The sequence below is a fragment of the Paraburkholderia sp. BL25I1N1 genome (assembly GCF_003002025.1).
In the GTDB taxonomy this organism is placed as follows: domain Bacteria; phylum Pseudomonadota; class Gammaproteobacteria; order Burkholderiales; family Burkholderiaceae; genus Paraburkholderia.
Window position 1 is genome coordinate 1 of sequence record NZ_PVZB01000024.1, and the last position, 114,211, is coordinate 114,211.

The window sequence follows — 114,211 nt, forward strand, 5'->3', positions numbered from 1 at the left end:
CCGCGCAGCAGGCCCTGGAGGCCTTTGCCGAAGGGCCATGGGGTGCGAAGTATCCGACCATCGTGCAGTCGTGGCGACGGGCGTGGGAGAACGTCACACCGTTCTTCGTGTTTCCGCCCGACATACGCCGTGTCGTCTACACCACGAATGCCATTGAGAGCCTGAACATGCAACTACGCAAGATCATCAAGACCCGCGGTCACTTCCCCAACGACGAGGCCGCCATCAAGCTACTGTGGCTGGCATTGCGCAACGTGCTGGCGAAGTCTGTACGGGCGGCATTCGACTGGTCCTCCGCCATGAACCAGTTCGCTATTCTGTTTGGAGAGCGTTTTACCAACGCACGCGGGTAACTCCGCTAACCGCCTCGCACACAAAAATGCGGACAGGTTCCAAACCTGCGAATTACTTGACGGGTGCCCAAAAAGGTTGGACATGCGCCCAACCTTTCTGGGTGAAATCTCTTAAGCAACTAGCTTATGCTGACTCCCCGCGCATCTTCCTCCCCTGCTCCCTAACCTGCTCCAACGTCGCACCCGGCGTGCTCGCCTCCTGCGGCATGCGAATCTCGATCACCGCCGCACACTTCGCCTCCATTGAACGCTTGAGCGCAGGCAGAAAGTCCTCAGTCCGCTCCACCGTCTCGCCATGCGCGCCGAACGATCGCGCGAACGCCGCGAAATCCGGATTCGTGAGCCCGGTGCCATGCACCCGCCCAGGATAGTGCCGCTCCTGATGCATACGAATCGTACCGAAGTGACCGTTGTTCACCACGATGAAAAGCACATGCAGGTCGTACTGCATCGCCGTCGCGAGTTCTTGCGCAGCCATCATGAAGCAGCCGTCGCCGGCCAGCGCCACAACCGCGCGTTGCGGATACATCGACTTCGCCGCGATCGCCGCCGGCACGCCGTAGCCCATCGCGCCACTCGTCGGCGCAAGCTGCGAACGGTAATGCCGATACGAGAAGTGCCGATGCAGCCACGTCGCGTAATTGCCCGCACCGTTGGTGAGAATCGCGTCGTCCGGTAGATGCGCGCGCAACTGCTGAATCACTTCGCCCATCTGGACGTCGCCGGGAATCTGACGCGGTTTGCGCCAGTCGAGATACGCCTGATGCGCCTCGCTCGCTGCACCCGACCACGCGAGTTGCTCGGACGATGGCTCCAACTCCGCAAGCATTGCCGCCAACTCCGGCATGCCAGAGACGATCGGCAGATCGGCCGCATACACGCGGCCCAATTCCTCCGCGCCCTGATGCACGTGCACGAGCGTCTGCTTCGTTTTCGGAATGTCGAGCAACGTATAGCCGTTCGTCGTCGCTTCGCCCAAACGCGGTCCGATCGCGAGTAGCACGTCGGCGTCGCGAATGCGTTGCGCGAGCGCGGGATTGATGCCGAGGCCGACGTCGCCGGCATAGTTCGGATGCTCGTTGTCGAGCGTGTCCTGAAACCGGAACGCGAGGCCGACCGGCAATTGCCAGTTCTCGACGAAGCGTCGAAAGTCCGCGCACGCAGCCGGCGTCCAACCGCTGCCGCCTGCGATCACCATCGGCCGTTGCGCGCCGTCGAGCAATCCGCGCAACTTCTCGATCTGCGCCGCCGACGGTGACGCCGCCACGCGCTGATAAGCCGGCGCGCCGGCCACGGCATCGCATGCGTCGCTCAACACGTCTTCGGGCAACGACAAGACCACCGGCCCGGGTCGCCCCGAAGTCGCCGTGTGAAACGCATGGCTCAGATACTCGGGAATGCGCTTCAGATCGTCGATTTGCGCGACCCACTTCGCCATCTGACCGAACATGCGCCGATAATCGATTTCCTGAAATGCCTCGCGGTCGAGATGCTCACGCGCGCATTGGCCGATCAGCAGAATCATCGGCGTGGAATCCTGAAACGCGGTGTGCACGCCGATCGATGCATGCGTGGCGCCCGGCCCGCGCGTGACGAGCGCGACACCAGGGCGCCCCGTCAATTTGCCGACGGCCTCCGCCATATTCGCCGCGGCCGCTTCGTGACGGCAAACAATGGTCTGGATGCGTTCGGTTTCGTCGTGCAGCGAATCCAGCACGGCGAGAAAACTCTCGCCGGGCACACAGAAAACACGTTCGACACCGTGCGTGAGTAAAGCATCGACGACGAGACGCGCGCCGGTGGTTTGAGCGGCGGCGGGACCGGAAACGGGAGTATTCGGCTGCGACATTGCGATGAAGTCTCCAGGCAGTGCGTAAGTGCGGTATGAGATTGCCGAATCAACCTGAACATCAGCCGATCGGCGCTCCGACAGCTTACGCCGAGCGCGCCGCCGCTGTCACGGCGCCGTGCTACGGGATCGCTCGCGGCCGCGCGCAGGTAAGAAGCGCACGCGCCTTCTCCCGCTTCGGCGACAGTACGTAGCACAGGCGTCCGCACGTGATGTACGAACGCGAAGAAGCGACGCGCAAATAAAAACGCGGGCCATAGCCCGCGTCGTCATCCGCATCGAGGCAAGGAAGCGCCGCCCTCAACACTCGACGATATTCACCGCCAACCCGCCCCGTGACGTTTCCTTGTATTTGGTTTTCATATCCGCGCCGGTCTCGCGCATGGTCTTGATCACCGAATCGAGCGACACGTAGTGACTGCCGTCGCCGCGCAAGGCCATGCGTGCGGCATTGACCGCTTTCACCGATGCCATCGCGTTGCGCTCGATACACGGAATCTGCACCATGCCGCCGACCGGGTCGCACGTCAGCCCGAGGTTGTGCTCCATGCCGATTTCCGCGGCGTTTTCGACCTGCTTCGGGGTGCCGCCCATGACTGCCGCGAGTGCGCCCGCCGCCATCGAGCAGGCGACGCCCACTTCGCCCTGACAGCCCACTTCGGCGCCCGAAATCGACGCGTTCAGCTTGTACAGAATGCCGATCGCCGCGGCGGTCATCAGGAAGTCGATCACGCCTTGCTGATTCGAACCCGGCATGAAGCGCGTGTAGTAATGCAGCACGGCGGGAATAATGCCGGCTGCGCCGTTGGTCGGCGCCGTCACCACACGTCCGCCGGCGGCATTTTCTTCGTTGACGGCGATCGCGTAGAGATTGATCCAGTCGATCATCGACAGTGGATCGCGTAACGCCAGCTCCGGATTGCCCGACAGCGCGCGATACAGCTGCGGCGCGCGCCGCTTCACCTGGAATGGACCGGGCAGGTTACCGTCGGCATCCGGATTGTTGATGCCGCAACCCCGTGATACACACGATTGCATCACGTCCCAGATCTTCAGCAGGCCCGCGCGCGTCTCTTCTTCCGTATGCCAGACGCGCTCGTTTTCCCACATCAACTGAGCGATGCTCTTACCGGTCGATTCGCACAGCGCGAGCAACTCGTTGCCGCTGCGAAACGAGTACGGCAGTTGATCGACCGCGGCCAGGACTTTCGTATTCGGCGCGCCGGCCGTCACCACGAAACCGCCGCCCACCGACAGATAGGTCGACTCGCGCAATGTCTCGCCTTGCGCGTCGAGCGCACGCAACTTCAGACCATTCGGATGCTCGGGCAGCGCCTGACGATAAAACGAAATGTGATCCTTCTGCACGAACGGCACCTCGTGCGTGCCGAGCAGCGCCAGCTTGCGGGACACGCGCACTCCCTCGAGCCGCTGCGCTATCGTGTCCGGGTCCACGGTATCGGGCGCATCGCCCATCAGGCCGAGCATCACGCCGCGATCGGTACCGTGCCCTTTGCCCGTCGCGCCGAGCGAGCCGTACAACTCCACTTTCACCGAGGCGGTCGCGGCGAGCAGCCCATCGCGTTCGAGCCCTTGAGCGAACATCAGCGCCGCGCGCATCGGCCCGACCGTATGCGAACTGGACGGACCAATGCCGATTTTGAAGAGGTCGAAGACGCTGACTGCCATTTACTGCTCCCTGCTATGGATAAAGTTGATTTACCGCGCCGGCAGCGGCAAACACACGGCGAGCCACGCGGGCGGCGTCGGTGCGAGCTGTAGCGCGATCGGCGTATAGCGCCCGTCGAGGCGCGCCGCCAGGTGAAACAGTTCCGTCGCGTTCTTCGGATCCCACTGACCCGAATAGCCGGGCAAGCCGGCCTCGCGACGTTTTGCATCGAACGGAACGCTCGAATGCACGAATTCTTCATGCGTCTTGCTGCCGGCCGCATACGGCGCCAGCCAGTTGAGCGCGGCTTGCAACGACGCGCCGTCCGCGCCCTTCTCCGGCAACCAGTTGCGGTTATGGCGACGCGCGGCGAGCGCGGCTGTCACGAGCGGCTGCAAGTCGTAGGTGACGTAATGCAGCGCGTCGCGTTCGTTGAAATCGACTGTCGAACCATCCGGCTCGATGTTGTCGCCGATATGCTCGACGAACAGACGCTGGGCCGCGTTGATCATCTTGCGGTTGTCGAGCGTGAACGCGGCCATGGCAATCAGTTTGATCCGATGGCTCTGCCAGTTGTTCCTGAACGTTCCTTTGAGCGGGCGCGGCTGCGCGTCGATTTGCCCGATGTAGCCGTTCGCGAGTTTCGTCAGGAACGCCATGGACGCATTGCGCGTTTTCACCGGCAACGCGCTCGCCGTCATGTCGTACGCGAGAATCAGTCCTTCGAAACGGGTTTCGTCGATGGGATTGAAGCTCGGTTGATAGGTCGTGACCCAGGCGTACAGCAAGCGGTCGACGAGCTTGAGATAGCGGTCGTCGCTGGTGGCGCGCCAGGCGAGCGCGGCGTCGCGCAACAGATCGAGATCTTTCTCCGCCTCGACGCTCTGGTCGTAAATGCCCTCGTGCGGCAGCGTGCCTTCGGTATGCAGTTTCGCCAGCGCATGCGGCTGGTCGTTCAGATGGGCCTGCACGTTGCTCACCAGCGCTTTCACGCCGGGATCGGCGTTCGTGCGTTCGCTGGTTTGCAGCGCGGGCGCCGCGCAAAAATTCATCGCGGCCTGCGCTTGCCGTAGCGGCAGCAGCACGGCTGCGCCAGCCAACAGCAGCGTGCAGACTTGCCGCCAATTCGGCGCTCGCGTTGCTTCGGTCCGGCTTTGCATCAATCGCACCTTTCGCGCCATGCGAAACTCCTCGTTAGGCTGATTCGGTGTGTGATGTTAGCCGTTTGCGGCCACGAACGACAGAGAACCTCAGAGCGGAACCGCGCATCGCCTCGCCGCCTCTTTTTCGAGACGACGGGCGATGCGCACTGGCAATCCCGCTTACTCGTAGTCGGCGATCGGCACGCAGGAGCAGAACAGATTGCGGTCGCCGTACACGTTGTCCGCGCGGCCGACCGGCGGCCAGTACTTCTTCGCGATCAGCGTGGGCAGCGGATACGCCGCGGTTTCGCGCGCATACGCGTGCTTCCAGTCATTCGCGATCACCACCGCTGCCGTGTGCGGCGCATGCTTCAGCGGGTTGTCCTCGCGATCCGAGCGGCCTTCTTCGACTGCACGGATTTCCTCGCGGATCGCAATCATCGCTTCAATGAAACGGTCGAGTTCTTCCTTCGATTCCGATTCGGTCGGCTCGACCATCAGCGTGCCCGGCACCGGGAAGCTCATGGTCGGCGCGTGGAAGCCGTAGTCGGCGAGACGCTTGGCGACGTCGTCGACGGTGATGCCGCTGGTTTCCTTGATCGGACGCAGATCGAGAATGCACTCGTGCGCGACCAGGCCGCCCGGGCCCGAATACAGCACCGGATAGTGCGGCGCGAGTTTCTTCGCCACGTAGTTCGCGTTGAGGATCGCGGTTTCGGTCGCGGCGGTGAGGTTCTTCGCGCCCATCATTGCGATGTACATCCACGAAATCGGCAGGATCGATGCCGAGCCGTACGGAGCGCCCGATACCGCGCCGATGCCGTTCGGCGCGCGTTCGTAACCCGACGAAATCTGGTTCGGCAGGAACTGCGCGAGATGCGCGCCGACCGCAACCGGACCGACGCCCGGTCCGCCGCCGCCGTGCGGAATGCAGAAGGTCTTGTGCAGATTCAGGTGCGACACGTCGCCGCCGAACTGGCCCGGCGCGGTCAGTCCGACCATCGCGTTCATGTTCGCGCCGTCCACATAGACCTGGCCGCCGTGCGCGTGCACGATCTCGCAGATTTCACGCACGTTCTGCTCGAACACGCCGTGCGTGGACGGATACGTGATCATGATCGCCGCGAGTTTGTCGGCGTGCTGATCGGCTTTCTTCTTCAGGTCTTCGATATCGACGTTGCCTTGCGCGTCGCAGGCCACCACGACGACCTGCATGCCGGCCATCTGCGCCGACGCCGGGTTCGTGCCGTGCGCCGAAGCGGGAATCAGGCAGACGTTACGATGCGCTTCGCCGCGCGACGCGTGATACGCGTGGATGATCAGCAGGCCAGCGTATTCGCCTTGCGAGCCGGCGTTCGGTTGCAGCGACACGGCAGCGTAGCCGGTGGCCGCGACCAGCATCTCTTCGAGCTGATCGATCATTTCGCGGTAGCCGACGGTTTGCTCAGCCGGTGCGAACGGATGAATCTGGCCGAATTCGGGCCATGTAACCGGCAGCATTTCCGAGGTCGCGTTCAGCTTCATCGTGCATGAGCCGAGCGGGATCATCGAGCGGTCGAGCGCGAGGTCCTTGTCCGACAGGCTGCGCAAATAGCGCAGCATTTCCGTTTCCGAATGATGACGGTTGAACACGTGGTGCGTGAGGTACGCGCTCGTGCGCTCAAGCGCGGCCGGCACCGATGCGGTATTCGACGCAGCCATCGCCGCGTCGAGCGTGTCGACCTGCGGGACGTCTTTCGCGCCGGCGGCTTGCGCGAATACTTCGAGCAGATCCGCCAGATCGCGGCGCGTAGTGGTTTCGTCGATCGACAGGCCGACTTGCGTATCGCTCACGCGGCGCAGGTTGATGCGTTTCGCTTGCGCGGCCTCGTGCAGCGCTTGCGTGCGTGCGCCGGATTCGAAGGTGAGCGTGTCGAAGAACGTTTCGTTGGCGAGCGAGTAGCCGAGTTGCTTCGCGCCTTCCGCCAGCAACACGGCGATGCGGTTCACGCGCAATGCGATCGTCTTCAAACCGTGCGGGCCGTGATAAACGGCGTACATGCTGGCCATGATCGCGAGCAGCGCTTGCGCGGTGCAGACGTTCGAAGTGGCCTTCTCGCGGCGGATATGTTGTTCGCGCGTTTGCAGCGCGAGACGCAGCGCGGGGTTGCCTTGCGCGTCGACGGTCACGCCGACGAGGCGGCCCGGCATCTGGCGCTTGAATTCGTCGCGCACGGCGAGGTAAGCCGCATGCGGGCCGCCGAAGCCGACCGGCACGCCGAAGCGCTGCGTGTTGCCGACGGCCACGTCCGCGCCCCATTCGCCCGGCGGCGTGAGGACAGTCAGCGCGAGCAGATCGGCGGCGACCACCACGTGGCCGCCCGCTGCGTGGATCGCTTCGGTGAGCGCGCGGTAGTCGCGCACGTCGCCGTTCACGCCCGGATATTGCAGCAGCACGCCGAACGCATTTGCATCCGCGGCTTCCGCGGCCGGGCCCACTTTCACTTCGATGCCGACCGGCGTGGCGCGCGTCTTTACCACTTCGATGGTTTGCGGCAGCACGTCGTCGGCCACGTAGAACACGTTCGACTTCGGCTTGCCGATGCGTTGCAGCAGCGTCATCGCTTCAGCGGCAGCCGTGGCTTCGTCGAGCAGTGACGCGTTCGAGATCGCCAGGCCCGTCAGGTCGACGATCATCTGCTGGAAGTTCAGCAGCGCCTCTAGACGGCCTTGCGAAATTTCCGGCTGATACGGCGTGTACGCGGTGTACCACGCCGGATTTTCCAGCACGTTACGCAGGATCACCGTCGGCGTGTGCGCGTTGTAATAGCCTTGCCCGATGTATGAGCGGAACACCTGGTTCTTGTCCGCGAGTTCGCGCAGCGCGGCGAGCGCTTCGGCTTCGCTCTTCGGTTGCGCGAAGGGGCCGAGCGGCAGCGTTTCGGTGCGGCGGATCGTCTTCGGAATGACGGCGTCGATCAGCGCGGCGCGCGATGCGAAGCCGAGGGCTTCGAGCATCGCGTGCTGGTCGGCCGAGTCCGGGCCGATATGCCGTTCGGCGAAGGCGTCATGCACTTCGAGCGCGGCGAGCGAGAGAGGAGTGCGGTTCATCAGACGATCCGGGTGTTCGAGCTTCATGGGTGTTCCTGGCGGTGCGGCGTCCTTCGGCATTCAAAAGGACGCGCCGCACCTGTCGGGTTAAACGTAAAGGTGAATCAGGCGCCGATTGACTTGCTGTACGCGTCGGCGTCGATCAGACGGTCTTGCGTCGCGTCCGCAGCCGGCTTGATCTTGAAGAGCCAGCTTTCGTACGGCGTGGAGTTGACCGAATCAGGCGTGTTGGCCACGGCGGTGTTCGCTTCGATGATCTCGCCGGAAACCGGCGCGTAGATATCGGAAGCGGCTTTCACCGATTCGATGACAGCGACGGTGTCGCCGGCGGTGACCGTCTTGCCCAGTTCCTGGACTTCGAAGAAGACGATGTCGCCGAGCGCTTCCTGCGCGTGGTCGGTGATGCCGACCGTCAGCGTGCCGTCCGCCTCGGTGCGGACCCACTCGTGCGATTCGGTGTATTTCAGATCGGCCGGGATGCTCATCGGATGCTCCTATGCGGTGTGATTCGGTTGTAACGTGGGAAGTAGACGCACGCGCAGGTTTGCTTAAACCGCGAGCACTTTGCCATTGCGCACGAACGGCAGTTTTACCACGCTTGCAGGTACGTTCTTGTCACGAATCTGAACGTGAACGGTGTCGCCCGGCTGCACGCCTTTCGGCACGCGCGCAAAGGCGATGGATTCCTGCATGGTCGGGGAAAACGTACCGCTGGTGATTTCGCCTTCGCCCTGCGGCGTGACGACTTTTTGATGAGCACGCAGCACGCCTGCCGCCTTGCCGTTTTCCTTCAGCAGAATCAAGCCGACGAACGCAGCCTGCGAACCGTCCGCTTCCAGCTTGCCCTTGCCGACGAAGTCGCGCGGCGAGGTGAGGTCGACGGTCCAGGCGAGGCCGGCGTCGAGTGGCGAGACGTTGTCGTCCATGTCCTGGCCGTACAGGTTCATGCCGGCTTCGAGCCGCAGCGTGTCGCGCGCGCCGAGACCGGCCGGGCGCACGCCTTGGGCTTGCAGCGCATTCCACAACGCTTCGACGTGATCTGCGGGGACAATGATTTCGAAGCCGTCTTCGCCGGTGTAGCCGGTGCGGGCCACGGTCAACTCGCCGAACGGCGTGTCTTCGATGCGGGCGGCGTTGAAGGGCTTGAGCGCTTCGGTGGCGGCGCGTGCGGCCGGCACGGTTTGCCATACTTTTTCGCGCGCATTCGGGCCTTGCACGGCGACGATCGCGTAATCGCGGCGCGGCGTGATGGTCAGGCCGAAGCTGCCTTCGGCGTTGAGCTGGCCGAACCAGGCGATGTCTTTATCGGCGGTGCCGGCATTGACGACCACGCGGAAATGATCTTCGCCGAAGTAATAGACGATCAGATCGTCGATCACGCCGCCGTTCGGGTTCAGCAGGCAGGAGTACAGCGCGCGGCCCGGCGTTTGCAGCTTGGCGACGTTGTTCGCCAGCGCATACTCGAAGAATGCGCGCACGCGCTCGCCGGTGAAATCGACGACACACATGTGCGAGACGTCGAACATGCCGGCGTCGGTGCGCACGGCGCGGTGTTCGTCGATCTGCGAGCCGTAGTTGACAGGCATGTCCCAGCCGCCGAAATCGACCATGCGGGCATTGAGCGCACGGTGGGTGGCGTTGAGCGGGGTGTGTTTGAGTTCGGTCATGGGGCCTCGGGCGTCTCGCGAAACAAAAAAGGCCATGCGGCGCTACGCCTCGCGGCCTTTTAGCTGCGAGCGATGCGTTGCATGGCCCCTCTGTCCTCGATACCTGAGAGATTGCGTTGCCGTGGTCACGTTGACGTGTCACGGTGAAACGCGCGCCCCTTCGGTGGGCAGCTTGCCAGATTCGCTCGCACTTACGACGCGCGATGCGCACGGCTACTGCCGCTCTCCAGAGTGCGAAAAACCGGTGCTCGATGTTGCCTGAGAGCGGGTTCTCCGACGCGGTCGGTCCTTTTGCCTGAGAGTTTGCGGGTGTGCCCCTTCGGCGGCGCGGCCTGCGGTTTTCTGCGGCCAGCACGCTCTCCCGACGCGTGCGGCGAATGTACGCGAGGGCCGGGGGCTTGTCAAATAAAGGCCCGAGAACCGCGCGGCGGTTGACGGAGCGTCTGCGCACTTGTCAAAAAAAGCGCGGGACGTGATGCCCGCGCTCGTGCTGCTTCGGCGTTGAAGCCGGATTTGATTCTGGCGCGATTACTCGCCGATAGCGTGTGCCGCGTTGTCCAGTTCCTGATTCAAGACGCGCTGTTCGTCGCCCGACAGGCCGCCGCCGTGTTGCGCGGCCATGTCGTGCGCTTCCTGACGGATCACGTCGAGGCGATGGTGCAGCGCTGCGCCTTGGGGCGGCGGGTAATAGCCCTGATTCACGCGGTTGTCGATCCGGCGGCTGAGGTTGTCGATGCGGCCTTCGACCTGATGCAGGCGCTGATCCGCGATCTGTTGCGGGTTGGGGCGAGGCGCCGGCTGGGGTTGAGGCGCCACCACACAGGCGGCGAGGGAACTGAGCAAGGCGCAAGCGGCGAGCGCGCGGATAGTACGGGGCATGGACACTCCGGAAGTCATTGTCGTTTTGTGGTGCTACCTGGTAGCAACGGATGACTACCGGGCCGCGCTGACCTGCGGCGCGGCCTGATTTGTAACGTTATGTTCCTTTTGGGCTTGTCAGGGTTTTGGGCCCGCGCCGCGTGCACGGCGAGTGCTGTTTTAGGTACACAAGCCGTTTCGCCGCGCGGACCAAACCGTCAGCGAATCCGCTCGAACGGCAGCCGGGCGCCTTCTTCCGAGCTTCGTTCGGCAAGCTCGATAACCGTCATAACGTCGACGGCGTCCTGTGCGCTCACCGGGAATTTCACGCCGTTCTGGATCGCGTCGGCCACCGCGACATAAAACCCGGCGTAATCGCCATTGCGCGTCGGCCACTCCCGCTCGACTTCCTGATCGCCTTCCACGACGCGCACCACACCCGGGGCGTTGCCGGCGCCGAAGCCGTCGTCGCCCGGACGCAGGCCCGCCTTCAATTGATCTTCCTGCGTGTCGAGCCCGTATTTCATATAGCTGCCGCGTGTGCCGTGGAGGGTGAAGCGCGGCGCGACCAGCGCCGTCAGCGCGCTCGCGTGCAGCACCACTTCGAATTCGCCGTAGCCGAGCTGGATGTGCACGTAGTCAGGTGCGCCGGCGTCGTCACGATGTGCGCGCACCGTTGCCGACACGGTTTGCGGCGTGCCGAACAGCGCCAGCGCCTGGTCGATCAGATGCGGTCCGAGGTCCAGCAGCAAGCCGCCGCCTCGCGACGCTTCCTCGCGCCAGCGCTGGCGCACCTCCGGCCGGAAACGGTCGAAGTGCGATTCGTATTGCGTGATCCGTCCCAACTCGCCGCTCGCCAGCAGATCGCGCACGGTCAGAAAATCGCCGTCCCAGCGACGGTTGTGAAACGGCATGAAGAGTTTGCCTCGGGCGAGCGCGATGTTGGCCAGCGTGTGCGCGTCGGCGGCGTTCAGCGTGACCGGTTTGTCCACCACCACGTGCTTGCCCGCTTCCAGCGTGCGGCGGGCCAGGTCGAAGTGCGTGTCGTTCGGCGTGGCGATCACGATGCAGTCGAGTTCATCCAGCGCCAGCAGCGCGTCGAGGTCGGCCACCACCTTGGTGTGCGGATAGTCGGCGAGCGCGCGCTCGGGCTGGCTCGTGGCAATGGCCGCGACGCTCGCGCGGCCGCAGTGCTCGATCACCGGCGCATGAAAGGTCGCGCCGGCGAAACCGTAACCCATCAATCCAATCTTCAGCGATGCGGACATGCGTGTCTTCCTGCAAAAACGGCGCGCCGCTTTGCCACCGCGGCGACGGCGCGCAACACCGCAATTGTGGCATGTCCTGGAGGTGGACCGTCAGCGTCGTCGTGAGCGTTTGTCGCCGCTATCCGTCAACACAATCGTGTTAACATCGCTCCTCTCGCGCGAACCGCAGCGGGCCGGAATACCCGCGCACCGCGCGGGGCGCCCGTTCCAGCTGCCGGGGCTGCGCAGCATGCCCCCGGGCCTCCGGCGAATATGCCGCCACGCCCTCAACCGCTGCTTTCAACCGCAACACCCATCCACTGACGATGTCCGCAGGCCTGAACCCCGCTCAAAATGAAGCGGTCCGTTATCTCGACGGTCCGTGTCTCGTGCTCGCCGGCGCAGGTAGTGGCAAGACGCGCGTGATCACGCAGAAGATCGCGCACCTGATCGAGGCCAAGGGCTTCGAGCCGCGCCACATCGCCGCCGTCACGTTCACGAACAAGGCCGCGTTGGAAATGCGCGAGCGCGTGGGCAAGCTGCTCGAAGGCAAGACCCTCACCACGCCTGGCAAGGAAGGCCGCAAAGTGCCCGTCAACCAGTTGACGGTCTGCACCTTCCACTCGCTTGGCGTGCAGATTCTGCGGCAGGAAGCGGAGCACGTCGGCCTGAAGCCGCAGTTCTCGATCATGGATTCCGATGACTGCTTCGGCATGATCCAGGAGCAGGTCGGCTCGACGGATAAGGGCTTCATCCGCAAGATCCAGTCGATCATCTCGTTGTGGAAAAACGGCATGATCATGCCGGAGCAGGCGATCGCGATCGCCGCGAACGAGGATGAACATCAGGCCGCGATCGTCTACCGCAATTACGTGGCGACGCTGCACGCGTATCAGGCAGTCGATTTCGACGACCTCATCCGTCTGCCCGCCGAACTCTTCGAAAAGAACGAGCAGGTGCGCGACCGCTGGCAGAACAAGCTGCGCTATCTGCTGATCGACGAGTATCAGGACACCAACGCCTGCCAGTACGAACTGGTGAAGCTGCTGGCCGGCAAGCGCGCGGCGTTCACGGCGGTGGGCGACGACGATCAGGCGATCTACGGCTGGCGCGGCGCGACGCTCGAAAATCTCGGCCAACTCAGCAAGGATTTTCCGAAGCTGCATCTGATCAAGCTGGAGCAGAACTACCGCTCGACGGTCCGCATTCTGACCGCCGCGAACAACGTGATCGCGAACAATCCGAAGCTGTTCGAAAAGAAGCTGTGGTCCGAACACGGCATGGGCGACACGATCACCGTCACGCCATGCAACGACGAAGAGCACGAGGCCGAGTCCGTGGTGTTTCGCCTGTCGGCGCACAAGTTCGAGCGGCGCGCGAATTTCCGCGACTACGCGATCCTGTATCGCGGCAACTTTCAGGCGCGAATTTTCGAGCAGGTGTTGCGGCGCGAGCGGATTCCGTACGTGTTGTCCGGTGGCCAATCTTTCTTCGACAAGGCCGAGATCAAGGACATCTGCGCGTATCTGCGTCTGATCGCCAACGCGAACGACGACCCCGCGTTCATCCGCGCGATCACGACGCCGCGACGCGGCGTCGGCAACACGACGCTCGAGGCGCTCGGCTCGTTCGCAGGCCAAGCCAAAGTGTCGCTGTTCGAGGCGGTGTACATGGGCGGCATCGAGGCGCGTCTGTCGCCGCGGCAGATCGAGCCGATGCGCGTGTTCTGCGATTTCATGCAGCGCCTCACCGATCGCGCCGAGAAGGACGCCGCCGGCACGCTGCTCGACGAACTGATGGACGCGATCCACTACGAAGCCTATCTGTACGACGCGTTCGACGAACGTCAGGCGCAGTCCAAGTGGCAAAACGTGCTGGAGTTCATGGAATGGCTCAAGCGCAAGGGCACCAGGGCCGAGCCCACGGGCGCCGCGGCCGATGAAGCCACCGGCTACGACACCGCCGACGGTCTCGGCGACACCGGCAAGAGCCTGCTCGGGCTGATCCAGACGGTCGCGCTGATGTCGATGCTCGAAGGCCGCGAGGAAGATCCCGACGCGGTGCGTTTGTCGACGGTGCATGCGTCGAAGGGTCTGGAGTATCCGCACGTGTTTCTGGTGGGCGTCGAGGAAGGCATCATGCCGCATCGCGGCGGTGCGGACGACGAGCCGATCGACGACGCGCGCATCGAAGAAGAGCGCCGGCTGATGTACGTGGCGATCACGCGAGCGCAGCGCAGTCTGCATCTGAACTGGTGCAAGAAGCGCAAGCGCGCGCGAGAGACGGTGGTGTGCGAGCCGTCACGCTTCATTCCCGAAATGCTGCTCGACGACGCCCCGCCGCCGACGCCCGAAGAAGCGCCGATGTCGCCGAAAGACCGGCTCGCGAGTTTGAAGGCGCTGTTGCAGAAGCCTTGAGCTGATGCTGAGATTGTTGAGATCGCGTAGGCCTGTTTGCCGGCCGCGATATAAAAAATCCCTGCAGCGCGGCGACGCGGCGCAGGGATTTTTTAGTGCTGCGGCAAACGCCGCGAGCGTTTTACTTCACCGCGCTGACCATGTAGTCGACGGCGGCCTTCACATCCGCGTCGGAGGCTGTCGAGCCGCCCTTCGGCGGCATCGCGCCCTTGCCGTGCAGCGCGTAGTTATAGACCGTGTCCATCGGCTCTTTCAGCCGGGGTGCCCAGGCATCTTTGTCGCCGAACTTCGGTGCGTTCAACACGCCGGCCGCATGACAGGCCTGGCAAACCTGCTGATACAACGCCTTGCCTGCTTGTGACGCGTCGGCGCTTTGCGCGCCGACCGCTGCCGGCGCGGCCGCTTGCGGCACGCTCGCCATGGCGGCCATCGCTGCGGCGGCCTGAGCCGCACCCGCGTCGGAAGCGCCGGCGGGCGCCGCTGCCGCAGCACCGGATGCCGCAGCTGCTGCTGCGCCCACTGCCGGCTGAGCCGGTTCAGGGAAACTGCCGCCGGAATTGTTGGCCATGTAGGCGACCGCGCGGGCGATTTCGAAATCGCTGTAGTCGTCCGGACTGGTGCCGCCGCGCGGGGGCATCGCGCCTTTGCCGGAGAGCGCCGTGTGCAGCAGCGTGTCGAAGCCCTGCGCGATGCGCGGTGCCCAGTCGGCGGTATTGGTGAATTTCGGTGCGCCTGCCGCACCCGACGCGTGACACGCGGAGCACACCGCCTTGTAGACTTCCTCGCCGGACTTGTAGACGCGTGGCGCGTTGGCGTCGCGAATGTCGACTTGGGCGAACGGCTTGATGCGGGCGGTGACCTCGGCTTCGGAGAGGGAGTCGGTGCCGGCGCCGGTGCGCGTCGAATTGTCGACGTAGATCACTAGCAGAACGATGATGACGATCGGTACCGCAAAACTGGCGATGATTGCGGCGACGAGCTGCCCGGGGGTTTTGATCGGGGCTCCGTGTGGTGCTTCGCTCATGCTTGTCTCGTCTCCGTGGGTATGTGAGCGGTACAGCGTGACGGCAACTTCTTGTTCTTTAATCAGGCACGGACGATTATAGACGGAACATTTCGGCGGCGGCGAGGGGCGCGGCGCGGTGTTCAGCAGGCGTTTACCCGCATCGCGCGGGTTGTGCGAAAGACTGCGAAGACCGGCCTTCAGGCCGTCCGGTGGACGGTATGGCGGAAACCGGGTATCCTTTCGGTCTCGCTTTGGCGTCGCATCCGTTCTGGTGCCGCGCATTCGTGTTGAAGCGCCCGTAGCTCAATGGATAGAGTACTGCCCTCCGAAGGCAGGGGTTGCTGGTTCGATCCCAGCCGGGCGCACCAAAAAGAGTCGAACTCGCTCAAGGGCTTACGCAATATGCGCTAAGCCCTTTTGTTTTTTTACGGTCATGTCGTGTTCAGACGACTGCCGCCTAAACTCCCATATTCCTGCAAATAATCGTCCCTCGACGCCCTGCGTCCGCTCGCATGCGCTTTGCAGAATTATCCTAAAAAAATGCGCTTTGTCTGTATTGAAACTAAGAATCGGACGTTTGAACGTCTCCATGCGGAAATTTCCCATTGCCCCACCCTATCCTCTTAATTAGCATGGCTTGTTCATGCAAATTGCATCGCGTGAATATCCCCGAAGCGGCATTCGACATCGCTTCACTGATTAATAAAGGTGTCGCGATCTATCCGCGCGCCGATCGTTTTATTGCAGGTCATGTACAAAATAACCCGGCTGATTTTAACCGCATCGATCATGATGCTATCCAATCTCGTCCACGCGCAATCGGTGGCGCCTCAAACAGGTGCAAGCGAGTTTGCCGGTCCCTATGTGGGTTTCAAATTGGGTGTGAATACCTCCGATGCCTCAGGCGTTCACAGTAAAGCATCGCACGCCACGGTTTTTCCCGGTTTCACGGCGGGATATAACTTTGACGTCGACCGTTTCGTCGCAGGCGCCGAAGTTTTTGCCGATCTGCATCATGGCTCGACAACCTATAAAGACGGCGGAATCGATGCGAAATTCGGCATGCCGTTCAATCAGTTCATGCCCTATGTCCGTATTGGATTGACAACGGATTGGCCGAACATCCGTCCTCACTGGGGTTTAGGCGTCGAATATAAATTCGCTAAACACGTGAGCGCGGTGGGCGAATGGACAACCGACACCAGCAATCACGACGGCACCCGAAGAACGAATAACAGCTTCACCATCGGTGTGCAATATCACTTCAACTAACGTGCTGGATTCGCAACTGCGCGACTAACCGATCGGACTCGAACAACCGCCTTCCCCGCAACAAGGTTGTTGAAAGCGCCCCCTGCCGTTAGAATGCCCCGGTCACTGGGGAGTAGCCTTCCTTCATCCTTTGAAGGAGAGCGCGTCAACATACTTGGCCTGCGGGTCATGGCGCGTTCGACCGGGTCGGTTTGGCGAGACCATTGACGCACTGCCTCGTTCTGGTCGGACGGGCGGCGGTGCGTCATTGGTTAGTCATCTACGTCCGACCGCGGAGTTGCCCTGTGAAAAATCGTCGCATCCAGCAAGTCTCCCCTCTCGTCCGTTCGCCGCGTCTCTGCTTCTGTCTGTCCGCGGAGCGCCGCGCATGACCGGTCTCCTGTTCGAACTTGCCATCATGCTGGTCGTCATTCTGGTGGCGGCCGAGCTCTTCACCAATGCACTCGAGCATCTGGGCGAACGCCTCAAGATTTCCGAAGGCGTGACGGGTTCACTATTCGCCGCCGTCGGCACGGCGTTGCCCGAGACGCTCGTACCGCTGCTCGCGATCGCCGGCGGCACGACCGATAACGTGGTCAACCAGGAAATCGGCGTCGGCGCGATTCTCGGTGCACCACTGATGCTCTCCACCCTCTCCACCTTCCTCATGACGCTCGCGATTGTCGGCTCGCGGGGCGCGCGCGGCTGGGTCGCGCCGGAGCGTACGGGTTTCACGCGCGACCTCAACTATTTCCTGTGCGCGTTCGTGCTGGCCGCTGCGGCGATGTACGTGCCGCATGAGCAAATGATCGTGCGCGCGCTCTTCAGCGTGGCGCTGGTCGGCGTGTACGTCACCTACGTGGTGATGACCTTCCGTGCATCGAATGATCTGGTCGATGCCGGCCACGGCACTGAAGCGCCGGGCAAGATGCTGATCTCGCGCCTCGGCGTGCCGACCAACCTCGCGACCATCGTGGTGCAACTGGCGCTCGCCGTCGCGTTGCTGGTGTGGGGCGCGGAAGGCTTCATCCATGGTGTGCGCGGTGTCTCGCAGGCGCTCGGCGTGTCGCCGCTGCTGCTCTCGCTACTGATCATTCCGATCGCGACCGAGCTGCCCGAGAAGGTCAACAGCATTCTCTGGATTCGCCGCGGCAAGGACACGTTGGCGTTCGGCAACATCACCGGTGCGATGGTGTTTCAGGGCACCTTGCTGCCAGCAATCGGTATCCTGCTGACGCCGTGGGTGCCGCGTATCGAAGTGGTGACCGGCATCGTGATCACGCTCGCCGCCGCGGCGTGGCTGCGGATCAATGTGCGTGAGCGCGGCGTGCCGGTGTGGGCGTTACTGATTTGCGGCGTGCTCTATGCCACGTATCTGGCGATTACGCTGAGCCGCTAGACGAGCCGCCGACGACAGTTGAATCAGTCGCAGAAGGCCGCTCGCCCCACGGCCTTCTGAGTTTCAGGTTCAGTTCGGCCGGGCCGTTGTCGGCGCTGCGGTCGCTGTCGCGCCGTCCGGCTTGAACACGACTCTCCAGTCATCTTTCATATCGACGACAAGCCAGCCTTTCGCGCCGGCCTCGTCCAGACCTTTGTCGAGTTTGCCGCTCTTCGCCGTGCGGTCGTATGCGTATTCGCGATCCGCGTCCGTGTGATGCACGAGCGCGGCGAGGCGCGGGCCATCGCCTGCCGAGGTCCATTCGAGCATTGGCCCGTCCCCATCCGCGTTACCGAACGCGATCACCGGACGTCTGCCGATCACGCGCTCGATGGCGAGCGGTTTGGCCGAGCCGTCGACCAGCGTGTCGACTTGCGCGAGGCGCGTCAGCGAGACAGCACCGTTGCTCTGGCCATACCGATACTTAACGGTGCTGCCGATCACCTGCTCGGGCGGAATGCCGTACATGCGTTGGGCGACGTCGCGGGCGAACTCGGCGTCGCCGCCCGTCACCAGATAGCTCTTGAAGCCGTTGGCGCGCAGATAGGCAAGCAACTCGAGCATGGGCTGATACGCGAGATCGGCGTAGGGCCGGTTGAAGTGCGGGTCAGCCGCGGAATCGAACCATTCGCGCACGAGTGCGGCGAACTGATCGCCCGTCATGCCGGCGTGGGCCGCCGCCAACACCCGCATCGAGCCGCTGTCGCCGCTTGCCGCCACACTCTTGAGATTGCCTTTGAGGATCGAGCGAAACGGCTCCTGACGCATCCATTCCGGATGCCGTCCGGCCACCGTCTTCACACGTTGCAGCGCGAACACCAATTGCACCGAAGCGGGCTGCTCGGGCCACAGTGTGCCGTCGTTATCGAATACGGCGATCCGGTCGGCACGCGGGATGAAGTCCTTGGACTCGGGCGTAGTCACGAGCGTCACGAAGTCGACAATCGAGTGTTTGGTCTTCGTGTCATTCCACGACGCCAACGCGGCGGCCGTCGATGCGCCGGCCTGCGACACCCCGTCCTGTCGCGGCGTCACGGAACAGGCACAAAGAAGGACAACGGTGAAGGCGATGCAGTACCGGTGCAGCGTGCGAATCATGAAAGCCTCATCGAAAGCGGTGGGACGAACTCAAGCGAGCGCCAGTCTAATGGGCCAAAGGGTTTATTGCAGCCGTTGTGGGATTTTTTCGACATTGAGGCTTGAGCCTGCCTCGGCAAAACACAATGCCGATTGAATAAGCGGGCAAGCCGGTCGCGACTGACCTGGCTTCTGCCGTGTTACAAATTTATCTCCGTGATTGCAGAAATCGTTGCTAGTATTCCTAACGATACAAGCGTGGTGAATCTTCTCCTTTCCGCATGCTTCGTTTGATGCGGCGTCTCTCGTTTCAAGGACCGTTCATGCAAGCCCGTACTCAGCTGCGCCACCTTTCTAGATTGTTCGAGTGATATAACGCGCTTCATTGCGCGATGTGGCGTCCGGCCGCGCGTAGGTGTCCGAATTCGCAAACACGCGCGAGATGAATTGAACTTGAATCCGTCACCCGAACGCCGTTCCTTTGAAATGATTTTTTCGTCGGGGAAAGGTGGGTGCACGCCTGGAAGAAATACCCATAATACAAGGCTCGATAATGGGTTACCGTTGCGCGTTTCGGATGAGGACGTTAAACGCCGCTGCGTTCGTGCGGTCACGGGCCTTGGCTCAGGCATCCGCCGCCGACGTCAATAAAGTTAATCACTCGCTCAATCTTGCCGTCCCATTCAACATCCATAACCACTACGCGCCGAACGTGTTCGACACCGTGCTCGACCACAGCTGGATGTTTCCACGCCGCAGAGCGCTGAGGCGCGCATGGACGACCCGGACATCGACATGCACAGGAAGGCGGCGACATGGGTGACGACGGCCGTGCTGGCGTCGGTCGCGTCGCCAATTGTGCGCGAAGCCTGATGCCTGCGCACAAGCGCGCAGTGTGGCTTGCGGACGCAGGCTGCCCAGATGCGGTGCCGGAAGAGTGAGAATGCCGAACATCCATTCGATGAGGACAATTATGAGTCAACCTAACTGTTTGTTGGCAGCCGGTCGGCTCGTTGCCGGATTGTGCAAAGGCGCGCTTCTGACCACCGTCGGCGTGAGTCTCTCCCAGACGGCGTGGGCGACGGAAGGCGGCATAGGCCGTCCGATCACCGGCCAGCAGGTGACGCCGTACGGTGGCATCGTGCCGCCCACCAGCGACTGGATCGTGTCGGCCGCCACGATCTATTACGAAGGCTCGCTAAGCGCGAGCAAGTCGATTCCGATTGCCGGACAGGTCACGCAAGGCGTCAATGCGAAGGCCGAATACACGATCCTCGCCGCAGTCAAGACGTGGGGGATTACCGTGGGCGGCTGGAACTTCGCGTCGTCGTTCGGGGTGCCGGTTCAGTACACGAACATCTCGTCGTTTCATGGTCGCTTGCCGAACGACCACGGCACGCAGTTCGCCGATTTCTTCTTTACGCCAGTCATTGCCGGCTATCACCTGACCAAGACCGACCACGTCGCGTTGAGCGTGCAGATCTACGCGCCGACCGGTGCGTACAACTCGAACCGGCTCGCGAATGCCGGACAGAACACGTGGACCTTCACACCGACAATCGCCTATACGAAATTGCTGCCGAAGGAGAACATCGAACTGTCGTTGAATTACGGCCTCGAGTTCTATACGCCCAATAAGGACACCCACTATCACAACGCGCCAGTCAGCGTGCTCGATCTGCTCGTGCTCAAGCGCTTCAGCAGCGGCTGGGGCGTCGGCGTGGTGGGCGGCTATATCCAGCAGATCGGCCATGACAGCGGCGGCATTGCGGACATTGTCGGCGGCGACCAGGGTCATTCCGTGGGGCTCGGGCCAATGATCACGTGGTCGGGCAAGGTGCAGAAGACCCCCATTTCGGCTGCGCTGCGCTGGGTCAACGAATTCAACACCAGCAATCGGCCGAAGGGTAACGCGGTGCAATTGTCGGTTAATGCGACGTTTCAGTAACGCATGTAGCGAAAAGTGCAAACAAGGTGCGCTGCTGCGCTGCGCGCAGCAAGCCCACGATTACACCGCAGCGGCCGCGCGCTCTTTCTCATACTTGATGAGCTTTAACACGCGCGAATTGACGAAGTAGCGAATGTAGTTGGTCGGCGAATAGAAAATATCCGTTTGCCATTCGCCGCACAGCAGATCCTTGCCGGTCGGATCGTCCGCCGGCTGCACGATGGTGTCGGCCATGATGCGGTTGATACCCGACACATTCGGGCCGGACTCGTGCCATAGCGCGCTGTTCATGATCACAAAGTCGCCCGGATTCAGTTCCGGCGTGACCTTTGGCCACTTGAACTCGAAGCTGTCCGGATTGATCTCGCCGGCATCGCCGAGCACGCCGAGTTTGTGCGAGCCCGCGTAAAACGACATGCCGCCGTTGTCCGCGTTGACGATGCTGAGCGGCACGAACATGCTGCATTTGTTCAGGTTGCCGAGGTGATAGCAACTGTCCTGGTGCAGGAACACTCTGTTCGAACTGAATCTGTCCTTGATCACGAAGCGATGGTTGTACAGCGCGACGTGATCTCCGAAGATCTGCTTGAACGTCTCGGCAAAGACCGGCTCCTTGTACATGGAGGCCAGCTTCGGCGGCAGTTGCTCGGTGAGCGAAACCGGATTCGCCTTGTTGACGTCGCGGCCTTCGGCCAACTGCGCGTCGTAAAACGCCTGCCACTCGGCTTGCCATTCCTGCACGACAGACTGCGGAATAGCGTCGCGCATCACGAATACGCCGGTCTCTTTGAAGACGTCTGGATTGAACGTCTTCGAAGCGATCTGATCGATGACCGCCTCAACGGATGCCAGGGTGTTTTTCATGTCGAAGACTAAATGAATCGGAACGTCAGTTCGCTGTCTTGCGTGTTCTTGAATTTGTTGCACTTGGCGAGCACGTTGTATCTGATGGGAAACAGTTCCCGGCCAGGCGATTCCAGGATATCGATCTCGAGAATATCGAAGTCACGCAGCAGAGCATTCCAGCCATGTTCCGTGATGCGCCAGCAATCCGGGCTCGGGCCGTGAATGCGCCAGTTGAGCGGCGCCGAAATCAGCAGAAATCCTTCGTGTTTCAGAATTCTTCTGATTTCCTTGATCGTATCGAATGGATTCACCGTGTGTTCGATGACCTCCATGCAAACAATGCAATCGTACGCGCTGTCGCCAATGGTTGAATTATGCTTTGTGATATCGCCGACAATTGTTGGTTTATAATCGTCAACTACGTCAAATGTGTCGACCGAGAAGTTATTAAAGGTCTCCCTGACCAATAAACGTTCCTGAGGGCCGACTTCAAGCAGGCGCCCGCTCTGACCGCTGAGTTTGGCGGCAGTTTTTTTAACAAACGCGGCGAGATGGTCCCGCGCCAATGAAAAGGTGCTGTTATCGAATTCGGATGGAACGGCCATAGTAATTCCCGCTTCAGTGTTGTCGCAATTATAAAGACGCGATGGTTCAGGGTTTCCGAACCGGAACTTCGACGCCCTTCATATGAAACACGAGCATCGTGCCTTCGATGTGGTAAAGCGTCAGATCGGAGGCAAGATCGTCAAGATATTGCGTCAACTCCGGGAATTCGCGGTTTCCGTAGTCATGCCATATGATGCAACTAGGCGAATCCGCGAGCATCTCTAGAGAATTTTCGGTGTCCTTTTTGACGTAGCTGACTTCGTGGTTCGCATCGACAAAAATATATTGGAATTTCTTGGCGTACTGTGTTGCATCAAGCGTCATCGAATCCTGAAAAATCTGTTTAACCAGATTTTTTCTGTTTGAACCAAGGTATTTTCGTTTAAAGTTTAGCGCCTCTAATGCGAGGTGTTTGTCGCCTCCTTGAAAAGCGACGTTGTCGATCTCTGGCAGGTCAAGGGTATAAATCCGTTTGCCTTCGACACTGCTTTCCGGAAGATTCTCCAGCAACAGGCGCGTCGTATAACCCTTATATGTGCCAAATTCGAATATGAATGCTGGTTCGACGCATCGCAGAAGTTTCAGGAGCATCACCGACTCGATCGTCGTAAGCGAGCCGGCGCCTTGCGCTGGTGGCATGAAGAACTTGATTTCTTCTTCAAAATCATCCGGGATCGACAGCAGGTGAGTGGGGCGGATGTGAATCATTTTTGAAGGGCGATAGGTCTTGCCGTCAGTATTGGTCATGATTTCAAAAGTTGATGATTGGCGAGTTGTACACAAATGCTTTCGCGGTATGCCTGCCTGAAATGAAGAATTTTCGATTCCAGATCGGATGCAAATTTGAGCGGCTCCATCGACCACGAGTCTCGGGGAAGCAGCTTGCAGACCTCGTGATCCTCATCGAACACCTGCCGGTTCATCCGCACGGTCGACTCGAAAAATGAGTCGAGCGCGCGCGCAGCTTTCTCACTGGTCGTGCTCGATGCGTACACGCGGCTGGTAAATCGTGTTCGGTTCTCATCGTGCGCCGCGGGAAAGAAATTTTGCAGGGAGTATGAGTAACCATAGGTCGACGAAATCATCGTGAACGGGAAGATATAGATGCTCATATATCCCTCGTACTGATAGTCGATGTTGAATAGATTGCGCAGCGTCGACAATTGCTTAGCCAGGCGCGCTGCCCCTACCGGCGCATACCAGATGGAGTTGGCACCGTCGAGGATGTTTTCCCCGTCGCCCAGTTGCAGCGTGGCGAGCGTATCGGCATGCACAGCCGGGATGTGATACGGCTCCAAGGCATTTTCGATGACCAGTGGCCAATAGCACTCGTAGTCGTAGCGGTTCAGATCGATCCGGCGATCGATGTTGAACGAAATGTTCTCAAGAATTCCCGCGGTCTTGCCCAACTGCTCATACAGGCCAACACGCGGCGTAATCGCGAAAAAGACGAAATCCCCGCACCAGTCGATCTGGAAGGTGTTGAAGCGCGCCTTCGCGATATCACACGACTTGAAGCGTTCTTTCTCGGGCACGATGATCGTGCCGTTCTTGTAAGTCCAGCCGTGATAGCCGCAGGTCGCTGGCCGGTTGCCGTGCGAGTCGACATACAGGCGAGCGCCGCGATGTGGGCACTTGTTGTCGAACGCGACGATCTCGCCGCCGTCGTTGAACAGCACGATCTCGCCGAGCACGCAGTTGAACTTGATGAAGTCACCGTCGTTAGACAGTTCACGGCGATGGCACGCAAGGTGCCAGTAGCGCTCGAACAGAATCTGGTCGAGGTTCATATCAAAGTCTCTTGGCAGGCGTGGTGTATAGCACGGCATCTTTCGCAACCGAGCGCATCACAGTCGCACCGGCGCCGATCTTCGCGCCCGCGCCGATCGTGAGCTTCGGCAGCACTTTCGCGCCGCTGCCGAGAAAGACGTCTTCGCCGGTTTGCACGAAGCCGGTCAGATCGACGTGCGAACTCAATGTCGAGTACGCGCCGACTTTGACGTCGTGGCCCACGCTCGACAGCACGTTGATCGCGACGAAGTCGCCGACATGGGCGTCCGCCGACACCACCGCCTGGGGACACACCACCACGCCTTCGCCGAGCACGGCCGAGCGCGCGATGACTGCAGTCGGGTGCACGAGGGTCGCGAACGCTGCGCCGCGTTCACGTAGACGCGCGACCACCGCACGTTTGGCAGCGGGATCGCCGATTGCGACGATCACCGCTTCGCCGTCTTTTGGGCGGTAGTCGTCGATGTCGCCAAGCCATTCGAGTTGGTACGACGGGTAACCTTCAAGCGCCGCCGGATTCGTGTCGAGAAAACCGGTGATGCGTGCACCGCGGCTCGCATCGGCCGCGTCTTCTGCCCAATTGATCAGTTCGCGCGCGAAGGCGCCACAGCCGGCCACGATCAGTCGCGTCACCATCATCGAACCTTGTATCCGCCGTCGACGACCAGCGTCGTGCCGGTGATCCAGCGGCTCGCCTCGCTCAGCAGGAACAGCGCGGATTGCGCGACGTCGTCGGCCTCGCCGAAACCGAGAAGGTGGCTCTTTTCATATGCCTCTAAGGCTTCATCGGGGCTGCCGCCCGTCAGCCGGTCATGCATGGCGGTGTGAACCGCGCCGGCCGCGATCGAGTTGACGCGAATCTTGCGCGGGGCCATTTCGCAGGCGAGCGAGCGGACCAATCCGTCAATAGCGGCCTTCGCGGCGGAATACGCGGTCATGCCAACCTGACCCGTCGAACCGGCCACCGAGGACATGAAGACGAGCGAACCGCCGTCCGCGATCACGTTCTTCTTGCTGCCCGCGCGGGCAATCCCGAACGCGGCATACAGACTGCTGCCGAACACCTGGTCCAGTTGTTCCTGTTTCGTCAGCTTCGCGGGACGAATCAGCTCGACGCCGGCGGCGTGAAACACGCCGGCAAACGTGCCGTGCGTCTCTGCGAGGTGGCTCACCCATTCGGCGGTTTGATCGGCGTCGGCGAGCGACGCCACGGCGGGAGCATGGCCGCTGCCGTGAAGTCCGGCGACCGTCGTCTGAAGGCGAGTCTCGTCGCGCCCGGCGGCAATCACGCGGCCGCCCAGGCTAGCGATCAGTTTCGCGCTGGCCTGGCCGATACCCGACGATGCGCCGGTCACGAGATAGAGGCCGCCGGCGAGGCAGTTGTCAGCAAAGAGTGTCATGTCTCGATCGTGTCCACGATGGTGAGCGGCCCGACCGCGAGCGCCGCCGAAGCCCACGAATACCCGACGCCAAAGCCGAACATGCCCAGTTGCAGCGTTTCTTCCTTCAGGCGGTGCTTCAGTTCGGTGGTCATCAGCAGTGGAATCGATGCACAACTCGTATTGCCGTACTCGCCGATATTGGTCGGCACGCGTTCGACCGGCAGGCCGGCCTTCTTGGCCAGATGCTTGAGCATAAACAGGTTGGCCTGATGGAACAGGAACGCGTCGTACGTGTCCTTGTCGCGGCCGGCGATGTCGAGCGTGCGTGAGACCAGCTTCGGCACCGCGTTCAGCGTGAAATTGAAAATCTCGCCACCGTCCATGAAGAGGCATTCCGGCGATTTGCCGACCATGCGTTCGTCGGCCGCGGCGTCATACGACTTGAAGCCGCCAGACGGCACGATCAGGTTGCGCACGCCCTTGCCGTCCGCACCGATGATGAAGTGCGCGGCCGCCTCGCTTTCCGACGCTTCGAGCGCGGTCATCGTGCCCGCGTCGCCGAACAGCAGCGTGGTAGAGCGGTCGGTCGGGTCGATCATCTTGCTGATCGTGTCGCCCACCGCCAGCAGCACGCGTTTGGCCGCGCCGGTCTGAATCAGGTTCATGCCGAGCCACAGCGCTTGCGGATAGCCGGAGCAGCCGAGATTGATGTCGAACGCGAGACACGCTGTCGGCAAACCCAGTGCCGCCTGCAGCACGAACGCCGTGCCGGGCAAGCGGTAGTCCGGCGTTTGCGAAACGAAGATCAGCGCGTCGATCGAGTCCGCCTGCCAGCCGAGTCCGGCGAGCAGCTTGTCACCGGCCTTGCGGCACAGATCGCCGGTGCTCGTCTGCGCGTCCGCCCAGCGGCGCCGGTTGACGCCGATCATCTTGACCACGTCGCGCACAGCGGATGCGTCGAACCTCTCGAGGAAGTAGTCGTTATCCACCTGTCTCGACGGCACGCACGACACCACGCCTGCAATGCGGGCGCCTTGCGTGCGTAACTCGCGCCCTGCGCTGAAGTCCGGCGAACTCATGCTCAACTCCTTAGGCTGCTTTTTTCGCCGTGCTGATCAGCGCTTCGATGTCGGCGATGGTGTTGCAATTGTTCAACGTCTGGCCGCTCAGCATCACGTTGAAGCAGTCGTCGACGAGAGCGATCGTCGACACGACGGCGAGCGAATCCCAGTTGTGCTCGTGCAAATCGAGTTCCGGCGTAATCAGGCTCACGTCGATCTCGAAGATTTCGGCCATTCCTTCGTAAAAGTTTTCCATGTCCACTCCTGCTAGTAAGTCACCATGCAGCCGGCCCATGAGTAGCCGACGCCAAAGCCCAACAACATCAATCGACTGCCGTGCGTGAGCAGGCCGTCGTCTTTCATCTGCTTCAATGCGAGCGGAACCGTCGAGGAAACGGTGTTGCCGCATTGCTCCATCAGGATCGGAAACTTTGCTTCCGGGACCTTCATCTTCTTGCGCAGTGCTTCGAGCATGAAACGGTTCGCCTGATGCAGCACGAAGAAATCGATTTCCTCGCGGTCCATGCCGGCCTTTTCGAGCAGCGAGGTCGCCGCTTTCGGCACTTCGGCCAGCGAGAACGCCATCACTTCGGCGCCGTTCATGTACAGATGTTCGTCTGTGCGCACGTTGCCGGACGCATCCGGTTTTTTGAGTGCGCTTTGCGGGCTCTTCGGCTCGCGAAACAGTCCCGCCTTGACGATCAGGTTTTGCGCGCCGCGGCCGTCCGTGCCGAACACGAAGGGGCCGATCGAGGCGTCGCCGTTAGTGCCGGCGGTAATCGCCGTCGCGCTGGCGCCGTCGCCGAACAGGGTGCGAACGCTCTTGTCGAGCGGGTGCACGTATTTCGAATAGGTGTCGGCAGTCAGCAACAGCACGCAACGTGCGGCGCCGGTTTCCACCAGACCCTTGGCGAGCGAAAGCCCGTACACGTAGCCCGAGCAGCCGAGATTCACGTCGAGTGCGCCGGCGTGCGTTGCAATGCCCAGGCGGTCCTGCAACAGGCAGGCCGAAGTGGGCAGCACATAGTCGGGCGCCTGCGTGCACAGAATGACGAAGTCGACGTCCCGCACGTTCACCGCGCCCTGGGCGAAGAGATTCCGAGCCGCTTCGTAAGCCAGATCCGCAGCGGTCTGTTCGGCCGATGCGATATGCCGTTGCTGAATGCCGGTCTTGGCCAGGATCTTGTCCGCCGGCCACTCCGGATAGAGCGCCGCGAGCTGCTCGTTCGTCAGGATCTGCTCGGGCAGAAATCCAGCGATATCGAGAATGCGCGCTTGCACCCGGTCGGATCGAACAGAGGACGTCATGATCAGCAGCCCGCGATGAGTCCGACGATGCGCTCGAGCATGCCGTCGGTCAGCGCCGGGAAAATCGGCAGACACAGCACCTGTTGCGCAGCCGCGTGGGCGATCGGCAGATTTTCACGGCGTGCCGACGACAGACCGCGATAGATCGGGAAGTCGGAAATCAGCGGATAGAAGTAGCGGCGCGCGTAGATGTCGTGATCGCGGAACTTCTGATACAGCGCGTCGCGGCTGATCGGGAATTCCGGACCGACGAGGATCGGGAAGTACGAGTGATTCGCTACCTTCTCGCCGGCTTTCTGCATGCAGCGGATGCCGGGAATGTCGCGCAGCCGTTCGCGGTACATCGCATCGATCTGCGCGCGGCGGGCCAATGCTTCGTCGATGTGCTGCAGTTGCAGCAGACCGAATGCGGCATTGATTTCGCTCATCTTGCCGTTGATGCCGGAGGCCACCACCGTCGTTTCATCGACGAAACCGAAGTTTTTCAGATGGTCGATGCGCTGCTTGGTCTTCGCGTCCTGGCAGATGATCGCGCCGCCTTCGAAGGTGTTGAATACCTTGGTGGCGTGGAAGCTCAGCACCGCCAGATCGCCGTGTTCGAGCACGCTGCCGGTGTCGGTCTGAACGCCGAACGCATGCGCGGCGTCGTAGATCACCTTCAGGTTGTAGTTGTCGGCGATCTTCTGGATGGCGTCGACATCGCACGGCTTGCCGTAACAGTGCACCGGCATGATCGCAGTGGTCTGCGGTGTGATGGCCGCTTCGATCTTCGCGGGATCGAGATTGAGCGTGTCCGGATCGACGTCGACGAACACCGGTTTGATGCCGTTCCACACCAGCGAGTGCGCGGTCGCGACGAACGAATAGGGCGTGGTGATCACTTCGCCCGTCACACGCAGCGCCTGCAACGCGGTGAGCAATGCCAGCGTGCCATTAGTGAACAGAGCTAGGTGCTTGACGCCGAGATACTTGCACAGCGCCGCTTCGAACTGCTGGTGAAACGGACCGCCGTTGGTCAGCACCTTGCTGTCCCAGATCTGCTGGAGATAGGGGATGAACTCTTCAAGCGGCGCGAGATGCGGCTGGGTAACGTAGATACGCTCGTCGATCGGTGACTCGATAGCGCGAAGCGGCAAAGCTGCGTTCACTTGGATTCCCCTTTATCGGACAGCACGGGCGCTTCGCTGGCGGCGCCGGTTACGTCTTCGATCGAAACTTCAAAGGCGGCGGCCGGTTCGCCGGCGCACCAGCGTTGCCACATGATCCGCAGTGCCCGTGAGACGCCTGCCGCGACCACGTCGGGGCGGAAGGCTGCCGAGGCCGCGCAGCGTTCGCGCAGGCTGGTGCGAATTTCCGCGAGCGCGGGAATGTCGGATGCCAATGCCACGCCGCGCGCAACGAATTCCTGCTTGTTCGCGACGACGAAATCTTCGAGCCCGACATGCGACATCCAGGTCGTACCGGCGCGGCTCGCCAGCGTGTCGCCGGCGATCGTCAGCGTGGGCACGCCCATCCACAGTGAGTTCAGGACCGTGGTCGAACCCGTGTACGGGAACGTGTCCAGGCAGATATCGACGTGGAAATGCTGCTGCAGGTAGACCGGAATGCTCGAACGGCGGCGGAACATCAAGCGCTCGCGTTCGATGCCCTCTCCGGCGAACCAGTCGATCAGCAACTGTTCGTCTTCGTCGGTGGCGATCGCGCCGAGCAACATTTTCGCGGTCGGCTGTGCGCGCAGCAATCCGGCCCACAAGGAGATCACGTCCCGGCGCAGTTTGTTCAGGCGGTTGAAACTGCCGAACGTGACGTAGCCGTTATGCATGGCCGGCAGAATATTGACCGGCGGCGCGCTCTGCTCGGGCAGGAACGTCGCGCTCGACGGCAGATGGACGATCTTTTCGGAGAACTGTTTTTCCGCCGGTCCGAACGGCACGCCGTACTTGTCCGCGAGGTAGTAGTCCATCGCACTCAGGCCGGTGGTGCCCGGATAACCCATCCAGGTCACCTGTATCGGCGCGGGCTTGCGCGCGAACGTCAGCAGACGGTTGCGGCCCGTGTGGCCCGACAGATCGAACAGAATGTCGATGCGTTCGTCGCGGATCTTGTTGGCGAGTTGCGCGTCCGGCATGCCGGTGATCTGCTGCCATTCATCGGCGCAATTGCGCAGCAACTGCGTGTAGTCGTCTTCGGCGATGTGGTTGTTGTACACATGCAAGGACAGATTCGGGTCCTTGGCCAGATGCTCCATGATCGGCAGCAAATACGACGCGACGGCGTGGCGGAACAGGTCGCCCGAAACGAGGCCGATCTTCAGCTTGCGATCCGGCGACCGCTTGTTCACGTGACGCGGCCATTGCGCGCGCACCGGATCTTCATGCTGACGCGCGAAGTTGGTGTGCTCGGCGAACAGCGTGCCGTGATCGATCTCGGGGTTGTGCGACAACGTGAAGAGGAAGTTGTTGGCCGCGATGTGGTCTTTCGGATCCTTCTCCAGCGCTGCGCGGAACTCTTTTTCCGCCTCGGCCACGAAGCCGAGATCGAGCAGCAACACGCCAAGCGTGCTGTACCCCGTGGAATTGTTCGGCGCGAGTTCGATCGCGCGCCGTGCGGCGGCCAGGCCCTCGGCCACGCGGCCCTGATGAACCAGCGACATGCCGAAGATCCGCTGCGCTTCGGCATATTCCGGGTTGATCGCGAGGATCTTGCGGCACTCCTGCTCGGTTTCCGCCGGCAAGCCTTTCAGGCGCAGCGTATCGGCCAGCACGGTGCGGCTTTCGAGTTCCTCGGGAAACAGTTCAGCGGCTTTGCGCAGCGGGGCAAGTGCTTCGTCATAGCGGCCCAGACGGTGCAGCGCGATGCCGAGCCAGCGCCACGAATTGCCGTCGGCGGGGAAGCGTTGCGTCAGGGAGCGGGCGAGTTTCACCGCCTCGACGACATTGCCTTTGTTGTAGAGCGCCGTGTAGCGGTTGGTTTCCTGCTGGCTGACCCGGCGGCCCGATGCGATGGTAGTGCGCGTGCTTTCCGCAGTCGGCGGCGTGTCTGTTGCAGCGGCCGGCTCAGCTTGCGGCTTCTGCGCCGCGACCGGCAAGGTATGGATGACTTTGCCGGGATTGGCCATGCGCACGATCAAGCCGTCCACCGCCGGTCCCTTCAAGCCCTGCTTCTGACCCATCTCGAGCGCCAGCCATGCCGCGGCGGTTTCGCCGGCGTCGATCAGCGCGCTGATGTAGGCGGCCCAGTACTGGCCGTTGTGAGGATGCAGTCCTAGGCACTGCTCGAAAAGCGGCAGGGCTTCCGGCGTGCGGGCGGTCTGGCCGAGCAGTACGCCGAGGTTGTACAGCACGTCGGCGTGTTTCGGATTTGCGTCGAGAATGGCCCGATACAGCGCTTGCGCGTCTTCGAATTCGCCCTTGTGGTGATGGTCGAGCGCCGTTTGCAACACGAGCGCAATGTCCTGCTCGAGTTGTTGTTCGGGCGTCAGGGGTTCAGCAGGCGGCTGCTCGTACAGGAGAGTCATGGTCTCGGCGCAAAATGTTCTATGGAGGAAATTGTGCGACGAGGTCGGTCTTTCCGATGCGCGGAGATGACGGTAAAAAGGCCGCCTGTTTAGCGTATGGAGGAAGGGGCCGGAAAGCCGGAAGGCAAGAAAAAAGCCCGCACGAGGCGGGCCGAGGGAACGAGCGCGCCTCACTTCGGCACGTAGTTCTTATTATTGGGTCGGCCGGCTGAACCGGCTCCTGGGAACGGATGCCACCTTGCGCGGCTCCGCTCCGGGTTTTTTACAGGCGCGCCATCCGCTGATATTCACCGGCGGCCTTGGTGCGTCCGATCGCCGCTTCGAACTCGAAATGCAGTTCGTTCTGGGTCACTGCCGCGTCCGCGAGGAGCGCCGCGTCGATCGCCTGGATCTGGCGGATCATGTCCAGCGCCGCCGGTTCCTGATCCGCGGTGAGCGACATCAGCAGCGGCGAACGCGTTTCGGTCAGGCGGGCGGCTTCCGGCCAGTCCGCCAGCGAGGCGGCCTGCTCGATTTGCCGCGTGATCGAAAGCACACGTTCGACCAATTCCATCTGGTTCAGGTTGTGCGCGGTCATGGCTTAGCCCTTGTTCGTGGCCAGCGCGCCTGCGCTGTTGGTGCCGCCGAACAGCGCGGTCAGGTATTGCGAATTGTTATTCATGGTCGCCATCAACGTGTTCAGGGCGGTGAACTGCGCCTGATACTGGTTCGTCAATTGTGTCGTGTAGTCGGCGAGCGCGGTTTGTTGCGTGGTGATGCTCTTCAGGTCGGCGTTCAGCGCGCTGTTGCGCGTATCAATGATGCCGCCGGTCTGCGTGAAGGTGGTGATGCTGGCGTTCAACTGCTCGGCAATGCCGTTGGTCGAGTTGAAGAGCGATGCGACCGTGGCCGGGCTGCTCGTCAGCGCGGTGTTAAGCGCGTTGTTGTCGACCACCATCGTGCCGTCGGCCGGATCGTCCTTCAACTTGATGCCGATCGCCGCCAGCGTGGTGCCGGTGCTGCCCGAGCCGACCGCGCCGCCGATGATGTTGGCCAGCGTGTTCTTGATGGTCTGCAGCGTGGAGTCGCCCAGCAGCGGGCCTTGCGACGTCGCCCCGGCGCTGAACGACGTGAGCGTGGACATCGTCGTGACGACGGTGTTGTACAGGCTCACGAAATTGTTGATCGCGGTGTTCTGCGCGGTGGTGTCCTGCGCGATGGTCAGCGTCTGCGGGGTGCCAGCCGGCGTGCCGACCGCCGCCGCCGTCAGGTTGATCGTCACGCCTGAAATGGCGCCCGTCACCGCGTTGCTCGCGCTGCTGCCCGCGATTCCGCCGATCGTGTACTCCGCGTCTTGCGCGTAGCCGCTCTGCGTCCACGCGCTGCTCGAATTAGCCGACGTAATGGTCGATTGGCCGCCCGTGGTGCTTGCCGTCGACGTCACGCCGAGGCTCGACAGCCCGGTGTCGCTCGTGATGTTGCTGGTCGAGACGTTGATGACATTGGCCGCCCCCGTGTTCGCCGCGCGCAGCACGAGGTGGGCGCCGTCCGTGCCGGTCACGATGGTTGCGGTGACGCCAGGGTTGCTGCTGCTCGCGTTGATCGCTGACGCGATGCCCGAGAGTGTGTTGTTGGTGCTGTCGACGTTGATATCCATCGACTTGCCGTTCATCGAGATCGACAGCGTGCCGGTGCCCAGCTGCGTCGTGGCGCCGAAGGCTGCCGACGACAAGGCTTGCGAACTGGCGATCTGCGTGACGGCGATCGAATAACTGCCGGCCACGGCGCCGACGCCGGCGGTCGCGGTCAGCCCGGTGCCGCTCGCGGTTGCCGCGAACGTCGCCAGCGTGTTGCCATTGGCGAGATTCGTGATGCCCGACTGGAGGGCGCTCAGCGCGGAGCTTAGCGCGCCGTACGCCGACAGCGTGGTGCTGTCGGTGGTTTGTCGTGCCGCCAGAGCCGAAGTTTGCCCGGCGACCTTCGCGTTCACGAGTGCCGTGACGAGCGTCGACACGTCCATCGACGAATTGCCCGTCGAGCCGCTGATGATCGATTGAGCAGCCGACTGCAGCGCGGCGTTGGCGCTTGCTGTAGAAGACGAGGTTGAGATCGAGGACATGCAGAGGCTCCGGGCGTCTGGAAATCTGTATTAGGTGGTGCGCGATGCTACATCACTACGTGATCGAAATGCACAGCGGGAGGCATGCCTCCCGTCGTTTCAAACCCGGCGATGCGCCCCGCTTACGCGCGACGCATCGCCGTTACCGCATCAGCTCTTACTGCAGGAGCTTCAGAACTTGCTGCGGGTTCGAGTTAGCTTGCGCCAACACCGAGATACCAGCTTGTTGCAGCACTTGCGCCTTGCTCAGGTTTGCCGTTTCTTGTGCGAAGTTGGCGTCCGTGATTTGCGATTGTGCCGACGACAGGTCGGTCGACTCAGCTTGCTGCGACGTCGCGATTGCGGTGAAGCGGTTTTGCGCGGCGCCCAATGCGGCTTGCAGCGTGTTGACCGTTTGCAACGCGTTGTCGATCGAGACCATCGCTTCGTTCGCGCCCGTGACCGTGCTGATGTCGAGGCCCGAAACCGTCGGCGGGTTGTTGATCGCGTTGATCTGAGCCACTGCGGCGACGGCTGCCGCGGAACCTGCGCCTGCCGTCGTCACTGCCGATGCGCTCAGCGTCAGGTTGGTCACGGCGGTGCCCGTGCCAGCGGCCGTGCCTGCGGTGAAAATCGCGCTGGAGACGCCCGAGGTGATGGCCGTGTTGTTCTGGTCGGTGAAGGTGTAGCCACCCTTGCCGTCCGACAGAACGTTGACCGACGTGATCGTCGCGCCGGTGCTGGTGTATGCGCCCGACGCGTTCAGGCTGACCGCGATCGTGCCGACCGTTTGACCCGTTTGCACCAGGCCGCCACCGATCTTCGCTGCCGACATCGATTGGCTCAGATCCAGGCTGATCGTCTGACCGACGTTCGCGCCGACCTGGAACGACACGCTGCCTGCCGAGCCGTCCAGAATGTTCGTGCCGTTGTACGTCGTTTGCGACGCGATACGGTTCACTTCAGAGATCTGCGCCGAAACTTCCTTCTGCAGCGCGGCCTGGTCGCTCGACGACAGCGAACCGGTCGATGCTTGCACCGCCAACTGACGGATACGTTGCAGGCTGGAGGTCAGCGAGGACAGTGCGCTCGATGCGGTTTGAATCATCGACACGCCGTCATTCGCATTCGACACGCCCTGGTTCAGGCCGTTGATCTGCGTTTGCATACGCGTCGAGATTGCCAGGCCTGCTGCATCGTCAGCCGCGCTGTTGATGCGCTTGCCCGACGACAGGCGGGTGATGGCTTGCGAAAGGGCGCTTTGCGAGCCATTAAGGTTTTGCTGTGCAACCAGCGAGTTGATGTTGCTATTGATTCCGAGCATGGAAAATCTCCTAAATAAGCCTTGAGCCCAATACGCCACGTTGGCATCGGCGGAAGCACTCGTTCATTGCTGGCCGCCTCAGTGAAGGTTGACGGCCCCACTAAAAAAAACTTGAGGGACTTATGCAATGACGGACCTGACGCTTTCCACGCCGGGCATATTGCAATGCGGCTGAAAGCCCCTTGCAGCCTTATCCGGCAGATGCACTGCAGGTATTGAAAAGACGGCGTATTCTCGTTTTCTCTTGTGACAAACCTTGGAGACATCATGCAAAACCGCAGGATTGGGCGTTCGGAATTACAGGTCGCGCCGCTTATGTTCGGCGGCAATGTTTTCGGCTGGACCGCCGATGAAGCCACCTCGTTTTCGATTCTGGATGCGTTTGTCGACGCCGGTCTCGACTTTATCGATACCGCGGATGTCTATTCCGCATGGGTGCCCGGCAACCAGGGCGGCGAATCGGAAACGATCATCGGCAAGTGGTTCCGTCGGAGCGGCAAGCGCGACAAGATCGTGATCGCCACCAAGGTTTCGAAGCATCCGCAGCGCAAGGGGCTGTCGGCGGCCAACATTCAGGCGGCCGTTGAGGATTCGCTGCGGCGCTTGCAGACCGACTACATCGACGTCTACTTTTCTCACGACGACGACACCGAAACGCCGCTCGCCGAAACACTGGGCACTTATCAGAAGCTGATCGAGGCGGGCAAGGTGCGGGTGATTGGCGCGTCGAACTACAGCGGCGCGCGGGTCGAGGAAGCGCTGGCCGTATCCCGGCAGCACGGCCTGCCCGAATACCAGGTGCTGCAACCGGAGTACAACCTGTATGATCGCGCCGAATTTGAGCGCGACATCGAACCGGTGGCGCTCGCCAACCAGCTCGGCGTGGTGGTGTACTACAGTCTGGCGAGCGGCTTCCTGTCCGGGAAGTACCGTTCGCAGGCGGATCTGGCCAATAAGGCGCGCGGCAGCCGGGTCGAAAAGTATCTGAATGATCGCGGTTTGCGAATTCTCGACGCGCTGGATCGGGTTGCCGACGCGCATGGCAGTACGCCTCCGACCGTCGCTCTGGCCTGGTTGATCGCGCGACCCAGTGTTACGGCCCCGATTGCCAGCGCTACTTCTGTCGAGCAACTCAAAAGCCTAGTGGCGGCCGTGCATCTGATGCTCACGGGCGCCGATATCCGTGAACTGGACGAAGCGAGCGCCTGAGCATGCAATAGGCGACCTGGCGCAATCCCTAAACCCCTGGTAGGATGGAGAGTTTCCTGATATCATCGGGAGTGAATTGAGATCTTTGCCTGTTTCGTCAAAGCTTTTTTATTGATGAAAGGTTGGCGAAACAGCAGCAGACGCGGCTTTTGCATTATGTCTGTCCGCGTTCCGCGGTGAACTCCCCACCTCTCTTTTCCGGCCTCCGTGGCCGCTTTGCCTCCGTTTCATTCGTGGTTTGGCCGGGTTCTGCCCGCGTTTGCCTGTTACTGGCCATGAACTGAAACGACCGGCGGGCCGGCGCGTGAGCGGTATGCCGCCACGCAATTTACCCCTATCAAGTGATTGAGTTAGGAATTAAATGACGACGATTCTTCTGAAAGAAAACGAGCCGTTCGAAGTGGCGATTCGCCGCTTTCGTCGCGCAATCGAAAAGAATGGCCTGATCGCTGAACTGCGTGAGCGTCAATCGTACGAAAAGCCGACCACGGCACGTAAGCGCAAGAAGGCTGCTGCTGTGAAGCGCCTGCACAAGCGTCTGCGCAGCCAGATGCTGCCGAAAAAGCTGCACTAAGCACGCGTTTTCCGCACGGCCGAACGGCGGTGTGAGCTTCGAAAGAAGCCACATCGCCGTTTTGCTTTTGGAGCGCCAAATGGAGCGCTCAGTCTGGAATGGACGAATGCGGCCTCGGTGACTCCGGAGCGCCGGTTAGTGGAACCGTTGCCGGTGCGCCGCGACACCGCAGCGTGGCGCCGCCGCGGCATCCAAGCGGGTTTTTTTCTGCCTACGCCGCGCTTTTCAGCCGGTCAGCGGACAAGCCAAACTGACGGGCGATAGAGGCCAGGCGCTCCAGCCATTCCCAAGTGCCGAAAACGTCGTGCACGTTTTGCAGGCAACTAAGCAGGTCGACGGTGGCCGCGTCGTACACGTTGATGCGCGAGCGCAGCAGCGCCTTCTTCAGTGCGGACACGCCGACGTCCATATATGCCGGCATCTCCGCAGGCGTTTTGCCGATGAAGCGCACCGGAATGCCTTCCATCGCGGTCATGTAGTCGCGCGGTTTGATGAAGCTGCCGACCGGGCAGCCGCCACAGTAGCCGCGGTAAGCACCGCCGCCTCGCGGCAGTAGCGCGGCGCGCTTCTGGCCCAACAAATGATCCACGGCCTGGTCGAAAATCTCCTGATGCGTCAGGAAGCTAAGAGTTTTCATGGTTGGTCTCCCACGCGTTACGCAGCGGTTATTCGTTGTTCGAGCGCATGACTTGCAGTATCGAGCGTGCTCGATTCGGCGAACGCCGGACTAGCGTGGCAAAAAGGCGCCAATTCCCGGTTTGGCTCGTATTCCGCGATGCACTCCACGCCGCAGGTTTCGCCGACTGCCGCAGCCGCAACTCATAACCGTATAACGACCGACATGCCCGGGAAGCGCAGCAGGGCTTTACCGGATGGGCGCATCGCGCCGAACCCGGCGTCGTGAGGCGTCGTGTTCGCGTCCTCCAGGCCTTGCGCCGCGAGGTGCTTGCCGGGCGCGCGCCATGGCGCCTGGGAGTTTCCCTGAGCCGCCGTCCTTTGTTAGAACAGCGGCACTAAGCGTGGGCGAATGCCGGGCCGCCTCAGCCCGCTTTACGATTACGTCCTTTCTTGCCAAGCGCCGCGCATCGCGCGCGACACATGCAACTCGCCTCGTGGTCGTTCACCATGCCGACTGCTTGCATGAACGCGTAACAGATCGTCGAGCCGACGAACTTGCAGCCGTAGCGCTTCAGCCCCTTGCTCAGCGCGTCCGAAATGTCGGTCGACGCAGGTGCCTGCTTGTAAGAAGTCCAATCGTTCTGGATAGGCGTTTGGTCGACGAACGACCACACGAAGTTGGCAAGCGAGCCGTGTTCGCTCTGAATCTGCTGGACGGCACGCGCATTGGTAATGGCTGCTTCGATCTTGCCGCGGTGGCGCACGATACTTTCGTCTACCACCAGCGCATCCACGTGCTTCGGCGTAAACCGCGCGACCTTGGCGATGTCGAAGTCCGCAAACGCGCGGCGATAGCCGGCCCGTTTGTTGAGAATCGTCGACCACGACAAGCCGGCCTGAGCGCCTTCCAGCACGAGCATCTCGAACAGATGCTGGTCGTCGCGCGAGGGGACGCCCCATTCGGCGTCGTGATACTGTGCGAGCGCTTCGCTCGATACCCAGTTGCATCGCTGTGTCACTGTCGCGCTCCTGCGTTGTGATGTCGCCCGCCAGCATAGCCGAAGCCGAGCGCACTGCAAGCTGGCCATTCGGCCGATTGCCGGATTGAAACTGACCTGCCACGCTATGCGTTATTCATCCCCGGAACTCACTCGTTTCCATGAACACAGACTTCTTTCTGATCGGCATTGACGGCGGCGGCAGCGGCACCCGGGTCGTGCTGGGCGACGCGCAAGGCCGCGAGTTGGCGCAGGCGGCAAGCGGGCCGTCGGGCTTGGGGCTCGGCGTCGAACGTGCGTGGCAGGCTATCGCGGCCGGCTGCGGCGAAGCATTTGCGAGCGCCGGCAAGGCGCTGGACTGGTCGCGCTGCGTGCTCGGCTGCGGATTGGCAGGCGTCAACAATCGCGACTGGCTGGCGGCGTTTCGCGCACAAGCGCCCGCGCTGGCGGGACTCGCCGTGGAAAGCGACGCCTACACCACCTTGCTGGGCGCACACGGCGGCGCGCGCGGCGTGATCGTCGCGCTCGGCACCGGCAGCGTGGCGGCCGTGCTGGACGGCGAGGGCGAATGCCGCCAGGTCAGCGGCTATGGCTTTCCATCGGGCGACGAAGCAAGCGGCGCGTGGCTTGGACTGCGGGCCATCGTGCATGCCCAGCATGCGCTGGACGGCCGCGGTCCCATCGACGAATTTGCGCGGGCCCTGGTCGCGCACATCGGCGCGCACACCGGCGCGCACGACCGCGACAGCCTCGTCGTCTGGCTCTGCGAAGCCAACCAGACGGCTTACGCGAGGCTCGCGCCGATTGTCATTGCCCACCGCGCGCATCCGTTCGCGGCGCGCTTGCTCGGCGAGGCCGGCATCGAGGTGGGCAAGATGATTGCCGCGCTGGACCCGTCGGCGAGCCTGCCGGTCGCATTGTGCGGCGGCCTCGGCGCGCCGCTGCGCGAGTACGTGCCGCAGATCTATCAAGCGCGTTTACGCGAACCGCTGGCCGACTCGGCGCACGGTGGATTGCAGTTAGCGCGACGTGAAGCAGCCCGCATTGGCGGCTGAAAACGGTGAACCGCGGCGCACGTGAGTCGTGCGCTTGCGGCTGAGAATCGTCGCGCACGGCGAACGCGTTCCGTCGAATGCGGCTGGCAACGGTAAAATACGCAGCTTCGACGCTGCCCGGCTGCCCAAACTATGTACAAAGTCATCACCACGGATCTCGACGGCACGCTGCTCAACGCGGATCACCAGGTGGACCCGTTCACGATCGCCACTGTGCGCAAGCTTGAAAGCGACGGGTTGCAGTTCGTGATTGCAACGGGCCGCCACTATTGCGACGTCGCCGGCATCCGCGACGTGCTGGGCATCAATCCGTATCTGATTACGTCCAATGGCGCGCGCATCCACGCGCCGGACAACACGGTGATTCACGCCGACGACCTGCCTCCGGCTATCGTGCAACGACTGGTACAGCCGGAAGTCGCCGGCGCGCATGGCCGCGTGATCGTCAACCTGTTCGCCGATCAGGCGTGGCTGATCGACCGCGACGCGCCGGATCTGCTGAAGTTTCACCAGGACTCGGGCTTCACCTACGAGGTGACCGACCTGCCGAAACACGACGGTGTCGACATCGCGAAGGCCCTCTACATCGGCGATCCCGCTGATCTTGCGCAGGTCGCGGCCAATCTCGCCCGCGAATTCGGCGATGCCTTATACGTGACCTATTCGCTGCCGGACTGTCTGGAAGTGATGACGGCGAACGTCTCGAAAGGCCGCGCGCTGCGCATCGTGCTCGAACGCCTTGGCGTGGACACCTCGCAATGCGTCGCTTTCGGCGACAACATGAACGATATCGATCTGCTGGAAACGGCCGGCCATCCCTTCATGATGAACAACGCCAATCCCGACCTCATCACGCGTTTGCCGAACGTGCCGCGCATCGGCAACAACTTCGAAGCGGGCGTCGCTCACCATCTGCGCAAGCTTTTCTCGCTCGACGACGAACTGATGTCCTGAGCGGAAATGGAAGCGGCCCGCATCCAGTTTCATGAATGCAGGCCGCGTCTTTCGAATGGGCGCACCGGTTGGTTGAGGCTGCGAGTCACGGCGTTGCGCGACCAAAGGTCCATCAAAGTCGGCAAACTGTCTCACCGGCCGACGGCAGGCGCAGCCGGAAGATTACCCGTGCCATCCGCCGCGGCGGTTGTCATGGTCGCCCCGGTTATCGTGGCCCCAGCCGCGATCATTGTGGTGCCAGTCGCGATCATATCGATGGTCGCCACGGTAGTAGTCGCCGCGATCGTAGCGGTGGTCCCACCCACCGTTGCCGTAGTAGACGGGCTGCGGCGCGACATAGACCGGAGCCGGGCGGGTATAAACCGGTGCGCCGAGCGACAGGCCGATGTTCAGATCCGTATGCGCTTGCGCGACACCGCATGCGCCCGCCGCGAGTCCTGCAGCAACCAGCAAGTGAGTGACGATGCGTTTCATGTTTGTTCTCCTGTGAGGCGACGTATGTTTGTCGCACAGGATCAATCTACGCATTCCGGTCGATGGGTACTGCGACGAGATGTTACGGACTGCAAGCATCGTCGCAGGATTTGAAAGGTGTGAGGAGCCCTGCATAGGTACACGGCGCGCCCAGTGCCACTCTGTCAAAGCCCCGTCAGCTAAGGATTCGCGGCTCCTCGAACCGCGCCGGATCGCGCCCGTCGCCTCGCTGTACTCAAATCAAATGGCCGCTTGCGTAATTGCGGCTTACATCTGTATTACCCGATTAATCTGCCGCACTCGAAGAAGCCGCCGACGCAGCCGCCGCCGACGTCCCTTGCAACTGCGCGCAAGGGCAATCGGTCGCGCGCCCGTCCAGCCCCTGTCGATCGTGTTTGAAGCTGGCGCGCGCGGTGCCGTTACCCCAGTCGAGGCGAACAATATAAATACTGTCGAAGTCGTCGCTCTTCCAGTTCGGGACATCGGCGGCATTGCCGCCATGCGCGGTCATCATCTGGCGCAATAGCTTCACGATTAGCTTGTGTTCCCACGCGACGACGATGAGCTTGTTGCGATTGGCTGGGTTGACGAGCGCGGTGCCGAGCTGGTCGATTTGAGCGAAACCATAGGGCGTTTGCACCGGCATCTGGAACTGGATGGCGGTCGGCTCGATCGTCGCAAGCGGCCGGATGTAGTAATAGGGCTTGCCGCTGTCGTCTTTCTGCTGGCCGGGATCGGGTGCGTAGATCGCATCCGGTTTGCCGAACTTGGCCGCGATCACGGCCGGCAAGGCCAGCGCGCGGTTGAGTCCCTGGCAGTTCAGCTGCCCATAGCCTTGGGCGGGTTTCTCGCCGTGCCGCACGAACACGAGCGTTTCCGTCTGGCCGCCGGCCGCATGCGCCGTGGGTAGCGCCAGCACACCCGAGCACAAGCCGCCAATGGCAAGCGCGACGCCATGCAGGAATCCGTGGAAACGCTTCATAGGGAGCACCTGTGCGAGCTTGGGAAGTCGCACGATTCTAGCAGCGGGCGCGAGTGCGTCATCGCGGCGATATCGAGACCTCGGCGCCATCGGCCGCAAAACAAAGCGGGCGCCGAGGCGCCCGCTTTATTGCCGAAATGACTGCGCGCGAATTAGTCGAGCGCCAGCTTCTGCGAATTGCCGCTGCGGCTTTCAGCGATGACCGGGTACAACACGCCCGCGATCACTGCGCCGAGGATCGGCGCAACCCAGAACAGCCACAATTGATCCATCGCCGCACCGCCGACGAACAGCGCCGGCCCCGTGGAACGTGCCGGATTGACCGACGTGTTGGTGACCGGAATCGAGATCAGGTGAATCAGCGTGAGGCACAGGCCGATGGCGATCGGCGCGAAGCCAGCCGGCGCGCGCTTGTCGGTCGAGCCGAGAATGACGAACAGGAAGAAGCCAGTCATCACCACTTCGCAAATGAATGCCGCGGTGAGCGAGTAGTGGCCCGGCGAGCGTTCGCCATAGCCGTTGCTGGCAAAGCCGCTGGCAACGAGGTCGAAGCCGGGTTTGCCCGACGCGATGAGCGACAGCACCAGCGCACCCAGCACCGCGCCGATCAACTGGGCGACGATGTACGGCAGCAGATCGCGCGCCGGAAAGCGGCCCGCGACGGTCAGGCCGACGCTCACCGCCGGATTCAGATGGCAGCCGGAGATGTGGCCGATCGCGTAAGCCATAGTCAGGACGGTCAGGCCGAACGCGAGCGACACGCCCACGAAGCCGATGCCCAGACCGTGAACCGGGCCGGCGAAATTGGCGGCGAGGACAGCGCTGCCGCAGCCCCCGAGCACGAGCCAGAAAGTGCCGAACAACTCGGCAGCGAGGCGCTTTGACAACTGCATGATTGGTAATCCTAAAAAGATGGGGCCTTCCGCTAGCACGCGCGACTAAATCCGTCTGCATGCCTTGAGCGGGCAATTCTAGGGAAAGGCCGCCAAATCAGGTGTCAAGAATTGTCAATGTGGCGTCGCCTTTACCTTTTTATTGCGAGATAAAGATGGCGTTTTACAATTGGCCGGTCTTAATAATTATCAGAGGATATCTTGCTAAATCGGTATTCTTGTCCATTGCGAATTTTTATAATTGCAGTTAGTCTGCGAGCCAATGAGTTCTAGAAAAAGGGAGAACCGGAATGTCTCAATATGCAGACCTCAAGGCGCAGATCGCTAAATTGCAGGCACAGGCAGAAGAAGCGCGGCGCACTGAAATCGACAATGTGGTCGCCGACATCCGCCAAAAGATCGCTGAATACGGTCTGACGGCTCAAGACCTCGGCTTTGCGGTCGCCGCCAAGCGTGGCCGCCCGCCCAAGAAGGCGCCGTTGCCGGCGAAATACCAGGATCCGAAGTCGGGCAATACGTGGAGCGGGCGTGGCAAACCGCCCAAGTGGATCGTCGGTAAGAATCGCGAGCGTTTTCTGATTGGCGCGGCTTAAGCCGATCGCCGGTCGGGGCGAAAGCCAACTGAAGGTTTATTGGCACTCGGCCTTTATTCGTTGAGTGCTAATCTGCGATGGAAGCGCATCCATACCCGTATTAAAAAGCCGCCCTCGAGGGGCGGCTTTTTTGGACAAAGAAGCGGGATAATCTGGGTTTGCCGATCGCGCAAACGATTCACACGACAAATCGGCCGGTTATCGGCCGACAAATCGGAAACGCCGTAAGCGGCGACTTTCAACATTCAAGCGGCTGAGCGAGAACTGCCCAACCGCTTGATCGTGGCGTTTAGCCCACCGCGACTTGACGCAATACCGGGCGGCGCGTGGCGTCGATCAGTGCCGAATAGCCATCCACGTAATTCTGGGCCATCGTCTTCGAACTGAAGCGGCGTTCGAACTGGGCGCGGATTTCGGTGCGCGACAGTTCGTCCAGGCGTTGCAGCGCCGCGACCGCGCCTTGCACGTCCTCGACGATGTAACCCGTCACGCCGTGGTCGATCACTTCGGGCACCGAACCGCGGTTGAACGCGATCACCGGCGTGCCGCACGCCATCGACTCGATCATCACGAGGCCGAACGGTTCCGACCAGTCGATCGGGAACAGCAGCGCCTTGGCGCCGGACAGGAATTCGGGCTTCTGCGCTTCGTTAATCTCGCCGACGAATTCCACATGCGCCAGCGACAGCAACGGCTCGATTTCGCGCTTGAAGTATTCCTGGTCGGCCTTGTCCACCTTGGCGGCGATCTTGAGCGGCAAACCGCTTTGTGCAGCGATCTTGATAGCCGTATCGACGCGCTTCTCCGGACAAATACGGCCGAGGAACGCCAGGTACTCCGGCTTTTTGTGGGTTTGCGGCGTGAGCAGTTGCTCCGGCAGACCGTGGTAAATCGTGTTGAGCCAGTTCGCTTGCGGCAGCGGCGCGCGCTGCGAATCCGAAATAGAAACCACCGGTACGTTGGAAAACGCATCGAACACCGGCTGCAGTTCCGGCAAGTCGAGGCGACCATGCAGCGTCGTCACGAACGGCGTGTCCATTGTCGTGAAGAGCGGGAACGGCATGTAGTCGAGGTGGAAGTGAAGCACGTCGAACTCATGCGCGACCTTGCGGACCTTCTCCATCATCAGGACGTGCGGAGCGAGCGCATCGCGGATCGTCGGGTCCAGACGCAGCGCACGAGGCCAGCAGGCGTCGAGGTTCGCCGAGGTGACCGAGTCGCCGCTCGCAAACAGCGTGACGTCGTGGCCGAGATCGACCAGCGCTTCAGTCAGATACGACACGACGCGTTCGGTGCCACCGTAAAGTTTCGGCGGAACAGCTTCATACAACGGCGCAATTTGTGCGATTCGCATTCGTTTTCTCCTAATCAGAACGGCATCGCACAGCGGCGCTCGAGTAGAGCGAGGAGCGAATGCCTGACGGACGGTTGGGCGCGGTAAGCCGCCGCCCGGGGTGTTCCGAACCTGCATCGGGTAATCCCTTAGCTTCATTATCGGGATCGGCCGCGCTAATTCGAGCTATTTTTCAAACGCTTAATGTTGTTACAGCGCGAAACATGGCGCGTTACAGGTCGTCCGGCCGCGCAGTTCCCTGATTAGCAAGCGCCGCCGGATGATTATTCAAACGCCAAAAGGCCACCAGCAAGGCGTGGGCCTGAAACGTGGAACGCGGCGCCTACACGGTGCGCATTGCAGGGAAGTGAAAACGTCTTATAATTCTCGCTCACCGCTGTAACGGTGCGGGCCACGAGTCGATCAAACTCACCGTTTGGTTCACATCAGAGAAGGCAGCGTGTTTAGGGCGCATGGAAATGTTCGCATCGCCCGCCTTTGCTCCTTCCCATACCGCTCCCCGACTTGTCTTTGTAGGAAAAATTCCTACACGAATGACGGATTTATCCGTCAACAAGGCTGGGTGTCTGTCCGATTTTCGTCCGCTCCCCCTTTCGACACAATGCTCGCAAGACCAGAAACGAGCCGATTCGTGCGGTTTAAGTGCGCGCGTCCGAGCAAACGTTTCCGTAACGGCCTGACCAGCCAGATACACCCCGGGGGAATCATGAGCGCGACAAGCGAAATGCTCAATGAGATCAGAGAAGTCAACCTGTCTTATCTCCTGCTCGCCCAGCGATTGCTGCGCGAAGACAAGCCAATGGGCATGTTTCGCATGGGGATTTCGGACCAGTTAGCCGATGTGCTCGCCAATCTGTCGTTGGCGCAGACCGTCAAGCTGGCGGCGTCCAATCAGGTGTTGTGCCGTTTCCGTTTCGACGACCATGCCGTGCTGTCCGCTCTGGCGGACAAGGGCAAATCCAGCGCCGTGGCCCAGGCGCATTCCGCGATCCTGATGGCAAGCCAACCAGTCGAGCACCTCGGCTGATGGCACGTTGTAATTCAAACAAAGCGATCAGGACGGGGGAAACGCAAACGGATGGCCTATAAAAGTGTTGTGCTCGAAGTCAGGGAGATCACCCTGGCGATCGAACTGATCGAGCTCGGCGCGCGTTTGCAATTGCTGGAAGCGGAAACCAGCCTGTCGCGCGACCGGCTCATCAAGCTCTACAAAGAACTGAAAGGGGTCTCGCCGCCCAAGGGCATGCTGCCGTTTTCGACCGACTGGTTCATGACCTGGCAGCCGAACTTTCACTCCTCGCTGTTCTACAACATCTACCGGTTCATGGCCGGCCATGGCGGCTGCCTGACGATCCAGTCGATCGTGAAGAGCTACCGGCTCTACCTGGAACACGTCCAGTTGCACGACGACGAGCCTGTGCTCAGCCTCACGCGCGCCTGGACTCTGGTGCGCTTTTTCAGTTCCGGAATGCTGCAAATGACAGCCTGCTGCCGCTGCGGCGGGCATTTTGTCGCGCATGCGCACGATCCGCAGCATGCGTTTGTCTGCGGCCTGTGCCAGCCGCCCTCGCGCGCCGGTAAGACAAAGAAATTCGCCGACGCCCGGGTTCGCGAGAGCCTCGCCGCTCTCGAAGCCTGACCCACCGGGCGGCCGCCGCCGTGCGAGCCGCCTTCCATCTCCCGTGTGGCGGGCCTTCCAGGCCGTCCGCGAGACGCCCGGTCCAGCCGGACCGGCGCATCCGCCTCTGGTTTACACCGGAGCGACGAGCCGCTTTTCCGCCAAAGTTTTCCGCTTCGTTGCCGTAAACCAGATTAACGACGGTCACCGTCGCTTCTTTGTGAGGGCTCGGCAGTGCTGATTTTCGTGGGAACACTCGTGACGCTTTTGTCCGTTTTCGGCGGTTACGCGCTGGAAGGCGGCCATCTCGGCGCGCTGCTGCAGCCCGTTGAAGTGCTGATGATCGTCGGCGCCGGTGTCGGCGCATTCATTCTGGGTAACGGAATGAAGACGATCAAGGCCACGCTGCGCGTCATTCCAACCCTGTTCAAGGGCGCGAAGTACAACAAGGACGTCTATATGGAGCTGATGGCGCTCCTCTACGTCCTGCTGGCCAAGGCGCGCAAGGAAGGCACGCTGACGCTGGAAGCGGACATCGACGATCCGTCGAAGAGTCCGATCTTCACCCAGTATCCGAAGATTCTCGCGGACCATCACATCATCGAATTCCTGACCGACTACCTGCGCTTGATGGTGGGCGGCAACATGAATGCGTTCGAGATCGAAAGCCTGATGGACGAGGAGATCGAGACGCATCACCAGGAAGGCGAAGCGCCCGCTCACGCGCTGAACAAGGTCGGCGACGCCATGCCGGCGTTCGGTATCGTGGCCGCGGTGATGGGCGTGGTGCACACCATGGCCTCCGCCGACAAGCCGCCCGCGGTGCTCGGCGAGATGATCGCCCAGGCGCTGGTCGGCACCTTCCTCGGGATTCTGCTTTCGTACGGGCTGATCGGGCCGCTCGCAAGCGTCGCCGAACAGCGCGTGACCGAGTCGACCAAGATGTTCCAGTGCATCAAGGTGACGATTCTGGCCAGCCTGAACGGTTACGCGCCGGCGATTGCCGTCGAGTTCGGCCGCAAGGTGCTCTTCTCGACCGAACGCCCGTCGTTCGCCGAGCTGGAAGAGCACGTGCGCCGCGTCAAGGCCAAATAAAGGGCGCCGGGAACCGAACCGATGAGCAAGGACAAAGACCGCGCCATTGTCGTCAAGCGCTCCGCCCCGAAGAAAGCCGGCCACCACGGCGGCGCGTGGAAGCTCGCGTATGCGGACTTCATGACCGCGATGATGGCGTTCTTCCTGCTGATGTGGCTGCTGAGTTCGGCGTCCACGGTGCAGCTGAGAGGCATTGCCGATTACTTCAACCAGCCGTTGAAGATCACGCTGTGGGGCGGCGACCGCAGCGCCGAGGACTCGAGCATCCTGAAGGGCGGCGGCCGCGATATCTCGACCGACGCGCAAGGCGTGACGCGTACCAGCGAAGGCTCGAACAACCGCGCCGAGCATAGCGTGGCGCACGGCAGCGAAGAGTCGGTGAAGCAGTTGCAGGGCGAACTGGAGCGTCGCGAGCAGGTTCGCCTGCACGATCTGCAGGTCAAGCTGATGGCCGCGATCGAAGCGAATCCGGTGCTGCGCCAGTTCAAGCAGCAGATCCGTATCGACTCGACGCTGACCGGCTTGCGCATCGAGATTGTCGACTCGCAGAAGCGGCCCATGTTCGCGACCGCGAAAGATCAGGTCGAGCCGTATATGCGCGACATCCTGCGCGAAATCGGCCACACGCTGAACGACGTGCCGAACCGCATCATCGTGCAAGGCCACACCGACGCCGCGCAGTACGCCGGCGGCGAGAAGGGCTACAGCAACTGGGAATTGTCCGCGGACCGCGCCAATGCGTCGCGCCGCGAGCTGATCGGCGGCGGCATGGACGAAGCGAAGGTGATGCGCGTGCTCGGCCTCGCGTCGACGCAGAACCTGAACAAGGCGGACCCGATGGATCCGGAGAACCGCCGCATCAGCATCATCGTGCTGAACAGGAAGTCGGAGGAGGCGCTGAATCATGACGACTCCACCACGACCACCTTGTCGGACGACGCAGCCGGCTCCAAGCCGTTGCTGCAAAAGCTTGCGCAGCCGGTAACGGTTGCACCGAAGTTGCCGGCGGCAGTGCCGTCGGCCCAGTAACAGACAGCGGTTGCCCTGCCGCTTCACGCGCCCTGCCGGCGCGGACGGCGGGACGAACCATAGCGTACGTGCAGCGAGGTTTTCATGATCAGGCACATCCTGGCAATCGACGATTCGGCATCGATGCGGCAGATTCTCGCCGCCACGCTGACGACGGCAGGCTACGAGGTGACGCTCGCGGCGGACGGCAACGAAGGGCTCGAAAACGCGCTCGCCAAGTCGTTCGACCTCGTGCTCACCGATCAGTACATGCCAGGCAAGACCGGCCTCGATCTGATCGCCGCGCTGCGCAACAACCCGGCTTACCAGGCCACGCCCATCCTCGTCCTCACGACGGAATCGGGCGAGCCGTTCAAGGAAGCGGCACGGGCCGCGGGCGCGACCGGCTGGATCGAAAAGCCGCTCGACCCGGACCTGCTGACCGAACTGGTGGCGGCGCTAGCCGAGCCAGACCACGCGTAAGCGCCACACATAGACCCAGTTATAGAAGCTCTCGACGCGGCGGCACGGCAGCCCAAGCCAAGACAGGAACTCTCGCGGTGACCCAGGCATGACACTCGACATCACTCAGTTCTATCAGACATTCTTCGACGAAGCCGACGAACTGCTCGCGCAGATGGAGCAGTTGCTGCTCAATCTGGATATCGCTCACCCGGACCCCGAAGACCTCGCGGCCATTTTCCGCGCGGCGCATTCGATCAAGGGTGGCGCGGCGACGTTCGGTTTTACCGCGCTGACGGAAACGACGCACATTCTCGAATCGCTGCTCGATCGCGCGCGCAATAACGAACTCGTGCTGCGCAAGGACATGATCGACACGTTCCTCGAAACCAAGGACGTGTTGTCCGGCCAGCTCGCCGATTACCGCGCGAGCGCCGAGCCGGACGCGGCTACTGCGAAGGCGATTTGCGCGAAGCTCGAACGCCTGAACGCGGAAAGCCGTGACGGCGTGGCGCCGGCTGCGCCCGCGCCCGCTGCCGCGAGCGTGGCGCCGGTTGAAACACAAGCAGTTGAAGGCGGCACCCCGCCGGAGCACGTCGTCGAACAGGCGGTGCAGGCGGCGGGTGAATGGATTGACGGCGAACCGGCACAGACCGGGCAAGCCACGGGAGACGGCGCAGAAACCGGTCCCCATCTGAAAATTACGCTACGGGGCGTTGGTGAGAAGGACCAGGAACTGCTGGCCGAAGAGCTCGGCAACCTGGGCAACATCGTCGGGCAGGTCAAGAGCGGCGGCGATCTCACGCTGTGGCTCGCGACCGATGTGACCTCCGACGACATCATCGCCGTGTGCTGTTTCGTGATCGACGAGAGTCAGATCGTGATCGGCCGCGGCACCGCACCGGCGGACGACACGCAGCAAGGCGAACCTGGAACGCCCGACGCTGCCGATTCGTCCCCGGCGCAAGCAGCACAGGCAACTCAGGCGGACCCTGCAGCATCGCCGGCACCGGCTGCCGGCACCGCTGCGCCCGCATCAACGGCCACGCATGGCATGTTCGACGCACCGGCTGCGGCCGCGCCGGCTGTGGCTCAATCGGCGGCGCAACCCGCGGCAGCGGCAAGCGCAGCGGCGCCGGCCAGCGCGGCCAGTGCAGCGAGCGCAGCCACGCCCGCCGAGCAGGATCGCAAAGCAGCACGGCCGGCTGCGGCAGCCGGCGGCGCCGAAGGCAGCTCGATTCGCGTCGGCGTCGAAAAGGTCGATCAGCTGATCAACCTGGTCGGCGAACTGGTGATCACGCAAGCCATGCTCGCGGAAACCACCAGCACGTTCGACCCGGCACTGCACGATCGCCTTTTCAACGGCATGGCGCAGCTCGAGCGCAATGCACGCGATCTGCAGGAAGCGGTGATGTCGATCCGCATGATGCCAATGGATTACGTGTTCAGCCGCTTCCCGCGTCTGGTGCGCGATCTGGCGGCGAAACTCGGCAAGGAAGTGGAACTCGTCACCTTCGGGCAAGCGACCGAACTCGACAAGAGCCTCATCGAACGGATCATCGATCCGTTGACTCACCTCGTGCGCAACAGTCTCGACCACGGCATCGAAACCGTGGAAGCACGGCGCGCGGCGGGCAAGGATTCGACCGGTCAGCTGGTGCTGTCGGCGGCGCATCACGGCGGCAACATCGTCATTGAAGTGAGCGACGACGGCGCGGGCTTGCGCCGCGACAAGATTCTCGCGAAGGCGGCCAAGCAGGGCATGCAGGTCAGCGAGACAATGAGCGACGAAGAAGTCTGGAACCTGATCTTCCTGCCGGGCTTCTCGACGGCGGAGCAGGTCACCGATGTGTCGGGCCGCGGCGTGGGTATGGACGTGGTGAAGCGGAACATCCAGTCGATGGGTGGTCACGTGGAAATCACCTCGCACGCCGGCAAGGGCAGCACCACACGCATCGTGTTGCCGCTCACCTTGGCGATTCTCGACGGCATGTCGGTCAAGGTCGGTAACGAGATATTCATTCTGCCGCTGAACTTCGTGATGGAGTCGCTGCAGCCGCAAGCCGAAGACATTTATACGGTGGCCAACGGCGAACGCGTGGTGCGGGTGCGCGGTGAATATCTGCCGCTCGTGGCGTTGCACGAAGTGTTCAACGTCGACGGGGCGAAGCAGGAACCGACGCAAGGCATCGTCACCATCATGCAAACCGAGGGGCGCCGCTTTGCGATGCTCATCGACGAACTGGTGGGCCAGCAGCAGGTGGTCGTGAAGAACCTGGAAACGAATTACCGCAAGGTGCACGGCATTTCCGCCGCGACCATTCTCGGCGACGGCAGCGTCGCGCTGATCGTGGACGTGGCAGCGCTGAACCGCGAAACACGCCACGCGCATGGCGCGATGAGCCTCGCATGATGTCCGTCACATTCGCCGCAACAGTAACACTTACTCAACTCATTTCATCCCAACCGTTTGGGGGCTAACGTGGCAGAAGTCCAATCCATCAATTCGAGCGTCGCGAACGCAAGCGGTGCCAATAGCCGCCGCGATGCGCAGCAGGCAGACGCCGGCGGTCAGGAATTCCTCGTCTTCACGCTCGGCGCCGAAGAGTACGGCATCGACATTCTCAAGGTGCAGGAAATCCGCGGCTACGACAACGTGACGCGGATTGCCAATGCGCCGGAGTTCATCAAGGGCGTGATCAATCTGCGCGGCATCATCGTGCCGATCGTGGACATGCGCATCAAGTTCCACCTGGGCCGCGTCGAGTACGACCACCAGACGGTGGTGATCATCCTGAACGTCGCGCACCGCGTGGTCGGGATGGTGGTGGACGGCGTGTCGGACGTGCTGACGCTCGCCACCGACCAGATCATGCCGGCGCCGGAATTCGGCGCCACGCTGACGACCGAGTACCTCACGGGTCTGGGCACCGTCGACGGCCGCATGCTGATACTGATGGACATCGAGAAGCTCATGACCAGCCGCGAAATGGCGCTGATCGAAACGCTCGGCGCCTGACAGCGGCAGCTTTCACGAAACGATTGGGACAGGGAGCATTGAAATGTTGAGCAGGTGGTCGATTCGCACGTCGTTGACGATGATGGGGATCATTCTGGTCGCGCTGACCGTGGTGGTCGGCGTACTTGGGCTGAGCGCGCTGAATCGCGCGAGCCAATCGCTCGACCGCATTGCGCGCGGCGATCTGGTTGCCATTCACGCGCTCGACGATGCTTCCGCGTATCTGCTGCGCTCGCGCGTGTCGCTGGACCGCTTCAATGCATTGAGCGCGGCGGGCGACACGGAGCAGGCGAAGAAGGTGCTCGATCGTGCGGAGGAGTTGTACGGCAAGGGCAATCAGAGCTGGCAGACGTATCTCGACGCGCCCAAAAACGGCGTGGCGCAGGCGCAGCTCGACGAACTGCTGGCGCGCCGTACGGTGGTGATGCGCGAAGGCCTCGAGCCGGAGTTCGCCGCGCTGCGCGCGAACGATCTGGCCGCCTATCACGCGATTGCGGATACGAAGATCAGCCCGATGTTCGTGGCCTACGACATCGCGGCCTCGGCGGTCGTCAAGAGCTTGCAGCAGCAGGCCGTGGATCAGCAGGCGAGCGCGCAATCGAACATCTCGCTGATGACGACGCTGATCATCGCCGTCACCGTGCTCGCGCTGCTGCTGGTGGTGGGCGTCCGCTTCGCGCTGCGCGGCCTGATCGTGCAGCCGCTCGCCGACGCGACGGCGTGCTTCGAGCGCATCGCCGCGGGCGACCTGTCCGAATCGATCAACGTCTTCAGCCGCAATGAAATCGGGCGGCTGTTCGCCGGCATCAAGCGCATGCAGGACAGCATGTCGACAATGGTGAGGGCGGTTCACAGCAGCACGGAATCGATCGACACCGGCGCGCGCGAAATCGCGATGGGCAACACCGACCTGTCCCAGCGCACCGAACAGCAGGCCGCCTCGCTGCAGGAAACCGCATCGAGCATGGAGCAGTTGACCGGCACCGTGCGGCAGAACGCCGAGAACGCGCGTCAGGCGAGCCAACTGGCCGTCAACGCATCCGACATCGCCACGCGCGGCGGCGACGTGGTGAGTCAGGTCGTCACGACCATGCAGGACATCGCGACCAGTTCGAACAAGGTCGTCGACATCATCGGCGTGATCGAAGGCATTGCCTTCCAGACCAATATTCTCGCGCTGAACGCGGCGGTCGAAGCCGCGCGCGCCGGCGAACAGGGCCGCGGCTTCGCGGTGGTGGCGGGCGAAGTTCGCAGTCTCGCGCAGCGCAGCGCGAGCGCCGCGAAGGAAATCAAGGAACTGATCGGCGATTCGGTCGACAAGGTGCAAAGCGGCTCGACTTTGGTCGGCCGTGCCGGCACGACGATGGACGAGATCGTGCAGGCCGTGCGCCGCGTGACCGACATCATGGGCGAAATCAGCGCGGCGTCCGAAGAGCAGTCGGGCGGCATCGAGCAGGTGAACCGCGCGGTCGTGCAGATGGACGAAGTCACGCAGCAGAACGCCGCGCTGGTCGAACAGGCGGCGGCCGCGGCGGCCTCGCTCGAAGATCAGACGCGTCAGTTGCAGGCCGTGGTGAATGGCTGGAAAGTGGCCGGCGGCGCGGCACACGGCAGCGCGGCGGCAACCCGTCCGCAACCGGCCGCATCCCGCGTGACGAGCAGCAGGAGCAAGCCGGCTGCCAAGCTTGCGCAGCATGCAGCCGTGAACGGCGGCGCAGCGCATCCGGCGACAGGCGCAGCCGCAACGAGCAACCCATCGGCGTCGGGCAATCACGACGCAGGCGCCGCGCGCGTCGAACCGGCACTCAGGCCGAAGACGGCCCGCGCGGCATCCGAATCCGCAGCACGTCCGGCCGCGGTCAGCGCAGCTACGGCGGGCTCGGACGCGGACTGGGAAACATTCTAGGAAGTGGCGCAAAGACATGCGGTCATTCGGCATCTCGCTCCATGAGGGGCGAATCATCGAAGCACGCTTTATCGGCGTGTCGCGGGCCGACTGCATGGTGGCGGAACTCGCGGGCGGGCGCGACCCCGCGAACACAATCCCTTCTTCCCAAGGCGAGTTCCTGGGCGGAATGCGGGATGGCTCGTATCGCAGGCAGGAACACTCATGATGGCAACGCGCGCACAGCAACGTCCCGAACGTTCGGACCCGGTTAGATCCGGCGAACAGTCGCGGGATTTCGAATTCACGTCGGCGGACTTCGCTCGCATTCGCGAACTGATTCACCGCAGCGCGGGCATTTCGCTGTCGGATCACAAGCGCGACATGGCGTACAGCCGTCTGGCGCGCCGTCTGCGCAGCCGCGGTCTCGACACCTTCAAGCAGTATCTCGACCTGCTCGAAGCGGAAAACGATCCGGCCGAGTGGGAAGCGTTCACCAATGCGCTGACCACCAACCTGACAGCGTTTTTCCGCGAGGCGCATCACTTTCCGATCCTCGCCGATTTCGTGCCGCGCCGCGCGCAGCCGGTTTCGGTGTGGTGCTCGGCGGCTTCGACCGGAGAAGAGCCGTATTCGATCGCGATGACGCTGATCGAAGCGCTCGGCGACAGCGGCGCGCGTCAGGCCTCGGTGCTCGCCACCGACATCGACACCCAGGTGCTGGCCAAGGCCGAAGCCGGCATGTACCAGTTCGATCAGGTTAAGCATCTCTCGCCCGAGCGGCTCAAGCGCTTCTTCCTGAAGGGCACTGGCGCGCACGCGGGTATGGTCAAGGTGCGCCCGGAAGTGCGTGCGCTGGTGCGCTTCGAGCAACTCAATCTCACCGACCGCGATTACCAGTTGCGTTCGCAGTTCGACGCGATCTTCTGCCGCAACGTGATGATCTATTTCGACAAGCCGACGCAAGCGCAAGTGCTCGCGCGCTTCGAGCCGTTGATGAAGGCGGGCGGCCTGCTGTTCGCCGGCCACTCGGAGAACTTCACGTACGTCACGCAGGCATTCAAGCTGCGCGGCCAGACCGTATATGAATTGACGCGTGATGCAAGCGGCGCGCGCACGCCGACGGCGACCCGCGGCTCGGCAACGGCATCGCATCAAGCGGCGAGCGGGGTGACGGTATGAGCAGCGCCCTGCCGATCGCCACCAATCTGTATTTCGACAACCACTTCCAGCGCCCCGGCGTGAAGTTGTTGCCAAACGAGTTTTACACCACGCACGAAGACATGGTGCTGGTCACCGTGCTCGGATCCTGCGTCGCGGCGTGCATCCAGGATCGCACGGCCGGGATCGGCGGCATGAATCACTTCATGTTGCCCGACGACGGCGCGGACGTCGCGCAGGCCGCATCGGATTCGATGCGCTACGGCGCCTACGCGATGGAAGTGCTGATCAACGAACTGATCAAGGCCGGCGGCCGGCGCGAGCGCTTCGAAGCGAAGGTGTTCGGCGGCGGTGCGGTGCTCGCCGGCATGACGACGATGAACATCGGCGATCGCAATTCGGAGTTCGTGCGCCGCTATCTCGCGGTGGAGAAGATCCGCATCGTCGCCGAGGACTTGCAGGGCTCGCATCCGCGCAAGGTGGCGTTCATGCCGCGCACCGGCCAGGTGATGGTGAAGAAGTTGCGCTTGCAGCAGGAAGCGGGCGTGGCCGAGCGCGAACAGGCGCTGATGCGGCGGAGCGCCGAAGCACGCGCCGAGCGGCTCGCCGCGGCACGCAAGCGGGTGGAACTGTTCTCGGCGCCGGCAGCGTCGAGAGCCAAGGTCGAACTGTTCGGCTCGGCGGCCGGCGGAGCAACGGGAACAGCGGCGAGCAGTGCGGGCGCAGGGGCAGCAAAGCCGCGCATCGAACTGTTCGGCACGCGCCCGATTAATTCAAACAACGCCAGAACCACAGAGGAGGCGTGAGCGCTGTGCAAAAGATCAAAGTACTGTGCGTCGACGATTCGGCGCTGATCCGCAGCCTGATGACGGAAATCATCAACGGCCAGCCGGATATGACGGTAGTGGCGACCGCACCCGACCCGCTGGTCGCGCGCGATCTCATCAAGCAGCACAACCCCGACGTGCTGACGCTCGACGTCGAAATGCCGCGCATGGATGGCCTCGACTTCCTCGAGAAGCTGATGCGCCTGCGGCCGATGCCCGTCGTGATGGTCTCGTCGCTGACCGAACGCGGCAATGAAATCACGCTGCGCGCGCTGGAACTCGGCGCGGTCGACTTCGTCACCAAACCGAAGGTCGGCATCCGCGACGGCATGCTCGATTACTCGGAAAAGCTCGCCGACAAGATTCGCGCCGCCGCGCGCGCACGCGTGCGCCAGGCCGCGCCGGTGCAGCACGCGGCTGCACATGCCGCGCAGGCGACGGTCGGCGCGGCACCGCTGTTCAACAATCCGCTGCTCAGTACCGAGAAGCTGATCATCGTCGGCGCGTCGACGGGCGGCACGGAAGCGATCCGCGAAGTGCTGGTGCCGCTGCCGCCGGATGCACCCGCGGTGCTGATCGCGCAGCATATGCCGCCGGGCTTCACAAAATCTTTTGCACAACGCCTCAATGGTTTGTGCCGGATTACCGTTAAAGAGGCAGAGCACGGCGAACGCGTGCTGCCGGGACATGCTTACATTGCACCCGGCCATGCTCATCTGTTGCTTGCGCGCAGTGGCGCGAACTATATTGCTCACCTGTCGGACGAGCCGCCGGTCAACCGGCATCGTCCGTCGGTGGACGTGCTGTTCCGTTCCGCCGCGCAGCATGCGGGCAAGAACGCGGTCGGCGTGATTCTGACCGGCATGGGGCGCGACGGGGCCGCCGGACTGCTGGACATGAAAAAGGCAGGGGCGTACACCCTTGCGCAGGACGAGGCGAGCTGTATTGTGTTCGGCATGCCGCGTGAAGCGATTGCACTTGGCGCGGCGGACGAGATCGCCGCGTTGCCGGAAATGAGCCGACGTGTGATGGCGCGTCTCTCGGCAATGGGCGACCGCGTTCAGCGGGTATGATGCGGGCCGGTAGGATTTGAGGCGCTGGTTTGAGGCGCGAGTTGAGCGGTGAGGCGCCGCACCATGGATCAAGCAAAGGGAATGAAATGGATAAGGGAATGAAGATTCTGGTTGTTGACGACTTTCCGACGATGCGCCGGATCGTCCGCAACCTCCTCAAGGAACTCGGCTATTCGAACGTCGACGAGGCGGAAGACGGCCAGGCCGGTCTCGCGCGTTTGCGTGGCGGCACGTACGACTTCGTGATCTCCGACTGGAACATGCCGAACCTCGACGGTCTGGCCATGCTCAAGGAGATCCGCGCCGACGCCAACCTCACGCACCTGCCGGTGCTGATGGTGACGGCCGAATCGAAGAAGGAAAACATCATCGCGGCGGCGCAGGCCGGCGCGAGCGGTTATGTCGTCAAGCCGTTCACGGCCGCGACGCTCGACGAGAAGCTCAACAAGATTCTCGAGAAGATGGCCAAGACCGGGAGCTGATGTGAATCTGCCGACCAACGCGCAAGGCGCCGACGCGGGCAACGAGAGCGGCGACTTCGCGTCCGACCGTATCCTGGCCCGCATTGGACAACTGACGCGCACGCTGCGCGACTCGATGCGCGAGCTCGGGCTCGACAAGCATGTCGAGCGTGCGGCCGAAGCCGTGCCCGATGCCCGCGACCGCCTGAAATACATCGCGGATATGACGGAGCAGGCCGCCGAGCGCGTCCTGTCCGCTATCGACATCGCCAAGCCGATCCAGGAGCAGCTGCAGAAAGACGCGGGCGAACTCGACGCGCGTTGGGAGCAGTGGTACGCGGCGCCGATCGAGCGCGAGGAAGTGCGCGCGTTGATGAACGACACGCGGACCTTCCTGCGCGGCGTGCCCGAGGCGACCAGCGGGACCAACTCGCAGCTCATGGAGATCATGCTGGCGCAGGACTTCCAGGATCTGACCGGCCAGGTCATCAAGAAGATCACGGATGTCGTGTATCTGATCGAGCAGCAGTTGCTCGGCGTGCTGGTCGAGAACATCGCGCTCGAACGGCGCGAGCAGTTCGCGGCGAACGCGGCGGCACTGGCGGCCGAAGTCTCGTCGACCGGCAGCCCCGAGCATCTGCTGAACGGTCCGCAAATCAATCCGGAAGGCAAAACGGACGTGGTGCAGGACCAGTCGCAAGTCGACGATCTTCTGGCCAGCCTCGGCTTCTGACCCACCGGCGCGACGCCACGTCGCGCCCGCCCACCAAAGGCGCTGGGTCCAGCCGGGACCCATAGCGAGCCACGCCCCCGCGTGTGCTTGCTGTCTGCCGACACAAACCACAGGCATACTACGGGCTCAAGCAGCGGCACGGCGCTCCGGCGAAGACACATGCCGGTCGGTGGCACGATGGGGAGAAACCCTCCACGGTGCGATCGCAGCGGTGCCGTATGATCTGCGTACATGCAGCCGGTTTGCATCACGTGCGAACCGAGCGGCCGCTCGGGAGGAGCCTTGTTATGTGGAGTCGTGTACGCCGCGCCGGGATCGTTACGGCGCTTGCCTTACCCTGTTCGCTAATCGTCGTGCAGTCCGCTCATGCGGGACTGGGCGGCGCCCCCATGACACCGCCCACGGGCGCGTCAGTCTCGTCGCGTACCGTTCAGCCCGGCAGCAGCGCCGTCAACGCGGCGCAGAGCGTAATGCGCTCCGCGTCCAACGCCGGGTCGTCCGCTACAGCTTCCACGTCTTACACCGTGCGTGAGACGGCGCTCGGCAACGGCACCGTGGTCCGCGAATATCTCGCCTCGGACGGATCCGTGTTCGGCATCGCCTGGCGCGGCCCGCAAATGCCGGATCTGAACGATCTGCTCGGCAGCTATTTCCCGCAGTACGTGGCAGGCGTCAAGGCGGTGCGCGCGGCGCGCGGCGGCGGCCGCGGCCCGGTCGCGGTCGACCAGAGCGGCCTCGTGGTGCGCTCCGGCGGCCACATGGGCTCGTTCAGTGGCCAAGCGTGGTTGCCTCCTGCGCTGCCCGCCGGCGTCAGCGGTTCAGACAGCGTCAGCGGTTCAGACATCCAGTAATAGCGAGGACGAGACATGCGAACCAAGCATATTGCTGTGAAGCTCAAGGGCTGGATGCAGGCCGTCGTCGCCGTGGCGCTGGTGTCCGCGCTCGTCGCGTGCGGCGGCGGTGGCGGCTCCAACAACGATTCGTCGACCTCGCTGAACGGCGGCTCGCTGCCGGCCAGTCCGACTCAGCAGCCTATTGCCGCCACTGCGGCGAATACAGTGCCCATCACCGTCGGCCGAGGCGTGAACGGCGTCATCAATATCCCGGCGGTCAGCGTGAGAATATGCGCGCCCGGTTCGACCACGAATTGTCAGACCATTGACAATATCCAGGTCGATACCGGTTCCTACGGGCTGCGCGTGGTCAGCTCGGTCCTGAACGCCTCGCTGCTCAATGCGTTGCCGGTCAGCACCATCAGCGGCAGCGGCGCCCAGCTCGCCGAGTGCGCGACCTTCGCGGACGGCTTCACGTGGGGCACGGTGCGCACCGCGACCATCGCGATCGGCGGCGAGACGACGACGGCGGCCGTTCCGATGCAGATCATTGGCGACAAGGATTCGAGCACGGTGCCCACGCCCGGCTGTGGCAGCGGCCAGGCCGAGAACAAGGTTGACGATCTCGGCGCCAACGGTATTCTCGGCATCGGCACGTCGCCCACCGATTGCGGTACGACCTGCTCGGACCCGGCACAGGCGGCGAAATTCAGCAATTACTTCGCCTGTCCGGGCGGCGTGTCGTGCGCCCGCACGGCGGTACCGCTCGCCCAACAGGTGGCCAATCCAGTCCCGTTTTTCCCGGTCGACAACAACGGCGTGATCGTGCAGATGCCGCCGGTGTCCAACACCGGCGCGTCCTCCGCCACCGGCACACTGGTGTTCGGCGTCGGCACGCAGGCGAACAACGCGCTTACCGGGGTCCAGCTTTTTACCACCGACGCTTTCGGTGACATGGACAACAGCGTGTTCAACGGCGCGCAGGTACAAGCCTTCCTCGATTCGGGCTCGAACGCCTACTTCTTCGGCGATAGCTCCCTTGCGCAGTGCGGCAGCAACTTCGCGGGCTTTTACTGCCCGTCGTCGGCGCAAACGCGGACGCTGACGCTGGTCGGGCTGAACAAGGCGCAGGCGAACGCCAGCATCGGCATCCTGAGTGCGGCGACGCTGTTCAGCAACGGCAACAACTACGCGTTCAACGACCTGGCGGGGCAGATCGGCGGCAACAGCAGCTTCGATCTGGGGCTGCCGTTCTTCTACGGCCGCCATGTGTATTACGGCATCGATCAGACCGCAAATGGCGGTCAAACGCCTTTCGTGGCGTTCTGATCGAAGCGCCACACTGACGCCTGAGGGCTGAAGCCGAACCGGCGCTCGCGCGAAACACGCGGGTGTCCGGCCCGGCCACGAGTTGCCGTTTCACGTCAGCAGGGCCGGCCGGCGGGCTTCCCGGCCGTCTCCATCCGTCGAAATACCCCCCTTTCTCCGCCTTTATCCGCCGATCGGTGCTTGCGTCGAGCGGGAATAATCGCTCTCACTGGAAAGAGGCGCCGTGCCTCAGCCGACCGGAGAGCGTTTGTGGCAGAGGATAGCGACCTCGAAAAAACCGAATCAGCCACTCCCCGGCGCCTGCAGAAGGCGCGCGAGGAAGGGCAGATCGTGCGTTCGCGCGAGCTGTCCACCTTTGCGCTGCTGGCGGCGGGGTTCTTCGGCGTGTGGGGGATGTCCGGCAGCATCGGCGAACATTTGCAGGGCATGCTACGCGCGGCCTTCACGTTCGATCACGCCGGCGCGTTCGAAACCCGCCGCATGATGATCGGCGCGGGCGTGGCGAGCCGCGAAGGGCTCTACGCGCTGCTGCCGATTCTCGCCTTCACCGGCGTCGCCGCCTTGTTCGCGCCGATGGCGCTGGGCGGCTGGCAGTTGTCGGCGAAAGGCCTCGAGCCGAAGTTCGACCGCCTCAATCCGATCGCCGGCCTCGGCAAGATGTTTTCGATCAACGGACCGATCCAGCTCGGCATGTCGCTCGCGAAGACGCTGGTGGTGGGCGTGATCGGCGGCACGGCGATCTGGAATCGCCGCGAAGAGATTCTCGCGCTGGCGACCCAGCCGCTGCATCTCGCGCTCGCCAACACCGTGCATCTGATCGCCGTGTGCTGCGGCATGACGGTGGCGGGCATGTTCGTCGTCGCCGCGATGGATGTGCCGTATCAACTGTGGCAATTCCACAAGAAGCTGCGCATGACGAAGGAAGAAGTGAAGCGCGAGCACCGCGAAAGCGAAGGCGATCCGCACGTCAAAGGCCGGATTCGCCAGCAACAGCGCGCGATTGCCCGCCGTCGCATGATGACCAACGTGCCGAAGGCCGACGTGGTGGTGACCAACCCGACGCACTTCGCCGTGGCGCTGCAATACACCGACGGCGAGATGCGCGCGCCGAAGGTGGTCGCCAAGGGCGTCAACCTGGTGGCGGCGCGGATTCGCGAAATTGCCGCCGAGAACAATGTGCCGCTGCTGGAAGCGCCGCCGCTCGCGCGGGCGCTGTACCACAACGTCGAACTCAATCGCGAGATTCCGGGCCCGCTATACGGCGCGGTCGCCGAAGTGCTCGCGTGGGTGTATCAGTTGCGCCGCTTCAAGGCCGAGGGCGGCGACGTGCCGCTCGCGCCGACCGAACTCGACGTGCCCGCGGAACTCGACAAGGGCGGTGTATCGGACGACGAAGCCGATCAGGAAGCCGCCGACACGCTCAACCCAGATAACGAAGACGCTTCAGGAGCCTCCGCATGAACGCTCGCGCCGGTTTCCTCGCCCGACGGCCAGACGCCTTGAGCAGCACCAATTTGCGCGCCCTCGCCGGGCCGGTGCTGATCTGCATGATCCTCGGCATGATGATTTTGCCGTTGCCGCCGTTCCTGCTGGATCTGCTGTTCACCTTCAACATCGCGCTGTCCGTGATGGTGCTTCTCGTCAGCATGTACACGATGAAGCCGCTCGATTTCGCGGCATTCCCGAGCGTGCTGCTGTTCTCGACCTTGCTGCGCCTTTCGCTGAATGTGGCGTCCACGCGGGTCGTGCTGCTCGAAGGCCACACCGGTCCCGACGCGGCCGGCCAGGTGATCGAGTCGTTCGGCCACTTCCTCGTGGGCGGCAACTTCGCGGTCGGTATCGTCGTCTTTATCATTTTGATGGTCATCAACTTCTCGGTGATCACCAAGGGCGCGGGGCGGATCGCGGAAGTGTCCGCGCGCTTCACGCTCGACGCGATGCCCGGCAAGCAGATGGCGATCGACGCCGACCTGAACGCCGGCCTCATCAACGAAGAGCAGGCCAGAAAGCGCCGCGCCGAAGTCTCGCAGGAAGCCGAGTTCTACGGCTCGATGGACGGCGCGAGCAAGTTCGTGCGCGGCGATGCGATCGCCGGTTTGCTGATCATGGTGATCAACATCATCGGCGGACTGATCGTCGGTATCGTGCAGCACGACATGAGCTTCGCGGCGGCGGGCAAGAACTACACGCTGCTCACCATCGGTGACGGCCTCGTCGCGCAAATTCCGTCGCTGGTGATTTCGACGGCCGCCGGTGTGATCGTCTCGCGTGTGGCGACCAACGAAGATATCGGCACGCAGCTCACCGGCCAGTTGTTCACCAATCCGCGCGTGCTGGTGATCACCGGCTGCATTCTCGTGCTGATGGGCCTGATTCCGGGCATGCCGCACTTCGCGTTTCTGATTCTCGGCGGCGGTCTGATCCAGCTCGGCCGCACGATGAAAAAACGCGCCGAGGAGCGCAAGAACACCACGGCACTCGTCGACGTCGCACCGGCCGCGCTGGCGCCCGTCGAAAACACCGAAGCGAGCTGGGACGACGTGACGATGATCGACACGCTCGGCCTCGAAGTCGGCTACCGGCTGATTCCGCTCGTCGACAAGAACTCGGACGGCGAACTGCTCAAGCGGATCAAGAGCATCCGCAAGAAGTTCGCGCAGGAAATCGGCTTTCTGCCGCCGGTCATTCATATCCGCGACAACCTGGAATTGCGGCCGAACGGCTATCGCATCGCGCTCAAGGGCGTCGAAGTGGGCGTCGGCGAAGCGTATCCGGGCCAGTGGCTAGCGATCAACCCGGGCCAGGTGTCCGCCGCGCTGCCGGGCACGCCGACCCAAGATCCCGCCTTCGGCTTGCCGGCCATCTGGATCGATACGAACCTGCGTGAGCAGGCGCAGGTGTACGGCTACACGGTGGTCGATTCGAGCACGGTGGTGGCGACGCACCTGAATCATCTCGTGGTCACGCATGCGTCGGAATTGCTCGGCCGCCGGGAAGTGCAGGCGTTGCTCGAACGGATGCAGAAGGACACGCCGTCGCTCGTCGACGATCTGGTGCCGAAGGCGCTGCCGCTTACCACGCTGCAAAAGGTGCTGCAAAATCTGCTGGAAGAAGGCGTGCCGATTCGCGACATGCGCACGATTCTCGAAGCGCTCTCCGAACACACGCCGAAGATCACCGACGCGCACGATCTCACCGCCGCCGTGCGCCTCGCGCTCGGTCGGGCGATCACGCAACAGTGGTTCCCGGGCGTCGGCGATATGCAGGTGATGGGCCTCGATTCGAATCTCGAACGCGTGCTCTCGCAGGCGCTCTCGACCGGCTCCAACCCGGGTCTCGAGCCGGGCCTCGCGCACACGCTGCTGAACGAAACGCAGAAGGCGATGACGCGTCAGCAGAACCTCGGGCTTGCGCCTGTGCTGCTGGTGCAGCATGCGTTGCGGCCCATGCTCGCGCGCTTCCTGCGCCGCAGCCTGCCGCAGCTGAAGGTGCTGTCGTATGCGGAAGTGCCCGACACGCGCAATATCAAGGTGGTGAATCTGATCGGCGCGCACGGTTAGCGCGTATCGCTTACTGAGGTCAGTTTGTGGCCGATGTCTTTTGCCGGCGCTCGTGGAGCGCCGGTTTTCATTTCGTCGCCTGACTTTTCATGTCGCAAGCGGACGGCGAAGTACACGCCGCGCCCGCGAAAGCGCCGTCCGACGCCGCCGCCGGGCGTGTTTCAAACCGGCGTGCGCGTGAATCGGAGCACGTTTCCATCGTCCGAATTGCCCACGTTTAACGGTCTTTATCCATCGATCGTGCCTCGACGGGTTTCGCAATAATGATCTCAATGGGAAGCGGTATGTTGCCGGTCCGTTAGTCCGTTTACCTCATCGGGGGTCCAGCTTGAACATTCGTAAATTTGTCGGTGCTACCAGTCGTGATGCGCTGCGTCTCGTGCGCGAAGCGTTGGGCGCGGACGCGGTCGTACTGTCCAATCGCACGATGGACGACGGCAGCGTCGAGATCGTCGCGCTGGCCGACAGCGACCTCGCCGCCCTCTCGCCGAAAGTCCCGCGCGCAGGCGCCGGCGCACCGCAGGCTGGATCGATGAATGCGATGGCTGGACGGCCCGCGCTGGCCGCACCGCGCGCCATGCCGGCGGCAGCGCCGATGCAGGCCAACCCGTATGCGAGCGGCATGCCCGATGTGTTCTCGTCGGTGTTCGGCGCGAGCCCGGAAGCCGGCGCGGAGAATCTCGGCAACGGCGTTGGCAACCACGTCTCATACTCCGAGCACATTGACGACGACGCGAGCGACGCACCGACCGCCGCCATGAAACCGGCCGCGAACGCGCCCAAAGCGCTGCCCGCCGCCCCGATCAAGGCAGCCGCGGAAGTGCCGTCGAAACCGGTCAGTCCCGAGCAACCGAGCGCCCGCGCCGCGGCCTCGCGCCTCAACGAAGACATCCGCGCGGATCTGCTCAAAGCGGCCGGCGTGCCGGCTGCGTTCACCGCACCGGGCGCCGACGTGCAAACGCCGCGCACGATGGCCGAATCGAATCCTTGGCTGATCGACCACGCTCGCCGCATCGCCGCCGAACAGCAGCAGGAAGGCGCATACAGCGCGCGTCCCGCCGCGATGACGCCCGCTGCCGCGATGGCCAAGGGCCTCGGTGCCGCCGTCGAACCGGCCAAGGCCGCGGCGCCCCAAGGCGGCGACACGCCCGGCTGGGCGCGCGAAGGCGCGCAAGCCGCCGCACGCCGCGCCGCGCAGAAAAACGCACCGGCGTCGTCCTCGAACGACGACGCCCGCACGCCCGCTTCGGTCGCCGAAGCGATCAAGGCGCGTATGGAGCAAGTGGTCAACGACACCGTGATGAGCGAACTGTCGTCGATGCGCGGAATGATGGAAGAGCATTTCGCCGGCCTGCTGTGGGGTGAGCGCCAACGCCGCAACCCGGTGCGCGCCTCGCTCACCAAGCATCTGTTCGCGGCCGGTTTCTCCGCGCAGCTCGTGCAGATGATGGTCGACAACCTGCCGGCCGACGTCGAGAACATGGAAGGCGGCATGGACTGGGTCCGCTCGGTGCTCGATTCGAACCTGCCGGTGATGGAAGACGAAGACGCGCTGATGGAGCGCGGCGGCGTATTCGCGCTGATGGGCCCGACGGGCGTCGGCAAGACGACGACCACCGCCAAGCTCGCCGCGCGTTGCGTGATGCGCTTCGGCGCCAGCAAGGTCGCCTTGCTCACGACCGACAGCTACCGGATCGGCGGCCACGAACAACTGCGCATCTTCGGCAAGATTCTCGGCGTCTCGGTGCATGCGGTAAAGGACGGCGCCGACCTGCAACTCGCGCTCTCCGAATTGCGCAACAAGCACATCGTGCTGATCGACACGATCGGCATGAGCCAGCGCGACCGCCTCGTCTCCGATCAGATCGCGATGCTGTGCCACGCCGGTCAGCCGGTGCAGCGCCTGCTGCTGCTCAATGCGACCAGCCATGGCGACACGCTCAACGAAGTCGTGCAGGCCTATCAGCGCGCGCCGGATCAACAGCCGCTCGCCGGCTGCATTCTGACCAAGCTCGACGAAGCCACCAATCTCGGCGGCGTGCTCGATACGGTGATCCGTTACAAGCTGCCGGTGCACTACGTGTCGACCGGTCAGAAGGTGCCGGAGAACCTGTACGTCGCGACGAAGAAATTCCTGATCAAGAGCACCTTCTGCATACCGCGCGATAACTCGCCATTCGTGCCGCACGACGACGACATTCCGGCGTTGCTGTCCGCACTGTCCGCACGTTCCACGGCCGAATTGCACGAGGTCCGCTTTGGATAAAGTCATCTCCGATCAGGCAGAAGGACTGCGGCGGATGTTGGCCCGCAGCGGCTCGCGTGTGATTGCGGTGACGAGCGGCTCGGCCGGCGTCGGCTCGACGACGACGGTGGTGAACCTCGCCGCCGCGCTGGCGCAGCAGGGCAAGGACGTGCTCGTGATCGACGAATGCCTCGGCGAGAAGTCGGTGAGCACGATGCTCGGCGGCGTGCGCGGCGCGGGCAATTTCGCCGCCGTGATGCGCGGCGAGATGACGCTCGACGACGCCGCTGCAAGGCACGCACTCGGCTTCTCAGTACTGGCCGCCTCGCGTCCGAACCGGGAAGGTCATACGGCCGCGGAGTTCGGCGTGGTGTTGCGCGGTTCCGCCGACGTCGTGCTGATCGACGCGGAACTCGATGCGCAAGGTCATCTCTCGGCGCTTGCGAGGCAAGCGCACGACGTGATGATCGTCACGCGCATGGCCGCGCACGCGATCACCGACGCGTACGCATGCATGAAGCGCCTGCACTACGCGCACGCCATCGCGCAGTTCCGCGTGCTGGTGAACCACGTGCAGAGCGTGAACGACGCGCATACCGCGTTTGCAAACCTGGCCGGCGTGGCCGGGCGCTACCTGACGGTAGCGCTGGAAGACGCCGGTTGTATTGCCGCCGATGCGCGGATGGCGCGAGCCCTGGAGTTGTCGCGTTGTGTCGTCGATGCGTTTCCGTCGACACCGGCTGCGCGCGACTTCCGGCACCTCGCCGCCGAATTGCAGTACTGGCCGATGCGGCCAGCGATGTCGTCGCAAACGCCGTGGATGGCGCCTGCGGCAGTTACAGCGGCGCAACACGCCGACCAACCGTCTGCGCAGCACGCCTGAGTGGCGGCACAAGGACAAGGGGAGCACGATGTATAACGCTCAGGGAAAGATTTCCCAAGCCGAAGTTCTGACGAAGTACGCACCGCTGGTGCGTCGCCTCGGCTTGCAGCTCGTCGCCAAGATGCCGGCGAGCGTCGATCTCGACGATCTGATCCAGGCCGGCATGATCGGACTGCTGGACGCGGCAGGCCGCTACAAGGAAGACCAGGGCGCGCAGTTCGAGACTTACGCGAGCCAGCGGATTCGCGGCGCGATGCTCGACGAATTGCGCAGCAACGACTGGTTGCCGCGCAGCTTGCGGCGCACCTCGCGTGAAGTGGAAACGGCGGTGCACAAGGTGGAGCAGAATCTGGGCCGCTCGGCGAGCGAAACGGAAATTGCCGAGCACCTGCAAATGCCGCTCGACGAGTATCAGTCGATGCTGCAGGATCTGCACGGCAGCCAGCTGATCTATTACGAAGACTTCGACCGTTCGGCAGACGACGAACCGTTCCTCGACCGCTACTGCGTCGATCACTCGGACCCGCTGTCGGCGCTGCTCGACGACAGCCTGCGCTCGGCGCTGGTGGAGGCGATCGACCGCCTGCCGGACCGCGAGAAGCTGCTGATGTCGCTGTACTACGAACGCGGCATGAACCTGCGCGAAATCGGCGCGGTGATGGAAGTCAGCGAATCGCGAGTCTGCCAGTTGCACAGCCAGGCCGTGGCCCGTTTGCGTACGCGCTTGCGCGAGATGGCTTGGGCGAACGCTGAGGCGACCTGAAGTTCGGGTATTCGGTGACGTAAATGAGCGGTGAGCGGCGTGTCTCGCCTCCGCTTGACCTCATGCCTCGGCCATTTCATGTTCCGCGGCCAGTGCCAGAAAGGCCGAGCGCGACATGCCGCGCGCCTGGGCATAAGTGTCGATCTCCTGGACCAGCGCTTCGGGCAGCGAGATATTGATCCGTACCGCCTTCTTCAAGGCGGGAATATTCCGGGTGGCGACAAGTCCCCACGTGAAATCCGCATAGTCGGGATTGCGGCGGTGCTCTTGCAGCGTGCGCCGCGCGGGAATCGGCAAGCCCTCGTCGAGCAGCACTTCCAGATGCGCCTCGATAGCCTCCTTGGCGTTCGCGTAGGCTTCTTCCAGCGTGTCGCCTGCCGCAAAACAGCCCGGGATGTCGGGCACGACGACGCCGAACGCGTGATCCGCGCTGCCCGGTTCAATCGCGATAGGGAAAGTCAGGTTTTTCATTTCAGGCCCGCCTGTTTCAGGATGCTGTTCAATGTGCCGGGCGGAAGATCTTTCTTCGGATGCGGGATGGTCACGAGACCGGCTCTTGCAGCGTGACGAAAATGATGGTGGCTGCCCGATGTGCGGACCAGCTGCCAACCCGCCGCCTGAATGAGTTTCACGACCTCGGCACTTTTCATACTGCACTCCTCGAATCATACACACCATTACACAACCTCGCTAGTGGTTAGCACTCCGTTGATGCACGTCCAGATAGCCTTGAAAAAGCGCGGGACGGCGGACCAACTCAGTAAGGGGGAAGTCGTGATTTTCAACGCGGCTGGTGATTTCGCGCCACCTGGCCGGATGGCTAACGTGTGCGGGAAGGAGTGGGGCGCGCTCGAAGCGGGGTGCCTGAAAAGCAAAAAGGGCTCGTCAAAAGACGAGCCCTTTTCAATCCATCTGTTTCAGCCAGACCCGCGCGTCAGGCCGTGCCGATCCAGCGAAAATTTTTACACGGCGGGACGCGCCGGAATCCGGCCATCCGGACCATAGAAGCCGGCCTTCTGGGGCGCGGCTACCTGAAGCGCCGTCAGCGCCCTCTGGTTGTAGTCCATCCGCACGCGGATCAGTTCGCCGTTGCTGGTATTGCAGCGTCGCGCGCGTTCAGCGGCTTTCTGCAGCAACGACCACTGCTCGGCCACGCGCGTGTCGGTGCTGGCCGCGAGTTCCATGCCGGGCCAGCCGGCGGGAAAGCCCATCTCGGCGAGCAGCCCATCACGGGTGGCTTCGAGCTTGGCGAGCGCGCCGATCAGTTCGGTTTTCTTCTCGACGATCGGCGGCAGCAATTCCAGCGGCGACAAGGCAGTGAGCGCCTTGGTCTCGAGCGTCAGAATCGAGGCAAATGCCTCGACGGCCGAATATTCTTCGATGAGGGTGGCAAGCAGGGCGTCTTTCATCTCAACAACTCGCTGAACACGACGGCTCGCGCATAATCCGCGAGCCGGGTTTGTCGAACGCCGCCCGGCACTTCACCGTACTTCGATGCGTCGATCAGTTGCCGGTCGACGAGGTTTTGCTTTGCAACAGTTCGCGCGCGGTGTTCAGCACGCCGTCGGCGATCTTGCCGGAATCGATCTTCAGCGAGCCGTCCTTGATGGCCTGCTTGATCGACTCGACGTGCGCCGTGTCGATATCGGCCGAGCCGGACGCCGCGAGACTGCGCAGATGCTGCGACAAACCCGACAGGCTGACGCTGGCGTCGCCCGAACCGCTGGTGGTGGTCTGCGAGGCCGTGCCCGCATTCTGCGCGTTGCTGTTCGCGGTCGTCGCGTCGCCTGCTTGCGAGCGGGACAGGGCGTCTTTCAACGTCGGCAGATTCGAATTGTTTGTGGAATCGACTTTCACGATTGGCTTCCTGAACGATTTGATCCTTATAACGGCTACCGCTGATCAAAACTTTAGCGCAATCGATCAAGGCGTTACCTTTCCTTACATCTCCACACGGCCCGTTGGCCGGTCTCATTTCGGCGCTGGCCGCACTGCTCGCGGCGGCCAGAACGGGCGCGGCGCGGGAGTTCGTCATGGCGTGCGCGCCGTAGCGGTTCACAGCTGAATCTCCACGGTCGAGCCATCTTTCACGATGCCGGAAATGATCTGGCCGTTGGCCGTCTTGACCCGCACCTGCTGGCCCGGCGACGCATTGTTCATCGCGCTGCCTTCCGCCGAAATCGCGAAACCTTCGCCGGCTGCCACGACTCGCACCGTCTGTCCGATCGATACCGCCGACGCGCTTTTCAGCATGTCGCGGCGCAGCGGCATGCCGCCCGCGACGCGCGTAAGCGTGACCGAGCCGACCGCCTGCGACGGGTCCGTGACGATGGCTTGCGGCAAGCCGGTGAGATCGCCGTCACGCGCGACGAGGTCGGCGGCGGTGAGCACTTCGCCGGGCGCCATGGCGCGGGCGGCCAGATAGTAGGTGGCGTGCAGCGAGATGCGCGCCTGCAGATAAATGGTCCACGGACGCTCGCCCGCACAGCGCACGCCGACGGTCATGCGGCCCCACAGGCGCGCGCCGCTAGGCATGAACGGTTCGAGCATCGTGCAGTCTGCGAGACCGCGCGGAAACGCCGGCGCCACGGTGATGTCGACTTTGCCGGGCAAGCCGGCGGACTGCTGCTGCAGGAATGCGAGCGCGGCGCTGCGGATCGCTTCCGGATCCTGCTGGCCGGGCAGCGGCGCGGCTGGCGCGAGTGTCGCGGGGCGCAGATTCTGTTGCGCGACGGCCGGTGCGACTTGCCGCGCGGCCGGCGTGCGGGCGATGGTGGCCGGCGCGGTCGGAGGCGCCGCCGTTGCAACCGGCGCCACGGCGGCGCGGGTCGCGAGCGGCTTGCCATTCGCGCCCAACTGCGGCGGCTCGCCGCGCGACGACAAACTATCGAAACCTGCCGCCGCGGATGCCCCAGCGGCTGCATTGAGCGGCGCATTGGCGGCAACCGGCTGAACGCCTGCCGCTTGCCGAGCGCCGTTGGCCTGCGGCGCGGGCGTCACCACGACCGGAACCACCTGACGCGAACCCGGCACGACATTGACCCGTGCGACGCCGTCCATGGCGGCGGCATTGGCGCTGCCCGGCGCGGGAATCGTCACGACGCCGTTGGCGTCAGGCCTGAAGCTGGTGCGGATCATTTGCGGCGCGGCGGGCGGTTCGCCCGCGCCCGCAATGACGATCGAGCCGCTTGCGTTGGCGGCGCGCGTGAATGAATCGGCGTCGCGAGCCGTGGAATTCGGCGTCAGCGATTGCGCGGTGGCAGCGGCCAGTGTGGCGGCGGAGCCGGCGCGTTTCACGGGCGCGGCTTGCATGTGCTCGGCCAGATCGGCGAGCGCGGCAGGGTTCTTTTCTCCCGGACCGGGAATCACGATCGGGCCGCCGGCTTCCTGGGCCTGCGTAGTAGTGGGCAGCAGCACGATGCCGCCGGCGACCCACACCGCCAGATTCACGACGAGGCGGGTCAGGAGACGTGAGGCCGGACGCGCAACACGCCGTGCGACGCCGGCACCCGCACCCACGCGATGCGCCGCCGCGCAATTCGCGCGGTGCGTCGGATCGAAAGCGGGCTGGTCCATCGTGTTTCTCCATCGAATGCATCGGTACGCCTTGCATTCTAGTGAGCGCCCCCTTTGCGCAAACGTTGAATAGAAGCCCCCTTTCCCGGTTATTCGTCCGATTGCCGCTTGCGTTCGGCCCATAAGATGCACCTCATGCAAAAAGGTCTTCCCGCCTGGTGCAGTCCTCACGCGAGGCATGCATGGGAAGCCTCGGGAACGTTCTCCGGAGATTCTTATGCTGGACAAACTCGATGCCGAATTCGCCTTTGGCCGTCAAGCGCTCGATGTGCGCGCCTACCGGCAGGAGCTGTTGTCGTCGAATATCGCCAACGCCGATACCCCTGGGTACAAGGCGCGCGACGTCGACTTCGCCTCGTCGCTCGCCGGTGCGCTGAAGAAGGGTGGCAGCGCCACTGGCGCCGCTGCGTCGAACAACGCGACGCTGGCAATGACGCAACCCGCGGGTGTGACGAGCGGCATGTCGATGGTGTCGACCGCGCCGGGCCACATGCCCGGCAAGTCGACATTGACGCCGACCGGCGGCCCGTCCGACGACTACGGCAATCTGCAATACCGCGTGCCGACCCAACCCGCGCTCGACGGCAACACGGTCGACATCGATACCGAGCGCGTGCAGTTCGCGGACAACACGCTGCATTTCGAATCGGGCATGACGGTGTTGTCCAGCCAGATCAAAACGATGCTGTCGGCGATCCAGTCGGGCTCGTAAGAAGCCACGCCGACAGACTCAGCAGTACGCAAGAACAATCGCTACGGGATTAACTTGGAAGCCGGCTCTACCGGCAGGAGAGGTCAGGAAACATGCCATCCCTGATGAACATTTTTGGTGTTGCAGGCTCCGCGATGTCCGCGCAGTCGCAACGGCTCAACGTGACGGCGTCGAATCTCGCCAACGCGGACAGCACGACCGGCCCGGACGGCCAGCCGTATAAGGCCAAGCAGGTCGTGTTCGCGGTCAGCCCGCTCGGCGGCGCGCGCACGGCGTCCGGCCAGCAGGTCGGCGGCGTGCAGGTCACCGGCGTGGTCGACGACCCGACGCCGATGAAGACCGCCTACGACCCCGGCAATCCGGCCGCGAATTCGGACGGCTACGTCACGTTGCCGAACGTCGATCCGGTGCAGGAGATGGTCAACATGATCTCGGCCTCGCGCTCGTACCAGGCCAACGTCGAGACCCTGAACACCGCCAAGACACTGATGCTGAAAACGCTCACGATCGGAACCTGAGGAGAGCTCCTTGACCACCAACACCACCATCGGCGGCAGCGGCACGACTGTGTCGCAAACGCTGCTCGATACGATGAACGGCACGAACAGTGCCTCGAGTTCCTCGAGTTCGACGGGTAGCACGTCCGGCACCTCGGCGACCGATCTGCAGAACACCTTCCTGTCGCTGCTCGTCGCGCAGCTGAAGAACCAGGATCCGACCAACCCGATGGACAGCTCGCAGATGACGTCGCAGCTGGCGCAGATCAACACGGTCTCGGGTATCAGCCAGTTGAACACGACGCTCAGCTCGCTCGCCACGCAGATGTCGGCGGGCCAGCAGTCGCAGGCCGCACTGCTGATCGGCTCAACCGTGCTCGCGCCCGGCAGCTCGGTGGCGGTCGCGAGCGGCAAGGCCGGCGCGTTCGGCGTGCAACTCGCCAACTCGGTGAACGACCTGCAGGTGGTCGTGAAGAACTCGGCGGGCCAGATCGTCAACACGATCGACCTCGGCAAGCAGTCGGCCGGCACGATTCCGGTGGGCTGGACACCGACCGACACGGCGGGCAATGCGCTGCCGGACGGCAACTACACGATCAGCGCGGTCGGCACGATCAACGGTCAGCAGGCCACGGCCACCACGCTCACGGGCGCCACGGTGCAAAGCGTCGTCATGCAGAACAACGGTACGCCGGGCCTCGTGCTCTCGAACGGCTCGACGGTCGGCCTGACCAGCGTCGCCGCCATCCTCTGATTCAGATTCTGTCAGTTACGACTTTCCAGATACGGAGACCGTCATGGGTTACCAACAAGGTTTGAGTGGTTTGTCGGCATCGTCGAGCGATCTCGACGTGATCGGCAACAACATCGCCAACGCGAATACGGTTGGCTTCAAGAGCGGCGCCGCGCAATTCGCCGACATGTACGCCAATTCCGTGGCGACGGCGGTGGGCAACCAGGTCGGCATCGGCACCAAGCTCGCCGAAGTGCAGCAGCAGTTCTCGCAAGGCACGATTACGAGCACCAACCAGGCGCTCGACGTCGCGATCAACGGCAACGGCTTCTTCCAGCTGTCGAATAACGGTTCGCTGGTGTACTCGCGCAACGGTGTGTTCCAGCTCGACAAGAACGGCTTCATCACCAACGCGCAAGGCCTGCAACTGATGGGTTACGCCGCGAACAGCTCGGGCATCATCAACACCGCGCAGACCGTGCCGCTCACCGTGCCGACCGCGAACATCGCGCCGCAGGCGACCACCAAGATCACCGCCGGTCTGAACCTGAACGCGCAAGACCCGCTGATGCTCGGCACGCCGACCGTGACGCCGACGCTCGCGGGCGGCAGCACGCTCACGACGCCGGGCGCGACCATCACGAACACCGCCTCGGGCACGAACAACGACAGCTACACCGTCAACTTCACGAGCCCGACGACCTACACGGTCACCGACACCACGCTCGGCACGACGTCCGCCGCCGCGACGTATACGGCGGGCACGGCGGTCGCGCTCGGCAATGGCCAGACCATCACGTTCAACGGCACACCGGCTACCGGCGACAGCGTCGCGATCGCGCCGACCCCGGTGGCGTTCAACCAGAACAGCTCGTCGACGTACAACTACTCGACCAGCACGACGGTCTATGACTCGCTCGGCGGCTCGCAGACGGTCAACATGTACTTCGCCAAGACGTCGGCCGGTACGTGGAACGTGTACGCGGGCACCTCGACCGGCACGGCGAGCCTGGTCGGCCACGCGAACTTCAACTCGTCGGGCACGCTGCTCGGCACGACGGACGCGGCCGGCGTCGCGACCACCACGCCGTTCGCCTACAACTTCTCGATCCCGACCACCGACGGTTCATCGACGCCGCAGAAGCTGACGCTGAACATCGCGGGCACGACGCAGTACGGCGGCAAGGACGGCGTGAATTCGTTGCAGCCCGACGGCTACGCCGCCGGCACGCTGACGAGCTTCACGATCGGCGCCGACGGCACGCTGACCGGCAACTATTCGAACCAGCAAACCGCCGCGCTCGGCCAGATCGTGCTGGCGAACTTCTCGAATCAGAACGGCCTGGTGAACCTCGGCAACAACGAGTTCCAGCAGACCTCGCAATCGGGCGTCGCGCAGATTTCGGCGCCGGGCTCGACCAACCACGGCGTGCTGCAAGGCGGCGCGGTGGAAAACTCGAACGTCGATCTGACGAGCGAACTGGTGAACCTGATCACCGCGCAACGCAACTATCAAGCGAACGCGCAGACGATCAAGACCCAGCAGACCGTCGACCAGACCCTGATCAACCTGTAAGCGACCGGGACTAACCCATCATGGATCGGCTGATCTATACCGCGATGTCGGGCAGTACGCAGGCGCTCGAACAGCAGGCAATCGTCGCGAACAACCTGGCCAACGCATCGACCACCGGTTTTCGCGCGCAACTGGCGACTTTCCGCGCCGTGCCGATGTCGTTCGGCGACGGCAGTTCGATCAACGACAACACCACGCGCACCTTCGTGCTGTCGTCGACGCCGGGCGCGGACTACACGCCCGGGCCGATCCAGCAGACGGGCAACCCGCTCGACGTGGCGATTCAGGGTCCGGGCTGGCTGGCGGTGCAAACCGCCGACGGCGGCGAGGCTTATACGCGCGCCGGCAACCTGCATGTCGATGAAAACGGCCAGCTGGTGAACGCCACCAATCAGGTGGTGCTCGGCAACGGCGGCCCGGTGTCGGTGCCGCCGGGCGCGGAAATCACCATCGGCAAGGACGGCACGGTGTCCGCGCTGACGCCGGGCGATCCGCCGACAGCGGTGGTGACGGTCGATCAGCTGAAGCTGGTGAATCCGGATCCGCAAACCATGACGCGTGGCGACGACGGTCTGTTTCGCACCGCCGACGGCAATGCCGCCGACGCCGATCCGACCGTCACGCTGGCGCCGGCCTCACTCGAAGGCAGCAACGTGAATCCGGTCAGCGCGATGGTCTCGATGATCACCAACGCGCGCCAGTTCCAGATGCAGACGAAGTTGCTGGAAAGCGCCGACAAGAACGATCAGTCGGCCAACCAGTTGCTCAGCTTTAGCTAACGGGTCGCTTAGGCACCCAGGAGAAGAACCATGAATCGCTCACTCTACATCGCCGCGACCGGCATGAATGCGCAACAGGCGCAGATGGACGTGATCTCGAACAACCTCGCGAACGTCAGCACCAACGGCTTCAAGGGCTCGCGCGCGGTGTTCGAGGATCTGCTGTACCAAACCGTCCGCCAGCCGGGCGCGAACTCGACGCAGAACACCGAACTGCCGTCCGGCATCCAGCTCGGCACGGGCGTGCAGCAGGTCGCCACCGAGCGTCTGTACACGCAGGGCAACCTGCAACAGACCGGCAACTCGAAAGACGTCGCCATCAACGGCCAGGGCTTTTTCCAGGTGCAGATGCCCGACGGCACGACCGCCTATACCCGCGACGGCTCGTTTCAGACCAACGCGCAAGGTCAGCTGGTGACGTCGAGCGGCTACCAGGTGATCCCGGCGATCACGATCCCGAACAACGCGACTTCGCTCACCATCGGCAGCGACGGCGTGGTGTCGATTACCGTGGCCGGCTCGACCAACAGCCAGCAACTCGGCTCGATGCAGATCGCCACGTTCATCAACCCGGCCGGTCTCGACGCAAAGGGTGAAAACCTGTTCGCGGAAACCGCTTCGTCGGGCGCGCCGAACGTCGCGCAACCGGGCCTGAACGGCGCCGGCACGCTGAATCAGGGCTACGTGGAAGCATCGAACGTGAACGTGGTGCAGGAACTGGTGAACATGATCCAGACGCAACGCGCTTACGAAATCAACAGCAAGGCCGTGACCACGTCCGACCAGATGCTGCAGACCCTGAGCCAGATGCAGGTTTAAGGCTCAAGGGACTGGGAATCAAAAAGGCGGTAAATCAAGATGTCGCACTTCACTCGTAGTCCGGTTCATTCGCGCACCGCTCAGGCGCTCGTGCAGCTCACGCTGCTCGCGGCCCTGGGTGGCTGCGGCCTCGTGCCGAAGCAGCCGATCACGCAGCAGCCGATGACGGCGCTGCCGCCGATGCCGCCGTCGGCGCAGTCGCCCGGCTCGATCTTCAACCCGGGTTACGCGGGCCGTCCGTTGTTCGAAGACCAGCGGCCGCGCAATGTCGGCGACATTCTGACGATCGTGATCCAGGAAAACGTCAATGCGACCAAGTCCTCGGGCGCGGGCGTCAACCGCAGCGGCAACACCAACTTCGACGTGCCGACCGCCGGCTTTCTCGGCGGCCTGTTCGGCAAAGTCAACCTGAGTGCGAACGGCGCCAACAAGTTCGCCGCGACGGGCGGTGCGAATGCGTCGAACACGTTCAGCGGCGTGATCACCGTCACGGTGACGGGCGTGCTGCCGAACGGCAACCTGATGGTCAGCGGCGAGAAGCAGATGCTGATCAACCAGGGCAATGAATTCGTGCGCTTTTCCGGTGTGGTGAATCCCAATACGATCTCCAACCTGAACGCCGTGTACTCGACCCAGGTGGCCGACGCGAAGATCGAATATTCCGCGAAGGGCTATATCGACGAATCCCAGAACATGGGCTTCCTGCAGCGCTTCTTCCTCAACGTGTCGCCGTGGTGATCATGCGTACCGTTTTCTCCCGCACCCGCCTTGCGCGATTCGCCGGTTTCGGCCGCGCGCTCGCCTTCGTCGCGCTCGCCTGCGCGGCGCTGCCGGCGGTCACGCCTGCTCATGCCGAACGTTTGAAGGACCTCGTGCAGATCCAGGGCGTGCGCGACAATCCGCTGATCGGCTACGGCCTCGTCGTCGGTCTCGACGGTACGGGCGACCAGACCACGCAGACGCCGTTCACCACGCAGACGCTCGCCAACATGCTGGCGAACCTCGGCATTTCGATCAACAACCAGGCGGCGGGCTCGAGCAATTCGCAGTCGTCGCTGTCGAACATCCAGTTGAAGAACGTCGCCGCGGTGATGGTGACGGCGGTGCTGCCGCCGTTCGCGCGTCCGGGCGAAGCGATCGACGTGACCGTGTCGTCGCTCGGCAATGCCAAGAGCCTGCGCGGCGGCACGCTGCTGCTCACGCCGCTGAAGGGCGCCGACGGCCAGGTGTATGCGCTCGGCCAGGGCAATCTCGCGGTCGGCGGCGCCGGCGCGAGCGCCAACGGCAGCAAGGTGCAGGTGAATACGCTCGCCGCGGGCCGCATCGCCGGCGGCGCGATCGTCGAACGCGCGGTGCCGACGTCGGTCTCGCAAGCGGGCACGATGCAACTCGACCTGAACGACATGGACTACGACACCACGCAGCGCGTCGTGGCCGCGGTGAACAACGCGTTCGGCGGCGGCACGGCCACCGCGCTCGACGGCCGCACGATCCAGTTGCGCGCGCCGAGCGATCCGGAGCAGCAGGTCGCCTTCATGGCGCAATTGCAAAACCTCGACGTCAAGCCGGCGCAAGCCGCCGCGAAGGTGATCCTGAACGCGCGCACCGGCTCGATCGTGATGAATCAGATGGTCACGTTGCAGAACTGCGCGGTGGCGCACGGCAACCTCTCGGTCGTGATCAATACGCAGCCGGTGGTGAGTCAGCCGGGCGCGTTCTCGAACGGCCAGACGGTCGTGGCCAAGCAGTCGCAGATTCAGATGAAGCAGGACAACGGCGCACTGAAGCTGGTGACCGCCGGCGCCAATCTCGCCGAAGTGGTGAAGGCGCTCAACGCATTGGGTGCGACGCCCGCGGATCTGATGTCGATCCTGCAGGCGATGAAAGCGGCGGGCGCTCTGCGCGCCGACCTGGAAATCATCTAAGGAAGACACAGGATGAATTCGGATACGACCAATTCCGCCGGCGCGGCGAACGACCTGAGCAACCGCTTTGCCCTCGACGTGCAGGGGTTCGCGAAGCTGAGCGCGCAGGCCAAGGCATCGCCGCAAGCCGGCATGAAGATGGCCGCGCAGCAGTTCGACGCGGTCTTCACGCAGATGATGCTGAAGAGCATGCGCGACGCAACGCCACAGGACAGCCCGTTCGATTCGCACGACAGCGCCACCTTCACCTCGATGATGGACCAGCAGTTGTCGCAGCAGATGTCGCAAAAGGGCATTGGCGTGGCTGACGCCATGCTCAAGCAGTTGATGCGCAATCAGGGCATGCAGGTAGGCGGCGGCGCGGGCGGCGCAGGCGCCGCCGGTGGCCTGGCCGGCATGGCCAACGCGTTGGGCGGCGGCAGCGGTGGCGATGAAGGTCAGACCGCGGCGCTGAACGCGCTCGCCAAAGCGTATGGCAATGCGCAAGCCAACGGCCAGCTGGCGATGGGCAAGGGCTACTCGGCCAACAGCGCGCTGACTCCGCCATTGAAAGGCGACGGCACTTCACCGAAGGTCGACGCTTTCGTCGACAAGCTCGCCCAACCGGCGCAGGCGGCCAGCGCGGCGACCGGCATTCCGGCGCGCTTCATCATCGGCCAGGCGGCGCTCGAATCCGGCTGGGGTAAGAGCGAGATCAAGAAGACGGACGGCTCGACCAGCCACAACGTGTTCGGCATCAAAGCGACCAGGGACTGGACCGGCAAGACCGTGTCGACCGTCACGACCGAATACATAAACGGCAAGCCGCAGCGCGTGGTCGAAAAATTCCGGGCGTACGACTCGTATCAGGAAGCCATGACCGACTACGCGAGCCTGCTCAAGGGCAATCCGCGTTACGCGCAGGTGATCAATTCGGCGCATGACGTGAACGGTTTTGCCAACGGCATGCAGCGCGCCGGTTACGCGACCGACCCGCATTACGCGAAAAAACTGATGTCCATCATGCAGAAGATGGGCTGATCCGCCGTGACCGCGGTTCGAGTCACCTGATCGTTAATCGAATCAAAACGATGCACGCGACGGGGCCAGGTGCATAACAAGACGGACAAGGCCGGCCGCCCACGGGCGGCCGGCCCAACCGCGAAAAGGGATGACGCGTTTTAACGTTTGCGGCAAATAATTCATGACAGGCCCCTAAATTTTGACCGGGCGCTGCCGCTAATCAGTTAGACCCAATACCGGAAAGCGCTGTAATGTCTGGTTGGGATGCGCGTGCTGCGGCTTCGATGAAGACCGCGCGAAAGCCCCGGCAGGAGCTCTGGCACGCGCCCGCAAGAACAAGCATACCGGCAAGCCCATGGATACTACCCAGTCGAACGGCCAGACCGACACACACGGCCAGCTGCACGCCGCGACAGACGAAGCCGGCAACGACTTCGGCCGTCGCAATCCGCTGGAGATCGGCGTTCAGTTGCGCAATCTCGTCAATCGCGGCGATTTCCTCACGGTTCAATACGCAGGCGGACAGCTCGTTACACGGCTACTCGACGTCGACGTGCGCGGCCGCACCTTCACGTTCGATTGGGGCGCCTTGTCCGATCAGAACAGAGGCTTGCTGGGCGCACCGCGCTGCCAGTTCCACGCGCAGCCGGACGGCGTGCGCGTCGAATTCGCGACGACCACGCCGCGCGAGACCCGTTTCGAAGGACTGCCCGCATTCGAGGCCGATTTCCCCGAAGTGCTGTTCTACGTGCAGCGCCGCGAGTACTTCCGTGTCGATGCGCCGATTCTAGATCCGTACATGTGCTCTGGCCGTTTGCCCGAAGGCGACACGTTTCGCTTCGAGGTGCACGACCTGTCGCTTGGCGGCGTCGGCATGCGCACGTCGGACGAACGCGTGGCCGAATTGCCGATGGGCACGCGCCTGCTCGATTGCGAGCTGGCTCTCGGCGGGCTCGGCCGGCTCTCGCTCGATCTGCAGCTCGTGTCGCATCGCTCCACCGCGCTGCCGAACGGCACGCAACGTTTCCAGCTTGGCTTCCGCTTCCTGACGCTGCCGGGCAGCGCGGAAAACACGCTGCAACGCCTGATCACGCAGCTCGAGATGAAGCGTCGTTCGCTGGTCCGCTGATGCCCGACGCGCGTCGGAATGACCTCAATTTTTCCTTGTTGAGGCCGTTAAACAGGATGTTCAAGTAACGCGGCGGCACGTGTACGGTGTCGCCCTTCAGGATGACGCATGTCCAATCTCATCAATCTCGGCCTCAGTGGACTGAACGCAGCCCAGTGGGGACTCACGACGACCGGCCAGAACATCAGCAACGCGTCGACGCCCGGCTACACCATCGAAACACCGGTGTATGCGGAAAGCGGCGGCCAGTACACGGGCTCGGGGTATCTGCCGCAAGGCGTCTCGACCACGACCGTGACGCGCCAGTACAGCCAGTATCTGACCACTGAGCTGAACAACGCGCAGAGCTCGGGCAGCTCGCTGTCGACGTACAACACGTTGATCTCGCAACTGAATAATCTGATCGGCAGCCCGACCGCCGGGATTGCGAGCGCGATCACCAGCTACTTCACCGGCTTGCAGAACGTCTCGAACAATGCGTCGAGCCTGGCCACGCGTCAGACCGCGATGAGCGGCGCGCAGACGCTGGCGAACCAGATCAACGCGGCGGGTCAGCAATACGACGCGTTGCGCCAGAGCGTCAACACGCAGCTCACCAACACCGTTTCGCAGATCAACAGCTACACGCAGCAGATCGCGCAGTTGAACGGTCAGATCACTCAGGCCAGTACGCAAGGTCAGCCGCCGAATCAGCTGTTGGATCAGCGCGATCTCGCCGTGTCGAATCTGTCGCAACTGATCGGCGTGAACGTGGTGAACAGCAACGGCAGCTACAGCGTCTTCATGAGCAACGGCCAGCCGCTGGTGTCCTCCAACAACAGCTACAACCTGGGCACGGCGCCTTCGACCGGCGACACCAGCGAATTGTCCGTTCAGTATCTCGGCCAGGCGGGTGCGAATCCGGCGGCCGCGCCGCAGAATCTGCCCGACAGCAAGATCGACGGCGGCACGCTCGGCGGTCTGCTCGCGTTCCGCAGCCAGACGCTCGATCCGGGTGAGGCACAACTCGGCGCGATCGCCGTGAGCTTCTCCGCGCAGGTCAACGCGCAAAACGGGCTGGGGATCACGCTCGCGGGCGCCAAAGGTGGCGCGCTGTTCTCGGTGGGCGGCCCGACCGTCTATGCGAACACGCAGAACACCGGCAATGCGTCGCTGAACGTGTCGTTCGCGAACGCCGCGCAACCGACCACCGGCGACTACACGCTGGCCTACAACGGGACCACCTACACGCTGACCGACAATTCGACGGGCAGCGTGGTCGGTTCGGCGACCAACCTGAGCCAGCCGATCAACGGCCTGAATTTCTCGACCACCGGCACGATGAACGCTGGCGACTCGTTCACGGTCGAGCCGACCCGCGGCGCGCTGAACAGCTTCGCGACCGCCACCACCGACGCATCGGCGATCGCCGCCGCCGCGCCCGTGCTGGGCGCCGCCGCGTCAAGCAACACCGGCACCGGCGCGATCACGCAGGGCACAGTGACGGCCGGCTACACCATGCCGAGTTCGACCACCACGCTGTCGTACGACGGCACGGGCCTGTCCGGCTTCCCGGTCGGTTCGACGGTGACGGTGGCCGGTTCCCCCGCCACCACGTACACGATCGCCAGCGCGGCGACCGTGGTGCCGTATTCGTCGGCCACCGGCGCCTCGCTGACGATCAACAACACGACCGCCGGCCAGATGAACAACGTCTCGGTGACGATCAGTGGCGCGCCGGCTGCCGGCGACAAGTTCACCATCGGCCCGAACACCGGTGCGACCAAGGACGGCCGCAACGCGCTCGCGCTGTCGAACCTGTCCAGCGCGAAAGCGCTGTCGGGCGGCACGGTCACGCTGACGGGCGCGTATGCGAACTACGTCAACAATATCGGCAACCAGACCAACCAGATTCAGACGTCGAGCACGGCGCAAAGCTCGCTGGTGACGCAGATCACCACCGCGCAGCAGTCGGTGTCGGGCGTGAACATCAACGAAGAAGCAGCCAACCTGCTTCAGTATCAGCAGCTGTATCAGGCGAACAGCAAGGTCATCCAGGCCGCGCAGACCCTGTTCCAGACGATACTCGGCATCTTCCAGTGAGGCGTTGACAATGCGCATCTCCAGCACGCAGTACTTCAACATGAACGTCGCGACGATGAGCGATCAGCAAGCTCAGTTGTCGCAGTTGTATGCCGAGATTTCGAGCGGCGTGAGCCTTTCCACACCGTCGGACAATCCGCTCGGCGCGGCGCAGGCTGTGCAGTTGAGCTCGACGGCCACGACCCTGTCGCAATACACGACCAATCAGGGCACCGCGCTCGCTTCGCTGCAACAGGAAGACACCACGCTCGGCAGCGTCAATACCGTGCTGGAAACCATTCATACGCTGGTGCTGCACGCCGGCGATGGTTCGCTGAACGACGGCGACCGCGGTTCGATCGCGACGCAACTGCAAAGCTTGCGCAGCCAGCTGATGACGCTCGCGAATTCGACTGATCCGCAAGGCAACTACCTGTTCGCCGGTTATCAAAGCAGCGCGCAGCCGTACACCACGAATTCGGCCGGCGTTGTGACCTATTCGGGCGACACCGGCACGCCGGGCGTGCAGATTACGGATTCGCACGTGGTGCAGACCGGCGACAACGGCATTGCGATCTTCGGCAGCGTTGCGCCGATTGGCACCCGCGCCGTGCCGGCCGCGACGACCGGCAACACCGGCACGGGCGTGATCAGTCAGGTGAGCCTGACCAATCCGACCAATCCGACCAACGCCGACAAGTTTTCGATCAACTTCTCGTCGGCGACCACCTATACCGTGAGCCAGACCGATCCCGCTACCGGCGCGGTGACCACGAGCGCGCCGCAGGCGTTCACGGCCGGGTCGGCGATCACGCTCGGCGGCCAGTCGGTGTCGATCGCCGGCGCGCCGAACGCGGGCGACAGCTTCACGGTGACGCCGGCCACGCAAGGCAGCATGGACGTGTTCGCCAACCTGACCCAGTTGATCACCACGCTGCAAACGCCGGTGTCGGGCGGCGCGTCGACGGCGAGCTTCCAGAGCGCGCTGACCACCAGCATGACCCAGCTCGAGAACACGATGAACAACGTCGTGACGGCGCAGGCGGCCGTGGGCGGCCGCGAGCAGGAAGTGCAGGCACTGCAGACGGTCACGCAGACCAACACGTTGCAGACGTCGAGCAACCTCGCGGATCTGACGCAGACCGACATGGTCAAGACGATCGGCAAGTACACGATGACGCAGGCCGCACTGCAGGCGGCGCAGCAGGCGTTCGCGAAGATTCAGAACATCTCGCTGTTCCAGTACCTGAACTGATAGCACCAACAGTCTGAAACGGAGAAGGGCGGAAGCCGGTGTGAGCCGGTTCCGCCCTTCTTCTTTCTGCGTGCGCAGCCGACACTACGCCATACCGAACGCAGAAGCGATGTGCTATCGCGTAGACATCTTCGGCAACATACTGCGCCTCAAGCTGAGTCGATCAGGCTTGCGCCGGCCCAGCTATGAAAAGAGGTTAAAAGGCCGCCGAGCTGTAGTCGGTCGCATATAGCGCGACCGTCAAGATTGTTATGCCAAAAAACCAACCGGCCCATTTCAAGGTGGACCAGCGCTTCCATGCAACTGCATTGACAAGACCCAGGAGCACTGCCGGCCCCAACAGGTATGCGAGAAGAAGCACCGCGTCCCGCCACGAGACAGCACATTTACCAAGTTCGTGGCATCCAGCTATGGACTCATTGGAACGATGTAACCATTGAGTGTGGCTGAGCGCATATAAACATGCCCATGTCAGGAACAGACCGCAAAAAGAACCGATCAAGGCGACACCAAAGCGCTTCACTTAATCTCCCAGAACAGGATTGATTTGGAGCCCCGTAGATCGGAGTAACTCAGCTCCGAGGCTACGGTTGCCCCCTGCCGAAATGACTGAATACCCGCGTAACGCCCAATAGTCGCTACGCCGTCGAAAAAGCCGCTGATCGTCAGTCGTGAACCGTTCCATAAATCAATGTGCCCACCGCTTGCGTTGCCTGCGCTTTCGCCGTTGCGCGTCCAGTACCGCGAAAATTGGATGATGCCGGTGCGGCCCTTGACCTTTGATTCCCAATTGGCACCCGTTATATCTTCCGCCCTCGGAAGTCCTGCAAACGGACGTAGTTGCAACCACTCGCCCAATTCGTCGGCCCGCGTCGCAGTGGCTTTGCCATCGAGCATTATCCGGCCAATGGATGACTGCCCGGAGAGCGGCTTAACCAATTTCTGTGAGAATGACTTCATATCGATGCCGCTCCGATGAAATGTCACGCTCATCCGAATAGCGCATTGGTCGCGGTAGGCCGGGTTATCGTAAGGGTCGCCCGATGGATAGTTATCCCATAACTCCTGAAAAGTCAGTGCCTTCAGTTGCACTTCCATGACCGAATTCGGCGTCGAATTGGTTTTTACCACGGTCATTTTATTCGGCATTGTTCAGACTCCTTCCTGTCTCGCAAGGGCATCGTCGCCCCAATACACTTTGTAGTGGGCGGCTGCATCGGTGTGGACACGTGGCAGGAGGCCGTCTTCACCAAGTCGCCCTGAAAAAGTCCGGCCCTCAGCCGACTCGATGAAGTACGGATAGCCTTCGAGGTTCGCCACCGTCGTTGCGCCGCACACCTGTTCGTCATAGATGCCTGTCGCCCGCGACGCATTGTCGATAGTGGATGCGACAGCGTTCGCCGCTGCAGCGATGTCGTCGGTCCAGTAGAAACAGCCCGGATTAAGGCCGGCCATCACATAGTTGAGTCCGCATGGACACACCACCGGGTCGCCTTCGACAACGCCGGGCTGTCCTCTGTAGCACCGGCGCGTAGCCGTGCCGACTATCCTGAACGCGCCTTCGCACTTGCCGCACGTTGCTTCGTCGCCGTCTAGCGCGAACGGCTTGCCGTGGTCCGTCATGTGAGTGGCCGAACCGCCAATGACGAGACCGCCTGTGGTCGTCGGGCTGCCTTGCACCACGAGCGCCTTACGCATGGATCTCGTCTCCGTCGATGCAAGCGCGCCCGTACTCTGGCTCACCGATGTTTGCAAAAAGATACGTCGTTTTGTTCTTCTCGTGTCCCGGCATTCTCAATGTCTCCCGTATGGAATGAGCAACATGTACGGAATTGTGTGCCGAGGCTGAGCACACCTATTCCGGAATCCATTTCGGCGAATAGCAGAGAGATTAGGTATCCGACAAGTCCGAAAAGATGGACATTCTTGTAATGATTTGTCGATGTCTGATGTGGGCCAGACAGGCGTCGTAGACAGTCGATTTTTGCCGGAGGCGTGGAAGTCGCGACCTGAGGCGGCTACCTATACCGCTAGTGCGGGCGCGAATGCAGTACCACGCGCAAAGCGAGTCACTTCCCTTCGGATTGCGCGCGAAGAAATGCCGGCTCGGGGCGGCCATAAAGATTCACCACTCGCTGGAATGTATCGACGCAAACGCCACGTAGCGTCCATAGGCAATACCTGGCTACCTAAACCCCGCCGCCACCCGCCCCATCTGATCGAGGCCGACGTCGAAGAGCCGTACGAAGAACGGAATCATGTTCGGGACCATCAGTTGCAGAAGCAGCATGCCGATCAGCATGGTCAGCGGGAAACCGATCTGGAACACGCCGATCTGCGGCGCGGCGCGATTCAGAATGCCGAGCGAGAGGTTGGTGATGAGGAGCGCGGCGACCACAGGCAGCGACAACAGCAGCCCCGCTGAAAACACCGTACTGCCGAGGTTTGCCAGCGTGCGCCAGCCGAGCGCGCCGAGTATGTTCGCCGACACCGGCACCGACTGGAACGTGGCGAGCAGCGCGCTGATCATCTGCAAATGGCCGTCGATCACGAGAAACACCAGCATGGCGATGGTGTTCATGTAGCTCGACAGCACCTGGCTCGAACTGGCCGCCTGCGAATCGAAGAAGGTCGCAAAGCCGAGACCCATGCCGAGGCCGACAAAGTCGCCCGTCGCGCTGATCGCCTGAAACACGATCTGCATGGTCATGCCGAGCGCGATGCCGATCAGGAACTGGTTGACGATTATCCACACGCCTTCGGCGGAAAACACCGTGACTTGAGGCAGCGCGCCGAGCGTGGGCGCGACGATGATCGTGATGAACGCCGCGAGGCCGACCTTAACGCGAATCGGCAGCGAGCGGTTGCCGAGCACCGGCGCGGTGGCGACCAGCGCGAGGATGCGCACGAACGGCCACAGGAACGCGGTGAGCCAGGCGTTCAGTTGCGCGTAGGTGACGGAGAACATCGTGGGCCGGACGGAAAGGTGAGAACCGGTGCGCCGCTCAGTTGACGAGCGTCGGAATGTTGGTGAGCGTCTGGCGCAGATAGTCGAGCATGGTCGTCAGCATCCACGGCCCGGCGACCACCATCGTGACGGCGATCGCGAGCAGTTTCGGAATGAACGATAGCGTGCTTTCGTTGATCTGCGTGGCGGCCTGGAACAGGCTCACCACCAGGCCGACCACCAGCGCGACCAGCAGCAGCGGCGCGGCGAGCAGCAGGCCGACATACATGGCCTGGTGCGCGAGCGTCATGACGGATTCTTGATTCATGGCGTTGGGACCGGAAACGTGATGGGCACGGGCGCGGTTAGAGCGCGCGTTAAACGAAGCTCTGTGCAAGCGAGCCGAGCAGCAACTGCCAGCCATCCACCAGCACGAACAACATCAATTTGAACGGCAGCGAGATGGTCGCGGGCGACACCATCATCATACCCATCGACATCAGCACGCTCGCCACCACCATGTCGATGATGAGGAACGGGATAAAAATCGTGAAGCCGATCTGGAAGCCGGTTTTCAGTTCGCTCGTCACGAACGAGGGCACCAGCAGCGACAGGGGCACGTCTTCCGGACCTTGCATCGGCGCGGCGTGGGAGATGCGGGCGAACAACGCGAGATCGCTTTCACGGGTCTGGCGCAGCATGAATGTCTTGAACGGAGCGAGGCCGCGGTTGACGGCGGTCTCCATCGGCATCGTGCCATCGGAGAACGGTTTGTAGCCGTCGGTATAGGCCTTGTCGAGCACGGGCGACATCACGAACAACGTGAGGAACAGCGCGAGTCCGACCAGCACCTGGTTAGGCGGCGTCGTGCTCGTGCCGAGCGCCTGGCGCAGCAGCGAGAGCACGATGATGATGCGCGTGAAGCTGGTCATCATCAGCACCATGGCCGGCAGGAACGACAGCATCGTGAGCAGCAGCATCGTCTGCACGCTCAGCGAGTAGGTCGTGCCGCCGTTCGGGCCAGGGCTCGTGTTGAAGGCCGGCAAGCCGGCGGTCTGCGCGAACGACAGCGTCGGCAGCGCGAGCATCAGCGCCGCTAGTGCGATCGGGGCGACAGGTGCCGCGCGGCGCACGGCCGAAATCACTTTCGAAGTGGTGCTGGACATGCGAGCGGATTGCGCGTGACGCGCCGAAGAAAGACTGAACTGCATTACCGAACCCCGCCGCCTTGCCCGTTGAAACGTTTGCCCACTTCGCCTTTCAAAGCGTCGCGAAACCGTTGGCTGAAGGTGCCCGGCAGTGCCGTGCCCGGCGCCGGCCTGCTTGCCGGAGCGGGGTGGGTGGCGCCGAGCGGATCGAGGGCAGCCGTACCTGCCGGCATCGTGTGAAGCAGACGGACGTTGCCGGGCGCCGTGCCGAGTACGAGCCACGTATCGCCGATCTCGACCACCGCGACCCGCTCCTTGCCGCCGAGCGAAGCGCCGCCGATAGTCTTCACGAGACCGCCGCGGTTCGCCGGCTGCAAGCCGAAGCGGCGAGCGAGCCATGCACAACCGAACACCAGCCCGATCACGACCAGCAGCCCGACGATGGTTTGCAGCACCGCACCGACGCCGAGCGCCGGAACAGCAGAACCCGCACCGACGCCCGAGGCGATCTTCGCGGCGTTGTTGACCGCATTCATGTCTGCCGCCTGAGCAACGGGCGTTGCGAGCAGCGCGACCAGCGAAGCTGACGCCCATAAGGCGGCAGCCACGACGTTCGTCGCCCGTGCAGCGCGCTTCAGAACAGTGCGCGACACGGCGCGGCCGGCAACGCATTTCATCGATTCAACTTCCGGATACGTTCGGACGGCGTAATGATGTCGGTCAGACGGATGCCGAACTTGTCGTTCACCACCACCACTTCGCCCTGTGCGATCAGGCAGCCGTTCACCAGCACGTCCATCGGTTCGCCGGCCATGCCGTCCAGTTCCACCACCGAACCCTGCGCCAGTTGCAGCAGGTTGCGGATCGCGATCTTGGTGCGGCCGAGCTCGACGGTCATCTGAACAGGAATGTCCAGGATCATGTCGATGTCGTTGCGCGTCGTGGTCGGCTCGACTTTCGACAGCGGCTGGAACACGCCCGCCGTCGTCGCGCTGACTTCCGAATTGTCGTTCTGCTCGGCCAGTGCGCTGGCCCAGTCCGCCATCGCCGCTTCGTCTTCGGCAGCGGCTGCGTCGGCCGCGACTTGCGGCGCGGCAGCGGCCAGTTCGGCCTCAGTCTTTGCGTTCAGGTCACTCATATCCACCTTCCTTCATCGTTTCGGCTGCGCTGATCATCTTCTGGACCCGCAACGCATACTGACCATTGAAAATTCCGTAGCCGCATTCCATCACCGGCACACCATCGACTTTCGCCGTGATGTGTTCGGGAATGTTGATCGGCAGAACATCGCCTTTGCGCATGTTCAGGATCTGTTCGAACGTGATCGGCACCTGCGCGAGGTCGGCCGTCAGTTCCACTTCCGCTGCCTGCACCTGCTGCGACAGCACGCGGACCCAGCGGCGGTCGACTTCGAGCGCCTCGCCCTGGATCGGCGACGAGAGAATGTCGCGGATCGGTTCGATCATCGAGTACGGCATGCAAATATGCAGCGTGCCGCCCGTCGAGCCGAACTCGATCGAGAACTGCGTGACGATGACGATTTCGTTCGGCGTCGCCACGTTGGCGAACTGCGTGTGCATTTCCGAGCGCACGTATTCGAACTGCAGCGGACGCACGCTTTTCCACGACGCCGCGTAGTTGTCGAACACCAGATTCAGCAGCTTGTTGATGATGCGCTGCTCGGTCTGCGTGAAGTCGCGCCCTTCGACGCGGGTATGGAAACGCCCGTCGCCGCCGAACAGGTTGTCGACCACGAAGAACACCAGGTTCGGATCGAACACGAACAGCGAGGTGCCGCGCAACGGCTTCACATGGACCAGGTTCAGGTTGGTCGGGATCGGCAGGTTGCGGGTGAATTCGCTGTACTTCTGCACCTTCACCGGGCCGACGGAGATTTCCGCCGAGCGCCGCATGAAGTTGAAAATACCCACACGCAAGAGCCGCGCGAAGCGGTCGTTGATGATTTCCAGGCCGGGCATCCGGCCGCGGACGATGCGTTCCTGCGTCGCGATGTTGTATGAGCGAACGCCCACACGATCGGTCTGCTCGGCTTCCGAGTCGGACTCGCCGGTTACGCCCTTGAGGAGGGCATCGACCTCCTCCTGGGACATGAACTCTTCGTGGCCCATTCCTTATTCCTCGTGCGTCCCGTGGCGGTTGATGATGGCAGCGCTGATTAACGTCACGACCGACGTCACTGCACGACGAATTCGGTGAACAGCACGTCCTGGACATGGATCGGCGCGGCGCCCTTGTCGGTCGGTTGCTCGATCAGCGTGCGCAGTTCCGTGGCGAGGGCGCGCTTGCCTTCGAGCGGCGCGAGTTCGTCAGGGTGCTTGTTCGAGAGTGCGAGCAGGATGCGGCTGCGCACTTCCGGCATGTGGTCTGTCAGTTCTTGCTGGGTTTTTGCGTCGGCGAGTTTTAGTGTCAGGCCGATGCGCAGGAAGTGCTGTTGGCCGTCGTCTGATTGCAGATTCACGGTCATTGATTCCAGCGGGAAGAATAGCGGTGCTGGAGCCGGTGGCGGTGCTGCTTCAGCCGACGCTACTGTCGGGGCGCGCTTCGACATGAAGAACCAGACGCCCGCGCCTGCTGCGCCCGCGGCAATGATCGCAATCAGCACGATCAGGATGATGCGCTTCATCGGGCCGGGGGATGCCGGCGCGGCTTGTTGAGGTGCGGTCGTGGTTGCCATGAGGTTTGCTTTTCCTGCCGTTAGTGCTGGTGATGGTGATTGTTGTTGATTTGGTCGCGGCGCGATGGGTCGAAAAGAAGGGGGATTGCAGGTTATCTCTTGTTTTTGCTTTCTTGGCCTTTCCTTGAATCCTTCGTGGTCTATTAGCGTTGCCCCTGTGCGGGGCGGCACCTACTTTCTTTGCCGCGGCAAAGAAAGTAGGCAAAGAAAGCCGCTTCACACCGCTAGCTCATAAGCGGGACCCTCGCGCAGTCGCGCTTGTGGTGCATCTGGAATCGGTGCTCTCGCACACTCGACGTGAGTGACAAGGCAGTCATTCTTCCGGCGGCGCTTCGCGCGCCGTCGCGGTATTTGTCCGCCGCTAGACGCAATCGGCGCCCTCTGGAGGGCGCCGATTTCAAATCGTCTGCAAATCAGGGTGCCGCTTGTGCGCGCCGGGCGCGGCGACGCCGCTGACTTGGCGTGAAGATCACGCGAATGTGTCGACGAGGCCTACCGTGCGGCGCACCGGGACGTTCACCGTCGTGTCGATCGCGTCCGTGCTGCCGCCGCCACCGAATGATCCGCTCGCGCCGCTCGGGCGGCCACCGGAACGGCCGGTGTCGGCGTTCTGCTGCTGGCCGCTCTGGCGCGCAAAGCCATCGCTGACGCTCGCGCTTCCCAAGCCAATGCCGTTGGATTCCATCGCCTCGCGTAACTTCGGCAGCGCAGCTTCGACAGCTTCGCGCACGGACTGGTGCTGCGATACGAACAACGCATGTGCATGGTTATCGGCAACCTGCAAGACAACCTGTAGCGGCCCCAGATCCTTCGGGTTCAACGTCAGCTCGGCACTCTGCGAATGTGCGTTCGACAGGAACACCACCTTCTGACTCAACGCGTCTTCCCAGTCGGTCGTGCCGACCTGCGGTGACAACGTATTCGCCGCTTCCGCCGCGCCGGCGTTGCCCGTGGTCTGGACGGCCGCCGTCGTGCTCGCTGCGCTCGCCGCGGCCTGCGAGGCGGCTAGCGCCGCTGTTGCGGCATCCGTTGCGCTCTTGAAGGACGCCATATCGCCGGCTTGTGTGCCTCCGGCTGCAGTCGCCGTCAATGTGTCGACCGCCGCGTTTGCCGCAGCGGATGGGTCGGCTACGGTCGTCGCCGTCGTCATGGCCGTTTTCGATGCGGTCGAGCCCTTGCCGTCACCGAACAGCCCGGCTGCCAAGGTCTTGCCGTCGGCGGTTTCCTTCAGCCCTGCGTTCGTGCCGGCCAAGCCGTTTGCCGAGGTCGCGGCGTTCGCGGCCGCGCCGCTCGCCAATGCTTGCGCGGGAACGCCCTGGCCGTGCGCCAACGCGGCCAGCGCCGCCTGCAACGCGTCTTGCAATGACTTTGGATCAGTGGCGGCGGTTTTCTTGCCCGGCGTGCCGCCGGTCGTGGCGTCGGTGGTCGTGCCAGGCTGCGCGGTCGCAGCATCGGTCAAGGCCGTGGCCAGGTCAGTTGTGGACGGCGTGTTGGCATTGTTCGCGTCGGCCTCAGCTTGGGCCTGTGCCTGTGCCTGTGCCTGTGCCTGGGCTTGAGCGGCAGCCGCTGCCGCCGCAGTGCCCGCGTCGGTCTGACTAGCCGTGTTGCCGGTTTTCGCCGGCGAGGCATTCGTCTTGTCGGTCGAAGCCTGTTGCGTGTTGTCCGACGAAGCCGCGGACGATGCCGAGTTCGTCGGCTTGCCGGTGTCCTTGCTGCTTGCGTCGTCCGCGCTCTTCGGTGCGGGGTCGGCCGGCGGCGGCGCGTCGTGTACGCTCGACGAAGACGATCCAGAAGACGCCGCGGCCTGCTGCTGGCTTGCGCTCAGTGCAGCCGCGCTGTTCTGCTGGTCGATGCTCTGCTGCAAGGTTTGGGAGAACGGTTTGGCGTTCGCCGCGGCGGCCATGGCCGCGCTGGTCGATGTGCTGCTGGCGGAGCCGAGCAGCGAGCCAATCTGTGAAAGAAGCGACATAGGGAATCCTGTCAATCGGTCAAACAAGGTGTTCAGTCAATCGAGACGGCGCCCGTGCGCCTGATGCACGTCACGCGCCTTCGGCGCGCATCCTCAGAATCCGGGCGGCGTGTTCGTCGGCGTCGCGCTGATCGCGCCGCGCCGTGGTTTTGGCTTCGGCTGCTTCGCCGCGCGCCTGCAGCACTTCGTACGAGCCGAGCTTCTGCTTCTGACGCTGCCAGTCGGGCTTGGCGGCCTCGACGCGCGCATTGGCCGTCACCAGCAGGTTGCGCTGCTGCTCGATGGCGGCGTCGAGCGTGTCGATGAACGCCTGGAAATTGCGCATGTTGCCCGCGGGCATGCCGGTCTGGGCAGTCGCGGTGAAACGCGCGTGATATTCGTCGCGGTATTGGACGAGGGCGTCGAGCTGCGACTGCACGTCGTTGCGCTCGCGCTGCGCGCGACCCAGACGTTGCGCGGCGGCGTCCACATCGTCCTGCGCAAGGCCGATAAGTGTCTTGATCGGAAAGTGTTTCGCCATCGTCAGCCTCCTTGGGCAAACAGCGCGTCCAGCATCTCGAGACTCGGTTCAAAGTTCGCGCACTCGCGAAAACCTTGCTGCAAAAATGCTTCCATCCGCGGATACAGCGCGATGGCGCGGTCGAGCAGCGCGTCGCGCCCGCTCGAATACGCGCCGACGTTGATCAGATCGCGGTTGCGCTGGTAGCGCGACAGCATCTGCTTGAACATACGCGTCTTGTCCAGATGGTTATCGTCGATCAGCGCGGTCATTGCCCGGCTAATCGACGCTTCGATGTCGATGGCCGGATAGTGGCCCGCTTCAGCCAGCGAGCGCGACAGCACGATGTGGCCGTCCAGAATCGCTCGCGCGGAGTCGGCGATCGGGTCCTGCTGGTCGTCGCCTTCAGTCAGCACCGTATAGAACGCGGTGATCGAGCCGCCGCCCGCCGGGCCGTTGCCGGTGCGCTCGACGAGCGCCGGCAGCTTGGCGAACACCGAAGGCGGATAGCCTTTGGTGGCGGGCGGCTCGCCCACGGCGAGCGCGATCTCGCGCTGCGCCATCGCGTAACGGGTTAGCGAGTCCATCAGCAGGAGCACGTGCTTGCCCTGGTCGCGGAAATATTCGGCGAGCGAGGTCGAATACGATGCGGCCTGCATGCGCAGCAGCGGCGAGACGTCGGCCGGCGCGGCGATCACCACGGAGCGCGCCAGGCCTTCCTCGCCGAGAATCTGTTCGATGAATTCCTTCACTTCGCGGCCACGTTCGCCGATCAGGCCAATCACGATCACTTCGGCGCTGGTGTAGCGCGCCATCGTGCCGAGCAGCACCGATTTACCGACGCCCGAACCGGCGAACAGCCCCATGCGCTGGCCACGGCCCACGGTCAGCAACGCGTTGATCGCGCGCACGCCGACGTCGAGCACCTTGTGAATCGGCTCGCGGTTCAGCGGATTGATGACCGGCGCGGACAGCGGGGCGTCGGCATGCGCGCCGAGCGGGCCGAGTCCGTCGAGCGGACGGCCGGACGCATCCAGCACGCGGCCGAGCAATTCCCAACCGACGGGCAGACGTTTGGCGCCCGCCATCGGATCGGCGATCGGCGCGCTTTCCAGCGGAAAAACGCGTGCGCCGGGGAGGAGGCCGATCACTTCGGTGGTCGGCATCAGAAACAGTTTGTCGCCGGAGAAGCCGACCACTTCGGCTTCGGCCATGGGCAGCGAGCTGCCTTGCGGCAGTTCGATCATCACTTCGGCGCCCACGGAGAGGCGCAGGCCCACGGCTTCGAGCACGAGGCCGGCGGCGCGCGTCAGACGTCCGCAGGCGCGCATCGGCTTGGCGATCGCGTTGCGTGCGCGCAATGCGTCGAGGCGGCCGCGCCACGCTTGCATGTGCGGATTGCTGTCGAGCGCGGGATCGTAAGGCGGGTGAGCGATAGCGGCGGAAGCGGGGCTCGCGGAGGCGGCAACGCGGCTCGCTGCGGTGCCCGTCGTCGGATGGGCATGCGCCGGATCGCGCAAGGCGGCTTCGATTGCCGCGACCGCGGCCGCGGCGGGCGTCGCCGCCGCCGGTTCTTCCGCGAGCGCTTCAGCGCCGAACGACGCCAAGGCCAGTTCACGTTCGAGCGGCGTCAGGTCGCTGGCGCGGATTTCTTCGAGCGTCGGCTTCACCATGTGCTCACCTTGCCGAGGGCGGCAGCCACACGCTCCCAGCGCGTGTCGATGCCGGCGTCCACTTCGCCGGTGTTGGCTTGCGCGCGGCAGCCGCCGCGCTCGACCGCCGGATCGGTACGCACGGTCCAGCCGCGCGTTTGCAGTTCTTCCATCAGATAGGCTTCGACCACCGGCAGATCGGCGGGACTCACGATCAAAGCCGGCGCGCCGACCAGCGTAGGCTCGGCGGAGAGCACCTCACGCGCGGCGGCGATCAGTGCGGTCGGATCGTGCTGTACATGCTGGCGCACCACCTGTTGCGCGATGTCGAGTGCGAGCGCGACCAGCGTCTCCGAAATCGCACCTTGAGCGCCGTCGAGCGCTGCCTTGAACGTTTCGGCCAGCGCCGCGAGCCGTGCGGCTTCTTCGCGCGCTTCGCTCTGGCCTTGCTCGAAACCTTGCGCGTGACCCTGCTCGTAACCGGCCTGATAGCCGAGCGCCTGACCGGCCACGTGACCGGACGCGATGCCTTGCGCATGCGCGGCGTCGCGCAGACGTTCGAGTTCGGCTTCGAACGCGCCGTCGTCGACTTCGGGTTCGGGCGGTGCCGGCGGCACCGGATCGAACGAGGCCATTTCCCAGCGCTGGTAGGCCGAGAGGCGTTCCTTCGCTGCGGAGTTCTGATCAGACATATGCATCTTCGGCCTTGCCGCCTAGAACGATCTGGCCGCCTTCGGCCAGGTTGCGCACAATCTGCAGGATGCGGCGTTGCTGCGTCTCGACTTCGGAAACGCGTACCGGACCGCGCGCGTCGAGGTCTTCGGCGAGCAGTTCGGCAGCACGCTGCGACATGTTCGACAGGAACTTCTGGCGCAGCGCGGGCGGCGCGCCCTTCAGCGAGATGATCAACGCCTCGGACTCGACTTCCTTCAGCAACAGCTGGATCGCGCGGTCTTCCAGATCGAGCAGGTTCTCGAACACAAACATCTGATCAATGATCTTCTGCGCAAGTTCCGCGTCGTACTGACGAACGTTCTCGATAACGCCTTCTTCATGGTTGCTCGACATGAAGTTGAGAATTTCCGCCGCCGTGCGAATGCCGCCCATCGGGCTGCGCTTGAGGTTGTCGCTGCCGGACAGGAGGCCCGTCAGCACGTCGTCGAGTTCGCGCAGCGCGGCCGGCTGGATGCCGTCGAGCGTCGCGATCCGCAGCAGCACGTCGTTGCGCAGCCGTTCCGTGAAGCAGGCGACGATTTCCGACGCCTGATCGCGGTCCAGGTGAACGAGAATCGTCGCGATGATCTGCGGATGCTCGTTCTTGATGAGTTCGGCGACCGCCGCGGAATCCATCCACTTCAGGCCTTCGATACCGCTGGTATCGCTGCCTTGCAGAATGCGGTCGATGATCGCGCCGGCCTTGTCGTCGCCGAGCGCCTTGGTCAGCACCGAACGGATGTACTCGTTCGAATCCAGCGACATGCCGGTGTGCTGCTCGGCCTCGCGCACGAACTCCTGCAGGACTTCGTCGACCTGCTCGCGGGTCACGCTCTTCAGTGCGGCCATCGCGACGCCGATCTTCTGGACTTCGCGCGGCCCGAGGAACTTGAACACCTGCGCGGCTTCTTCCTCGCCGATCGACATCAGCAGGAGCGCGCTCTTCATTACGCCTTCAGCGCTCATCGGACACCCAATTTTTCACGACGGTTGCAACGATCTTCGGATCCTGGCGCGCGATGCTGCGCGCGAATTCCAGGTTCCGCTCATATTTGTGCTTGGCGCTTTCGAGCGCGAGCAGTTCGCTGTCGGTTTCCAGTTCGGCGACCGAGCTGCCAATCGCGCCCGCGCGCTCGGCGGCGGGAATGCCATCCAGCAGGATCGGTTCGTCCGGCGACGCCAGCGCCGCGGCGGCAACCGGCTCCGGCGGCGGGAAAGCGCGGCGCAACGCCGGCTTCACCATCACGAAGTAGAGGAACAGGGCGACCGCGCCGATGCCGAGATACGTGGCGATCTGCTTGGCGAGCGCGATCATGTCCGGGGTGCGCCACCACGGCAGGTCGGCGTTCGGGTCGAGTTCGGTGCTGAACGGGCTGTTCACCACGTTGACCGAGTCGCCGCGCGCCTGGTCGAAGCCCATCGCGTCCTTCACCAGCTGGTTGACCTGCGCGAGCTTGTCGGCGGTGACCGGCTGCATGGTGGCGTGACCCTTGCCGTCGACCACGCGCAGGTAGTTCACCACCACCGCCACCGACAGACGCCTGATGCCGCCCATCGGTTGTTCGAGATGGCGCACCGTCTTGTCGAGTTCGTAGTTGGTGGTCGAGTCCTTGCGGTCGCTGACCGGCGTGGTCGTCACGCCGCTCGCGCCAGCCGGCGCGTTGATGGGCGCCGAAGCCGGTTGCGGCGGCTGGTTCGACAGCGCGCCCGGCACGCCCGACGCGCCGCCCTGTGACATTTCGGTGGCGGTGCTCGATTGCTGGCTGCGGATCGCCGCCTGTTGCGGGTTGCCGTTCGGTCCGTAGTTTTCCGAGGTCTGCTCGCTGTGCGAGAAATCGATATCGGCGCTGACCTGTGAATGCGCGTTGCCCGAGCCGAACAGGGGCGCGAGAATCGCGTCGATGCGCTGCTGGGTGCTGCGCTCGATCTGCTGGCGATACTTCAGTTGCGAGGCGTCGAGCCCGCTGCCGGTGGACGGCTGCGTCAACAGGTTGCCGTCCTGATCGAGGATGGTCACGCCCTTCACCGGCATATCCGGCACCGCCGACGACACCATGTGCGTGATCGCCATCACCTGGCCTTCGTCGAGCGCGCGGCCGGGGTAGAGGTTCACCAGCACGGAGGCCGACGGCGCTTCCTTGTCGCGCACGAACACGGACGGCTTCGGAATCGCCAGATGCACGCGCGCCGACTTCACCGACGAAATCGATTCGATCGTGCGCTCCAGTTCGCCTTCCAGCGCGCGCTGATAGTTGATCTGTTCGGCGAACTGGCTGATGCCGAACTTCTGGTTGTCCATCAGTTCGAAGCCGACCGAGCCGCTCTTGGGCAAGCCTTGCGAGGCCAGACGCAGACGCATTTCATGCACCTGTTCGGCCGGCACGAGGATCGCGCCGCCGGCGTCGGAGAACTTGTAGGGGATGTTGGCGGCCTGCAGCGCGGTAATGATGGCGCCGCCGTCGCGGTCCGACAGGTTGCTGTAGAGCACCTTGTAGTCCGGCGCCCGCGACCACAGGAACAGCCCCGCCACCACGGCGACCAGCAGCGCCACCGCGAATATCAGCGGAGCGCGCGGGTTGCCGCGCATTTGCGCGAGGCCTGACAGGCGCTGACCGAAGTTGCCGCCGAGGTTGCTCCCCAGGCCGCCGAGGTCTGCTGCGCCGCCGGCCTGGCCGGCACCGGCCGCGCCAGGCTGCGCGCCGGCGAGGCCCATGCGGGCGTCGGGGTTGATCAAAGAGTTGGCTGACGAATCCATGCGTCGGGTTTCTCCGGGATGCCTTTTGCGTTCTGCCCGCTACCGCACCGAGGGTCGGCGGGCGCACGGACAGAGACTTTCACCCTTGAAATTATCCGCAGCGCGGCCCAACCCGATTGCTTGAATAGAGCCGGGTTTCCCCCCTAGTTTCGGGGCTTTCCCGTATGGCCCGCTGCTATGCTTTCATCCAGATCGGTACGGTTTGGCATGCCGGTCGTCCTTCCCTGGAGAAAACATGACTTTCCCCGTGAACGCGCTTTCGTCGGCGCTGCAACAGATGCAGTCGATGGCGGCGCAAGCGGCCGGCGGCAGCAATTCGGTCGCTGACACGTCGGGCGCGGCGACGCCCACCGGTTTTGCGTCGGCACTGAAAGCCTCGCTGGATAAGATCAGCGGCGATCAGACCAAGGCGGTCGGCGAATCGCAGGCGTTCGAGCTCGGCTCGTCGAACGTGTCGCTGAACGACGTGATGGTCGACATGCAAAAGGCCAACGTGGGCTTCCAGTTCGGCCTGCAAGTGCGCAACAAGCTGGTGTCCGCCTATAACGACATCATGCAGATGTCGGTGTGAACGCGACTCGGGCGGCAACGCTGATCCGGCCGCCCGAACGCGTGCGAACCGTGTGCCCGGCGCGGGCTGCGGCATTTGGCTCCTTAATCCTCCTTGCACTGGCCTAAAGCTTTCCCGCTGCCTATCCGATAACCAGGTACAGGCAAAAATCGGGTGCCGCAACGTGCCCGGATGGGGTGCCACGACCAACCGCAGTGCAAGACAGGAGGAGCGCCGATGTTTTCCCCAGGACACTCTGGAGCCAATGCGTACGCACGCGTCGGCGTCGAGACAGGGGTGATGGGCGCGAGTCCGCATCGTCTGATCGTGATGTTGTATCAGGGCGCAAGGCAAGCGATCGCGCAGGCGCGCATGCATTTGCAGCAGGGCAATGTGTCGGCGCGCGGAGAGGCGGTCGGCAAGGCGATTCAGATCGTCGAAAGCGGGCTGCAGCAATCGCTCAACCTGGAGGCGGGCGGTGAGATTGCGGAGCGGTTGAACGCGCTGTATAGCTATATGTCGCGCCGGCTGCTCGAAGCCAATATAAAACAAAGCGAGGCGATGCTGGTCGAGGTGGATGGTCTTCTGGCCACACTCGAAGAGGCATGGATCGGGATTGCCCCGGAGATCGCGCGGATGGCAGCCCAGCCCGCCGCGGAAAGCATGAGATGACATCGAACGCAGAATACTTCGCCCGTTACGAGGCGATTGCAGCGATTTCCTGCCGCATGCTGATAGCTGCCCGGCGCGCGCTGTGGAACGATCTGGTCCACCTGCAGGAGGAATACCGCCATCTGGTCGAGGCGTTGAGCGACGCGGAAACGGGCGTGAAGCTCGACGAAGCGGAGCGTCTGCGCAAATACGCGCTGATCCGTCAGATCCTGGCCGACGACGCCGCGATCCGCGATCTGGCGAATCCGCGCATGGCCAATCTGTCCGCGCTGTTCGCCGGACGGCCGACACGCGTGCTCAAGGAACTGTACGGCGCGCGCTGAGTGGCGCCGCGCGCGTTCAGAGGCGCCTCTATTTATCCGGCTGACTGACTTTATTTGAGCGCGACGCCGCCAATGTGACCAAGGAATCGGCATGAACGGGATCGACACGACTGTCGCTTCGGTGCTCGCGAGCCGGATCGATAGTCTGCTCAATATCGCGCCGGGCAGTGCGGCGGCTTCGCAGGCCGGCACGGCGGGCGTCGAAACCGCGCCGACCATGCCGGCGCTCATTGAGACGCCCGCGCCGCAGCCCTCCGCCCAGACCGCGCTGTCCGCCGTCGCGCTCACGCTCAATGCGATCGTGCGCTCGGGCGGCGAGGCGACGCCCGCCGTGATCGGCCAGACGCCGATCTGGCCGGCCGCGCCCGCGCTCGATGTGGAAATAGGCGGGTTGCCGCTGTTCGCTACGTCCTCTGCGGCAACGGTTGCCACCGCATCCGCGGACAATCCCAATGCCGCCGCCACCGCGGCCAGCGCCAATGTCGCGGCGGCCCAGGTGCCGGTCGCGGCGCTCGCGGCCGCGCTCGAACAGACCGTCGGCGATAGCGGACTCTTCTATGAAGCGCATCTCGCGCAATGGCTGGCGGGCCAGCGTTCGCCCGCTTCGCTCGCCGGCGAGGCGCAAAACAAACTTGTCGCGGCTGCCGCGCAACTGCCGCTCGATTGGGTGAACGACAGCGGCGAAGCGTCGCCCGCCAATCCGTCCGCCCGGCAGGGCATGGGTGCGGCGCCGAAAGGGTTCTCGAACGGTGGCGGGCAAGACGCGGGCGCCGCCGCTCGCGGGATGCCTTCGATCCCCAACGCGCAAACCGCGCGTTTTGTGGCCGGCGAGGTGCTGGCCAGTTCCCTGTCCGAGCTGAACGGCCAGCCCGCGCATGCGAGCCTGCACGGCGCGACGGCGCAAACCGTCGACGGTGGCGCCTCGCAGAATGCTCAGTCGATGGCCGCCGCGGTTCATCCCGCGACGGTGCCGTTGGTGCGTCAGCAGCTCGATCTGCTCGCGACCGGGCAGTTTCGCTGGACCGGCGAAGCATGGCCGGGCGCCAAGCTCGACTGGACCATCGAACAGGAAGGCGACGAATGGGACCGCAGCGGCGGCGGCACCGCGAGCGAGGACGACCAGCCGTGGCGCACGCGCCTGACGCTATCGCTGCCGACGCTCGGTACAGTCGATGCGGAATTGACGCTGACCGGCACGCGGCTCGTCGCGCGTGTGCAGGCGAGTCCCGGCGGCGCCGCGCGTCTTGCGATGCAGGGCGAGAGCTTCCGCCAGCGGCTCGCGGCGGCGGGCATCCAGTTGAATGGCTTGACGATTCGCGAGATCGGCGGCGGCGCGCCCGCCACCGCTGCGAATGCCGCGGGCGCGGCGGCCGCTCAGGCGGCGGCGTCGGCGTATGCGCGGTCGGCTTCGGCGGGCAGTTCGGCCGATGCGGGCAGTGCAAACAGCGCGGCAACGAACCGCACCGCAGGCGGACGCCGTCGCACCGCGGCCACGCCCCTCGACGATTTCGATTGGGACATGCGATGAGCCGCAAACATCGCCGCAGCGCGGCCGCGCTCGTTTACGACGCAAAAGGCAGTGATCCCGCGCCGCGCGTGATCGCCAAAGGCTACGGCATGCTGGCCGAGATGATCGTGCAGCGGGCCAAGGAAGCCGGCCTGTACGTGCATGAAGCGCCCGAAATGGTCTCGCTGCTGATGCAGGTGGATCTCGACGCGCGCATTCCGCCGCAGCTTTATCAGGCGGTGGCGGAAATGCTCGCGTGGCTGCATCGGCTGGAAAGCGGCGCCGAGAATGAGCCGCCGGCAGCCGCGAGCACCGACGCGCCGGATGTCATCGACGTGGTGGCCACCGAAATCGAAGGCGGCCCGGCGACGCGCTGAGCGTCAGAACCGCATCATCAGTTTCAGCAGCGCGTTGACCCGTTTGCCGTACGGCGGCGAAATCCATCCGCGGGCGTTCAGACGCGCCTGCGTCAGCACCGGCTTCATCTTCGAGAACGTCACGAAGCCTTCGTAGCCGTGATACGCGCCCATGCCGCTCGCGCCGACCCCGCCGAACGGCAGACTCTCGCACGCAAGATGCATCAGCGTCTCGTTGATCGCCATGCCGCCGGCGATGGTTTCGTGCGTCACGCGTTCGATAGTGGCGGCGTCGTCGGCATACAGATATAGCGCGAGCGGACGCGGCCGGGCGTTGATCCACGCGATCGCGTCGTCGAGCGTGTCGTAGGACACGATAGGCAGCAGCGGCCCGAAGATTTCCTCCTGCATCAGCGCGCATTCGTCCGGCGCGTTGGTGACGGCGATCAGCGGAAAGCGGCGGCTCGTTGCATCGGGCGAACTGTCGGTGAGCGAGTGCAACTGCGCGCCGGCGGCCTGGGCTTCGTCGGCGAGACGCTCCAGCCGCGCGAAGTGGCGCGCCGAAATGATCGACGTGTAATCGGGATTGCCGGCGAAGTTCGGGTACATCTTCGCCATCCGCGCGCGCGCCCGTTCGACGAACGCCTGCTCCTTGCCGCGCGGCACCAGCACGTAGTCCGGCGCGACACAGGTTTGCCCCGCGTTGAGCGTCTTGCCGGCGACCAGGTTGTCCACCGCGTTGTCGAAACGCGCATGCGCGCCGATGATGGCGGGCGACTTGCCGCCCAGTTCGAGCGTGACCGGCGTCAGATGCTCGGCGGCGGCGCGCATCACCTCGTGACCGACCTTGGTCGAGCCGGTGAACAGCAGGTGGTCGAAGGGCTGCGCGCTGAACGCGGCGGCGAGCGCGGCGTCGCCGTTCACCACCGCGACGTGATCGCGCGCGAAGGTTTGTCCGATCAACTGCTCGAACAGCGCCGAGGTGCGAGGCGTCAGTTCGGACATCTTGATGATCGCGCGATTGCCTGCAGTCAGCGCGCTGACGAGCGGTCCTACTGCGAGCAGCACCGGATAATTCCACGGCACGATGATGCCGATCACGCCGAGCGGCTGCGGCACGACCTTCGCTCGCGCGGGCAGCAGCCATTTGTTGGTGCTGCGTCGTTGCGATCTCATCCAGCGCTTGCCGTGTCTAAGCGCGCCGTCGATTTCCTCCTTCACCAGCAGAAATTCGGCGAGCAACACTTCCTGTTTCGAGCGATTGCCGAAGTCGGCGTTCATCGCCTCGGCGAGCGCGTCGCGATTGTCGAGCATGACTTTGCGCAGCGTTTTCAGATGCGCGGCGCGCGTCTCCCACGACGGATACGGCGCGCGCAGATAAGCGTGGCGCTGATCGCGCAGCAGCGCTTCGAGCGCGGCGACCTCCGGCAGATCGTTTTTCATGTGTGTCCACTCCCTGATGGATAGCGTTGCGCGTCGAATCGCGCTTTTATTGGATGTGCTTCCGCAGCCTCTGCTTCGCGGTGTGTTTGCAAGCGTGCGTGTTTAACGTCAGGCAGAAAATGCCCGTTCGATGATCGCCGCGTGATCGAACGTGGCCGGCAGCGTGCCATACACGCGGCCGCTTTCGCCGCAGCCATCGGCGAGGCGCGTGGCAATAAACGCCTCGGCCACTTCGCCAGGCGCGTGTTTGAGCAGCAAGGCGGCCTGCGCGATCAGCACGACTTGCTGCGCGATCCGCCTTGCTGAAGCTTCGCGATGCTCGGCCGGTCCATTGAGCGTGGCGGCCAGCTTGCCGAGCGCGGCGCTCAACGCCGGATGCGCTTGCGCGTCCGCCTGCCAGGCGGAGAACAACGCCTGCGCGGCTTCCGGCTCGCGCTCCATCGCGCGCAGCACGTCGAGGCACATTACGTTGCCGGAGCCTTCCCAGATCGAATTCACTGGCGCTTCACGATAGAAGCGCGCCATCGGACCGGTTTCGACGTAGCCATTGCCGCCCCAGACTTCCATCGCCTCGCCGGTGAATTCCAGCGCGCGCTTGCAGACCCAGTATTTCGCCGCAGGCGTGACGATACGGCGCCACGCGCGCTCGGCGAGCGAAGTGGAAGCGGCGTCGGTGGACTCTTCGAACGCGCGCGCGAGACGCATGAACAGCACCGTCGCCGCTTCCGATTCCAGTGCCAGATCGGCGAGCACGTTGCGCATCAGCGGCTGATCGGCGAGATGGCGGCCGAACGCACTGCGATGACGCGCGTGGTGAATCGCCTGCACGAGCGCCGCGCGCATCAGCGCCGCACTGCCGATCACGCAATCGAGCCGCGTGTAATTCGCCATTTCGATGATGGTCGGCACGCCGCGCCCTTCGTCGCCGATCATGATGCCGAACGCGTCGAGGAATTCGACTTCGCTGCTCGCATTCGAGCGATTGCCGAGCTTGTCTTTCAGACGCTGGATCTGCACGTTGTTCTTGCGGCCGTCGGGCGCGAAGCGCGGCACGTAGAAGCACGACAGGCCTTCGTGTTCGTCGGTGCGGCCGAGCACGAGATGCGCATCGCACTGCGGCGCGGAGAAAAACCATTTGTGCCCGACGAGCCGGTAGGCGCCGCCGCGGCCGCTGCCGGCGGTGGCGTAGGCGCGCGTCTGATTGCTGCGCACGTCCGAGCCGCCTTGTTTTTCGGTCATGCCCATGCCAATCATCGCGGAGGTTTTCTGCTTGAGCGGCAGATCGCGCGAATCGTGCTCGCGCGCATAGAGCTTGTCGCGCAGCGTCGCGAATAGCGCGGGTTCGCGTTGCAACACGGGGATGCTCGCGAAGGTCATCGTCAGCGGGCAGAGCGAACCGGATTCGATCTGCGCATGCAGGAAGTAACCGGCGCAGCGTGCCACCATCGCACCGCGTTGCGGATCGGAAAACGGCAGCGCGTGCAGGCCTTCGCGGCGCAGCAGCGAGAGCAGCGTGTGCCACGAAGGATGAAACTCCAGCGCGTCGATGCGCTCGCCGCGCGGACTATGCGTGAAAAGTTCGGGCTCGTGACGGTTGGCCAGCTCGGCGAGTGCCAGCGTCTCGGGCGTGGTGAGCGCCGCGCCGTGCTGCAGCAATGCACCGCGATGCCAACCGGCGCCGTCACGTTCGAGGGCGGCGGACAATGCGGCGTCGCTGGAAAAGAGGTTGTAGTCCGCCAGCGGCGCGACCTGATTGGTCACCTCGTGAGTCTGGCCGAAGCTGTGCTTTTCCATCTGCTGTCTCCGTTCAACGCATGCTCGCCGGCATGGGCCGGCAGCGCGCTGTTTGATCGCCGCGTGTCATGCCGCACGCTAAGAGGACGGCGCGTGCAACGCCGCGTTTGAATGCTGGGCGCAGCCGCCCGGCGGGCGTTAGCGCGTCTTTCATGATAGGGGCGCGGCGGCCCTTCCGTTTAGAGGAATCGCTCTGCCGTAGAGGCGCCGCACCGTCCGAACGCTCCCTACAATGCCGATGAAACACACGTAGACAAGTGTGCACGAGACAGGGCGCGCGAACGATGCGGCCCATCAGGAGGAGCGGATGCAATACGACTACATCATCGTCGGTGCAGGCTCGGGCGGTTGCACGCTGGCGAGCCGTCTCGCGGATAGCTGCCCGGACGCGACGATCGCGCTGATTGACGCCGGACCGCACACGGACCGCAATCTGTTGGTCAATATGCCGGTCGGCGTGGCGGCGGTGGTGCCGCACAAACTCAAGACCAACTACGGTTATCTGACCACGCCGCAACCGGGGCTCGGCGGACGGCAAGGGTATCAGCCGCGCGGGCGCGGCTTCGGCGGATCGAGTGCGATCAACGCGATGATTTACACGCGCGGCCATCCGCTCGATTACGACGAGTGGGCGGAACTGGGCTGCGAAGGCTGGTCGTGGGCGGAGGTGCTGCCGTATTTCCGCCGCGCCGAAGGCAACCAGCGTGGCGCCGATGCATGGCACGGCGACAGCGGCCCGCTGACCGTCTCCGATCTGCGCTATCAGAATCCGTTTTCGCGGCGTTTCGTGCAGGCGGCGATGGAAGCCGGCCACAAGCCGAATGCCGACTTCAACGGCGCGGATCAGGAAGGGATCGGCTTCTATCAGGTGACGCAGCGCGACGGACGCCGCTGCAGCGTGGCGCGCGCCTATATCTACGACCGTGCGCGTCCCAACCTGCATACGATCGCCGACGCGACGGTGCTGCGCGTCGCCTTCAACGGCAAGCGCGCGAGCGGCGTAGAGATCGTGCGCGGCGGCCGCACGGAAACGCTCGGGGCACGCGGGGAAGTGGTGCTTGCCGCAGGCGCATTCAATTCGCCGCAACTGCTGATGTGCTCGGGTATCGGACCGGCTGCGCATCTGCAGTCGCTTGGCATTGCGGTGCTGCACGACGCGCCGGAGGTCGGTCAGAACCTGATCGACCACGTCGATTTCACCATCAACAAACGGGTTTCGTCGATCGAGCCGACCGGCTTTTCGATTCGCGGCATCGCGCGAATGCTGCCGCAGTTCGTCACGTTCATGCGCCACGGGCGCGGCATGCTGTCGAGCAATGTCGCCGAGGCGGGCGGTTTTCTGAAGAGCAAGCCGACGCTCGACCGGCCGGATCTGCAATTGCATTTCTGCGCGGCCATCGTCGACGATCACAACCGTCACATGCACTGGGGTCACGGTTATTCGCTGCACGTGTGCGTGTTGCGGCCGCACAGCCGCGGCACCGTGACGCTCGCGAGCGCCGATGCGCGCACCGCGCCGGTGATCGACCCGCGTTTCTTCAGCGACCCGCGCGATCTCGATCTATTGGTGGACGGCGCGCGGATAGCGCGGCGTATTCTCGACGCGCCCTCGCTTGCGTTGCACGGCGGCAGCGAGTTGTACACGCATCCTGGCCAGTCGGACAGAGAGTTGCGTCGCACGATCGCCGAGCATGCCGACACGATCTATCACCCGGTGGCCACGTGCCGGATGGGCGGCGACGCGCGCTCGGTGGTCGATCCGCAGTTGCGGGTGCGCGGCGTCACGGGGCTGCGGATCGTCGACGCTTCGGTGATGCCAACGCTGATCGGCGGTAACACGAATGCGCCGACGGTGATGATCGGCGAGCGCGCGGCGGATCTGATCGCGGCGGCTCGTCGCGAGCCGCAAGCGGAGTTGCAGATGGCGTCGATCAGCTGAGCCGGCATGGCGGCGAATGCCGCCTGCACGATCGGCGATATGTCAGATTTTGCCGCCAAATATAAGACAACTTGAGCGAACGTCTGCCAATTCGTCATAAATTGTGCCGTTTCGTTTATGAGATTTCCCGAAACCTATAATCGCGCCGCAAAAAGGAGCGCGTCAGGTGACGCGTTCGGGAACTCAAGGAAGCGAAGCGATGAGCATCAACGCAATTCAATTGATTCAGTCCGCCATGACGGACGGTGTGGTGCGGCAGCTAGCGGGCCGCCTGGGGCTACCGGCGGACGCGACTCAAAAGGTGCTGTCCGTCGCGGCGCCGACGCTTGTCGCCGGTCTGATGCAAAAGGGTGCGACGCTCGACGGTGCGCGTTCGCTGTTCGCCACGATCCTCTCGCCGGAAGTGAACGGCCATATCGCCGAACAACTGCCGCATCTGATCGACAGCACGAATGGCTTGAGCCGACTGGAAATGGCCGGGCGGCAGTTGCTCGAACGAACACTGGACCGCCGCGTCGACGCGCTGAGCGACGAAGTCGCCTCGCAAACCGGCGTGCCGGCGCATGCCACGCACGCCATGACGGGCATCGTCGGGGCAACGCTGCTTGGCTTGCTGAAGCGGCATTGTCTCGAAGGTCAGGGCAACGCCGGACAACTGCCCACGCTGCTGGGCCATCAACTGCCGGTCATCGCGCCTTATCTGAACGACCGCCTGATGGCCGCGCTCGGTCTGGGCGGTGTCGGCGCGTTTGCCGGCAACATTCTGGCGCAACTGAAGGCTGTTTCGTCGCACATCGATCATCCGACGCCCGCGGCGAAGCCGGTCGCGGACGCCTTGTCGACCATCCACGTGCCCGCGGGCGCCGTGGTGCGCGAAAAGCGCCGTTCGCACACGTGGCTGTGGTGGCTGCTCGCCGCAATCGCGGCGGTGCTGGCGTTTCTGTTTTTGCGTGGCTGCCAGAGTGAGCAGAACGCCAGCCGCGCCGCAGGACACAACAGTTCCGAAGCTGCGGTTAGCGTGCAACCGGCTTCGGCGCCTGTTCAGGCGTCGGCCGCTGCGGCGGCCGCCAGCGATGCGGCGGCGTCGGCTCCCGTCGCCAGCGCCGCAGCGCCCGCCAGCGCGGCGAGCGACGCGCAGCAACCCGCCGCCGCACTCGCACCGACTCAAGACAGCCAGCTCAGCTTCACCGTCGACTCAGCCGGCAAACCCACGCTGACCGCCACGGTGGGCAGCGAAGCTGAAAAGACGCTGCTGATCGATCAGCTGACGAAGCGCCTCGGTCAATACAACTTCGTGCCCAACATCACGGTCGATCCGGCCACGAAACCGGCCGACTGGCTTGCGCATTTCGACAGTCTGTTGCCGTTGCTTTCGCTGCCCGGCGCGGAAGTGAAAGTGGTCGGCACGCACATCGAACTGAGCGGCGCTGCCGCGGACAAGAAGCTCGGCTGGCTCGACAAGCTGAAGTCGCTGTTCGGCACGTCGTATCAGATCGGTTCGTTCGACGTTGCGCACGCCGTCGCCGATGCCAACGATAACTTCCGCAGCGCGATCAAGAACCTGCTCACGCCGGATAGCTCGTGCGCCGCAGCGGATGTGGTCAAGGTGCTGAACCTGCAGGTGATCAACTTCGCGAGCGCCAGCGCGCATGTACCGGCTTCGGCGGTGGATGATCTGAAGCAATCGGCGCGCGTGCTGAACGCCTGCGCCAGCAACGGCAAGACCGCGCGTCTGGAAGTGGCGGGCTATTCGGACAACGTCGGCGGCGAAGGCGCGAATCTGCAATTGTCGAAGCAACGTGCCGAAGCGGTGCGCGCCTACCTCGTCAAGACAGGCGTGCCGGCTGATTCGCTGTTGGCGCAAGGCTATGGCCAGGCGCGTCCGGTGGCGAGCAACGACACGGCGAGCGGCCGCTTTGCCAATCGCCGCATCGAGTTCGTCGCGCAGCAGTGATTGCGGGCTGAATCCATCCCTTAAGACATGCCGCCCGGTTTGCGCCGGGCGGCACTGCCTCACTCGGGGGGCCGTGCGGGAAACGGTGTCGTGATACCGGTCACGCCGATACCCGGCCCGAGCATGAAATCGTCGGCGGCCTGGCCGGGCAGCGCTTCCCGCGCGACTTCGAGCCACGCGCGTGCGGCGTGTGACAGATAGCCATCGCGACGCCAGCCGATCGCCATTTCCCATGGTATCTCCGGTTCCACCACCGGTCGGCAGGTGAACTGCGCGGGGTCCAGACGCCGGCAGTACGGCGCCGGCAACAGCGCAATGCCGACTCCGGCCAGCACCAGCGCCGCCATGAAATCCCAATGCCCGCTGCGTCCGACAATGGTCGGCGCAAAGCCGGCGGTGCGGCATGCGTTCAGGACGACATCATTGAGAGCCAGACTTTCGCCGTAGAACACGAACGGCTCGTTGGCCAGTTGAGCGAGCGGCACCTCATGCAGCTCGTCCCAGCTCGAGCCCGTGCGTGCAACGAGCCACAGCAACTGACGCGTCATGGGCAGCACGTCGATATTTTCCGGGTCGACCGGCTGCAGCACGCCGCCTAATTCCAGTTCGCCGTTGATCAGCGCGGTTTCAATGGCGCGCGAACCCTGTTCGAACAGCTTGAGTTCGATTTTCGGATAGCGCTGACGAAACATGGCGATGGCCGGCGTGAAGAGCGAGCCGCCCATGGGCGGAATGCCGATGGTGAGTTGACCGCGGCCGAGCGTGTCGAGATCGTTCAGTTCAGCCTGCAGTTGCGCGTGCGCCGCCAGCACGTCCTGGCCGCGCTGATAGACGATCCGGCCGGCATCGGTCAGCACCATCTGGCGCCCGTCGCGCAGCAGCAGCGGCGAGCCGATTTCATCTTCCAGCGACTTGACCATTTTGCTGATGGTCGGCTGCGTCACGAACATCTGCTCGGCCGCGACGGTGAAACTCTGCTGACGCACCACTTCGACGAAATACCGCAGCGCACGTAGTTCCACGATCTCTGGCTCCAGAATTCCAAATTGGAATGATTCGGCTGATTGTAAGTCAATATATTTATATTGCAGAGTGCCGATCCGACGACGCGGCAGCCAATTCAAGATACGCCCGGCGGCAAGCGGAATAACATCAATGGATTTTCAACCGCCGACCCGCCCATCACCCCGGTTCCTCATGACGCCTATTTCGATCATCATTCCCTGCTATAACGGCGCGGCGACGCTGGCGCGTGCTCTGCAAAGTTGCCAGACCCAGCCTGGGACCACGCAGATAATCGTGGTGGATGACGGCTCGGCCGACGCTTCCACGGACATCGTGGCGCAATGCGGCCGCGTCGACGCGCGCGTGGGGCTGTTGCGGATGCCATACAACGGCGGGCCGGCCCGAGCGCGCAACTGGGGCGCGATGCATGCGTCGCACGACCTGATTGCGTTCCTCGACGCCGACGACGAATACCTGCCCGGCGCCCTCGCCGCGGCGAGCGCATTCCTCGCGCAAAATCCCACGCAGGTGTCCGTGCGGCTCGACGTCGAGTACGCGGATTTTCCGCGCGACCTCACGGCTCACCCTGACTTCGCCGCGCATGCTGCGACGCTTAGCAATACGGTGCCGAGTGGCCTGTTCATTCGCCGGGCGGCTTATCTCGCGCTCGGCGGCTTTCCAATGGACGATGCGTTCCGCCGGATCGGTGGCGAAGACGGCGCGTTTTCGTGGGCGTTGCGCGATATATTCGGCAACCCACGGTTGAGCGACGCGAAGCGCGTGCGCATGCATTACCACGCGGGAATTCACGCCGAACGTTACTTTCGCGTCGCGCTCGGATTGCAGATTCCGGATCCCGCCGATGTCGCCGAAGCGTTCCGCGTTTCCAGGCAGTTTCTCGAGACCGCGCGTGCCGGCATAGCGCAATTGCGCACGGCGAACGTGACGACCGGGGCCGCCGCCTGACAGGCCGAGCGGCGTCTGCGAGGCGTCCATAACGGCGCTCGCGTACACGCTCGAAGCGCGAGGAACCCGCATCGCCTGAAAACCGGATCCACGCCCCGAAGCCATCTCGTTTTGCTACAATCGCCGTTCGTCTTCGAGGAGCGTTGCGACGGGTACCGCGAATCAGCCTATTCGCCGGCCGCCCGCCAGGCTCGGAGACTTCAATCGGAGGGCTCGGATGCGCATTGCGCTTTCCTGGCCACCGCATCGAACCGCGCTCACGTCAAATTTCTAGTCACTACTTAGAAAGGAGGGCGTGATGAACGCCGCTGTTATCGATTCCAAAAATTCCCAGGACTTCGTTGTTGCCGACATGTCGCTTGCCGACTGGGGCCGCAAGGAACTCAACATCGCCGAGACGGAAATGCCCGGTCTCGTGCAAACGCGCGAAGAGTACAAGGCGCAGCAGCCGCTGAAGGGCGCGCGCATTGCAGGTTCACTGCACATGACGATCCAGACCGGTGTGCTGATCGAGACGCTGACGGCGCTTGGCGCCGACGTGCGCTGGGCCTCGTGCAACATCTTCTCGACGCAAGATCACGCCGCCGCGGCAATCGCCAAGGCCGGCACGCCGGTGTTCGCATTCAAGGGCGAATCGCTCGACGAGTACTGGGAATTCTCGCACCGCATTTTCGAATGGCCGAACGGCGAATTCGCCAACATGATCCTCGACGACGGCGGCGACGCCACGTTGCTGCTGATCCTGGGCTCGAAAGCGGAAAAAGACCGCTCGGTGATCTCGAAGCCGACGAATGAAGAAGAAGTCGCGCTGTACAAATCGATCGCTTCGCACCTCGACGCTGACCCGACGTGGTACTCCACGCGCCTCGCGCACATTCAGGGCGTGACGGAAGAAACCACGACTGGCGTGCACCGTCTGTATCAGATGGAAAAGGAAGGCCGTCTGCCGTTCCCGGCGATCAACGTCAACGACTCGGTCACCAAGTCGAAGTTCGACAACCTTTACGGCTGCCGTGAGTCGCTGGTCGACGGCATCAAGCGCGCAACCGATGTGATGATCGCGGGCAAGATCGCCGTGGTCGCCGGTTACGGCGACGTGGGCAAGGGCTGCGCGCAATCGCTGCGCGGTCTGGGCGCGACCGTGTGGGTCACCGAAATCGACCCGATCTGCGCGCTGCAGGCGGCAATGGAAGGCTACCGCGTCGTGACGATGGAATACGCGGCGGACAAGGCCGACATCTTCGTGACGGCAACCGGCAACTACCATGTGATCGGCCACGACCATATGAAGGCGATGCGTCACAACGCGATCGTCTGCAACATCGGTCACTTCGATTCGGAAATCGACGTGGCGTCGACCCGTCAGTACGAATGGGACAACATCAAGCCGCAAGTCGACCACATCATTTTCCCGGACGGCAAGCGCGTGATCCTGCTGGCTGAAGGCCGCCTCGTGAACCTGGGTTGCGCGACGGGCCACCCGTCGTTCGTGATGTCGAACTCGTTCACGAACCAGACGCTTGCGCAGATCGAACTGTTCACGCAAGGCAAGAAGTACGAGAACAAGGTGTACGTGTTGCCGAAGCATCTGGACGAGAAGGTCGCACGCCTGCATCTGGCGCGCATCGGCGCGAACCTGACCGTGCTGTCGGACGATCAGGCCGGCTACATCGGCGTCGACAAGAACGGTCCGTTCAAGCCGAACCACTACCGCTATTAAGCGCGTCGCGGCGGTTTGACCGCATGACAGCTTGACGACAGGGCGGCGCACGATGCGCCGCTTTGTCCGCCATGCCCGCCGCTTTGCGCGCTTTTTTCGTTATCGGACATCCTGCCAAAGGAGCTCTACATGACCTTGCTGCTGACCTGGCTGATCAACGCGCTTGCGCTCCTGATCATCACCTACCTCGTTCCGTCGATTCATATCCGCAGTTTCGGCACCGCATTGATCGTCGCGGTGGTGCTCGGGTTGATCAACACGATCCTGCGGCCGGTTCTGATCCTGCTGACGCTGCCCGTCACGATTCTCACGCTCGGACTCTTCATTCTGGTGGTCAATGCGCTGTGCTTCTGGCTGTGCGCGTCACTCCTGAAGGGCTTCGAAGTGTCGGGTTTCTGGTCGGCGTTCATCGGCTCGATTCTGTACAGCATCGTTTCCTGGCTGCTGTCCGCGCTTATTTTCGGCAACCGCAGTCTCGGTTGACCCACTGAATCATGAACCCGATCGAACTATCATTCGAATTCTTCCCGCCGAAAACGCAGGAAGGCGTCGACAAGCTGCGCGCCACGCGCGCCCAGCTCGTCACGCTCAAGCCCAAGTTCGTGTCCGTCACGTTCGGCGCCGGCGGCTCGACGCAACAGGGCACGCTCGATACCGTCGTCGAAATGGCGAAGGAAGGGCTCGAAGCGGCGCCGCACGTGTCGTGCATCGGCTCGTCGAAAGAGAGCCTGCGTGCCATTCTCAACGAATACCGCGCGCATGGCATCCGCCATATCGTCGCGCTGCGCGGCGATCTGCCGTCCGGCATGGGCGAAGTCGGCGAGTTGCGTTACGCGTCGGAACTGGTGAGCTTTATCCGCGCCGAGTTTGGCGACTGGTTCTGGATCGAGGTGGCCGGCTATCCGGAATACCATCCGCAGTCGCGCTCGCCGCGTCACGATCTGGACAACTTCGCCCGCAAGGTGAAGGCTGGCGCCAATTCGGCGATCACGCAGTACTTCTTCAACGCGGACGCGTACTTCCGTTTCGTCGACGACGCAAGGAAGCTCGGCGTGGATGTGCCGATCGTGCCGGGCATCATGCCGATCACGAACTTCTCGCAACTAATGCGTTTCTCGGAGATGTGCGGCGCTGAAGTGCCGCGCTGGATCGCGCGACGGCTGGAAAGTTTCGGCGACGACCGCGAGTCGATTCGCGCATTCGGGCTGGATGTGGTGACGGACCTGTGCGGGCGTCTCATCGACGCGAAAGTGCCGGGCCTGCACTTCTACACGCTGAACGGCGCCGCTGCGACCAAGGCGATCTGCGAACGCCTGGGCGCTTAAGCACCCACCGCGTTTTGAAACGAAACCGCGCGGCTCATTGAGTCGCGCGGTTTTTTTTCGCGCGGCGAATAGGCGCCACGAACGGCGCGGAAGGGGCGCTGGGGCTTGCGCGCGAATACTATGCAGCGTTGCTGCCGCCGGCCGCTGGTGAATGAAGCAGGAATGACAATTCCGACGCGCAAGTTCGGCCGCGACGACTGCTGCGTCGCAACAAGCGAGCCAGCCCGAGTCAACCTTGCGGCGCGTAAGCCCGCATTGAACCCGATTTTTGTGCTGTCTATGATCAAAGCGCAGCTAACGTGGCTGCTGTGCGGAGAACGTGATGACGGTACCCAAGTTGCTGTTTGCAGTTCGCCAAACCTGCCTTCCGGCGCTCGCCGCCTGTGCGGTCCTGAGTGCCGGCCTGACGCCCGCGGCCGCTGAGGCGGCCAAGCTGCCCGACAAGACGCTCGTGTTCTGCTCCGAAGGCAGTCCAGCGGGCTTCGACAGTGCCCAGTACACCACCAGCGTCGAGTTTAGCGCGGGGTCGTACACGGTCTACAACCGGCTGATCGAGTTCGCGCACGGCAGCACGGACATCGAACCGGGGCTCGCCGAAAAATGGGACGTCTCGCCGGACGGGCTGACCTAT

108 protein-coding genes, 1 tRNA gene and 4 riboswitches (1 of these 113 cut by a window edge) are annotated in these 114,211 nt (G+C 63.3%); of the genes, 55 read left to right on the plus strand and 54 right to left on the minus strand.

Translation table 11 applies throughout. From position 1 onward, the window contains the following. Positions 1–353, plus strand: a 353-nt coding sequence (locus B0G73_RS29710) for a transposase (RefSeq protein ID WP_146144249.1), incomplete at its 5' end; no start/stop codon positions are given. Between the two features lie 124 nt (positions 354–477). On the opposite strand, the gene B0G73_RS29715 is transcribed toward B0G73_RS29710, so the two are convergent. The 8 genes from B0G73_RS29715 to B0G73_RS29750 all read right to left on the minus strand — a co-directional run bounded on the left by B0G73_RS29715 (position 478) and on the right by B0G73_RS29750 (position 11,896). Continuing rightward, positions 478–2,202 carry a thiamine pyrophosphate-binding protein gene (locus tag B0G73_RS29715; RefSeq protein ID WP_106284740.1) on the minus strand — a complete coding sequence of 575 codons (1,725 nt, stop codon included), beginning with the start codon at positions 2,200–2,202 and terminating at the stop codon, positions 478–480. Positions 2,203–2,502: 300 nt separating this feature from the next. After that, positions 2,503–3,891: an L-serine ammonia-lyase gene (locus B0G73_RS29720; protein ID WP_106284741.1), complete on the minus strand. Its 1,389-nt coding sequence runs from the start codon at positions 3,889–3,891 to the stop codon at positions 2,503–2,505. 30 nt (positions 3,892–3,921) lie between these two features. Continuing rightward, positions 3,922–5,052 carry an alginate lyase family protein gene (locus tag B0G73_RS29725; protein WP_106284742.1) on the minus strand — a complete coding sequence of 377 codons (1,131 nt, stop codon included), beginning with the start codon at positions 5,050–5,052 and terminating at the stop codon, positions 3,922–3,924. Between the two features lie 141 nt (positions 5,053–5,193). Continuing rightward, positions 5,194–8,130, minus strand: coding sequence for an aminomethyl-transferring glycine dehydrogenase (gene gcvP / locus B0G73_RS29730; protein WP_106284743.1), 2,937 nt, complete (start codon positions 8,128–8,130; stop codon positions 5,194–5,196). 77 nt (positions 8,131–8,207) lie between these two features. Then, positions 8,208–8,588, minus strand: coding sequence for a glycine cleavage system protein GcvH (gene gcvH / locus B0G73_RS29735; protein ID WP_106284744.1), 381 nt, complete (start codon positions 8,586–8,588; stop codon positions 8,208–8,210). A 63-nt stretch (positions 8,589–8,651) separates the two neighbouring features. After that, positions 8,652–9,770, minus strand: coding sequence for a glycine cleavage system aminomethyltransferase GcvT (gene gcvT, locus B0G73_RS29740; protein ID WP_106284745.1), 1,119 nt, complete (start codon positions 9,768–9,770; stop codon positions 8,652–8,654). A gap of 80 nt (positions 9,771–9,850) precedes the next feature. Continuing rightward, positions 9,851–10,010, minus strand: a riboswitch (glycine riboswitch). A gap of 32 nt (positions 10,011–10,042) precedes the next feature. Next, a riboswitch (glycine riboswitch) is annotated at positions 10,043–10,144 on the minus strand. A gap of 154 nt (positions 10,145–10,298) precedes the next feature. Further along, entirely contained in the window at positions 10,299–10,649 is a 351-nt protein-coding gene (locus tag B0G73_RS29745) for a hypothetical protein (protein ID WP_106284746.1), read from the minus strand. Between the two features lie 197 nt (positions 10,650–10,846). Next, a complete protein-coding gene (locus B0G73_RS29750) occupies positions 10,847–11,896 on the minus strand; it encodes an oxidoreductase (protein WP_106284747.1) in 1,050 nt (349 codons plus the stop codon). A gap of 305 nt (positions 11,897–12,201) precedes the next feature. Between B0G73_RS29750 and B0G73_RS29755 the strand changes: the two genes are divergently transcribed. After that, on the plus strand, positions 12,202–14,292 hold the full coding sequence (locus B0G73_RS29755) for a UvrD-helicase domain-containing protein (protein WP_106284748.1): 2,091 nt from the start codon (positions 12,202–12,204) through the stop codon (positions 14,290–14,292). Positions 14,293–14,413: 121 nt separating this feature from the next. Here the strand turns inward: B0G73_RS29755 and B0G73_RS29760 are convergent, their stop codons facing one another. Then, positions 14,414–15,316: a cytochrome c5 family protein gene (locus tag B0G73_RS29760; RefSeq protein WP_106284749.1), complete on the minus strand. Its 903-nt coding sequence runs from the start codon at positions 15,314–15,316 to the stop codon at positions 14,414–14,416. 274 nt (positions 15,317–15,590) lie between these two features. Between B0G73_RS29760 and B0G73_RS29765 the strand changes: the two genes are divergently transcribed. From B0G73_RS29765 to B0G73_RS29780, 3 genes are all read left to right on the plus strand, one after another. Beyond that, positions 15,591–15,666, plus strand: a tRNA-Arg gene (locus B0G73_RS29765). Positions 15,667–16,048: 382 nt separating this feature from the next. Then, on the plus strand, positions 16,049–16,570 hold the full coding sequence (locus tag B0G73_RS29775) for an outer membrane protein (RefSeq protein WP_106284751.1): 522 nt from the start codon (positions 16,049–16,051) through the stop codon (positions 16,568–16,570). Between the two features lie 95 nt (positions 16,571–16,665). Beyond that, positions 16,666–16,837: riboswitch (yybP-ykoY riboswitch) on the plus strand. 100 nt (positions 16,838–16,937) lie between these two features. After that, the gene (locus B0G73_RS29780) at positions 16,938–17,948 is read left to right on the plus strand and encodes a sodium:calcium antiporter (RefSeq protein ID WP_106284752.1); all 1,011 of its coding nucleotides are present in this window, start codon (positions 16,938–16,940) and stop codon (positions 17,946–17,948) included. 69 nt (positions 17,949–18,017) lie between these two features. On the opposite strand, the gene B0G73_RS29785 is transcribed toward B0G73_RS29780, so the two are convergent. Beyond that, the gene (locus B0G73_RS29785) at positions 18,018–19,085 is read right to left on the minus strand and encodes an HAD family phosphatase (protein ID WP_106284753.1); all 1,068 of its coding nucleotides are present in this window, start codon (positions 19,083–19,085) and stop codon (positions 18,018–18,020) included. Between the two features lie 952 nt (positions 19,086–20,037). Between B0G73_RS29785 and B0G73_RS29790 the strand changes: the two genes are divergently transcribed. Further along, entirely contained in the window at positions 20,038–21,012 is a 975-nt protein-coding gene (locus B0G73_RS29790; protein WP_258193820.1) for a transporter, read from the plus strand. A 60-nt stretch (positions 21,013–21,072) separates the two neighbouring features. Here the strand turns inward: B0G73_RS29790 and B0G73_RS29795 are convergent, their stop codons facing one another. From B0G73_RS29795 to B0G73_RS29860, 14 genes are all read right to left on the minus strand, one after another. After that, the gene (locus tag B0G73_RS29795) at positions 21,073–21,876 is read right to left on the minus strand and encodes a phytanoyl-CoA dioxygenase family protein (RefSeq protein WP_106284755.1); all 804 of its coding nucleotides are present in this window, start codon (positions 21,874–21,876) and stop codon (positions 21,073–21,075) included. Positions 21,877–21,884: 8 nt separating this feature from the next. Further along, positions 21,885–22,463 (minus strand): methyltransferase domain-containing protein, encoded by a 579-nt coding sequence (locus B0G73_RS29800; protein WP_106284756.1) that lies wholly within the window; start codon positions 22,461–22,463, stop codon positions 21,885–21,887. 46 nt (positions 22,464–22,509) lie between these two features. Beyond that, a complete protein-coding gene (locus B0G73_RS29805) occupies positions 22,510–23,211 on the minus strand; it encodes a class I SAM-dependent methyltransferase (protein ID WP_106284757.1) in 702 nt (233 codons plus the stop codon). Continuing rightward, positions 23,208–24,254 (minus strand): aromatic ring-hydroxylating dioxygenase subunit alpha, encoded by a 1,047-nt coding sequence (locus B0G73_RS29810; RefSeq protein ID WP_106284758.1) that lies wholly within the window; start codon positions 24,252–24,254, stop codon positions 23,208–23,210. The genes B0G73_RS29805 and B0G73_RS29810 overlap by 4 nt, the downstream gene beginning before the upstream one ends. A 1-nt stretch (position 24,255) precedes the next feature. Then, positions 24,256–24,891, minus strand: a complete 636-nt coding sequence (locus B0G73_RS29815; RefSeq protein WP_106284854.1) for a NeuD/PglB/VioB family sugar acetyltransferase — start codon at positions 24,889–24,891, stop codon at positions 24,256–24,258. Further along, positions 24,891–25,655, minus strand: coding sequence for an SDR family NAD(P)-dependent oxidoreductase (locus B0G73_RS29820; protein WP_106284759.1), 765 nt, complete (start codon positions 25,653–25,655; stop codon positions 24,891–24,893). The genes B0G73_RS29815 and B0G73_RS29820 overlap by 1 nt, the downstream gene beginning before the upstream one ends. Then, positions 25,652–26,716, minus strand: a complete 1,065-nt coding sequence (locus B0G73_RS29825; RefSeq protein ID WP_106284760.1) for a ketoacyl-ACP synthase III — start codon at positions 26,714–26,716, stop codon at positions 25,652–25,654. Before B0G73_RS29825 ends, B0G73_RS29820 begins: the two co-directional genes overlap by 4 nt. Before the next feature lie 10 nt (positions 26,717–26,726). Next, complete coding sequence (locus B0G73_RS29830; RefSeq protein ID WP_106284761.1) at positions 26,727–26,954, minus strand: acyl carrier protein; 228 nt, start codon at positions 26,952–26,954, stop codon at positions 26,727–26,729. Positions 26,955–26,965: 11 nt separating this feature from the next. Continuing rightward, complete coding sequence (locus B0G73_RS29835) at positions 26,966–28,006, minus strand: ketoacyl-ACP synthase III (RefSeq protein WP_106284762.1); 1,041 nt, start codon at positions 28,004–28,006, stop codon at positions 26,966–26,968. A 2-nt stretch (positions 28,007–28,008) separates the two neighbouring features. Continuing rightward, positions 28,009–29,154 carry a dTDP-4-amino-4,6-dideoxy-D-glucose aminotransferase VioA gene (vioA, locus tag B0G73_RS29840; RefSeq protein WP_106284763.1) on the minus strand — a complete coding sequence of 382 codons (1,146 nt, stop codon included), beginning with the start codon at positions 29,152–29,154 and terminating at the stop codon, positions 28,009–28,011. After that, positions 29,151–31,523, minus strand: coding sequence for a tetratricopeptide repeat protein (locus B0G73_RS29845; RefSeq protein WP_106284764.1), 2,373 nt, complete (start codon positions 31,521–31,523; stop codon positions 29,151–29,153). The genes vioA and B0G73_RS29845 overlap by 4 nt, the downstream gene beginning before the upstream one ends. A gap of 262 nt (positions 31,524–31,785) precedes the next feature. Then, a complete protein-coding gene (locus B0G73_RS29850) occupies positions 31,786–32,100 on the minus strand; it encodes a flagellar protein FliT (RefSeq protein WP_106284765.1) in 315 nt (104 codons plus the stop codon). A gap of 3 nt (positions 32,101–32,103) precedes the next feature. After that, positions 32,104–33,621 carry a flagellar filament capping protein FliD gene (fliD, locus tag B0G73_RS29855; protein WP_106284766.1) on the minus strand — a complete coding sequence of 506 codons (1,518 nt, stop codon included), beginning with the start codon at positions 33,619–33,621 and terminating at the stop codon, positions 32,104–32,106. A gap of 157 nt (positions 33,622–33,778) precedes the next feature. Next, positions 33,779–34,924 (minus strand): flagellin, encoded by a 1,146-nt coding sequence (locus B0G73_RS29860; protein ID WP_106284767.1) that lies wholly within the window; start codon positions 34,922–34,924, stop codon positions 33,779–33,781. Between the two features lie 267 nt (positions 34,925–35,191). On the opposite strand from B0G73_RS29860, the gene B0G73_RS29865 reads away from it, so the two are divergent. Continuing rightward, positions 35,192–36,133: an aldo/keto reductase gene (locus B0G73_RS29865; protein ID WP_106284768.1), complete on the plus strand. Its 942-nt coding sequence runs from the start codon at positions 35,192–35,194 to the stop codon at positions 36,131–36,133. A gap of 361 nt (positions 36,134–36,494) precedes the next feature. Next, positions 36,495–36,707, plus strand: a complete 213-nt coding sequence (gene rpsU / locus B0G73_RS29870; protein WP_006050883.1) for a 30S ribosomal protein S21 — start codon at positions 36,495–36,497, stop codon at positions 36,705–36,707. A 211-nt stretch (positions 36,708–36,918) separates the two neighbouring features. Here rpsU and B0G73_RS29875 read toward each other — a convergent pair whose 3' ends face one another. Both B0G73_RS29875 and B0G73_RS29880 read right to left on the minus strand, forming a co-directional pair. Next, entirely contained in the window at positions 36,919–37,344 is a 426-nt protein-coding gene (locus tag B0G73_RS29875; protein ID WP_106284769.1) for a hypothetical protein, read from the minus strand. Between the two features lie 403 nt (positions 37,345–37,747). Continuing rightward, on the minus strand, positions 37,748–38,344 hold the full coding sequence (locus tag B0G73_RS29880) for a DNA-3-methyladenine glycosylase I (protein WP_166679058.1): 597 nt from the start codon (positions 38,342–38,344) through the stop codon (positions 37,748–37,750). A 140-nt stretch (positions 38,345–38,484) separates the two neighbouring features. On the opposite strand from B0G73_RS29880, the gene B0G73_RS29885 reads away from it, so the two are divergent. Together B0G73_RS29885 and B0G73_RS29890 are read left to right on the plus strand one after the other, a co-directional pair. Then, complete coding sequence (locus tag B0G73_RS29885; RefSeq protein WP_106284771.1) at positions 38,485–39,378, plus strand: BadF/BadG/BcrA/BcrD ATPase family protein; 894 nt, start codon at positions 38,485–38,487, stop codon at positions 39,376–39,378. A 132-nt stretch (positions 39,379–39,510) separates the two neighbouring features. After that, the gene (locus B0G73_RS29890; RefSeq protein WP_106284772.1) at positions 39,511–40,332 is read left to right on the plus strand and encodes a Cof-type HAD-IIB family hydrolase; all 822 of its coding nucleotides are present in this window, start codon (positions 39,511–39,513) and stop codon (positions 40,330–40,332) included. Between the two features lie 162 nt (positions 40,333–40,494). Here the strand turns inward: B0G73_RS29890 and B0G73_RS29895 are convergent, their stop codons facing one another. The 3 genes from B0G73_RS29895 to aqpZ form a co-directional block, all read right to left on the minus strand. Then, positions 40,495–40,806, minus strand: a complete 312-nt coding sequence (locus B0G73_RS29895; protein ID WP_106284773.1) for a PXPV repeat protein — start codon at positions 40,804–40,806, stop codon at positions 40,495–40,497. Positions 40,807–41,092: 286 nt separating this feature from the next. Further along, complete coding sequence (locus B0G73_RS29900) at positions 41,093–41,788, minus strand: histidine phosphatase family protein (RefSeq protein ID WP_106284774.1); 696 nt, start codon at positions 41,786–41,788, stop codon at positions 41,093–41,095. 152 nt (positions 41,789–41,940) lie between these two features. After that, positions 41,941–42,681: an aquaporin Z gene (gene aqpZ, locus B0G73_RS29905; RefSeq protein WP_106284775.1), complete on the minus strand. Its 741-nt coding sequence runs from the start codon at positions 42,679–42,681 to the stop codon at positions 41,941–41,943. Positions 42,682–42,971: 290 nt separating this feature from the next. Here aqpZ and B0G73_RS29910 point away from each other — a divergent pair, with 290 nt between their 5' ends. Continuing rightward, a complete protein-coding gene (locus B0G73_RS29910) occupies positions 42,972–43,274 on the plus strand; it encodes an H-NS family nucleoid-associated regulatory protein (protein WP_007179981.1) in 303 nt (100 codons plus the stop codon). A 289-nt stretch (positions 43,275–43,563) separates the two neighbouring features. Here B0G73_RS29910 and B0G73_RS29915 read toward each other — a convergent pair whose 3' ends face one another. Continuing rightward, entirely contained in the window at positions 43,564–44,628 is a 1,065-nt protein-coding gene (locus B0G73_RS29915) for a glycosyltransferase family 4 protein (protein ID WP_106284776.1), read from the minus strand. A gap of 706 nt (positions 44,629–45,334) precedes the next feature. On the opposite strand from B0G73_RS29915, the gene flhD reads away from it, so the two are divergent. The 20 genes from flhD to B0G73_RS30025 all read left to right on the plus strand — a co-directional run bounded on the left by flhD (position 45,335) and on the right by B0G73_RS30025 (position 67,583). Continuing rightward, positions 45,335–45,655 (plus strand): flagellar transcriptional regulator FlhD, encoded by a 321-nt coding sequence (flhD, locus tag B0G73_RS29920; protein ID WP_168795559.1) that lies wholly within the window; start codon positions 45,335–45,337, stop codon positions 45,653–45,655. Positions 45,656–45,706: 51 nt separating this feature from the next. Beyond that, on the plus strand, positions 45,707–46,267 hold the full coding sequence (gene flhC / locus B0G73_RS29925) for a flagellar transcriptional regulator FlhC (protein ID WP_106284778.1): 561 nt from the start codon (positions 45,707–45,709) through the stop codon (positions 46,265–46,267). A 213-nt stretch (positions 46,268–46,480) separates the two neighbouring features. Continuing rightward, positions 46,481–47,341, plus strand: a complete 861-nt coding sequence (gene motA, locus B0G73_RS29930) for a flagellar motor stator protein MotA (protein ID WP_006050895.1) — start codon at positions 46,481–46,483, stop codon at positions 47,339–47,341. Between the two features lie 21 nt (positions 47,342–47,362). Beyond that, a complete protein-coding gene (motB, locus tag B0G73_RS29935; RefSeq protein ID WP_106284779.1) occupies positions 47,363–48,370 on the plus strand; it encodes a flagellar motor protein MotB in 1,008 nt (335 codons plus the stop codon). Between the two features lie 84 nt (positions 48,371–48,454). Next, positions 48,455–48,832: a response regulator gene (locus B0G73_RS29940; protein WP_106284780.1), complete on the plus strand. Its 378-nt coding sequence runs from the start codon at positions 48,455–48,457 to the stop codon at positions 48,830–48,832. A gap of 88 nt (positions 48,833–48,920) precedes the next feature. After that, entirely contained in the window at positions 48,921–51,224 is a 2,304-nt protein-coding gene (cheA, locus tag B0G73_RS29945) for a chemotaxis protein CheA (RefSeq protein ID WP_106284781.1), read from the plus strand. A 69-nt stretch (positions 51,225–51,293) separates the two neighbouring features. Further along, complete coding sequence (locus B0G73_RS29950; protein ID WP_106284782.1) at positions 51,294–51,830, plus strand: chemotaxis protein CheW; 537 nt, start codon at positions 51,294–51,296, stop codon at positions 51,828–51,830. 43 nt (positions 51,831–51,873) lie between these two features. Further along, positions 51,874–53,736 (plus strand): methyl-accepting chemotaxis protein, encoded by a 1,863-nt coding sequence (locus tag B0G73_RS29955; protein WP_106284783.1) that lies wholly within the window; start codon positions 51,874–51,876, stop codon positions 53,734–53,736. Positions 53,737–53,940: 204 nt separating this feature from the next. Further along, positions 53,941–54,897 (plus strand): CheR family methyltransferase, encoded by a 957-nt coding sequence (locus B0G73_RS29965; protein WP_106284785.1) that lies wholly within the window; start codon positions 53,941–53,943, stop codon positions 54,895–54,897. Then, positions 54,894–55,682, plus strand: a complete 789-nt coding sequence (gene cheD / locus B0G73_RS29970; RefSeq protein WP_106284786.1) for a chemoreceptor glutamine deamidase CheD — start codon at positions 54,894–54,896, stop codon at positions 55,680–55,682. The genes B0G73_RS29965 and cheD overlap by 4 nt, the downstream gene beginning before the upstream one ends. 5 nt (positions 55,683–55,687) lie before the next feature. Further along, positions 55,688–56,776 (plus strand): chemotaxis response regulator protein-glutamate methylesterase, encoded by a 1,089-nt coding sequence (locus B0G73_RS29975; RefSeq protein ID WP_166679057.1) that lies wholly within the window; start codon positions 55,688–55,690, stop codon positions 56,774–56,776. Positions 56,777–56,862: 86 nt separating this feature from the next. After that, a complete protein-coding gene (cheY, locus tag B0G73_RS29980) occupies positions 56,863–57,258 on the plus strand; it encodes a chemotaxis response regulator CheY (RefSeq protein WP_095417937.1) in 396 nt (131 codons plus the stop codon). A 1-nt stretch (position 57,259) separates the two neighbouring features. Beyond that, positions 57,260–57,970, plus strand: a complete 711-nt coding sequence (cheZ, locus tag B0G73_RS29985; RefSeq protein ID WP_106284788.1) for a protein phosphatase CheZ — start codon at positions 57,260–57,262, stop codon at positions 57,968–57,970. Positions 57,971–58,257: 287 nt separating this feature from the next. After that, positions 58,258–58,821, plus strand: a complete 564-nt coding sequence (locus B0G73_RS29990; protein WP_106284789.1) for a DUF2844 domain-containing protein — start codon at positions 58,258–58,260, stop codon at positions 58,819–58,821. Positions 58,822–58,836: 15 nt separating this feature from the next. Next, positions 58,837–60,132: a DUF3443 domain-containing protein gene (locus tag B0G73_RS29995; protein ID WP_106284790.1), complete on the plus strand. Its 1,296-nt coding sequence runs from the start codon at positions 58,837–58,839 to the stop codon at positions 60,130–60,132. Positions 60,133–60,381: 249 nt separating this feature from the next. After that, positions 60,382–61,593 (plus strand): flagellar biosynthesis protein FlhB, encoded by a 1,212-nt coding sequence (flhB, locus tag B0G73_RS30000; protein WP_106284791.1) that lies wholly within the window; start codon positions 60,382–60,384, stop codon positions 61,591–61,593. After that, positions 61,590–63,692: a flagellar biosynthesis protein FlhA gene (flhA, locus tag B0G73_RS30005; protein WP_106284792.1), complete on the plus strand. Its 2,103-nt coding sequence runs from the start codon at positions 61,590–61,592 to the stop codon at positions 63,690–63,692. The genes flhB and flhA overlap by 4 nt, the downstream gene beginning before the upstream one ends. 328 nt (positions 63,693–64,020) lie before the next feature. Further along, positions 64,021–65,958 carry a flagellar biosynthesis protein FlhF gene (gene flhF, locus B0G73_RS30015; protein WP_106284794.1) on the plus strand — a complete coding sequence of 646 codons (1,938 nt, stop codon included), beginning with the start codon at positions 64,021–64,023 and terminating at the stop codon, positions 65,956–65,958. Continuing rightward, a complete protein-coding gene (locus tag B0G73_RS30020; RefSeq protein ID WP_106284795.1) occupies positions 65,951–66,820 on the plus strand; it encodes an AAA family ATPase in 870 nt (289 codons plus the stop codon). Before flhF ends, B0G73_RS30020 begins: the two co-directional genes overlap by 8 nt. Before the next feature lie 28 nt (positions 66,821–66,848). Beyond that, entirely contained in the window at positions 66,849–67,583 is a 735-nt protein-coding gene (locus B0G73_RS30025; protein ID WP_012434714.1) for an RNA polymerase sigma factor FliA, read from the plus strand. Between the two features lie 60 nt (positions 67,584–67,643). Here the strand turns inward: B0G73_RS30025 and B0G73_RS30030 are convergent, their stop codons facing one another. From B0G73_RS30030 to flgA, 5 genes are all read right to left on the minus strand, one after another. Next, positions 67,644–68,054 carry a type II toxin-antitoxin system HicB family antitoxin gene (locus B0G73_RS30030; RefSeq protein ID WP_106284796.1) on the minus strand — a complete coding sequence of 137 codons (411 nt, stop codon included), beginning with the start codon at positions 68,052–68,054 and terminating at the stop codon, positions 67,644–67,646. Then, positions 68,051–68,233 (minus strand): type II toxin-antitoxin system HicA family toxin, encoded by a 183-nt coding sequence (locus B0G73_RS30035; RefSeq protein WP_106284797.1) that lies wholly within the window; start codon positions 68,231–68,233, stop codon positions 68,051–68,053. The genes B0G73_RS30030 and B0G73_RS30035 overlap by 4 nt, the downstream gene beginning before the upstream one ends. A gap of 312 nt (positions 68,234–68,545) precedes the next feature. Beyond that, on the minus strand, positions 68,546–68,992 hold the full coding sequence (locus B0G73_RS30040) for a flagella synthesis protein FlgN (protein WP_106284798.1): 447 nt from the start codon (positions 68,990–68,992) through the stop codon (positions 68,546–68,548). Positions 68,993–69,086: 94 nt separating this feature from the next. Further along, a complete protein-coding gene (gene flgM, locus B0G73_RS30045; protein ID WP_106284799.1) occupies positions 69,087–69,440 on the minus strand; it encodes a flagellar biosynthesis anti-sigma factor FlgM in 354 nt (117 codons plus the stop codon). A gap of 198 nt (positions 69,441–69,638) precedes the next feature. Continuing rightward, complete coding sequence (gene flgA, locus B0G73_RS30050) at positions 69,639–71,159, minus strand: flagellar basal body P-ring formation chaperone FlgA (protein ID WP_106284800.1); 1,521 nt, start codon at positions 71,157–71,159, stop codon at positions 69,639–69,641. A gap of 217 nt (positions 71,160–71,376) precedes the next feature. Between flgA and flgB the strand changes: the two genes are divergently transcribed. The 12 genes from flgB (at position 71,377) to flgL (ending at position 83,647) form a co-directional block, all read left to right on the plus strand. Next, positions 71,377–71,871 carry a flagellar basal body rod protein FlgB gene (gene flgB / locus B0G73_RS30055; RefSeq protein ID WP_106284801.1) on the plus strand — a complete coding sequence of 165 codons (495 nt, stop codon included), beginning with the start codon at positions 71,377–71,379 and terminating at the stop codon, positions 71,869–71,871. 92 nt (positions 71,872–71,963) lie between these two features. Then, positions 71,964–72,389, plus strand: coding sequence for a flagellar basal body rod protein FlgC (flgC, locus tag B0G73_RS30060; RefSeq protein WP_012434707.1), 426 nt, complete (start codon positions 71,964–71,966; stop codon positions 72,387–72,389). A gap of 10 nt (positions 72,390–72,399) precedes the next feature. Next, positions 72,400–73,122: a flagellar hook assembly protein FlgD gene (gene flgD / locus B0G73_RS30065; RefSeq protein WP_106284802.1), complete on the plus strand. Its 723-nt coding sequence runs from the start codon at positions 72,400–72,402 to the stop codon at positions 73,120–73,122. A gap of 43 nt (positions 73,123–73,165) precedes the next feature. Continuing rightward, entirely contained in the window at positions 73,166–74,677 is a 1,512-nt protein-coding gene (locus B0G73_RS30070; RefSeq protein ID WP_106284803.1) for a flagellar hook protein FlgE, read from the plus strand. A gap of 20 nt (positions 74,678–74,697) precedes the next feature. Next, positions 74,698–75,456, plus strand: coding sequence for a flagellar basal-body rod protein FlgF (gene flgF / locus B0G73_RS30075; RefSeq protein WP_106284804.1), 759 nt, complete (start codon positions 74,698–74,700; stop codon positions 75,454–75,456). Between the two features lie 30 nt (positions 75,457–75,486). Next, positions 75,487–76,275: a flagellar basal-body rod protein FlgG gene (gene flgG, locus B0G73_RS30080; RefSeq protein ID WP_012434703.1), complete on the plus strand. Its 789-nt coding sequence runs from the start codon at positions 75,487–75,489 to the stop codon at positions 76,273–76,275. Positions 76,276–76,314: 39 nt separating this feature from the next. Then, complete coding sequence (flgH, locus tag B0G73_RS30085; protein WP_106284805.1) at positions 76,315–77,013, plus strand: flagellar basal body L-ring protein FlgH; 699 nt, start codon at positions 76,315–76,317, stop codon at positions 77,011–77,013. A 2-nt stretch (positions 77,014–77,015) separates the two neighbouring features. Further along, a complete protein-coding gene (locus B0G73_RS30090; protein ID WP_106284806.1) occupies positions 77,016–78,200 on the plus strand; it encodes a flagellar basal body P-ring protein FlgI in 1,185 nt (394 codons plus the stop codon). Between the two features lie 12 nt (positions 78,201–78,212). Then, entirely contained in the window at positions 78,213–79,220 is a 1,008-nt protein-coding gene (flgJ, locus tag B0G73_RS30095; RefSeq protein ID WP_106284807.1) for a flagellar assembly peptidoglycan hydrolase FlgJ, read from the plus strand. 337 nt (positions 79,221–79,557) lie between these two features. Next, positions 79,558–80,331 (plus strand): flagellar brake protein, encoded by a 774-nt coding sequence (locus B0G73_RS30100; RefSeq protein ID WP_106284808.1) that lies wholly within the window; start codon positions 79,558–79,560, stop codon positions 80,329–80,331. Between the two features lie 108 nt (positions 80,332–80,439). After that, a complete protein-coding gene (gene flgK / locus B0G73_RS30105) occupies positions 80,440–82,413 on the plus strand; it encodes a flagellar hook-associated protein FlgK (RefSeq protein WP_106284809.1) in 1,974 nt (657 codons plus the stop codon). A 10-nt stretch (positions 82,414–82,423) separates the two neighbouring features. Then, the gene (flgL, locus tag B0G73_RS30110; protein WP_106284810.1) at positions 82,424–83,647 is read left to right on the plus strand and encodes a flagellar hook-associated protein FlgL; all 1,224 of its coding nucleotides are present in this window, start codon (positions 82,424–82,426) and stop codon (positions 83,645–83,647) included. 196 nt (positions 83,648–83,843) lie between these two features. On the opposite strand, the gene B0G73_RS40180 is transcribed toward flgL, so the two are convergent. The 16 genes from B0G73_RS40180 to fliF all read right to left on the minus strand — a co-directional run bounded on the left by B0G73_RS40180 (position 83,844) and on the right by fliF (position 98,026). Beyond that, on the minus strand, positions 83,844–84,170 hold the full coding sequence (locus B0G73_RS40180; RefSeq protein WP_146144250.1) for a hypothetical protein: 327 nt from the start codon (positions 84,168–84,170) through the stop codon (positions 83,844–83,846). Then, positions 84,167–84,796, minus strand: a complete 630-nt coding sequence (locus tag B0G73_RS30115; RefSeq protein ID WP_106284811.1) for a type VI secretion system amidase effector protein Tae4 — start codon at positions 84,794–84,796, stop codon at positions 84,167–84,169. The genes B0G73_RS40180 and B0G73_RS30115 overlap by 4 nt, the downstream gene beginning before the upstream one ends. 3 nt (positions 84,797–84,799) lie before the next feature. Further along, positions 84,800–85,345 carry a PAAR domain-containing protein gene (locus tag B0G73_RS30120; RefSeq protein ID WP_106284812.1) on the minus strand — a complete coding sequence of 182 codons (546 nt, stop codon included), beginning with the start codon at positions 85,343–85,345 and terminating at the stop codon, positions 84,800–84,802. Between the two features lie 487 nt (positions 85,346–85,832). Then, the gene (fliR, locus tag B0G73_RS30125) at positions 85,833–86,615 is read right to left on the minus strand and encodes a flagellar biosynthetic protein FliR (protein ID WP_106284813.1); all 783 of its coding nucleotides are present in this window, start codon (positions 86,613–86,615) and stop codon (positions 85,833–85,835) included. 37 nt (positions 86,616–86,652) lie between these two features. Further along, complete coding sequence (fliQ, locus tag B0G73_RS30130; RefSeq protein WP_106284814.1) at positions 86,653–86,922, minus strand: flagellar biosynthesis protein FliQ; 270 nt, start codon at positions 86,920–86,922, stop codon at positions 86,653–86,655. A gap of 49 nt (positions 86,923–86,971) precedes the next feature. Next, on the minus strand, positions 86,972–87,760 hold the full coding sequence (fliP, locus tag B0G73_RS30135) for a flagellar type III secretion system pore protein FliP (protein ID WP_106284855.1): 789 nt from the start codon (positions 87,758–87,760) through the stop codon (positions 86,972–86,974). A gap of 44 nt (positions 87,761–87,804) precedes the next feature. Beyond that, positions 87,805–88,419, minus strand: a complete 615-nt coding sequence (gene fliO, locus B0G73_RS30140; RefSeq protein ID WP_106284815.1) for a flagellar biosynthetic protein FliO — start codon at positions 88,417–88,419, stop codon at positions 87,805–87,807. Further along, positions 88,416–88,880, minus strand: coding sequence for a flagellar motor switch protein FliN (fliN, locus tag B0G73_RS30145; RefSeq protein WP_106284816.1), 465 nt, complete (start codon positions 88,878–88,880; stop codon positions 88,416–88,418). The genes fliO and fliN overlap by 4 nt, the downstream gene beginning before the upstream one ends. After that, the gene (gene fliM / locus B0G73_RS30150; RefSeq protein WP_106284817.1) at positions 88,873–89,871 is read right to left on the minus strand and encodes a flagellar motor switch protein FliM; all 999 of its coding nucleotides are present in this window, start codon (positions 89,869–89,871) and stop codon (positions 88,873–88,875) included. Before fliM ends, fliN begins: the two co-directional genes overlap by 8 nt. A 65-nt stretch (positions 89,872–89,936) precedes the next feature. Then, on the minus strand, positions 89,937–90,437 hold the full coding sequence (fliL, locus tag B0G73_RS30155) for a flagellar basal body-associated protein FliL (protein ID WP_106284818.1): 501 nt from the start codon (positions 90,435–90,437) through the stop codon (positions 89,937–89,939). 469 nt (positions 90,438–90,906) lie between these two features. Further along, positions 90,907–92,406 carry a flagellar hook-length control protein FliK gene (locus B0G73_RS30160; RefSeq protein WP_106284819.1) on the minus strand — a complete coding sequence of 500 codons (1,500 nt, stop codon included), beginning with the start codon at positions 92,404–92,406 and terminating at the stop codon, positions 90,907–90,909. A 70-nt stretch (positions 92,407–92,476) separates the two neighbouring features. After that, positions 92,477–92,926 (minus strand): flagellar export protein FliJ, encoded by a 450-nt coding sequence (gene fliJ / locus B0G73_RS30165; protein ID WP_106284820.1) that lies wholly within the window; start codon positions 92,924–92,926, stop codon positions 92,477–92,479. 2 nt (positions 92,927–92,928) lie between these two features. Further along, the gene (fliI, locus tag B0G73_RS30170; protein WP_106284821.1) at positions 92,929–94,578 is read right to left on the minus strand and encodes a flagellar protein export ATPase FliI; all 1,650 of its coding nucleotides are present in this window, start codon (positions 94,576–94,578) and stop codon (positions 92,929–92,931) included. Further along, positions 94,572–95,255 (minus strand): flagellar assembly protein FliH, encoded by a 684-nt coding sequence (gene fliH, locus B0G73_RS30175; RefSeq protein WP_181196671.1) that lies wholly within the window; start codon positions 95,253–95,255, stop codon positions 94,572–94,574. The genes fliI and fliH overlap by 7 nt, the downstream gene beginning before the upstream one ends. Continuing rightward, entirely contained in the window at positions 95,242–96,237 is a 996-nt protein-coding gene (fliG, locus tag B0G73_RS30180; protein ID WP_007179928.1) for a flagellar motor switch protein FliG, read from the minus strand. The genes fliH and fliG overlap by 14 nt, the downstream gene beginning before the upstream one ends. Further along, on the minus strand, positions 96,227–98,026 hold the full coding sequence (gene fliF / locus B0G73_RS30185; RefSeq protein WP_106284822.1) for a flagellar basal-body MS-ring/collar protein FliF: 1,800 nt from the start codon (positions 98,024–98,026) through the stop codon (positions 96,227–96,229). The genes fliG and fliF overlap by 11 nt, the downstream gene beginning before the upstream one ends. A gap of 235 nt (positions 98,027–98,261) precedes the next feature. On the opposite strand from fliF, the gene fliE reads away from it, so the two are divergent. The 5 genes from fliE to B0G73_RS30210 all read left to right on the plus strand — a co-directional run bounded on the left by fliE (position 98,262) and on the right by B0G73_RS30210 (position 101,455). Continuing rightward, on the plus strand, positions 98,262–98,597 hold the full coding sequence (gene fliE, locus B0G73_RS30190; protein ID WP_106284823.1) for a flagellar hook-basal body complex protein FliE: 336 nt from the start codon (positions 98,262–98,264) through the stop codon (positions 98,595–98,597). Between the two features lie 216 nt (positions 98,598–98,813). Next, a complete protein-coding gene (fliS, locus tag B0G73_RS30195; protein ID WP_106284824.1) occupies positions 98,814–99,248 on the plus strand; it encodes a flagellar export chaperone FliS in 435 nt (144 codons plus the stop codon). Continuing rightward, positions 99,245–99,571 (plus strand): flagellar protein FliT, encoded by a 327-nt coding sequence (locus B0G73_RS30200; RefSeq protein WP_106284825.1) that lies wholly within the window; start codon positions 99,245–99,247, stop codon positions 99,569–99,571. The genes fliS and B0G73_RS30200 overlap by 4 nt, the downstream gene beginning before the upstream one ends. Before the next feature lie 91 nt (positions 99,572–99,662). After that, positions 99,663–101,099: a flagellar hook-length control protein FliK gene (locus tag B0G73_RS30205; RefSeq protein WP_106284826.1), complete on the plus strand. Its 1,437-nt coding sequence runs from the start codon at positions 99,663–99,665 to the stop codon at positions 101,097–101,099. Then, positions 101,096–101,455, plus strand: a complete 360-nt coding sequence (locus B0G73_RS30210; protein ID WP_106284827.1) for an EscU/YscU/HrcU family type III secretion system export apparatus switch protein — start codon at positions 101,096–101,098, stop codon at positions 101,453–101,455. The genes B0G73_RS30205 and B0G73_RS30210 overlap by 4 nt, the downstream gene beginning before the upstream one ends. A gap of 3 nt (positions 101,456–101,458) precedes the next feature. Here the strand turns inward: B0G73_RS30210 and B0G73_RS30215 are convergent, their stop codons facing one another. Continuing rightward, positions 101,459–102,877: a coniferyl aldehyde dehydrogenase gene (locus B0G73_RS30215; RefSeq protein WP_106284828.1), complete on the minus strand. Its 1,419-nt coding sequence runs from the start codon at positions 102,875–102,877 to the stop codon at positions 101,459–101,461. A gap of 108 nt (positions 102,878–102,985) precedes the next feature. Further along, entirely contained in the window at positions 102,986–104,671 is a 1,686-nt protein-coding gene (locus B0G73_RS30220) for an isovaleryl-CoA dehydrogenase (RefSeq protein WP_106284829.1), read from the minus strand. A 307-nt stretch (positions 104,672–104,978) separates the two neighbouring features. Here B0G73_RS30220 and B0G73_RS30225 point away from each other — a divergent pair, with 307 nt between their 5' ends. Both B0G73_RS30225 and B0G73_RS30230 read left to right on the plus strand, forming a co-directional pair. Beyond that, a complete protein-coding gene (locus B0G73_RS30225) occupies positions 104,979–106,610 on the plus strand; it encodes a GMC family oxidoreductase (RefSeq protein WP_106284830.1) in 1,632 nt (543 codons plus the stop codon). A 199-nt stretch (positions 106,611–106,809) separates the two neighbouring features. Continuing rightward, positions 106,810–108,564, plus strand: a complete 1,755-nt coding sequence (locus tag B0G73_RS30230) for an OmpA family protein (protein ID WP_106284831.1) — start codon at positions 106,810–106,812, stop codon at positions 108,562–108,564. Between the two features lie 59 nt (positions 108,565–108,623). On the opposite strand, the gene B0G73_RS30235 is transcribed toward B0G73_RS30230, so the two are convergent. Then, positions 108,624–109,586, minus strand: a complete 963-nt coding sequence (locus B0G73_RS30235) for a LysR family transcriptional regulator (RefSeq protein WP_106284832.1) — start codon at positions 109,584–109,586, stop codon at positions 108,624–108,626. Between the two features lie 175 nt (positions 109,587–109,761). Between B0G73_RS30235 and B0G73_RS30240 the strand changes: the two genes are divergently transcribed. The 5 genes from B0G73_RS30240 to B0G73_RS30260 all read left to right on the plus strand — a co-directional run. After that, positions 109,762–110,535, plus strand: a complete 774-nt coding sequence (locus tag B0G73_RS30240; protein WP_106284833.1) for a glycosyltransferase — start codon at positions 109,762–109,764, stop codon at positions 110,533–110,535. 129 nt (positions 110,536–110,664) lie between these two features. After that, a riboswitch (S-adenosyl-L-homocysteine riboswitch) is annotated at positions 110,665–110,801 on the plus strand. A gap of 32 nt (positions 110,802–110,833) precedes the next feature. Then, positions 110,834–112,255 (plus strand): adenosylhomocysteinase, encoded by a 1,422-nt coding sequence (gene ahcY, locus B0G73_RS30245; RefSeq protein ID WP_106284834.1) that lies wholly within the window; start codon positions 110,834–110,836, stop codon positions 112,253–112,255. Positions 112,256–112,384: 129 nt separating this feature from the next. Then, complete coding sequence (locus B0G73_RS30250; RefSeq protein WP_106284835.1) at positions 112,385–112,738, plus strand: phage holin family protein; 354 nt, start codon at positions 112,385–112,387, stop codon at positions 112,736–112,738. Positions 112,739–112,749: 11 nt separating this feature from the next. Beyond that, positions 112,750–113,580 (plus strand): methylenetetrahydrofolate reductase [NAD(P)H], encoded by an 831-nt coding sequence (metF, locus tag B0G73_RS30255; RefSeq protein ID WP_106284836.1) that lies wholly within the window; start codon positions 112,750–112,752, stop codon positions 113,578–113,580. Between the two features lie 322 nt (positions 113,581–113,902). Beyond that, positions 113,903–114,211, plus strand: partial view of an ABC transporter substrate-binding protein gene (locus B0G73_RS30260; protein WP_106284837.1) — the 5' end (the start) only. Its footprint extends 1,335 nt past the window's final position; only the first 309 of its 1,644 coding nucleotides appear in the window; it begins with the start codon at positions 113,903–113,905; the stop codon falls past the right edge of the window.

What these genes read in the sequence shown, in the direction of transcription:
- B0G73_RS29715 (WP_106284740.1), bottom strand. Translation starts at nt 2,202, where the DNA reads ATGTCGCAGCCGAATACTCCCGTTTCCGGTCCCGCCGCCGCTCAAACC.
- B0G73_RS29720 (WP_106284741.1), bottom strand. Translation starts at nt 3,891, where the DNA reads ATGGCAGTCAGCGTCTTCGACCTCTTCAAAATCGGCATTGGTCCGTCC.
- B0G73_RS29725 (WP_106284742.1), bottom strand. Translation starts at nt 5,052, where the DNA reads ATGGCGCGAAAGGTGCGATTGATGCAAAGCCGGACCGAAGCAACGCGA.
- gcvP (WP_106284743.1), bottom strand. Translation starts at nt 8,130, where the DNA reads ATGAAGCTCGAACACCCGGATCGTCTGATGAACCGCACTCCTCTCTCG.
- gcvH (WP_106284744.1), bottom strand. Translation starts at nt 8,588, where the DNA reads ATGAGCATCCCGGCCGATCTGAAATACACCGAATCGCACGAGTGGGTC.
- gcvT (WP_106284745.1), bottom strand. Translation starts at nt 9,770, where the DNA reads ATGACCGAACTCAAACACACCCCGCTCAACGCCACCCACCGTGCGCTC.
- B0G73_RS29745 (WP_106284746.1), bottom strand. Translation starts at nt 10,649, where the DNA reads ATGCCCCGTACTATCCGCGCGCTCGCCGCTTGCGCCTTGCTCAGTTCC.
- B0G73_RS29750 (WP_106284747.1), bottom strand. Translation starts at nt 11,896, where the DNA reads ATGTCCGCATCGCTGAAGATTGGATTGATGGGTTACGGTTTCGCCGGC.
- B0G73_RS29755 (WP_106284748.1), top strand. Translation starts at nt 12,202, where the DNA reads ATGTCCGCAGGCCTGAACCCCGCTCAAAATGAAGCGGTCCGTTATCTC.
- B0G73_RS29760 (WP_106284749.1), bottom strand. Translation starts at nt 15,316, where the DNA reads ATGAGCGAAGCACCACACGGAGCCCCGATCAAAACCCCCGGGCAGCTC.
- B0G73_RS29775 (WP_106284751.1), top strand. Translation starts at nt 16,049, where the DNA reads ATGTACAAAATAACCCGGCTGATTTTAACCGCATCGATCATGATGCTA.
- B0G73_RS29780 (WP_106284752.1), top strand. Translation starts at nt 16,938, where the DNA reads ATGACCGGTCTCCTGTTCGAACTTGCCATCATGCTGGTCGTCATTCTG.
- B0G73_RS29785 (WP_106284753.1), bottom strand. Translation starts at nt 19,085, where the DNA reads ATGATTCGCACGCTGCACCGGTACTGCATCGCCTTCACCGTTGTCCTT.
- B0G73_RS29790 (WP_258193820.1), top strand. Translation starts at nt 20,038, where the DNA reads ATGAGTCAACCTAACTGTTTGTTGGCAGCCGGTCGGCTCGTTGCCGGA.
- B0G73_RS29795 (WP_106284755.1), bottom strand. Translation starts at nt 21,876, where the DNA reads ATGAAAAACACCCTGGCATCCGTTGAGGCGGTCATCGATCAGATCGCT.
- B0G73_RS29800 (WP_106284756.1), bottom strand. Translation starts at nt 22,463, where the DNA reads ATGGCCGTTCCATCCGAATTCGATAACAGCACCTTTTCATTGGCGCGG.
- B0G73_RS29805 (WP_106284757.1), bottom strand. Translation starts at nt 23,211, where the DNA reads ATGACCAATACTGACGGCAAGACCTATCGCCCTTCAAAAATGATTCAC.
- B0G73_RS29810 (WP_106284758.1), bottom strand. Translation starts at nt 24,254, where the DNA reads ATGAACCTCGACCAGATTCTGTTCGAGCGCTACTGGCACCTTGCGTGC.
- B0G73_RS29815 (WP_106284854.1), bottom strand. Translation starts at nt 24,891, where the DNA reads ATGGTGACGCGACTGATCGTGGCCGGCTGTGGCGCCTTCGCGCGCGAA.
- B0G73_RS29820 (WP_106284759.1), bottom strand. Translation starts at nt 25,655, where the DNA reads ATGACACTCTTTGCTGACAACTGCCTCGCCGGCGGCCTCTATCTCGTG.
- B0G73_RS29825 (WP_106284760.1), bottom strand. Translation starts at nt 26,716, where the DNA reads ATGAGTTCGCCGGACTTCAGCGCAGGGCGCGAGTTACGCACGCAAGGC.
- B0G73_RS29830 (WP_106284761.1), bottom strand. Translation starts at nt 26,954, where the DNA reads ATGGAAAACTTTTACGAAGGAATGGCCGAAATCTTCGAGATCGACGTG.
- B0G73_RS29835 (WP_106284762.1), bottom strand. Translation starts at nt 28,006, where the DNA reads ATGACGTCCTCTGTTCGATCCGACCGGGTGCAAGCGCGCATTCTCGAT.
- B0G73_RS29845 (WP_106284764.1), bottom strand. Translation starts at nt 31,523, where the DNA reads ATGACTCTCCTGTACGAGCAGCCGCCTGCTGAACCCCTGACGCCCGAA.
- B0G73_RS29850 (WP_106284765.1), bottom strand. Translation starts at nt 32,100, where the DNA reads ATGACCGCGCACAACCTGAACCAGATGGAATTGGTCGAACGTGTGCTT.
- fliD (WP_106284766.1), bottom strand. Translation starts at nt 33,621, where the DNA reads ATGTCCTCGATCTCAACCTCGTCTTCTACAGCAAGCGCCAACGCCGCG.
- B0G73_RS29860 (WP_106284767.1), bottom strand. Translation starts at nt 34,924, where the DNA reads ATGCTCGGAATCAATAGCAACATCAACTCGCTGGTTGCACAGCAAAAC.
- B0G73_RS29865 (WP_106284768.1), top strand. Translation starts at nt 35,192, where the DNA reads ATGCAAAACCGCAGGATTGGGCGTTCGGAATTACAGGTCGCGCCGCTT.
- rpsU (WP_006050883.1), top strand. Translation starts at nt 36,495, where the DNA reads ATGACGACGATTCTTCTGAAAGAAAACGAGCCGTTCGAAGTGGCGATT.
- B0G73_RS29875 (WP_106284769.1), bottom strand. Translation starts at nt 37,344, where the DNA reads ATGAAAACTCTTAGCTTCCTGACGCATCAGGAGATTTTCGACCAGGCC.
- B0G73_RS29885 (WP_106284771.1), top strand. Translation starts at nt 38,485, where the DNA reads ATGAACACAGACTTCTTTCTGATCGGCATTGACGGCGGCGGCAGCGGC.
- B0G73_RS29890 (WP_106284772.1), top strand. Translation starts at nt 39,511, where the DNA reads ATGTACAAAGTCATCACCACGGATCTCGACGGCACGCTGCTCAACGCG.
- B0G73_RS29895 (WP_106284773.1), bottom strand. Translation starts at nt 40,806, where the DNA reads ATGAAACGCATCGTCACTCACTTGCTGGTTGCTGCAGGACTCGCGGCG.
- B0G73_RS29900 (WP_106284774.1), bottom strand. Translation starts at nt 41,788, where the DNA reads ATGAAGCGTTTCCACGGATTCCTGCATGGCGTCGCGCTTGCCATTGGC.
- aqpZ (WP_106284775.1), bottom strand. Translation starts at nt 42,681, where the DNA reads ATGCAGTTGTCAAAGCGCCTCGCTGCCGAGTTGTTCGGCACTTTCTGG.
- B0G73_RS29910 (WP_007179981.1), top strand. Translation starts at nt 42,972, where the DNA reads ATGTCTCAATATGCAGACCTCAAGGCGCAGATCGCTAAATTGCAGGCA.
- B0G73_RS29915 (WP_106284776.1), bottom strand. Translation starts at nt 44,628, where the DNA reads ATGCGAATCGCACAAATTGCGCCGTTGTATGAAGCTGTTCCGCCGAAA.
- flhD (WP_168795559.1), top strand. Translation starts at nt 45,335, where the DNA reads ATGAGCGCGACAAGCGAAATGCTCAATGAGATCAGAGAAGTCAACCTG.
- flhC (WP_106284778.1), top strand. Translation starts at nt 45,707, where the DNA reads ATGGCCTATAAAAGTGTTGTGCTCGAAGTCAGGGAGATCACCCTGGCG.
- motB (WP_106284779.1), top strand. Translation starts at nt 47,363, where the DNA reads ATGAGCAAGGACAAAGACCGCGCCATTGTCGTCAAGCGCTCCGCCCCG.
- B0G73_RS29940 (WP_106284780.1), top strand. Translation starts at nt 48,455, where the DNA reads ATGATCAGGCACATCCTGGCAATCGACGATTCGGCATCGATGCGGCAG.
- cheA (WP_106284781.1), top strand. Translation starts at nt 48,921, where the DNA reads ATGACACTCGACATCACTCAGTTCTATCAGACATTCTTCGACGAAGCC.
- B0G73_RS29955 (WP_106284783.1), top strand. Translation starts at nt 51,874, where the DNA reads ATGTTGAGCAGGTGGTCGATTCGCACGTCGTTGACGATGATGGGGATC.
- B0G73_RS29965 (WP_106284785.1), top strand. Translation starts at nt 53,941, where the DNA reads ATGATGGCAACGCGCGCACAGCAACGTCCCGAACGTTCGGACCCGGTT.
- cheD (WP_106284786.1), top strand. Translation starts at nt 54,894, where the DNA reads ATGAGCAGCGCCCTGCCGATCGCCACCAATCTGTATTTCGACAACCAC.
- cheY (WP_095417937.1), top strand. Translation starts at nt 56,863, where the DNA reads ATGGATAAGGGAATGAAGATTCTGGTTGTTGACGACTTTCCGACGATG.
- B0G73_RS29990 (WP_106284789.1), top strand. Translation starts at nt 58,258, where the DNA reads ATGTGGAGTCGTGTACGCCGCGCCGGGATCGTTACGGCGCTTGCCTTA.
- B0G73_RS29995 (WP_106284790.1), top strand. Translation starts at nt 58,837, where the DNA reads ATGCGAACCAAGCATATTGCTGTGAAGCTCAAGGGCTGGATGCAGGCC.
- flhA (WP_106284792.1), top strand. Translation starts at nt 61,590, where the DNA reads ATGAACGCTCGCGCCGGTTTCCTCGCCCGACGGCCAGACGCCTTGAGC.
- B0G73_RS30025 (WP_012434714.1), top strand. Translation starts at nt 66,849, where the DNA reads ATGTATAACGCTCAGGGAAAGATTTCCCAAGCCGAAGTTCTGACGAAG.
- B0G73_RS30030 (WP_106284796.1), bottom strand. Translation starts at nt 68,054, where the DNA reads ATGAAAAACCTGACTTTCCCTATCGCGATTGAACCGGGCAGCGCGGAT.
- B0G73_RS30035 (WP_106284797.1), bottom strand. Translation starts at nt 68,233, where the DNA reads ATGAAAAGTGCCGAGGTCGTGAAACTCATTCAGGCGGCGGGTTGGCAG.
- B0G73_RS30040 (WP_106284798.1), bottom strand. Translation starts at nt 68,992, where the DNA reads ATGAAAGACGCCCTGCTTGCCACCCTCATCGAAGAATATTCGGCCGTC.
- flgA (WP_106284800.1), bottom strand. Translation starts at nt 71,159, where the DNA reads ATGGACCAGCCCGCTTTCGATCCGACGCACCGCGCGAATTGCGCGGCG.
- flgB (WP_106284801.1), top strand. Translation starts at nt 71,377, where the DNA reads ATGCTGGACAAACTCGATGCCGAATTCGCCTTTGGCCGTCAAGCGCTC.
- flgC (WP_012434707.1), top strand. Translation starts at nt 71,964, where the DNA reads ATGCCATCCCTGATGAACATTTTTGGTGTTGCAGGCTCCGCGATGTCC.
- B0G73_RS30070 (WP_106284803.1), top strand. Translation starts at nt 73,166, where the DNA reads ATGGGTTACCAACAAGGTTTGAGTGGTTTGTCGGCATCGTCGAGCGAT.
- flgF (WP_106284804.1), top strand. Translation starts at nt 74,698, where the DNA reads ATGGATCGGCTGATCTATACCGCGATGTCGGGCAGTACGCAGGCGCTC.
- flgG (WP_012434703.1), top strand. Translation starts at nt 75,487, where the DNA reads ATGAATCGCTCACTCTACATCGCCGCGACCGGCATGAATGCGCAACAG.
- flgH (WP_106284805.1), top strand. Translation starts at nt 76,315, where the DNA reads ATGTCGCACTTCACTCGTAGTCCGGTTCATTCGCGCACCGCTCAGGCG.
- B0G73_RS30090 (WP_106284806.1), top strand. Translation starts at nt 77,016, where the DNA reads ATGCGTACCGTTTTCTCCCGCACCCGCCTTGCGCGATTCGCCGGTTTC.
- flgJ (WP_106284807.1), top strand. Translation starts at nt 78,213, where the DNA reads ATGAATTCGGATACGACCAATTCCGCCGGCGCGGCGAACGACCTGAGC.
- B0G73_RS30100 (WP_106284808.1), top strand. Translation starts at nt 79,558, where the DNA reads ATGGATACTACCCAGTCGAACGGCCAGACCGACACACACGGCCAGCTG.
- flgK (WP_106284809.1), top strand. Translation starts at nt 80,440, where the DNA reads ATGTCCAATCTCATCAATCTCGGCCTCAGTGGACTGAACGCAGCCCAG.
- flgL (WP_106284810.1), top strand. Translation starts at nt 82,424, where the DNA reads ATGCGCATCTCCAGCACGCAGTACTTCAACATGAACGTCGCGACGATG.
- B0G73_RS30115 (WP_106284811.1), bottom strand. Translation starts at nt 84,796, where the DNA reads ATGCCGAATAAAATGACCGTGGTAAAAACCAATTCGACGCCGAATTCG.
- B0G73_RS30120 (WP_106284812.1), bottom strand. Translation starts at nt 85,345, where the DNA reads ATGCGTAAGGCGCTCGTGGTGCAAGGCAGCCCGACGACCACAGGCGGT.
- fliR (WP_106284813.1), bottom strand. Translation starts at nt 86,615, where the DNA reads ATGTTCTCCGTCACCTACGCGCAACTGAACGCCTGGCTCACCGCGTTC.
- fliQ (WP_106284814.1), bottom strand. Translation starts at nt 86,922, where the DNA reads ATGAATCAAGAATCCGTCATGACGCTCGCGCACCAGGCCATGTATGTC.
- fliP (WP_106284855.1), bottom strand. Translation starts at nt 87,760, where the DNA reads ATGTCCAGCACCACTTCGAAAGTGATTTCGGCCGTGCGCCGCGCGGCA.
- fliO (WP_106284815.1), bottom strand. Translation starts at nt 88,419, where the DNA reads ATGAAATGCGTTGCCGGCCGCGCCGTGTCGCGCACTGTTCTGAAGCGC.
- fliN (WP_106284816.1), bottom strand. Translation starts at nt 88,880, where the DNA reads ATGAGTGACCTGAACGCAAAGACTGAGGCCGAACTGGCCGCTGCCGCG.
- fliM (WP_106284817.1), bottom strand. Translation starts at nt 89,871, where the DNA reads ATGGGCCACGAAGAGTTCATGTCCCAGGAGGAGGTCGATGCCCTCCTC.
- fliL (WP_106284818.1), bottom strand. Translation starts at nt 90,437, where the DNA reads ATGGCAACCACGACCGCACCTCAACAAGCCGCGCCGGCATCCCCCGGC.
- B0G73_RS30160 (WP_106284819.1), bottom strand. Translation starts at nt 92,406, where the DNA reads ATGTCGCTTCTTTCACAGATTGGCTCGCTGCTCGGCTCCGCCAGCAGC.
- fliJ (WP_106284820.1), bottom strand. Translation starts at nt 92,926, where the DNA reads ATGGCGAAACACTTTCCGATCAAGACACTTATCGGCCTTGCGCAGGAC.
- fliI (WP_106284821.1), bottom strand. Translation starts at nt 94,578, where the DNA reads ATGGTGAAGCCGACGCTCGAAGAAATCCGCGCCAGCGACCTGACGCCG.
- fliH (WP_181196671.1), bottom strand. Translation starts at nt 95,255, where the DNA reads ATGCATATGTCTGATCAGAACTCCGCAGCGAAGGAACGCCTCTCGGCC.
- fliG (WP_007179928.1), bottom strand. Translation starts at nt 96,237, where the DNA reads ATGAGCGCTGAAGGCGTAATGAAGAGCGCGCTCCTGCTGATGTCGATC.
- fliF (WP_106284822.1), bottom strand. Translation starts at nt 98,026, where the DNA reads ATGGATTCGTCAGCCAACTCTTTGATCAACCCCGACGCCCGCATGGGC.
- fliE (WP_106284823.1), top strand. Translation starts at nt 98,262, where the DNA reads ATGACTTTCCCCGTGAACGCGCTTTCGTCGGCGCTGCAACAGATGCAG.
- fliS (WP_106284824.1), top strand. Translation starts at nt 98,814, where the DNA reads ATGTTTTCCCCAGGACACTCTGGAGCCAATGCGTACGCACGCGTCGGC.
- B0G73_RS30200 (WP_106284825.1), top strand. Translation starts at nt 99,245, where the DNA reads ATGACATCGAACGCAGAATACTTCGCCCGTTACGAGGCGATTGCAGCG.
- B0G73_RS30205 (WP_106284826.1), top strand. Translation starts at nt 99,663, where the DNA reads ATGAACGGGATCGACACGACTGTCGCTTCGGTGCTCGCGAGCCGGATC.
- B0G73_RS30210 (WP_106284827.1), top strand. Translation starts at nt 101,096, where the DNA reads ATGAGCCGCAAACATCGCCGCAGCGCGGCCGCGCTCGTTTACGACGCA.
- B0G73_RS30215 (WP_106284828.1), bottom strand. Translation starts at nt 102,877, where the DNA reads ATGAAAAACGATCTGCCGGAGGTCGCCGCGCTCGAAGCGCTGCTGCGC.
- B0G73_RS30220 (WP_106284829.1), bottom strand. Translation starts at nt 104,671, where the DNA reads ATGGAAAAGCACAGCTTCGGCCAGACTCACGAGGTGACCAATCAGGTC.
- B0G73_RS30225 (WP_106284830.1), top strand. Translation starts at nt 104,979, where the DNA reads ATGCAATACGACTACATCATCGTCGGTGCAGGCTCGGGCGGTTGCACG.
- B0G73_RS30230 (WP_106284831.1), top strand. Translation starts at nt 106,810, where the DNA reads ATGAGCATCAACGCAATTCAATTGATTCAGTCCGCCATGACGGACGGT.
- B0G73_RS30240 (WP_106284833.1), top strand. Translation starts at nt 109,762, where the DNA reads ATGACGCCTATTTCGATCATCATTCCCTGCTATAACGGCGCGGCGACG.
- ahcY (WP_106284834.1), top strand. Translation starts at nt 110,834, where the DNA reads ATGAACGCCGCTGTTATCGATTCCAAAAATTCCCAGGACTTCGTTGTT.
- B0G73_RS30250 (WP_106284835.1), top strand. Translation starts at nt 112,385, where the DNA reads ATGACCTTGCTGCTGACCTGGCTGATCAACGCGCTTGCGCTCCTGATC.
- metF (WP_106284836.1), top strand. Translation starts at nt 112,750, where the DNA reads ATGAACCCGATCGAACTATCATTCGAATTCTTCCCGCCGAAAACGCAG.